Origin of the sequence: Streptomyces celluloflavus (genome assembly GCA_000720995.1) — a bacterium.
Classification (GTDB): domain Bacteria; phylum Actinomycetota; class Actinomycetes; order Streptomycetales; family Streptomycetaceae; genus Streptomyces; species Streptomyces celluloflavus.
This window is the reverse complement of the sequence record JOEL01000019.1, coordinates 1-115,343: the sequence shown is the minus strand read 5'-3', so window position 1 is coordinate 115,343 and position 115,343 is coordinate 1. Positions and strand designations below refer to the sequence as shown.

Annotated in this window: 96 protein-coding genes, 2 tRNA genes, 5 pseudogenes and 1 riboswitch; of the genes and pseudogenes, 30 read left to right on the top strand and 73 right to left on the bottom strand. The window is 71.6% G+C overall.

The window, feature by feature from the left end:
• Window positions 1-261 precede the first annotated feature (261 nt).
• A complete protein-coding gene (locus IH09_RS19645) occupies window positions 262-1,041 on the top strand; it encodes an HAD-IIA family hydrolase (protein WP_052857999.1) in 780 nt (259 codons plus the stop codon).
• Window positions 1,042-1,140: 99 nt separating this feature from the next.
• Here IH09_RS19645 and IH09_RS37485 read toward each other — a convergent pair.
• Both IH09_RS37485 and IH09_RS19640 read right to left on the bottom strand, forming a co-directional pair.
• A pseudogene (locus IH09_RS37485) lies at window positions 1,141-1,322 on the bottom strand (TIGR01457 family HAD-type hydrolase); the annotation flags it as partial.
• 136 nt (window positions 1,323-1,458) lie between these two features.
• A complete protein-coding gene (locus tag IH09_RS19640) occupies window positions 1,459-1,764 on the bottom strand; it encodes a hypothetical protein (protein ID WP_052857996.1) in 306 nt (101 codons plus the stop codon).
• A gap of 153 nt (window positions 1,765-1,917) precedes the next feature.
• On the opposite strand from IH09_RS19640, the gene IH09_RS19635 reads away from it, so the two are divergent.
• A complete protein-coding gene (locus IH09_RS19635) occupies window positions 1,918-2,460 on the top strand; it encodes a UTRA domain-containing protein (protein ID WP_052857993.1) in 543 nt (180 codons plus the stop codon).
• Window positions 2,457-3,233, top strand: a complete 777-nt coding sequence (locus IH09_RS19630) for a GntR family transcriptional regulator (RefSeq protein ID WP_052857991.1) — start codon at window positions 2,457-2,459, stop codon at window positions 3,231-3,233. The genes IH09_RS19635 and IH09_RS19630 overlap by 4 nt, the downstream gene beginning before the upstream one ends.
• Window positions 3,234-3,303: 70 nt before the next feature.
• Here the strand turns inward: IH09_RS19630 and IH09_RS19625 are convergent, their stop codons facing one another.
• From IH09_RS19625 to IH09_RS19585, 9 genes are all read right to left on the bottom strand, one after another.
• Window positions 3,304-4,830, bottom strand: coding sequence for an alkaline phosphatase family protein (locus IH09_RS19625; RefSeq protein WP_110952423.1), 1,527 nt, complete (start codon window positions 4,828-4,830; stop codon window positions 3,304-3,306).
• 389 nt (window positions 4,831-5,219) lie between these two features.
• Window positions 5,220-6,326 (bottom strand): 2-aminoethylphosphonate ABC transporter substrate-binding protein, encoded by a 1,107-nt coding sequence (locus IH09_RS19620; RefSeq protein WP_052857988.1) that lies wholly within the window; start codon window positions 6,324-6,326, stop codon window positions 5,220-5,222.
• 98 nt (window positions 6,327-6,424) lie between these two features.
• The gene (locus IH09_RS19615) at window positions 6,425-7,222 is read right to left on the bottom strand and encodes an ABC transporter permease (protein ID WP_052858042.1); all 798 of its coding nucleotides are present in this window, start codon (window positions 7,220-7,222) and stop codon (window positions 6,425-6,427) included.
• A complete protein-coding gene (locus IH09_RS19610) occupies window positions 7,209-8,198 on the bottom strand; it encodes a 2-aminoethylphosphonate ABC transporter permease subunit (protein ID WP_110952429.1) in 990 nt (329 codons plus the stop codon). The genes IH09_RS19615 and IH09_RS19610 overlap by 14 nt, the downstream gene beginning before the upstream one ends.
• Window positions 8,191-9,285 (bottom strand): ABC transporter ATP-binding protein, encoded by a 1,095-nt coding sequence (locus IH09_RS19605; protein WP_052858037.1) that lies wholly within the window; start codon window positions 9,283-9,285, stop codon window positions 8,191-8,193. Before IH09_RS19605 ends, IH09_RS19610 begins: the two co-directional genes overlap by 8 nt.
• 110 nt (window positions 9,286-9,395) lie before the next feature.
• Window positions 9,396-10,133: a phosphonatase-like hydrolase gene (locus IH09_RS19600; protein WP_052857986.1), complete on the bottom strand. Its 738-nt coding sequence runs from the start codon at window positions 10,131-10,133 to the stop codon at window positions 9,396-9,398.
• A 26-nt stretch (window positions 10,134-10,159) separates the two neighbouring features.
• Window positions 10,160-11,308 carry a TIGR03364 family FAD-dependent oxidoreductase gene (locus tag IH09_RS19595; RefSeq protein ID WP_052857983.1) on the bottom strand — a complete coding sequence of 383 codons (1,149 nt, stop codon included), beginning with the start codon at window positions 11,306-11,308 and terminating at the stop codon, window positions 10,160-10,162.
• A 328-nt stretch (window positions 11,309-11,636) separates the two neighbouring features.
• Window positions 11,637-12,404 (bottom strand): GntR family transcriptional regulator, encoded by a 768-nt coding sequence (locus IH09_RS19590; protein WP_052857980.1) that lies wholly within the window; start codon window positions 12,402-12,404, stop codon window positions 11,637-11,639.
• Between the two features lie 259 nt (window positions 12,405-12,663).
• Complete coding sequence (locus IH09_RS19585; RefSeq protein ID WP_052857977.1) at window positions 12,664-13,818, bottom strand: ROK family protein; 1,155 nt, start codon at window positions 13,816-13,818, stop codon at window positions 12,664-12,666.
• A 55-nt stretch (window positions 13,819-13,873) separates the two neighbouring features.
• Here IH09_RS19585 and IH09_RS19580 point away from each other — a divergent pair, with 55 nt between their 5' ends.
• Window positions 13,874-14,998 (top strand): Gfo/Idh/MocA family oxidoreductase, encoded by a 1,125-nt coding sequence (locus tag IH09_RS19580; protein WP_052857974.1) that lies wholly within the window; start codon window positions 13,874-13,876, stop codon window positions 14,996-14,998.
• Window positions 14,999-15,105: 107 nt separating this feature from the next.
• On the opposite strand, the gene IH09_RS19575 is transcribed toward IH09_RS19580, so the two are convergent.
• The 11 genes and pseudogenes from IH09_RS19575 to IH09_RS19530 form a co-directional block, all read right to left on the bottom strand.
• Window positions 15,106-16,899 (bottom strand): choice-of-anchor A family protein, encoded by a 1,794-nt coding sequence (locus tag IH09_RS19575; RefSeq protein ID WP_190233343.1) that lies wholly within the window; start codon window positions 16,897-16,899, stop codon window positions 15,106-15,108.
• A 731-nt stretch (window positions 16,900-17,630) separates the two neighbouring features.
• Window positions 17,631-18,338, bottom strand: a pseudogene (locus tag IH09_RS19570) (YidC/Oxa1 family membrane protein insertase); the annotation flags it as partial.
• 121 nt (window positions 18,339-18,459) lie between these two features.
• Window positions 18,460-18,765, bottom strand: a complete 306-nt coding sequence (locus tag IH09_RS19565; protein WP_052857965.1) for a DUF6412 domain-containing protein — start codon at window positions 18,763-18,765, stop codon at window positions 18,460-18,462.
• A 312-nt stretch (window positions 18,766-19,077) separates the two neighbouring features.
• Complete coding sequence (locus tag IH09_RS19560; protein ID WP_052857963.1) at window positions 19,078-20,652, bottom strand: sodium:solute symporter family protein; 1,575 nt, start codon at window positions 20,650-20,652, stop codon at window positions 19,078-19,080.
• Window positions 20,649-20,882 (bottom strand): DUF3311 domain-containing protein, encoded by a 234-nt coding sequence (locus IH09_RS19555; protein WP_094794879.1) that lies wholly within the window; start codon window positions 20,880-20,882, stop codon window positions 20,649-20,651. The genes IH09_RS19560 and IH09_RS19555 overlap by 4 nt, the downstream gene beginning before the upstream one ends.
• Window positions 20,883-20,914: 32 nt before the next feature.
• The gene (locus IH09_RS39980; protein ID WP_318279490.1) at window positions 20,915-21,637 is read right to left on the bottom strand and encodes a class E sortase; all 723 of its coding nucleotides are present in this window, start codon (window positions 21,635-21,637) and stop codon (window positions 20,915-20,917) included.
• 162 nt (window positions 21,638-21,799) lie between these two features.
• A pseudogene (locus IH09_RS39975) lies at window positions 21,800-23,143 on the bottom strand (DUF445 domain-containing protein); the annotation flags it as partial.
• 235 nt (window positions 23,144-23,378) lie between these two features.
• Entirely contained in the window at window positions 23,379-24,101 is a 723-nt protein-coding gene (locus IH09_RS19545; protein WP_052857960.1) for a DUF1707 SHOCT-like domain-containing protein, read from the bottom strand.
• A gap of 73 nt (window positions 24,102-24,174) precedes the next feature.
• Window positions 24,175-25,128: an ABC transporter ATP-binding protein gene (locus IH09_RS19540; protein WP_094795577.1), complete on the bottom strand. Its 954-nt coding sequence runs from the start codon at window positions 25,126-25,128 to the stop codon at window positions 24,175-24,177.
• Between the two features lie 107 nt (window positions 25,129-25,235).
• Window positions 25,236-26,000, bottom strand: coding sequence for an ABC transporter permease (locus tag IH09_RS19535; RefSeq protein WP_110952427.1), 765 nt, complete (start codon window positions 25,998-26,000; stop codon window positions 25,236-25,238).
• Window positions 26,001-26,145: 145 nt separating this feature from the next.
• Window positions 26,146-26,943, bottom strand: a complete 798-nt coding sequence (locus IH09_RS19530) for an ABC transporter permease (RefSeq protein WP_052857957.1) — start codon at window positions 26,941-26,943, stop codon at window positions 26,146-26,148.
• A gap of 434 nt (window positions 26,944-27,377) precedes the next feature.
• Here IH09_RS19530 and IH09_RS19525 point away from each other — a divergent pair, with 434 nt between their 5' ends.
• Complete coding sequence (locus IH09_RS19525) at window positions 27,378-29,711, top strand: transglycosylase domain-containing protein (RefSeq protein WP_052857954.1); 2,334 nt, start codon at window positions 27,378-27,380, stop codon at window positions 29,709-29,711.
• Window positions 29,712-29,830: 119 nt separating this feature from the next.
• On the opposite strand, the gene IH09_RS19520 is transcribed toward IH09_RS19525, so the two are convergent.
• The 3 genes from IH09_RS19520 to IH09_RS19510 all read right to left on the bottom strand — a co-directional run bounded on the left by IH09_RS19520 (window position 29,831) and on the right by IH09_RS19510 (window position 31,130).
• Window positions 29,831-30,151: a DMT family transporter gene (locus IH09_RS19520; protein WP_052857951.1), complete on the bottom strand. Its 321-nt coding sequence runs from the start codon at window positions 30,149-30,151 to the stop codon at window positions 29,831-29,833.
• A 31-nt stretch (window positions 30,152-30,182) separates the two neighbouring features.
• Window positions 30,183-30,253: riboswitch (guanidine-III (ykkC-III) riboswitch) on the bottom strand.
• A 45-nt stretch (window positions 30,254-30,298) separates the two neighbouring features.
• Window positions 30,299-30,601, bottom strand: a complete 303-nt coding sequence (locus IH09_RS19515; RefSeq protein WP_052858025.1) for a GroES family chaperonin — start codon at window positions 30,599-30,601, stop codon at window positions 30,299-30,301.
• Between the two features lie 211 nt (window positions 30,602-30,812).
• Complete coding sequence (locus IH09_RS19510) at window positions 30,813-31,130, bottom strand: DUF3618 domain-containing protein (protein ID WP_052857948.1); 318 nt, start codon at window positions 31,128-31,130, stop codon at window positions 30,813-30,815.
• 238 nt (window positions 31,131-31,368) lie between these two features.
• Between IH09_RS19510 and bcp the strand changes: the two genes are divergently transcribed.
• Window positions 31,369-31,836, top strand: coding sequence for a thioredoxin-dependent thiol peroxidase (gene bcp / locus IH09_RS19505; protein ID WP_052857945.1), 468 nt, complete (start codon window positions 31,369-31,371; stop codon window positions 31,834-31,836).
• Here bcp and IH09_RS19500 read toward each other — a convergent pair.
• Together IH09_RS19500 and IH09_RS19495 are read right to left on the bottom strand one after the other, a co-directional pair.
• Window positions 31,817-33,106, bottom strand: coding sequence for a sensor histidine kinase (locus tag IH09_RS19500; RefSeq protein ID WP_052857943.1), 1,290 nt, complete (start codon window positions 33,104-33,106; stop codon window positions 31,817-31,819). The genes bcp and IH09_RS19500 overlap by 20 nt on opposite strands.
• Complete coding sequence (locus IH09_RS19495) at window positions 33,106-33,612, bottom strand: hypothetical protein (RefSeq protein WP_052857940.1); 507 nt, start codon at window positions 33,610-33,612, stop codon at window positions 33,106-33,108. The genes IH09_RS19500 and IH09_RS19495 overlap by 1 nt, the downstream gene beginning before the upstream one ends.
• Before the next feature lie 418 nt (window positions 33,613-34,030).
• Here IH09_RS19495 and IH09_RS19490 point away from each other — a divergent pair, with 418 nt between their 5' ends.
• Window positions 34,031-35,569 (top strand): MFS transporter, encoded by a 1,539-nt coding sequence (locus tag IH09_RS19490; protein WP_052857937.1) that lies wholly within the window; start codon window positions 34,031-34,033, stop codon window positions 35,567-35,569.
• 221 nt (window positions 35,570-35,790) lie between these two features.
• Window positions 35,791-35,874 (top strand) — tRNA-Leu (locus tag IH09_RS19485).
• Between the two features lie 59 nt (window positions 35,875-35,933).
• Here the strand turns inward: IH09_RS19485 and rdgB are convergent.
• The 3 genes from rdgB to IH09_RS19470 form a co-directional block, all read right to left on the bottom strand.
• The gene (gene rdgB, locus IH09_RS19480) at window positions 35,934-36,563 is read right to left on the bottom strand and encodes an RdgB/HAM1 family non-canonical purine NTP pyrophosphatase (RefSeq protein WP_052857934.1); all 630 of its coding nucleotides are present in this window, start codon (window positions 36,561-36,563) and stop codon (window positions 35,934-35,936) included.
• A gap of 280 nt (window positions 36,564-36,843) precedes the next feature.
• Window positions 36,844-37,575 (bottom strand): ribonuclease PH, encoded by a 732-nt coding sequence (rph, locus tag IH09_RS19475; protein ID WP_052857931.1) that lies wholly within the window; start codon window positions 37,573-37,575, stop codon window positions 36,844-36,846.
• Between the two features lie 90 nt (window positions 37,576-37,665).
• The gene (locus IH09_RS19470) at window positions 37,666-37,905 is read right to left on the bottom strand and encodes a PTS glucose/sucrose transporter subunit IIB (RefSeq protein ID WP_278192690.1); all 240 of its coding nucleotides are present in this window, start codon (window positions 37,903-37,905) and stop codon (window positions 37,666-37,668) included.
• A 221-nt stretch (window positions 37,906-38,126) separates the two neighbouring features.
• On the opposite strand from IH09_RS19470, the gene IH09_RS19465 reads away from it, so the two are divergent.
• On the top strand, window positions 38,127-39,440 hold the full coding sequence (locus IH09_RS19465; protein WP_052857926.1) for a PTS transporter subunit EIIC: 1,314 nt from the start codon (window positions 38,127-38,129) through the stop codon (window positions 39,438-39,440).
• Window positions 39,441-39,704: 264 nt separating this feature from the next.
• Window positions 39,705-40,961 carry a PTS transporter subunit EIIC gene (locus IH09_RS19460; protein WP_052857925.1) on the top strand — a complete coding sequence of 419 codons (1,257 nt, stop codon included), beginning with the start codon at window positions 39,705-39,707 and terminating at the stop codon, window positions 40,959-40,961.
• A 114-nt stretch (window positions 40,962-41,075) separates the two neighbouring features.
• Here the strand turns inward: IH09_RS19460 and IH09_RS19455 are convergent, their stop codons facing one another.
• The gene (locus IH09_RS19455) at window positions 41,076-41,828 is read right to left on the bottom strand and encodes an MBL fold metallo-hydrolase (RefSeq protein ID WP_052857922.1); all 753 of its coding nucleotides are present in this window, start codon (window positions 41,826-41,828) and stop codon (window positions 41,076-41,078) included.
• Window positions 41,829-42,096: 268 nt separating this feature from the next.
• Here IH09_RS19455 and IH09_RS19450 point away from each other — a divergent pair, with 268 nt between their 5' ends.
• Window positions 42,097-42,567 carry a type II toxin-antitoxin system PemK/MazF family toxin gene (locus IH09_RS19450; protein WP_318279489.1) on the top strand — a complete coding sequence of 157 codons (471 nt, stop codon included), beginning with the start codon at window positions 42,097-42,099 and terminating at the stop codon, window positions 42,565-42,567.
• Here IH09_RS19450 and IH09_RS19445 read toward each other — a convergent pair.
• The 7 genes from IH09_RS19445 to clpS all read right to left on the bottom strand — a co-directional run bounded on the left by IH09_RS19445 (window position 42,507) and on the right by clpS (window position 47,507).
• Window positions 42,507-43,457, bottom strand: coding sequence for a PLP-dependent cysteine synthase family protein (locus IH09_RS19445; protein ID WP_052857919.1), 951 nt, complete (start codon window positions 43,455-43,457; stop codon window positions 42,507-42,509). The genes IH09_RS19450 and IH09_RS19445 overlap by 61 nt on opposite strands.
• Before the next feature lies 1 nt (window position 43,458).
• Window positions 43,459-43,758, bottom strand: coding sequence for a MoaD/ThiS family protein (locus IH09_RS19440; protein WP_052857916.1), 300 nt, complete (start codon window positions 43,756-43,758; stop codon window positions 43,459-43,461).
• Window positions 43,759-43,894: 136 nt separating this feature from the next.
• Window positions 43,895-44,068 carry a putative leader peptide gene (locus IH09_RS39155; RefSeq protein ID WP_172451164.1) on the bottom strand — a complete coding sequence of 58 codons (174 nt, stop codon included), beginning with the start codon at window positions 44,066-44,068 and terminating at the stop codon, window positions 43,895-43,897.
• A gap of 179 nt (window positions 44,069-44,247) precedes the next feature.
• Window positions 44,248-44,673: a Mov34/MPN/PAD-1 family protein gene (locus IH09_RS19435; protein WP_052857911.1), complete on the bottom strand. Its 426-nt coding sequence runs from the start codon at window positions 44,671-44,673 to the stop codon at window positions 44,248-44,250.
• A gap of 79 nt (window positions 44,674-44,752) precedes the next feature.
• Entirely contained in the window at window positions 44,753-46,252 is a 1,500-nt protein-coding gene (locus tag IH09_RS19430) for an amino acid permease (protein ID WP_052857906.1), read from the bottom strand.
• A 377-nt stretch (window positions 46,253-46,629) separates the two neighbouring features.
• On the bottom strand, window positions 46,630-47,220 hold the full coding sequence (locus tag IH09_RS19425; protein WP_052857903.1) for a DUF2017 domain-containing protein: 591 nt from the start codon (window positions 47,218-47,220) through the stop codon (window positions 46,630-46,632).
• Entirely contained in the window at window positions 47,220-47,507 is a 288-nt protein-coding gene (clpS, locus tag IH09_RS19420; RefSeq protein ID WP_052858022.1) for an ATP-dependent Clp protease adapter ClpS, read from the bottom strand. The genes IH09_RS19425 and clpS overlap by 1 nt, the downstream gene beginning before the upstream one ends.
• A gap of 347 nt (window positions 47,508-47,854) precedes the next feature.
• Here clpS and IH09_RS19415 point away from each other — a divergent pair, with 347 nt between their 5' ends.
• Entirely contained in the window at window positions 47,855-49,183 is a 1,329-nt protein-coding gene (locus IH09_RS19415) for a nicotinate phosphoribosyltransferase (protein ID WP_052857899.1), read from the top strand.
• 199 nt (window positions 49,184-49,382) lie between these two features.
• Window positions 49,383-49,979 carry an isochorismatase family protein gene (locus IH09_RS19410; RefSeq protein ID WP_052857893.1) on the top strand — a complete coding sequence of 199 codons (597 nt, stop codon included), beginning with the start codon at window positions 49,383-49,385 and terminating at the stop codon, window positions 49,977-49,979.
• A gap of 17 nt (window positions 49,980-49,996) precedes the next feature.
• On the opposite strand, the gene IH09_RS19405 is transcribed toward IH09_RS19410, so the two are convergent.
• Together IH09_RS19405 and IH09_RS19400 are read right to left on the bottom strand one after the other, a co-directional pair.
• Window positions 49,997-50,335: a hypothetical protein gene (locus IH09_RS19405; protein ID WP_052858021.1), complete on the bottom strand. Its 339-nt coding sequence runs from the start codon at window positions 50,333-50,335 to the stop codon at window positions 49,997-49,999.
• Window positions 50,336-50,457: 122 nt separating this feature from the next.
• Window positions 50,458-52,860 carry an immune inhibitor A domain-containing protein gene (locus tag IH09_RS19400; RefSeq protein ID WP_052857890.1) on the bottom strand — a complete coding sequence of 801 codons (2,403 nt, stop codon included), beginning with the start codon at window positions 52,858-52,860 and terminating at the stop codon, window positions 50,458-50,460.
• Between the two features lie 397 nt (window positions 52,861-53,257).
• Here IH09_RS19400 and IH09_RS19395 point away from each other — a divergent pair, with 397 nt between their 5' ends.
• The gene (locus tag IH09_RS19395) at window positions 53,258-53,584 is read left to right on the top strand and encodes a hypothetical protein (RefSeq protein WP_052857886.1); all 327 of its coding nucleotides are present in this window, start codon (window positions 53,258-53,260) and stop codon (window positions 53,582-53,584) included.
• Window positions 53,585-53,618: 34 nt separating this feature from the next.
• On the opposite strand, the gene IH09_RS19390 is transcribed toward IH09_RS19395, so the two are convergent.
• Both IH09_RS19390 and IH09_RS19385 read right to left on the bottom strand, forming a co-directional pair.
• Complete coding sequence (locus IH09_RS19390) at window positions 53,619-54,401, bottom strand: RDD family protein (protein WP_052857883.1); 783 nt, start codon at window positions 54,399-54,401, stop codon at window positions 53,619-53,621.
• Between the two features lie 125 nt (window positions 54,402-54,526).
• Entirely contained in the window at window positions 54,527-56,170 is a 1,644-nt protein-coding gene (locus tag IH09_RS19385) for an RDD family protein (protein ID WP_110952421.1), read from the bottom strand.
• Window positions 56,171-56,409: 239 nt separating this feature from the next.
• On the opposite strand from IH09_RS19385, the gene IH09_RS19380 reads away from it, so the two are divergent.
• A complete protein-coding gene (locus IH09_RS19380) occupies window positions 56,410-56,886 on the top strand; it encodes an SsgA family sporulation/cell division regulator (protein ID WP_052857875.1) in 477 nt (158 codons plus the stop codon).
• 247 nt (window positions 56,887-57,133) lie between these two features.
• Window positions 57,134-57,427: a tetratricopeptide repeat protein gene (locus IH09_RS39970; protein WP_052858018.1), complete on the top strand. Its 294-nt coding sequence runs from the start codon at window positions 57,134-57,136 to the stop codon at window positions 57,425-57,427.
• Window positions 57,428-57,528: 101 nt separating this feature from the next.
• On the opposite strand, the gene IH09_RS19370 is transcribed toward IH09_RS39970, so the two are convergent.
• The 3 genes from IH09_RS19370 to hppD all read right to left on the bottom strand — a co-directional run bounded on the left by IH09_RS19370 (window position 57,529) and on the right by hppD (window position 62,104).
• Window positions 57,529-58,965 carry a dihydrolipoyl dehydrogenase family protein gene (locus IH09_RS19370; protein WP_052857871.1) on the bottom strand — a complete coding sequence of 479 codons (1,437 nt, stop codon included), beginning with the start codon at window positions 58,963-58,965 and terminating at the stop codon, window positions 57,529-57,531.
• 529 nt (window positions 58,966-59,494) lie between these two features.
• Window positions 59,495-60,859, bottom strand: coding sequence for an FAD-binding oxidoreductase (locus IH09_RS19365; protein WP_052857869.1), 1,365 nt, complete (start codon window positions 60,857-60,859; stop codon window positions 59,495-59,497).
• A 90-nt stretch (window positions 60,860-60,949) separates the two neighbouring features.
• Window positions 60,950-62,104, bottom strand: coding sequence for a 4-hydroxyphenylpyruvate dioxygenase (gene hppD / locus IH09_RS19360; RefSeq protein WP_052857867.1), 1,155 nt, complete (start codon window positions 62,102-62,104; stop codon window positions 60,950-60,952).
• Window positions 62,105-62,233: 129 nt separating this feature from the next.
• On the opposite strand from hppD, the gene IH09_RS19355 reads away from it, so the two are divergent.
• The 5 genes from IH09_RS19355 to IH09_RS19335 are packed head-to-tail and all read left to right on the top strand — an operon-like array spanning window position 62,234 to window position 66,541.
• Window positions 62,234-62,701, top strand: coding sequence for an Lrp/AsnC family transcriptional regulator (locus IH09_RS19355; RefSeq protein WP_052857863.1), 468 nt, complete (start codon window positions 62,234-62,236; stop codon window positions 62,699-62,701).
• Between the two features lie 16 nt (window positions 62,702-62,717).
• On the top strand, window positions 62,718-63,365 hold the full coding sequence (locus tag IH09_RS19350) for an ABC transporter permease subunit (protein WP_052857860.1): 648 nt from the start codon (window positions 62,718-62,720) through the stop codon (window positions 63,363-63,365).
• Window positions 63,358-64,638, top strand: coding sequence for a betaine/proline/choline family ABC transporter ATP-binding protein (locus IH09_RS19345; protein ID WP_052857856.1), 1,281 nt, complete (start codon window positions 63,358-63,360; stop codon window positions 64,636-64,638). Before IH09_RS19350 ends, IH09_RS19345 begins: the two co-directional genes overlap by 8 nt.
• Window positions 64,635-65,528: an ABC transporter permease gene (locus IH09_RS19340; protein ID WP_052857853.1), complete on the top strand. Its 894-nt coding sequence runs from the start codon at window positions 64,635-64,637 to the stop codon at window positions 65,526-65,528. The genes IH09_RS19345 and IH09_RS19340 overlap by 4 nt, the downstream gene beginning before the upstream one ends.
• On the top strand, window positions 65,528-66,541 hold the full coding sequence (locus IH09_RS19335; RefSeq protein ID WP_052857849.1) for a glycine betaine ABC transporter substrate-binding protein: 1,014 nt from the start codon (window positions 65,528-65,530) through the stop codon (window positions 66,539-66,541). Before IH09_RS19340 ends, IH09_RS19335 begins: the two co-directional genes overlap by 1 nt.
• Before the next feature lie 39 nt (window positions 66,542-66,580).
• Here IH09_RS19335 and IH09_RS19330 read toward each other — a convergent pair whose 3' ends face one another.
• The 4 genes from IH09_RS19330 to IH09_RS19315 all read right to left on the bottom strand — a co-directional run bounded on the left by IH09_RS19330 (window position 66,581) and on the right by IH09_RS19315 (window position 71,972).
• On the bottom strand, window positions 66,581-67,360 hold the full coding sequence (locus IH09_RS19330) for a YlbL family protein (protein WP_052857846.1): 780 nt from the start codon (window positions 67,358-67,360) through the stop codon (window positions 66,581-66,583).
• A gap of 34 nt (window positions 67,361-67,394) precedes the next feature.
• Window positions 67,395-68,036, bottom strand: a complete 642-nt coding sequence (locus tag IH09_RS19325) for an IclR family transcriptional regulator (RefSeq protein ID WP_052857845.1) — start codon at window positions 68,034-68,036, stop codon at window positions 67,395-67,397.
• 433 nt (window positions 68,037-68,469) lie between these two features.
• A complete protein-coding gene (locus IH09_RS19320) occupies window positions 68,470-70,266 on the bottom strand; it encodes a DEAD/DEAH box helicase (RefSeq protein ID WP_052857842.1) in 1,797 nt (598 codons plus the stop codon).
• Between the two features lie 200 nt (window positions 70,267-70,466).
• The gene (locus IH09_RS19315) at window positions 70,467-71,972 is read right to left on the bottom strand and encodes an MFS transporter (protein ID WP_052857839.1); all 1,506 of its coding nucleotides are present in this window, start codon (window positions 71,970-71,972) and stop codon (window positions 70,467-70,469) included.
• Between the two features lie 242 nt (window positions 71,973-72,214).
• On the opposite strand from IH09_RS19315, the gene IH09_RS19310 reads away from it, so the two are divergent.
• Window positions 72,215-72,286, top strand: a tRNA-Cys gene (locus IH09_RS19310).
• A gap of 155 nt (window positions 72,287-72,441) precedes the next feature.
• On the opposite strand, the gene IH09_RS19305 is transcribed toward IH09_RS19310, so the two are convergent.
• The 4 genes and pseudogenes from IH09_RS19305 to IH09_RS19290 all read right to left on the bottom strand — a co-directional run bounded on the left by IH09_RS19305 (window position 72,442) and on the right by IH09_RS19290 (window position 75,394).
• Window positions 72,442-72,648, bottom strand: coding sequence for a hypothetical protein (locus tag IH09_RS19305; RefSeq protein ID WP_052857836.1), 207 nt, complete (start codon window positions 72,646-72,648; stop codon window positions 72,442-72,444).
• Window positions 72,648-73,007: pseudogene (locus tag IH09_RS19300) on the bottom strand (IS701 family transposase); the annotation flags it as partial. The pseudogene IH09_RS19300 and the gene IH09_RS19305, both read right to left, overlap by 1 nt.
• Window positions 73,008-73,187: 180 nt before the next feature.
• The gene (locus IH09_RS19295; RefSeq protein WP_052857831.1) at window positions 73,188-74,129 is read right to left on the bottom strand and encodes an aminoglycoside phosphotransferase family protein; all 942 of its coding nucleotides are present in this window, start codon (window positions 74,127-74,129) and stop codon (window positions 73,188-73,190) included.
• The gene (locus tag IH09_RS19290) at window positions 74,126-75,394 is read right to left on the bottom strand and encodes a hypothetical protein (protein WP_094794862.1); all 1,269 of its coding nucleotides are present in this window, start codon (window positions 75,392-75,394) and stop codon (window positions 74,126-74,128) included. The genes IH09_RS19295 and IH09_RS19290 overlap by 4 nt, the downstream gene beginning before the upstream one ends.
• A gap of 493 nt (window positions 75,395-75,887) precedes the next feature.
• On the opposite strand from IH09_RS19290, the gene IH09_RS19285 reads away from it, so the two are divergent.
• Genes IH09_RS19285 through IH09_RS19275 form a run of 3 tightly spaced genes read left to right on the top strand, consistent with a single transcriptional unit; the run spans window position 75,888 to window position 78,910 of the window.
• A complete protein-coding gene (locus IH09_RS19285; RefSeq protein ID WP_052857828.1) occupies window positions 75,888-77,249 on the top strand; it encodes a hypothetical protein in 1,362 nt (453 codons plus the stop codon).
• A 43-nt stretch (window positions 77,250-77,292) separates the two neighbouring features.
• Window positions 77,293-77,967, top strand: coding sequence for a class I SAM-dependent methyltransferase (locus IH09_RS19280; RefSeq protein ID WP_052857825.1), 675 nt, complete (start codon window positions 77,293-77,295; stop codon window positions 77,965-77,967).
• 19 nt (window positions 77,968-77,986) lie between these two features.
• On the top strand, window positions 77,987-78,910 hold the full coding sequence (locus IH09_RS19275) for a glycosyltransferase family 2 protein (RefSeq protein ID WP_052857823.1): 924 nt from the start codon (window positions 77,987-77,989) through the stop codon (window positions 78,908-78,910).
• A gap of 63 nt (window positions 78,911-78,973) precedes the next feature.
• On the opposite strand, the gene IH09_RS19270 is transcribed toward IH09_RS19275, so the two are convergent.
• From IH09_RS19270 to IH09_RS19260, 3 genes are all read right to left on the bottom strand, one after another.
• The gene (locus IH09_RS19270; protein WP_205379666.1) at window positions 78,974-81,613 is read right to left on the bottom strand and encodes a valine--tRNA ligase; all 2,640 of its coding nucleotides are present in this window, start codon (window positions 81,611-81,613) and stop codon (window positions 78,974-78,976) included.
• A 249-nt stretch (window positions 81,614-81,862) separates the two neighbouring features.
• The gene (locus tag IH09_RS19265) at window positions 81,863-82,687 is read right to left on the bottom strand and encodes a hypothetical protein (protein WP_240150741.1); all 825 of its coding nucleotides are present in this window, start codon (window positions 82,685-82,687) and stop codon (window positions 81,863-81,865) included.
• Between the two features lie 1,245 nt (window positions 82,688-83,932).
• Window positions 83,933-85,069 (bottom strand): protein-L-isoaspartate O-methyltransferase family protein, encoded by a 1,137-nt coding sequence (locus IH09_RS19260; protein WP_094794859.1) that lies wholly within the window; start codon window positions 85,067-85,069, stop codon window positions 83,933-83,935.
• 813 nt (window positions 85,070-85,882) lie between these two features.
• Between IH09_RS19260 and IH09_RS19255 the strand changes: the two genes are divergently transcribed.
• Together IH09_RS19255 and IH09_RS19250 are read left to right on the top strand one after the other, a co-directional pair.
• On the top strand, window positions 85,883-86,719 hold the full coding sequence (locus tag IH09_RS19255; RefSeq protein WP_052857816.1) for a helix-turn-helix domain-containing protein: 837 nt from the start codon (window positions 85,883-85,885) through the stop codon (window positions 86,717-86,719).
• Window positions 86,716-86,916 carry a DUF397 domain-containing protein gene (locus IH09_RS19250; protein WP_052857813.1) on the top strand — a complete coding sequence of 67 codons (201 nt, stop codon included), beginning with the start codon at window positions 86,716-86,718 and terminating at the stop codon, window positions 86,914-86,916. Before IH09_RS19255 ends, IH09_RS19250 begins: the two co-directional genes overlap by 4 nt.
• 99 nt (window positions 86,917-87,015) lie before the next feature.
• On the opposite strand, the gene IH09_RS19245 is transcribed toward IH09_RS19250, so the two are convergent.
• From IH09_RS19245 to IH09_RS19205, 9 genes are all read right to left on the bottom strand, one after another.
• Window positions 87,016-89,346 (bottom strand): xanthine dehydrogenase family protein molybdopterin-binding subunit, encoded by a 2,331-nt coding sequence (locus IH09_RS19245; protein ID WP_052857810.1) that lies wholly within the window; start codon window positions 89,344-89,346, stop codon window positions 87,016-87,018.
• Window positions 89,343-92,384, bottom strand: coding sequence for a 2Fe-2S iron-sulfur cluster-binding protein (locus IH09_RS19240; protein WP_052857807.1), 3,042 nt, complete (start codon window positions 92,382-92,384; stop codon window positions 89,343-89,345). Before IH09_RS19240 ends, IH09_RS19245 begins: the two co-directional genes overlap by 4 nt.
• Window positions 92,381-93,277, bottom strand: coding sequence for an FAD binding domain-containing protein (locus IH09_RS19235; RefSeq protein ID WP_052857803.1), 897 nt, complete (start codon window positions 93,275-93,277; stop codon window positions 92,381-92,383). Before IH09_RS19235 ends, IH09_RS19240 begins: the two co-directional genes overlap by 4 nt.
• Window positions 93,278-93,563: 286 nt before the next feature.
• A complete protein-coding gene (locus IH09_RS19230) occupies window positions 93,564-95,216 on the bottom strand; it encodes a beta-N-acetylhexosaminidase (protein ID WP_052857801.1) in 1,653 nt (550 codons plus the stop codon).
• Between the two features lie 4 nt (window positions 95,217-95,220).
• Window positions 95,221-96,066, bottom strand: a complete 846-nt coding sequence (locus IH09_RS19225) for a carbohydrate ABC transporter permease (RefSeq protein ID WP_052858007.1) — start codon at window positions 96,064-96,066, stop codon at window positions 95,221-95,223.
• A 56-nt stretch (window positions 96,067-96,122) separates the two neighbouring features.
• Window positions 96,123-97,052 carry a carbohydrate ABC transporter permease gene (locus tag IH09_RS19220; RefSeq protein ID WP_052857798.1) on the bottom strand — a complete coding sequence of 310 codons (930 nt, stop codon included), beginning with the start codon at window positions 97,050-97,052 and terminating at the stop codon, window positions 96,123-96,125.
• Window positions 97,040-98,338, bottom strand: a complete 1,299-nt coding sequence (locus IH09_RS19215) for an extracellular solute-binding protein (protein ID WP_052857794.1) — start codon at window positions 98,336-98,338, stop codon at window positions 97,040-97,042. Before IH09_RS19215 ends, IH09_RS19220 begins: the two co-directional genes overlap by 13 nt.
• A gap of 297 nt (window positions 98,339-98,635) precedes the next feature.
• Complete coding sequence (locus tag IH09_RS19210; RefSeq protein ID WP_078568732.1) at window positions 98,636-98,929, bottom strand: DUF3039 domain-containing protein; 294 nt, start codon at window positions 98,927-98,929, stop codon at window positions 98,636-98,638.
• A complete protein-coding gene (locus IH09_RS19205; RefSeq protein WP_052857792.1) occupies window positions 98,916-100,097 on the bottom strand; it encodes an MFS transporter in 1,182 nt (393 codons plus the stop codon). The genes IH09_RS19210 and IH09_RS19205 overlap by 14 nt, the downstream gene beginning before the upstream one ends.
• A gap of 122 nt (window positions 100,098-100,219) precedes the next feature.
• On the opposite strand from IH09_RS19205, the gene IH09_RS19200 reads away from it, so the two are divergent.
• Window positions 100,220-101,524, top strand: coding sequence for a LysR family transcriptional regulator (locus IH09_RS19200; protein WP_240150740.1), 1,305 nt, complete (start codon window positions 100,220-100,222; stop codon window positions 101,522-101,524).
• Between the two features lie 39 nt (window positions 101,525-101,563).
• On the opposite strand, the gene IH09_RS19195 is transcribed toward IH09_RS19200, so the two are convergent.
• Both IH09_RS19195 and IH09_RS19190 read right to left on the bottom strand, forming a co-directional pair.
• Window positions 101,564-102,244: a hypothetical protein gene (locus tag IH09_RS19195; protein ID WP_052857789.1), complete on the bottom strand. Its 681-nt coding sequence runs from the start codon at window positions 102,242-102,244 to the stop codon at window positions 101,564-101,566.
• 274 nt (window positions 102,245-102,518) lie between these two features.
• Window positions 102,519-103,193, bottom strand: coding sequence for a YqgE/AlgH family protein (locus IH09_RS19190; RefSeq protein ID WP_052857786.1), 675 nt, complete (start codon window positions 103,191-103,193; stop codon window positions 102,519-102,521).
• A gap of 319 nt (window positions 103,194-103,512) precedes the next feature.
• Between IH09_RS19190 and murA the strand changes: the two genes are divergently transcribed.
• Window positions 103,513-104,862 (top strand): UDP-N-acetylglucosamine 1-carboxyvinyltransferase, encoded by a 1,350-nt coding sequence (gene murA, locus IH09_RS19185; RefSeq protein WP_052857782.1) that lies wholly within the window; start codon window positions 103,513-103,515, stop codon window positions 104,860-104,862.
• Between the two features lie 204 nt (window positions 104,863-105,066).
• On the opposite strand, the gene IH09_RS19180 is transcribed toward murA, so the two are convergent.
• The 4 genes from IH09_RS19180 to IH09_RS19165 all read right to left on the bottom strand — a co-directional run bounded on the left by IH09_RS19180 (window position 105,067) and on the right by IH09_RS19165 (window position 111,011).
• A complete protein-coding gene (locus IH09_RS19180; protein ID WP_030069353.1) occupies window positions 105,067-105,348 on the bottom strand; it encodes an HU family DNA-binding protein in 282 nt (93 codons plus the stop codon).
• Window positions 105,349-105,681: 333 nt separating this feature from the next.
• Window positions 105,682-107,115: an NAD-dependent malic enzyme gene (locus IH09_RS19175; RefSeq protein ID WP_052857779.1), complete on the bottom strand. Its 1,434-nt coding sequence runs from the start codon at window positions 107,113-107,115 to the stop codon at window positions 105,682-105,684.
• A 456-nt stretch (window positions 107,116-107,571) separates the two neighbouring features.
• Window positions 107,572-110,112: a UvrD-helicase domain-containing protein gene (locus IH09_RS19170; RefSeq protein WP_052857778.1), complete on the bottom strand. Its 2,541-nt coding sequence runs from the start codon at window positions 110,110-110,112 to the stop codon at window positions 107,572-107,574.
• Window positions 110,113-110,408: 296 nt separating this feature from the next.
• A complete protein-coding gene (locus IH09_RS19165) occupies window positions 110,409-111,011 on the bottom strand; it encodes a CGNR zinc finger domain-containing protein (protein WP_052857775.1) in 603 nt (200 codons plus the stop codon).
• A gap of 251 nt (window positions 111,012-111,262) precedes the next feature.
• Between IH09_RS19165 and IH09_RS19160 the strand changes: the two genes are divergently transcribed.
• Window positions 111,263-112,039: a class I SAM-dependent methyltransferase gene (locus IH09_RS19160; protein WP_052857772.1), complete on the top strand. Its 777-nt coding sequence runs from the start codon at window positions 111,263-111,265 to the stop codon at window positions 112,037-112,039.
• Between the two features lie 195 nt (window positions 112,040-112,234).
• Here the strand turns inward: IH09_RS19160 and IH09_RS19155 are convergent, their stop codons facing one another.
• Together IH09_RS19155 and IH09_RS19150 are read right to left on the bottom strand one after the other, a co-directional pair.
• Window positions 112,235-113,416, bottom strand: coding sequence for a uroporphyrinogen-III synthase (locus tag IH09_RS19155; protein ID WP_052858004.1), 1,182 nt, complete (start codon window positions 113,414-113,416; stop codon window positions 112,235-112,237).
• Between the two features lie 681 nt (window positions 113,417-114,097).
• Window positions 114,098-115,066 (bottom strand): annotated as a pseudogene (locus IH09_RS19150) (LysR family transcriptional regulator); the annotation flags it as partial.
• Between the last annotated feature and the right edge of the window lie 277 nt (window positions 115,067-115,343).

Below are 115,343 nucleotides of genomic sequence, written 5' to 3'. Positions count from 1 at the left end.
TGGGCGACCTCACTCGACAGAGCTCACCGGGCAGGGCGGAGAGGCTCGGGACGGTCCGCCGTGGCCGGTGGCCGCACGGGGTCATACCGTCGTTGATCCGGCGTCCGGCTTCACGGCCGCTCGCCGTTGGCCTCGGGACGTAGCCGCCACGGCAAGCAGCGGTGAATGAATTAACCGGCCCCCCTCTGGCTACGCTATGAGCACCGCGGCACAGCGTCGTCCCGGCGCCCAGCAAGCCCTTGTGTACAGGAGACCTGCAACATGGCAGAGCGAAAGCCCATCGAATCGTGGCTCACCGACATGGATGGGGTGCTGATGCACGAAGGCATTCCGGTGCCGGGAGCGGATGCCTTCATCAAGAAGCTGCGTGATTCCGGCCGGCCATTCCTGGTCCTGACCAATAATTCGATCTATACGGCGCGGGATCTGCACGCTCGGCTGAATCGCATAGGTCTGGACGTGCCTGCGGAGAACATCTGGACCTCGGCCCTGGCCACCGCCAAGTTCCTGGATGACCAGCACCCTGGCGGCTCCGCCTATGTCATTGGTGAGGCCGGCCTGACGACAGCACTGCACGAGGTCGGGTACGTCCTGACGGATACGGACCCGGATTTCGTGATCTTGGGTGAGACTCGAACCTACTCATTCGAGGCGATGACGAAGGCAGTACGGCTGATCAACGATGGGGCCCGGTTTGTCGCCACCAACCCCGATGAAACGGGTCCGTCGGCCGAGGGTGCGCTTCCTGCCACGGGGGCTGTCGCAGCACTGATCACTGCGGCTACCGGTAAGAAGCCGTATTTCATCGGTAAGCCGAATCCGCTGATGATGCGGACCGCGCTCAACACGATCGGAGCGCACTCCGAGACCAGCGCCATGATCGGCGACCGGATGGACACCGATGTGCTCGCGGGCCTGGAAGCCGGGATGCAGACCTATCTGGTGCTCACCGGGCTCACGGCCAAAGAGGACGTAGGCCGCTTCCCGTACCGGCCGACCCACGTCAAGGACTCCATCGCGGACCTGGTCGACTTCATCTGACCGGCGGGCGCTCCGGCCGCTGCGGGCGGACCGCTCAGGCGGCCGGAGCGCCCCTCCAAGGCACCTGGAATCGGCGTTTCCGCAGGTCAAGACCAGATACGTGTACCCGAGGACGACGCAATCCGGGGCGTGGTCGGTCGGGACGTAGCCGATGTCGTGCGGCGAGGTGGTCGGCCCCGCCTCCCCGATGACGTACGCGGTGCCGCCGGGCGCTGGTCGTCCAGGAACTGGACGGCGGCCGGCGCGGAGGTCCAGATCGGCTCCCCGGGCACGTCCAGACCAGACTCCTGCCGTACGTGTTGACCAGGGGCGCCTGCCGCTCCCGCACCCGGCACACATGACGCGAGTGACCACGCCTCGTACGTACGGCCGACGCCCCCGCCCCGAGTCAGCCGGGGCCTACGGCGCCCTGGGCGATCATCCGGGAGCATGCTCGGCCGCGGCTCGCTCCGCGCCCCGGCTCTCGGCGATCCGCAGCACATCCCGCAATGCCTCGACCAACCGGTCACCGAGGAAGCGCGCCTCGCCGTTGGACACGGTGCGGTCACCGAGCATCGCCCGCGCATGCCCCAGCAACTCGACCCCCATCCTGAGCTGCGCCGCCTCCGCCTCGTCGGCGAGGCGCGACACCGGACCGGTTCCCTCGCCGATGACGTAGGACGGTTTGCCCTCAGGGCCGGACCACGGGAGCAGCCGGGCTCGGTGTGACGAGGACAGGGACATGGTGGACCACCCCTCACTCAGATGCCGTTCGCGCCGGCAACGTACCGCTATTCGCGAATAGCATCAAGGTTTGCGGAGGGCTGCGGGTGCGTCACTTACTCTGTAAAGCAGCAAGGTTGACAGGGGAGATGGCCAACCGGACCGGAGGGTGTCGTGAGCAGCATCGAATGGGGCACCACCTCAGTGCCGTATCTGACCCCGCGTGAGAACGGGCAGCGCGATGCCTGGAGTGCCGAGACCGCAGCCAAGGGCCGTCAGAGCAGTCAGCGCATCGTGCAGGCGGGAGAAGTGACCGCGCCCGCCGAGGTGGCGGAAGCCCTGGGCCTGGACCAGGGTGACAACGTCGTCGTACGCCGGCGCATCATGTATCTCGACGGCCGTCCCTGCGAGTTGACGGACACCTATTATCCTCGGGCCATCGCCCACGACACCCGCCTCGCCGGGACGGCGAAAATTCCCGGAGGGGCCATCACGCTGCTCGCCGAGCTCGGGCATGTAGGTGTCCGAGCCCGCGAGGACGTCAGCGCCCGGCTGCCGACCGAGGAAGAACGGCAAGCGCTGGAGATCGGACCAGGGGAGCCCGTGATGCAGTTGGTCCGGCTCACACTGGACGCTCAGGACCAGCCACTTCAGGTCGACAGGATGACCATGGCCGCGCAGCATCAGCACCTGCGCTACGACGTCAGGATCCGATGACGGTGCCCCACGATGACGACACCTTCGACCACCGCTCGCTGCACGAACGGATCGCCGCCGACCTGCGCGACGAAATCATGAACGGCGATCTGGCCCCGGGCGCCAGGCTGCCGTCCACGGCGCAGCTCACCGCGAGGTTCGCCGCCTCGAACGCGACCGTGCAGAAGGCGCTACAGCTTCTGAAGGGCGAACGCCTGGTCGTCGGACGGGCCGGAGCCTCCGTCACCGTACGCGAACACCGGCAGCGCACCATGCGACCGGCTTCGTATATGGCCCCGGTGGACCCCGACGACCGCTACCGCTGGCTCACCGAAGCCGAGAAGCTCGGCACCCGTGCGCGCAGCAGACTGCTCCGCGTCACGGAAACCGCTCCGCCTGCCGATGTGTCCGCGCTGCTGAAGCTCTCGGAAGGCGGCATGGCCCTGCTCCGCCACCAACTGCTGCTGATCGACGACGAACCGGTGGAACTGGTCAGCTCCTACTACCCGCTGGAGCTCGCCCGCGGCACGGCGATCGCAAAGCGCCAGAAGATCAGGGGCGGCACCCCGAGTCTCCTCGCCGAGCTGGGCTATCCGCCCCGGCTCAGTGTGGACCGGGTCTCGGCGCGGGTGCCCACCCAGGAACAGTTCACCGCACTGCGGCTGCCCGGCGATCTGCCGGTGCTGCGGACTCTGCGCGTCGTCTACAGCGACGCGGAGCGGCCCATCGAGGTCACGGTGATGGTCAAGGCAGGTCATCTGTATGAGTTGCAGTACGAGTTCGCGGCGGAGTGAGCGGAGTGAGAGGCCGCCCGTCCGCTCACACCCCTGCGGACGGGCGGACACAGAGGAACGCCGGACCTGGTCAGCCCCCGCTCAGCCGCACCCCGTCGATCGCCCAGTACCAGTCGTTGCCGCCGGTGTAGCGGAAGCGGGCCTGGATGGTGCGGGTGCCGGTGGGGATTTTCAGGGGGAGGTTCTCGGTGCGGGCGATGGCGTCGGCGGTGTAGGTCAGCACGGGCTTCGGGGGGCCGCCGTCGTAGGAGACCAGCACCTCGGCCTTCTGGGTGCCCTCCTGGAGGTAGTGGGAGGTGAAGGAGAGGGTGGCGGTGGTGCCACCGTGGACCGGCCAGGCGGGGGTGACGAGCGTGGAGTCGAAGGTGCCGGTGCGGGGCTTGTCGGACCATTCGTCGCCGTCGGCCACCGCGAAGACGCCGCGCGCCCGGACGTTGGACTCGCGCTGCTGGTCGGGCGCGGTCTTGGTCCAGAACTCGTCGGTGGTGAAGGACCAGCCGCGCCACTCGGTGACGCCTCCGCCGCCCATGGCGGTGTTCTCCACCGACCAGCCGGCGGGTGGGGTGTGGGTGAAGCCGAGCACCGTGGCGCCCACGCCGGTCTCGTCGACCGCCGTACGGAGTTGGGGGCGCAGGGTGTCGAAGGCGTCGGCGGAGGGCTCGTGGAGGGGGCGGCCGTCCAGTTTCCAGGCCGGGTCGACGGCGATGCCGAGGTGGTGCAGGGCGGTGGCGGCGACATCGACGAGCTTGACGTCCTCGCGGACCGTACGGGCCGGCAGACCGCCGCCGGCGGCGATCACGAAGGTCTGCCGTTCGGCCCAGCTGGAGCCGCCGTGTCCGCCGGCGTCGGTGTGGCCGTGGTCGGCGGTGACGAGGACGAGCCAGTTCTCGGAGCCGTACCCGGGACGGGACTTGACCGCCGCCAGCACCTCGCCGACCTGGGCGTCGGCGGTGTGCAGGGCGTCCAGGTACGCGCGGCTGCCGGCGCCGGAGGAGTGGCCCGCGTGGTCGACGTTGTCGAGCTGGACGAAGACCGCGTCGGGGTCACCGTCCCTGATCTGGGCGACCGCGCGCGCCGTGGTGCCCTTGTCGTACTCCGCTCCGGGTGTGGAGACGCGGGTGTCGACCTCGGCGGAGAAGATCCGCTCGGTGATGGGGCCCCAGGAGGCGACGGCGTAGGTGCGCAGCGCGGGCCGGGCCCGTTCGACGCGGGTGAGGAAGTCGGGGTAACTGGCGTAGTCGGCGCCGGTGAAGCTGTTGTCCTTGGCACCGTGCTTGTCGGGCCAGACACCGGTGATGATCGTCGACCAGCCGGGGGCGGACTCCGTACGCGCCATCGGGCTCGCGTAGAGGCTGCTGGGGGCGGTGATGCCGGTGGCCATCAGGGCGTCGAGGGTGGGTGTGGCGGCCTCCTTGACGCGGTCCAGGCGGCCGGCCCCGTCCAGCCCGATGACCAGGACCTTGGGGGTGGTGGGGCCGCCGGTCGCGGCTCGGGCGAGACCGGCGAACGGCCCGGTGGCCAGTGCGGCGCCCGCGAGTCCGGCGGTGGCACCGGTGAGCCAGGCCCTTCTCGATATTCGGGATCGGGATATCGCCATTCGGGAGCGGGATATCGCCGATGGTGTCGTAGGCACGGATGACGCGGATGACACCGACGGCACTGGGGACGCTGGGGACGCTGGGGACGCTGGGGACGCTGGGGACGCTGACAGCATGGCGGTCCTCCGGAATTCGGGGGCATGGAGCGTGCGGCGTGAAGCGTGCGGCGCAGACGTAGGGAGTGAACGTAAGGGGTGGACGTAGGGGGTGGGCGGGAGCGTGGCGCCGGGTGCGTACGAGGCGTGTGGCGGGCAGCTCGTTGCGCGTAGCGCGCGGCGCCAACTCCCGTACCGACACCAACCGTTGGGACTAGACCCGTTACTATTCCGCAATCCTTATGCGGATGTCAGGGGTCGGTGGGTGAACGGCCGGCTGTGGCGGTGAACGCTCAGCTGCCGGTCGCCGTCTTCCACGCGCGGACGTAGGAGTCCAGGTTCTTGTTGATGTCCTGCCAGTCCGGCTGGAAGATGTCCACCCCCGCCATGATCTTGGCGAGTGCGGTGGCGTTCTCGTCGGTGGCCTTGACGTCCTTGCGGGCCGTGAAGCCGCCGCCAACCTCGGAGACCTGCCGCTGGACCGGTTCGGAGAGCAGGTAGTCCAGCAGCTTCTTGGCGTTCGCGGCGTGCGGGGCGTTCTTGACCAGGCCCGCGGCGTAGGGCAGGGCGAAGGTGGCGGGCTTGGCGCCGGGCTTCGCCGCGGGGAAGAAGATGCCCTGGTTCGGCATCGACTTCATATTGGCGTAGTTCATCTGCACATCGCCGTTGGCGACCAGCAGTTCGCCCTTGTCGGTCTTCGGCGCGAGCTGGCCGGTGGAGGCGGACGGGCCGACGTTGTTGGCCTGGAGCTTCTTGAGGAATTCCATGGCCGGGCCCTGGCCGCCGAAGTCGTGCAGCGCCTTGATGACGACGGCGGTGCCGTCACCGGCGACGCCGGGGGTGGAGTACTGGAGCTTGCCGGCGAACCGGCCGTCCGTCAGGTCCTGCCAGGACTGCGGCGGCTGCGTCAGCTCCTTCTTGTTGTAGATGAAGCAGAAGTAGTTGTTGACGATCGAGGTCCACTTGCCCTGGGGGTCCTTGTCCGCGGCCGCGACCTGCTCCGAGCCCTTGGGCCGGTACGTTTCCAGCAGGCCCTTTCCGTCGGCCTGCTGGATGAACGGCGGCAGGGTCACCAGCACATCGGCCTTGGTGTTGGCCTTCTCGCGGGCCAGCCGCTGGACGGCCGCGCCGGAGCCGCTCTCGACGTAGTTGACCTTGATGCCGGTCTTCTTCTCGAAGTCCGCGAAGGCCCGGTCGTAGAAGCCGTCGCCGCGCTCGCTCTTGAGGCCGTCGGCGCTGTAGACGGTGATCTCCTTGGCGTCCGCGTCGGCGCTCCCGGTACCGCCGCAGGCGGTGAGCGAGACGCCGAGGACGAGGGCACCGCAGCAGGCGGCGAGCGGCTTGCGGGCCGCGAGGCGTTCCGGACGCGGACGGGAGTGAGGGCTGGGGGTGGTGCGCATGGCGGGTCGTTCTCCTTGGCAGGGTGGGGCGGAGGGGAGGCGGGGAGAGGTGGCCGGGCGACAGGACGGAGCGGCCCGCGCCGTCCGCTCCCGGCCGGTCAGCGGTAAGCGGCCTTCGTGCGGATGCGGGAGACGCCGAGCAGCACGATCAGCGTCGCGGCCATCAGGGTCACCGCGAGGGCGGCGCCCGCGAAGAGGGAGCCGCGGTCGGTGGTGGCGAAGATCTGCACCGGCAGCGGCATCCAGTCCGGCGGATAGATCATCATCGTGGCGCTCAGCTCCCCCATGGACAGCGCGAAGCAGAGCCCCGCGGCCGCCGTCAGCGAGGGCAGCAGCAGCGGCAGTTTGACCCGCCACAGGACGTAGCCGGGGCGGGCGCCGAGACCGGCCGCGCTCTGCTCGTACGCCGGGTCCAGGCGGGTCAGCGCGGCCGTCACGGACTGGTAGGCGAAGGCAGTGACCAGCACCGTATGCGCGATGATCACGATCTGCGGGGTGCCGTTGAGCAGGAACGGCGGCTGCGAGAAGGCGACCAGCAGCGAGAGCCCGACGACGACGGAGGGCACCGCGACCGGCAGCAGGAACAGCCCGTCGACGAGCCGCCGGGCGCGCCGGCCCAGCCGTTCGGCGGCGAGCGCCGCCCAGGTCCCGACGGTGAGCGCGCCGGCGCTCGCCGCCAGCGCCGTCAGCACACTGGTGAGCAGCGCCTGCCCCGCGTCGCCGTGCGCGATGTCCTGGTAGTGGGCGAGGGTCGGCCCGGAGGGCAGCGCACCACTCCAGCTCGTCGCGAAGGACGCCGCGACGATCACCAGCAGCGGCAGCGCGAACACCGGCAGGAAGAGGACGAAGAAGAGGATCCAGACGGCCCGGCGGGCACCCTTGCTATGCACCAGCACGACGGCGCACACCTCCTGTACGCGAGCCGCTCCGCGGGGCGGTGCGCGCCACCACCGTCCGGTAGAGGGCGTAGAGGGCGACGGAAAGCGCGATGTTGACGACGGCGACGACGCAGGCTCCGGTGTAGTCGCCGTCGAGGATGGCCTTGGTGTAGACGAGCATCGGCAGGGTGACGACGTTCTTGGCGCCGGTGAAGAGCACGATCCCGAACTCGTTGAGGCAGAGCACCAGGACGAGCGCGCCGCCCGCCGCGAGCGAGGGCAGCGCCTCGGGCAGGATCACCTTGCGGATGATCCGCCACGGCCGTGCGCCCAGTGCGGCGGCGGCCTCCAACTGCCCGGTCTCCACCTGGGAGAAGGCGGCCAGCAGCGGTCGCATCACGAACGGTGTGAAGTAGGTGATCTCGGCGAGCAGTACGCCCCAGGGGGTGCGCAGAAAGTCCAGCGGACCGCTCGCGGCGCCGGTCACGTCCGTCCACAGTCCGTTGGCCATACCGGCCGTGCCGTAGAGGAACAGCAGGGCGAGGGTGATCAGGAAGGAGGGGAACGCGAGGAAGATGTCGATGAAGCGGCTGAGCGCCCGGCCGCCGGGGAACGGCACGAACGCGATGACCAGCGCGAGCACCAGCCCGAGGGCGAGCGCGCCGGCGGTCGCGCCGACGGCTATCAGGACGGTGTTCGCCAGCGCGTCGCGGAAGGACGCCTCGGCGAGGACCGCCGCGTACGGGGCGGTGGAGTGCCCGCCGTCCTCGGGGGTGAAGGACTGCCACACCACGAGGGCCAGCGGGTAGAGGAAGACCAGGCCGAGGGCGGCTACGGGCGGCAGCACCCAGCCGGCCTTCGACCGGCCCGCCGGACGGCGCTTCGTCGGCGCGGGAGGTCCCGGATCGGGGTCCGGCACCGTACGCGCCGCCGTGTCCGCCACACCCGCTGCGTCCACCCTGTCCGCCCTCACCGCCGTATCCGTCCTAGGCATCGCGCGCACCGTCCTCCGTGAGGCCCGCCGGGATGAGGACGGCGTCCTCGGGGGCGAAGTGCAGCGCTACGGTGTCGCCCAGGGCCGGTGTCTCGCGCAGTTCGCGCAGGTCGGCCATGAAGCGGTGACCGTCCACGGCCACGTACAGCCGGTGGGTGGCGCCGCGCCACTGGACCTCGGTGATCGTGCCGCGCAGCGTGTTGCCGTCCGCCGCCGGGCTCTCGCCGAGGCCGACGAGGTGGGGGCGTACGCACAGGGTGGCGCCGGCGCCCGCGGCCGCGCCGCCGGCGGGCACGCGCAGCGTCCGGCCGCCGAAGCGGACCCGGCCGCCGCCGTCGGCCCCGTCGGCCGGCACCGTCACCGGCAGCAGGTTCGCGGTGCCGACGAAGGAGGCGGTGAACTCGGTGCGCGGGCGCCGGTAGAGCTGCTGCGGAGTGCCGCAGTCGCGCAGCCGCGCCCGGTCCATCACCGCGATGCGGTCGGCCAGTGTCAGCGCCTCGACCTGGTCGTGGGTGACGTAGAGGATGGAGACGTCCGGCAACTCACGGTGCAGGCGGGCGAGTTCGGCCATCATGCCGGACCGCAGCTGGGCGTCGAGCGCGGACAGCGGCTCGTCCAGCAGCAGCACGCCGGGGCGGATGGCGAGCGCCCGCGCGATGGCCACCCGCTGCTGCTGCCCGCCGGACAGCTCCCGGGGGTACCGGGCGGCGTACCCGGCCATCCCGGTCATCTCCAGCGCCTCGGTGACCCGCCCGGCGATCTCGGCGCGCGGCGTCTTCTGCGCCTTGAGGCCGAAGGCGACGTTCTCCGCCACCTTCATGTGCGGGAAGAGCGCGTACTGCTGGACGACCATGCCGATACCGCGCCGGTACGGCGGCAGTCCGGTCACGTCCCGGCCACCGATCAGCACTCGCCCGGAGACCGGCCGGACGAAGCCGGCGACCGCCCGCAGTGCGGTGGTCTTCCCGGAGCCGGACGGGCCGAGCAGGGCCATCACCTCGCCCGGTTCGACGGTGAGGTCGAGCCGGTCCAGGACCGTGTGCTCCCCGTGCCTGCCGTACGCCACGGTCACCGAGTCGAAGCGGATACCCGAGCGCCCGTCGCCCGCCGCCGCCTTCCCCCGGAGGTCGCGCGGGCCGGTGTTCCGGTCCCGGGGGGCCGGTTCGGGCGGTGCGATCGGCCTGTCCGGCGCGGTCGTCACGTCACCACCCCGAGCAGTGACGGGAGTTCGGCGACCGAGCCGAGGACGTGGGTGGCGCCGGAGGCGGTGAGCTGCTCCCTGCCGTGCGCCCCGGTGAGCACCCCGGCGACGACCGAGGCGCCGCTGCGGCGGCCCGCGAGCATGTCGTAGGAGGTGTCGCCGGCCACCGCGATCTGCCGTACGTCGTCGGCGCCGCCGGTGCGCAGCAGGGCGGCCAGCACCATGTCGGGGTAGGGGCGGCCGCGGCCGCCGGCGTCGGCCGGGCAGAGCGTCAGCGGGACGAGGCCGTGCCAGCCGAGCGCGTCGAGGATGGCGTCCTGGGTGATCCGGGCGAAGCCGGTGGAGAGCACGACGGTGCGGCCGGCCGCCTGGAGTGCCTCGATCGCCTCCCGGGCGCCGGGGAGGGGCGCGATCCGTCCGCCGTCGACGAGTTCCCCGTAGGCCGTCTCGAAGGCCGCGTTGGCGCGCTGCGCCGCGTCCTCGTCGCCGAACAGGTGCCGGAAGACGGAGATCTTGGACTCGCCCATGGTGGCGCGGACGTACGCCAGCTTGTCGTCGTGGTCCGCGCTGCCCGGCCGTACGCCGAGCCGTTCCGCGGCCACTGCGAACGCCTGCTCCACGAGCCCGCCGTCGGCGACGGTCGTGCCGGCCATGTCGAGGACGACCAGCCGAATGTCCGGTACGGCGTCCGTCCCGGTGCCGCGCACGGTCAACTCGCTCTTCTCCACGGTCATTTCCTCTCTTTCCTCGGTCAGCTCACTCACCAGTTCAGTCCGTTCGCGGTGGTTTCGGCGATCGCCGGGGAGCAGGTCATCCCGCGCCCGCCGGGCCCGGTGACCAGCCAGACGCCGTCGCGGACCTGCTCGCGGTGCACGACGGGGGCGACGGGCTCCCCGTCGGGGCCGGGGGTGGTGCCGGTGCACTGTGCGTACACCCCGGCCCAGCGGCGGCGGACGGTCGGCAGCGGCCGGCCGAGGATCGACTCGACGACGCCGGTGAGGTGCTCGTACGGGTCCTCGACGACGTCGAAGCCGAAGGGCGTCTCGTACTCGTGGGTGTCGCCGATGGTCAGGCCGCCGTCGGCGCGCTGCACCATCAGCAGCTGCATCTTGTGCGCGGCGGCGGTCGGCGTCTGGGCCTGTGCGGCGGCCATCGCGTCCAGTGCGTCGCTCGCGTACGCCGGGTAGTAGCGGAAGCTGTCGGCGTCGGCGACGGAGGTGGTCAGCGGTTCGCCGAGCGGGTCGGTCTGCATCATCTGCAACCGGACGCGGCGTACGGGCAGGTCGGGGACGAGCTCGCGGACCAGGCCGCCGAGCCAGGCGCCGGTGCACAGGATGACGGCATCGCCGTGGTGGGTGTCACCGTGGTCGTCGCGTACGGCGCGCTCGCCGACGACCTCGCGGACCTCGCGGCCGCCGAGGTAGGTGTACCGGCCGGACGCCAGCAGGTGCTCCTTCAGGGCGCGTTGGGCGGTCCGCGGTTCCACGGCCGCGTCCCGTTCGCACCACAGCGCGCCGGCGAACTCGCCGCGCAGTGCGGGGTTGCGGGCGCGGGTCTCCTCGGCGTCCAGCAGGTGGTAGCCGCGGGCGGCGGCGTCCGGGCGGCGGGTGGCCGCCTCGGCGACGGCGCGCTCCGCCGCGTTCTTGACGACGGTGAGCGAACCGACGGCGCGGAAGCCCAGTCCGGGCACCCGGGCGCCGATGCCCTCCCACAGTTCGCGGGCGCGCAGTGCGGTGGCGAGCTCCTCGCCGCCGGCCCGGCCGCTGACCCAGATCTGCCCGAAGTTACGGACCGAGGCGCCGCGGGCCTCGGCCTCCCGCTCGATGTGCAGGACCTCGTGGCCCCGTTCCACTGCGTGCCAGGCGTGCATGGTTCCCAGCACACCGGCTCCGACAACTATGACTCGCATGCCCCAGACGCTCCCGTCGGTGGGTGGCCCGCACCGGTCGGTCCGGCGACGGGACGGTGAACACGGCTGCAAGTTTGGCCTAGACCCGTTATCTTTTCGAGATGTTGGACGGATTCCAGGCCACCTGGGCGCCCCTGCCGTCGGCCGACCGGATGGGGGTGGCCCCGGCAGGGCGGCAGGGTTGTGTGCGGCCAGGGTGGCTCGTACCCGCAGGCCATCGGGACGTCGGTGAAGAGCGCGTCACCCGCGACCTCATGGGCGCGGGCCCGCGCGCCGACGGCGCGGCGGACGGCCGCCGCCCGCCGGGACCGGGCGGGCGCGGTCGCCGTCAGCCCGGCGGCGTCCCCAGGTGGGTGGTGAAGGAGAACCGGTCGCCCCGGTAGAGGGAGCGCACCCGCTCCAGCGGACGCCCGTGCGTGTCCCGCGAGAGCCGGTGGATCAGCAGCATCGGCAGCGCGCCGGGGGTGCCGATCAGCAGCGCCTCGCGCGGGGTGGCCAGGACGGTCTCCAGGCGCTCGTCCGCGTCGCCGAAGCCGATGCCGAGCCGCTCGTGGAGATAGGCGTAGAAGGAGGAGTCCGGCGCGAAGTCGGTGTCCAGCGCCGGCACCCGGCCGACGGCGACATAGGTGCTCTCCAGCCCGACCCGTTCATCGTCGGCGAGCAGCACCCGCTCCAAGTGCCATACAGGGTCGCCCACTTGGAGGCCCAGATCACCGGCGAGCGCCGGCGGGCAGGCGAAGCGGTCGAGGCCGACGAGGTGCCGGCCGGGCCGGCGGCCCTGGGCCCGTACGCCCTCGGTGTAGCTCGCCAGGGAGAGCGGCTGCGCCAGCTTGGGTCCCGCGACGACCGTGCCGCGTCCCATCCGCCGCAGCCGTCCCTCCAGGACCAGTTCGCGCAGCGCCTGGCGGAGCGTCTCCCGGGAGACCTCGAAGCGCAGCGCCAGTTCACGCTCGGTGGGCAGCGCCTCGCCCTCGCCCAACTCATCGAGCAGCGCGGCTATTTCGACCTTGGCCGCGTAGTACTTCGGGATACGTCCGTGCTCGGGGATGCCGGACCGGATGGGTGCGCCAGGTTCCTGGCCGTACGGGTACTCCACGGCGTGATCTTCGCACTACGGCGGATCCGGGGGCGCGACGGATGACGGAAGCGGCTCCCCCTCGGGGCGGGGGCGGCTGCCACGGGGGCGGGAGCCGGGCCGCGCGTTCCCAGGTGGCTGCGCCGCGCCGGGGCGCAGGGCTTACGCCGCGCCGAGGTGGCGGGAGCAGGGCCGCAGCGCTCACGCCGTACCAGGGCCGCGGGAGCCGAACCGCAAGGCTCACGCCGCACCGGGGCAGCGGCCCACCCGCCGTATCAGCTCAGACCCCCTGCGCCGCGAACGCCGGCCGGTGCGGGCCGAACAGCGGCGCCAGCACCAGCTGCGCCGCGCCATCCGCCACCGTCCGCGTACCGCCCGGGGCGAGCGCCACCGGCACCCCGGGCCCGGACCCGCCGCGCGTACGGGCCTGGGCGGTCAGCTCCGCCGCCACACCGCGCAGGAAGCCGTCGGGGTGGGCGAGGACGGTGCGCCCGCCGAGCAGCACCCGGTCGATGTCCAGGAGCTCCACCAGGTTGGCCGCGCCCACCCCCAGCACCCGCGCCGCGTCCGCCAGATCGCCGCGCGCCACCGCCGCCAGGCAGAGCGCCTCCACACAGCCGCGCCGCCCGCAGCCGCAGCGCGGGCCGTCCCGCTCCACCACCTGGTGGCCGAATTCCCCGGCGCCGGTCCGCGGACCGCGGTACAGGCCGCCGCCGAGGACGAGCCCGGCGCCGAGCCCCGTTCCCAGGTGCAGATACGCGAACGATCCGGCGCCGTCGCCGCATCCCTGGGCCAGGCCGAGCGCCGCCGCGTTGGTGTCCTTGTCGAGCACCACCGGCAGCCCGAGCCGGCCGGCGAGCGCGGCCCGTAGCGGGAAACCGTCCCAGGCCGGGGCGCCGGTGACCCGGTGCAGCACCCCGGCTGTGTGGTCCAGCGGGCCGGGGCAGGCCACCCCGGCCCCCAGTACCGGCGGCCCGCCGGCCGCCGCCCGCAGCGCCGCGACCTCCCGCCCGGCGGTGGCCAGTACCTCGTCGGCGCCCGCCGTGAAGGCGAGCGGGGCGTGGCGGACCGCGACCGCCCGGCCCGCGAGGTCGGCGAGGACGGTGGTGATCTCATCGCGGTCCAGATGCACCCCGACGGCGTACCGGGCGCCGGGGACCAGCCGCAGCACCGTCCGCGGTTTGCCGCCGGTCGAGGCGCGGCGGCCCGCCTCGGCCGCGAGTCCGCCGGCCCGCAGCCGTGCGGTGATCTTGCTGACGGCCTGCGGGGTCAGCCCGGTGTGCGCGGCGAGCTCCAGCCGGCTCACCCCGGTCTCCCCCGCCGCGCGCAGCAGGCCGAGCACCAGCGCGGCGTTGTGGTCGCGGAGGGCGGAGAGGTTGCTGCCGGGGCCGCCGGCCGGGGCCGCGGCACGCGCGTCGCTGTCATTGCTGGTCACCCACCCATTGTCGGTGCGCCTTGCACTTTGGCAACAGCGTTGTTTAAGTGGATCCATGAGCGACTCCACCGGCACCCCCGACCGCCCGGCCACCGCCCGCGGCCCGTTCCGCGTCGGCCTGATCGGTTACGGCCTGGCGGGTTCGGTCTTCCACGCCCCGCTGATCGCCGCCACCGACGGCCTCGTCCTGGACACCGTCTCGACCGCGAGCCCGGAGCGGCAGGCGCAGGCCCGCGCCGAGCACCCCGGGGTCCGTACGGTCGACACCGCCGAGGCCGTCCTCGCGCGCGCCGCCGAACTGGACCTGATCGTGCTGGCGACGCCGAACAAGACGCATGTGCCGCTCGCCACCGCCGCGCTGACGGCCGGGCTGCCGGTGGTCGTCGACAAACCGCTGGCCGCTACCGCCGCCGAGGCCGAGCGGCTCGCCGCGCTCGCCGACGACCGCGGGCTGCTGCTCTCCGTCTTCCAGAACCGCCGCTGGGACAACGACTTCCGCACGGTCCGCGCCCTGATCGAGGACGGCGCGCTCGGGGACGTCCAACGGTTCGAGTCGCGCTTCGAGCGCTGGCGGCCGCGGCCCAAGGGCGGCTGGCGCGAGTCCGGCGATCCGGCGGAGCTCGGCGGGCTGCTGTACGACCTCGGCAGCCACCTCGCCGACCAGGCGCTGACGCTCTTCGGCCCGGTGGTCTCGGTCTACGCCGAGGCCGACGTCCGCCGCCCGGGTGCGGCCGCCGACGACGACACCTTCCTCGCGCTCACGCACGCGAACGGTGTCCGCTCCCATCTGTGGGTGAGCGCCACCACCGCCCAACTCGGCCCGCGCTTCCGGGTGCTGGGCAGCGCCGCCGGTTATGTGAAGTACGGGCTCGACCCGCAGGAGGCCGCCCTGCGCGCGGGCCGGCGGCCCGGCACGGACGGCGCGGAGTGGGGCGTGGAGCCGGCGTCCGCCTGGGGCCGGCTCGGCGCCGGGGAGTCCCCGGTGACCGGTGGCGGCGCGGCCGTGCCGACGCTGCCGGGCGACTATCCCGCGTACTACGCCGCCATCGCGCGGGCGCTGCGCGACGGCGGCGTACCGCCGGTGACGGCGACCGAGGCCGCGGCCACCCTGCGGGTCCTGGAGGCCGCCAGGCGCTCGGCCGCCGAGGGCCGCACGGTCCGGATCGAACCGTCCGCATAAGCGCGAGACCTGTCCGGCCGATGCGCTGCCGGACAGGTCTACGGCCTGCCTATCTGTCCTTCGTTCCGTTCCGTCCGCCGGCCTGACTCACGGCCGGCGCCCTGCCGTTACCGCTTGGTCCAGCGGATCCGGACCAGCACGATCAGCGCCGCGCCGGAGACGATCGCGGCCACCGCCGCACCGAGCGCCCACGGGTCGCTGAGCGCACCGCTTCGGGCCAGCTCGCCCCCGTGGCCGTAGCCGTGGTCCCGGTCATAGCCGTGGCCCTTGCCGTGGCCCTTGCCGTGGCCCTTGCCGTGACCGTGGTCATGGTCATGGTCCTTGCCGTGGCAGTGGTGCTTTCCGTGGCTGTGGTCCTTGCCATGACCGTGGTCCTTCCCATGGCCATGTCCGTGCCCGTGTCCGTGTCCGCCGGTGTCCCAGCAGTCGCAACTCTCCGACGGGACCGGCCAGGTCGGGCGCCCGGTGGGATGGGTGGGCCGCACGGTTGGTTCGGTCGGCGTCACGGTGGGCTCGGTCGGACCCACGGTGGGCTCGGTCGGCGTCACGGTCGGCTCGGTCGGACCGACAGTCGGCTCCGTCGGCGTCACCGTCGGCTCCGTCGGACCCACCGTGGGCTCCGTCGGCGTCACGGTCGGCTCCGTCGGGCCCACCGTCGGCTCGGTCGGTGTCACCGTCGGCTCCGTGGGAGTCACGGTCGGCTCCGTGGGGCCCACGGTGGGCTCCGTCGGCGTCACGGTCGGCTCGGTCGGACCGACAGTCGGCTCCGTCGGCGTCACCGTCGGCTCCGTCGGACCGACAGTGGGCTCCGTGGGAGTCACAGTCGGCTCCGTAGGCGTAGGCGTCGGCTCCTCGCCGCACTCCGGCAGGTCGCCGTTGAACGGATAGCCGTGGAACTCCGAACCGGAGGAGGAGATGTGGTCCAGTGAACCGGCCGTGAAGAAGCGGCCGTTCATGCCCGGGACGGACACCGTCGTACGGCTGCCAGGCTGGCCCACCAGGACGGCGCCCTGGAACTGCGCGCTGCCCTTGATCGTCACCTGGGTCGCGTCCGGGAAGTTCCACAGCAGCCGCTCGCGGATGCCGGCCGGACGCAGATCGTGGCCGATGAAGGTGCTGATGGTGCGGCTCTCGCCGAGCATGTTGACCAGCACCGTGGCACCGGCCGGAATGCCCTCGAAGGTGATGCCCTGGTCGCCGCCGTTCCGCCCGGCGATGTCGAAGTCGACGTTGAAGACCTGGATCGGCGAGGTGCCGTCACCCCGGAAGAGGGTCTGGTAGCCCTGGTTGACGGCCGTCCCGGTGGCCGGTCTGCCGGCGCCGCCGGCGTGCGCGTAACAGGCGCTGGACGAGGTCAGTTCGGGCCGCAGCCCGAGGTACGGGGCGGCCGCGTCCGGATCGTGTACGGCGCGCGGGCTGACCGTGCCGCTCAGCGTCCCGGCGTACTTCACCACGCCGGACGCGCGGCCCTCCTCGGCGAGCAGCCGCTGCCCCTCGGCGACGGTGAGATTGCCGCCGACGGTCAGGAAGTCCGAACCGTTGGGCGGCGGGACCCGGGAGCCGACGCCGACCACGCCGACGTTGTAGATGCTGGAGCCCGAGGTCTTGTTCATCGAGAAATCGCCGAGCGTGACGATCTTGCCCTCGGCCTCCGCCGCGGACCCGCCCACCCGGTAGTCACCGCCGACGAAGATATTGATGTTCTCGTCCCGGCCCGCGATCCCACCGCTGTGGGGGTCTTGGTACGAACTGGGGCACTGACTTCCCAGGCACGGGCCCAGCCCGCCGGGCAGTGGCGCGGCGAACGCGAGGGCGGCGAAGGCGCCCAACGTAGCCGCGATCACCGCGCCGACCAGTGCGGCGGTCGCCGCTTTCCACCATTTAGTCTTCTTTCCTTGCATATCGGGCACTATGGTGACATATTGCCGCGCCCGACATGAGGGCGGGGGCGAGTCGCCGGAAACGACCGGCAGATGGCCCCGGCCAGGGGCCATCTGCCGTAATAACCGACCGCTTGACGACCGGCCACCGCGCCACGCTCCACCGGCCAGGCGCCGTCGCCCCATGGGTCGTGAGGCTCCGTGGGGTCGGCAGACCGTCGGCCGTCAGACCACGGGGCAGTCGGACCGTCAGACCATCGGGCCGTCAGGCGTCCTTGCACACCTGCCGTCGGCGGCCCGGTCCATCGCTCGCCGGATCCGTTCGCGGACCGGTCCATCGCGCTCCGGATCCGTTCGCGGACCGGTCCATCGCGCTCCGGATCCGTTCGCGGACCGGCCCGTCACAGCGCCGCGGCAGCGCTCCCGTCGGCCGTCCCGGCGCTGTCCGCACGGGAGTTGGCCGCGGCGGAGCCGGCGGTACGGGAGTCGGCCCTGGTCCTGGCGGTGGCCCTGGAGCGGGCCGCCCGCTGCCGCGCCGCCCGGCTCTTGGCCGACCGCGGCTGCGCCGGCCGCTGCCCATCGGCCTCCTGAACCACCGTCGCCTCCCGGGCCGCCCCCTTGTCCGCGGCCCGCGCCCCGGCCCCGGCCCGCGCTTTCGACCCTTCCGGTGCCGCCTTCCCGGCCGACGCCAACGCCAACGCCGATGCCGACGCCGACACCGGCTCCGATTCCCGGCCCTGGTCCCGGTCCCGGTCCCGGTGCAGCAGCGCCCGTTCGCACGCCGTCCAGGTCGTCGTCGTCACCACGTAGAGCGCGGCCGCCAGCGGCACCACGGCCACCGTGATCAGTGTGCCGAAGGACAGCAGCGGCAGCAGCTTCGTCATCCCGGCCATCCCGGGCAGCCCGCCACCGGCGCCCGCGGCCGGCTGCGGCGCCTTGGCCGCCGTGGCCCGCGCCCGCCGGAAGTTCCAGGTGGCCACCGCCGCGATCAGCGCGAACAGCGCGAGATAGACCAGGCCCCGCGGCCCGAACAGGCCGCCGTCGGCGAGCGCCTGATACCAGCGGCCGCCGAGCGGCGCGCCCAGCAGCGTGTGGTCGAGCAGCCCGCCGCTTCCGTTGGAGAAGAGGTGGTACATGACGTAGAAGACGGGCAGTTGCAGCAGCGACGGCAGACAGCCGGCCAGCGGCGAGGCGCCCGCCGTGGCGTACAGGTCGGCCATCGCCTTCCGAAGGCGTTCCGGGTTGCCCTTGTGCTTGCGCTGGAGCTCGGCGAGTTGCGGGGCGAGCGCGGCGCGGGCCCGCTCACCGCGGGCCGCGGCGCGGGCGAGCGGATGCAGTGCGGCGCGTACCGCCAGGGTGCACAGGACGATGGCGACGGCCGTGGCCGCGGTGCCGAAGAGCGGGTCGATGAGCTCGGCGCCGCGCGCCAGCGCGGTACCGAGAAAGCCGAAAACGGACATGGCTGAGCCCTCCACGGGTCTCGTCGTGCCGGGGTGGAATCGGCGTGACGAGCCGCGCGGGGCGCGGGTGGCACCTGCGAACGAAGCGCAGCGGAGTGGAGTTTGCGGCGGTGCCGAGCGCCTACGCGGCCGTCGGGAGGGGACGGCCCGGTGCTCGGGGACGCGGCCGCCCGGCCGCGTCGGGATCGCGCTGCGGCAGGAACGCCGTACGCCGTTCACGGTCCCGGATCGCGGTACGGATCCGGCCCGGTGGTACGGGGCGGGCGAAGGCCGCGATCAGGAAGGCGCTGCACAGCAGCAGCACCGCGGCGGTGGTCGCGGCGGCGGTGAGCGACGAGGTCAGACCGTTCTGCGCCAGGAGGAGTCCGGCGAGTACGAAGAACAGCGCGGTGGTGCAGACCCGCCAGGCGTCGACGATGCGGTACATCGAGTCGTCGTCCTCCTTCGGCTGCGGGCCTTGCCGTGCTCTCCGTGCTGTCTGAGCTGTCTGAGCTGTCTGAGCTGTCTGAAGCCTTACGTGCTGTCGTACGGTCCGGGCTGCCGTGACCGTCGCGCCGCGGTGGCCGTCGTGCAGCCATGACCGTCGCGCCGCCGTGCTGTTGTCCCACGGTCAGGACATGACGCGTCAGGTTCTGCCCAAGGGTAACCGCCTGCGCGGGCAGCCGGACCGGAAGGGTGGCGGTGGCCGGTGGCCGGACAGCAGGGCTGTCCGGCCACCGGCCACCGCCACCCGCCGGAATCAGGCCGACGCCGACGCCGACGCCCCGGCCTCTCCGGTTCCCCTGGCCACGCCGGCCACCCCGGCCTCCCCCGGCGCCCCGTCCCGAGGGGCGCCCTCCCGGGGGAACTCGTCCTCCAGTGCCAGCACCTCCGCGTCCGGCCGGTCGTCCGCGGCGCGCGGCCCCAGCCAGGTGACCGCGAGGGCCACCACCACGTTCACGGCGAGCGCGACGAGCCCCGCGTTCATGCCCCACACCGGGTCGTTGCCGGTGAAGACCAGCACACAGACCAGCGTGAAGCCGACGACCAGCCCGCTGACCGCCGCAGACAGCGTCAGCCGCCGCCATACCAGCCCCAGCAGCAGCATCGGCACCAACTGCGCCATGCCCTCGTACGAGATCAGCGAGAGCCGGACGAGGGTGTTGGGCGCGGTGTACGTCAGCAGCAGCGCGAGCGCTCCGGCTGCCACCACGACCAGTTGGGACCAGAGCTTCTGCCGGTGGGCCAGCCGGGGGATCGCGCCGAGCACGCTCCGTCCCCACATCGTGCCGATGACCAGCATGAAGACGGCCATCGGCACGATGGAGGAGAGCGCCGCGGCCACCCCGATCACCCCCACCGCCCAGGCCGGCAGCGAGTCCACGACCAGCTTGAACAGCGCGAGGTTGGAGTCCGCGCCGACCAGCCCCGGCACGATGAACAGCGCGGCCAGGCCGAGCAGCATCGGCACGAACAGCAGCACGTTGTAGAACGGCAGGTACATGGCGTTGCGGCGCAGCGCGTCGGCGTTGCGGGCGCCGAGGTAGCCGGCCACGGTCGTCGGGAAGATCACCACGGTCAGGGAGTTGACGAGGGTGGTGGTGATGAACCAGCCCTGGCCCAGACCGCCCGAAGCGTGCCCGGGGAAGGTCAGCCACTGCGGCTTCTCCGCAACGATCCGGTCCAGGAAGGGCCCGTAGCCGCCGAAGTAGTGCAACGGGACGTAGACGGCGAGGAAGCCGAGGGTGCCGATCACGAGGATGTCCTTGAGCACCGAGACCCAGGCGCTGCCGCGCAGTCCGCTGACCACGACGAAGCCGGTGGTGACCGCGAAGCCCAGGAAATAGGCCCAGTTGAGGCTGATCGCGCCGTAGGAGATGGTCGAGACGACCACGCCCATGCCGGTGATCTGGAGCTGGATGTACGGCAGCAGGCAGACGGTGGCGAGGATGGCGACGGCGGTGCCCGGCCAGGCACGCCCGTAGCGGTGCGCGACCATGTCGGTGATGCCGACCAGGCCGTGCCGGCGCGCGTAGGCCCACAGCATCGGCCCGACGACGTACCCGATCGCATAGCCGCAGGACATGTACGCGAGGACGTAGAGCACCGGGGCGCCGAAGTTGTAGCCCCAGCCGGCCGCGCCGAGGTAGCTGAAGCTCGTATAGCTCTCACCGGCCATCAGCACCCAGATGAAGACGGTGCCCAGGCTGCGGCCGCCCACCGACCATTCGGTGAGCCCGCCGCCGGAGCCGCGGCCGCGCACCGCGAGCAGGCCCAGGACGACGGTCAGCACCATGAAGGCGCCGAAGATGGAGGTCGCGACGGCGGCGTTCACGCGCGGCCCCGCTTGCGGTCGGCACGGCGGGCCAGCCCTACCGACAGCGGTGTCAGCAGCGTCGCGACCAGCATCCAGAAGAAGAGGAACGGCAGGCCGAGGACGGTCGGGGTCACCCGGTTCACCAGTGGCAGCACGGCCAGGAACGCCACATAGGGCAGCAGCAGCCACAGCAGCGCGGGGCGCTTTCGGGAGCCGGGGGATCGTCCACCGGAAAACTGATTTCGCACGTCGCAGGAGCCTAGATGACCCGGAGCGCGCCTCAGCGCGACTGTGTCGACCGCAACACCGCCCAGACCACCATCCGGTAGGTGGAGGTGAACTCCGGCGTGCAGGTCGTCAGGGTCAGATAGGCGTCCGGTGCGGTGAAGCGGTAGGCGGGGTGCGTGGTGCTGTGCGGGACATCGGCGATGACGGTGCCGTCGCCGGGCGTGGTCCGCGGCAGGATCTGCCGGACGACGTAGGTGTAGCGGGCGTCGGCGGTGTCGATGCGGACGGTGTCGCCGGGCCGCAGCCGGTCGAGGTGGCGGAACGGTTCGCCGTGGGTGTTGCGGTGCCCGGCCAGCGCGACGTTGCCGGTGGCGCCGGGCTGCGCGGTGCGCGGGTAGTGGCCGACATAGCCCCGGTCGAGGACCGCGGCCTTGCCGATGCCCTGCGCGACGGGCGCGGTGACGCCGATGCGGGGGATGCGCAGTACCGCGTAGGCGAGACCGGGCGGCGGTGCGGCGGGGGTACGGGCGGCGGGCCGCGCGGGCGCGCCGCCGGGCGGGGTGCGCGCGCCGTCCACCGGCCCGTCGCCGCTCCCCGGGGCCCCGCCGGGCCCCGGCCCCGGGGGCCGCCCCGTGTCCCACTGCCGCTCCAGTCGGGTGACCCGGTCCCGGGCCTCGTCCCACGCCTGGCGGTTGGTCCACCACAGCTGGTGGACGACGAGCAGCAGCAGTACAACGCCGAGCGTCACGGCCAGCTCGGCCCCGGTCCACAGCACGCGTGCCACCGGGGAGCGGCGAACGCGCCGCCCCTGCACGACCACCGGTATCCGCTCCCGCACGCGGGCACCGTAAGCCCTGCGGGCCCAAGCCACCAGAGGCGGCGGAGAACCGGCGGGCGAGGCGGACGGGGGGCAGGGGGGCGGCCAGCCGCCGCTCCGGCCGCCGACCGCCTGCGAGACGGCGTAGATGCACAGCCCGGCCAGCGCGCCGACGACGGTGCCGTTGATGCGGATGAACTGGAGGTCCCGGCCGATGTGCGCCTCGATCTTCTTCGAGGTGTGCTCGGCGTCCCAGCCTGCGACGGTGTCGGTGATCAGGGACGTGATCTCGCCCTGGTACGTCGTCACGACGTAGACGGCCGCGCCCTCCAGCCAGCCGTCCACCTTGTTCTGCAACCGCCCGTCGCCCGAGAGCCGCTGGCCCAGGGACAGCAGCGCGGCCCGTACCCGCAGCCGCAGCTCGCTGCGCTCGTCCTCGGCGGCGGCCACGATCATGGCCCGGACCGAGCCCCAGGCCGAGGCGATCAGGTCCTGCACCTCGCCGCGGCCCAGCACCTCGGACTTCAGCCGCTCCACCCGGGCCCGGGTGTCCGGGTCGGACTGGAGATCGCCCGCGAAGTCCCGCAGAAAGCGGTCGATGGCGCCGCGCGCCGGGTGATCGGGCATGTCCCGCATCTCGGTGACGAACCGCATCAGTTCCTTGTAGACCCGGTCGCCCACCTTGCGGTCGACGAAGCGCGGGGTCCAGCCGGGGGCGCCGCCGGAGACCGCCGTCATCACGGAGTCGCCGTGTTCGACGAGCCAGTCGTGGGCGCGGGTGCACACCAGGTCCACCACCCGCTTGTGGCCGCCCTCCGCGACGATCTTCTCCAGCATCCCGCCGATACCGGGCGCGATCTCCTGGGCATCCGCGCGCCGGGTGATCGCCTCGCCGACCACCGCCTGCACGTCGGAGTCGCGCAGCACGGTCAGCGCACCGCGCAGCGCGGTGGACAGCTCGGCGGTGACCCGGTCGGCGTTCTTCGGTTCGGCGAGCCAGGCGCCGAGCCGCCGTCCGATGCCGACCGAGCGCAGCCGGCCCCGGACGACCTCACCGGAGAGGAAGTTCTCCCCGACGAAGTCCCCCAGGCTCTGCCCCAGCTGATCCTTTTTGTTGGGAATGATCGCGGTGTGCGGAATCGGCAGTCCCAGGGGCCGCTTGAACAGCGCGGTGACCGCGAACCAGTCGGCCAGCGCACCGACCATGCCCGCCTCCGCCGCCGCCGCGACGAACCCGGCCCAGCCGCCGGCCCCGGCGGACTTGGCCCAGGTCGCCAGTACGTAGACCACCGCGACGGCCAGCAGCAGTCCGGTGGCCAGCGTCTTCATCCGCCGTACCGCGCGCCGCTTCTCCTCGTCGGCGGCGCTGTAGCGGAACCCGCCGACCGGTCCGCCCGCGGCCGCCCGGGGCGCCGCGCCCGCGTCCGGCGTCGTATCCGCCGTCTCCGGCTTCGTCCGTTCCATCCGCTCCACCGTTCCCACCGTGCCCCGCAGTCCGTACGGCCGTGTCCTCGCGCCGCGCGCCCGGCCCGGCGATCCACCGCACACCCGGCCGCCGATCCGGCCGGGTGTCCCACTGTGGCCTACTCCCGGAACGAACCACGAGTTCCCGGCATCCCGGTCATGGCGCGACGGCCGGGGCATCCGGCGGCGTCCGCGCGGGCGCCCCGCCGGGTGGATCAGGGAGGACCGGTCCGGCTCAGTCCAGTTCCCGGCGGTCCCGGCGCTCGTCCTTGAGGCGCCGCTTCTCTTCCTTGAGGCGCCGCTTCTCTTCCTTGAGGCGGAGCCGCTCGGCCTCGGGCAGCTTGCGCTCGACGCCGACGCCGCCCATCAACGCCAGGCCCTTGACGATCACCCGGGGCGCCCCGGGTTCGCCCGGCACCCCGTCCTCCCGCGAGTCGAAGCCGCCCATGATGCCGAAGCCCCGCACATCGACCTCGACGCCCGGCGGCACCACGATGCCCACCCCGCCCATGATCGTCCAGCAGTTGATGACGACCTCCGGCCCGGCGAAGTTCGCCTCGCGCAGGTCGATCTCCCCGCCGCCCATGCAGCAGATGGCGGTGAAGCGGCGACCGATCGTCCAGCGCCCCTTGCGCTGGAAACCGCCCAGGACGCCGATGCCCGTCGAGGAACCCTCCGTCCCGCTGACGATCCGTCCGAACCAGGACGTGACCGCACCGCTGTCCGTGCCGCCGTCCTTGCGCAGCGACGGCGGCGCCGGGGCGGCCCCGGCGGCCGCCGGGAGATCGGCGGTGATCCTCTCCAACTCCCCGTACGTACGGGCCGCGTAGGTGCTCTCCAGCCGCTCCTCGAACTCCTCCATGACGAGCCGTCCCTCGGCCAGGGCGTCCCGCAGGATCTCGGCCACCCGCTCACGATCGCTGTCGGAAGCACGCAACTGGGGGAGTTTTTCAGTCATGCGAACAGGTTAAAGTGCGGCGGTGGCGCCGGGGTAGTTCCCCACGCGTCAAACGCGATACATCGCGTCACAATCACATCACGCCGCCCCGCCCGCCCGCGTACAGCTTCGCGATGACGTCCTCGATGTCCGGCTCCCGGACCGACAGATCCACCAGCGGATACCGCTCGGCGACGGCGGCGACCAGCGGCGCCGCACTCTGCCCGGCCGGGAACACCAGCCACTGGCGCGGCCCCGCCACCTTGACCGTGCGGGCCCCGGGCACGCCCTCGATGGGCGGCAGTTCCCGGGCCAGGTCCACCACCAGGGTCCGCTCCCCCTCACCGGCCGCCCGCAGTCCGTCGAGCCGTCCGTCGTACACCAGGCGCCCGTGGTCGATGACCATCACCCGCCGGCAGAGCTGCTCGATATCGGTCAGATCGTGGGTGGTGAGCAGGACCGTGGTGCCCCGTTCGGCGTTCACCTCGCGCAGGAACTCCCGGACCTTCGCCTTGCTGACGACGTCGAGGCCGATCGTCGGCTCGTCCAGATAGAGCACCTCGGGATCGTGCAGCAGCGCCGCCGCGATATCGCCGCGCATCCGCTGCCCCAGCGAGAGCTGCCGCACCGGTACGTCCAACAGCGGTGCCAGGTCGAGGAGTTCGACGCAGCGCGCCAGGTTGTCGCGGTAGCGGGCGTCCGGGACGCGGTACATCCGCCGCACCAGTTCGTAGGAGTCCTTCAGCGGCAGGTCCCACCACAGGGTGGTGCGCTGGCCGAAGACCACGCCGATCCGGCGGGCGAGCCGGGTCCGCTCCCGCGCCGGGTCGATACCGGCGACCCGCAGCCGGCCGCCGCTGGGGACCAGAATGCCCGTCAGCATCTTGATGGTGGTGGACTTCCCGGCGCCGTTCGGGCCGATGTAGCCGACCATCTCGCCGCGCGGCACCCGGAAGGTGATGCCGTCCACGGCCCGCACCTCGTGGCGCACCCGCCGCAGCCGGCCCTCCTTGCGGCGGACCGAGAAGACCTTCTCGACACCGTCCATCTCGATCAGCTGCTCCGCCGCCGTACCGCTCACCGCACGTCTCCTCGCCTCGTGTCCGCTCCACCGCCCCGTTCCCGCGCCCGCACACCCGTCGTACGGGACACCGCTCAGCTCCCCGTACTCCGGTACGCCCGCAGCCCGTACCGCCACGCCAGCCCCGCCCCCGCACCCATCACGCCCGCCACCGCGGGCCCCAGGAAGGCCACCCAGCCCGGCAGCCCCAGCGGGTCCGGGCGGCCCAGCAGCAACAGCGCGGGCAGCCAGTTCACGAAGGCCAGCGGGATGACGAAGGTGACGCCCCGCACCAGCTCCTTGGAGAACACCGTCGGCGGGTACTGGAGCATGGCGTTCCCGCCGTAGGTGAAGGAGTTCTGCACCTCGGCGGCGTCCTGCGCCCAGAACTGGAAGGCGGCCCCGGCGGTGTACACCGCGCCGTAGATCGCCGCACCGCACAGCACCATCAGCGGCACCAGCAGGATCCGGCCCGCCGTCCAGGCCACGTCCAGCTGCGGCAGCGACCAGCCCAGGACCAGCACGCCCTGGGTGATCCGGCCCAGCCGGCGCAGCGCGAAGCGGTCGGCGGCGACCTGCGCGAAGACCGGTACGGGGCGCAGCAGCAGGGTGTCCAGGGTGCCGTCGCGGATCCGCTGGCCGAGCCGGCTCATGCTGCCGAGCAGCAGATCGGCCAGGCCGAGCGAGGAGCTGGAGGTGCCGTAGAGGAGGGCGACCTCGGGCAGGGCGAAGCCGCCGAGGGTGTCGATCTGCGAGAACATCAGCATGATCGCGACGAAGTCCAGACCGCTCGCCGCGAAGTTGCCGACCGCCGTCATCACGAACGACGTCCGGTACGCGAGCGTGGAGCGCACCCACATCCGCACGATCAGCCCGTACGCGCGCAGCCCCTGCGCCAGGGCCGCCCCCCGGGACGGGCCCCCGCCGCCGTCCGGTCCGCCCCGGTCCGTCGCCGGGCCGCCGGCGGCGGCGCCACCGGCCGCGGACGGTCCGGCCACCGGCCCGCTAACCACCCTGCACCACCACCTTCCGGGTCGCGGCCCGCTGCACCAGCCGGCCCAGTGCCAGCAGCGCCACCGCCCAGCCCGCCTGGAAGGCCAGCCCCCGCAGCAGCGCGCCGCCGGTCCGTGCGCCGAGCAGCACATCGGCCGGCACCTGGAGCATCGAGGCCCACGGCAGCAGCTGTACGAAGTGGCCGAAGTCGCCGGGGAAGACCCGCAGCGGCAGCACCATCCCCGAGAAGAACATGCAGGCCAGCCCGCTGATCAGGGACAGGCCCGCACCATCGAGCAGCCAGAAGGAGGCCAGCGCGACGAGATAGCGCAGGGCGAAGCTGACCACCACCGCCAGCAGCACCGAGAGCAGGAACACGCACCACGTCAGCGCCTCGCCCGGCAGCGCCAGGGGGAAGACCAGGGCGCCCACCGCCATCGGCACCACCCCGCGGCCGATCAGTTGCAGCCCGGCCCGCCCCAGGTCCGCGGCCAGCCACCACAGCTGGAGGTCGGCGGGCCGGTAGAGGTCCACCGCGATATCGCCGGTGCGGATGCGCTCCTGGAGCTCGTCCAGGTTGCCGCCGGACATCAGCGCGGAGACCGCCAGCAGCGCCTGCCCGGTCCAGACGAACGTCATGGCCTGTGCCTGGTCGTAGCCGCCCAGGTGCGGGCGCTCGTGCCACAGGGCGATATAGGTGTAGGCGACGATGAAGCCGAAGACGGTGTTGGTGACGACGCCCGCCACGGTGGCGGTCCGGTAGGTGGCGTATCTCCTGAAGCTGCCGGCCGCCACGGCCGTGTACAACACCTCCGCGCTCCCCCGCATCCGTTCGGTTCCGATGGTTCTCGTGGTTCGTGGTTCTTGACTCGTCGTTCTCGGCTCTCGTGGCGCGAGAGGTCGCTCGTGGCGCTCGTACGCTCGTGGCGCGTGATTTCTCATGGCGCGCGTGGTCCGGCGGCCGGACGGCGGCGCTGCGGGCCGAATGGCAAAGCACCGGAGTCTAGTGGCGCGGCGGGAGGATGCACCACGGGTTTTGTCACCGGTCCGGGTCAGCCGGCGGGGCCATTCGGCCGATCACGGAGCGGTCACGGGTGCGTGCCACCCGTGGACGCCGGGACGCATGATGCGAGAGTGCCTTATCGGGCGAGAGTTCCCATTTCCGGCGTACGGCGCCCACCGCCGGAACGACACCGATCCGCCGCGGCACAACCATCGGCGGCGGCCTAGGAGTCCATACACACATGAGCCACGATCCGCAGCACGACGGCCCGGAGCGCACCGGGTCCCGGAAGTGGGGCCCGCGTCCCGACGCGCCGTCGACGGACGGGCGCAGCGCCAAGGGCCGGAAATCCCGTCCGCGGCGCACCGGCTGGCGCCGGCTCTTCCCCACCTGGCGCATGCTCTTCGGCGCTCTGCTGCTGTTCCTGCTGGTGGTCGCGGGCGGTCTGATCGCCGGCTATCTCCTCGTCAACATCCCGGCCGCCAACACCGCCGCCAAGGCCCAGAGCAACGTCTACCTCTACTCCGACGGCTCGGAGCTGGCCCGCGACGGCGACGTCAACCGCGAGAACGTCTCGCTCGCCCAGGTGCCCAAGACCGTCCAGCAGGCCGTGCTGGCCGCCGAGGACCGCGACTTCTACTCGGAGTCCGCGGTCGATCCCGCCGCGATGGTCCGCGCCGCCTGGAACACCGTCACCGGCAAGGGCAAGCAGTCCGGTTCGACGATCACCCAGCAGTACGTCAAGAACTACTACCTCGGCCAGGAGCAGACCCTCACCCGCAAGGCCAAGGAGTTCTTCATCGCCATCAAGCTGGACCGCGAGGTGAGCAAGCACGACATCCTGGAGGGCTACCTCAACTCCAGCTACTACGGCCGCAACGCCTACGGCATCCAGGCCGCCGCGCAGGCGTACTACGGCAAGAACTGCGACCAGCTGACCACCGCTCAGGGCGCCTATCTGGCCACCCTCCTCAACGCTCCCAGCGCGTACGACGTCGCCGCCCACCCCGAGAACAAGCAGCGGGCGGTGGCCCGCTGGGACTACGTGCTGGACGGCATGGTCAAGCAGAAGTGGCTCAGCGAGAGCCAGCGGTCCACGATGACGTTCCCCGCCCCCGGCCCGGCGCGGGCGCCGACCGGTCTGTCCGGGCAGCGCGGCTATCTCGTCAAGGCCGTCAACGACTACCTGACCGACAACAAGGTCGTGGACGAGGACACCCTGCGGGCCGGCGGCTACCGCATCACCACCACCATCGACAGAAAGCGCCAGGACGCCCTCGTGGCCGCGGTCGACAGCCGGCTGATGGACAAGCTCAGCGACGCGCGGACGGTCGACTCCTACGTCCGGGCGGGCGGCGCCTCCATCGACCCCGCCAGCGGCAAGGTCGTCGCCATGTACGGCGGTATCGACTACGCCAAGCAGTACGTCAACGGCGCGACCCGGCGCGACTATCAGGTCGGTTCGATCTTCAAGCCGATCGTCTTCGCCTCCGCCGTGCAGAACGGCTCCACCACCCAGGACGGCGTCCGGATCACCCCGAACACCGTCTACGACGGCACCAACAAGCGGATGACGGTCAGCAACGGCTCCCCCACCGGCTTCGATCCCGCCAACGAGGACGACCGCTCCTACGGCCCGGTCACCGTCAGCGCCGGTATGGACAAGTCCATCAACGCCGTCTTCGCCCAGATGGGTATCGACGTCGGCCCCGCCAAGGTCAAGAACACCGCCGTCGACCTGGGCATCCCCAAGGACACCCCCAGTCTCGGCTCCTCCCAGGGCGCCATCTCGCTGGGCACCGCCACCCCCAGCGTCCTGGACATGACGCAGGTCTACGCGACCTTCGCCAACCACGGAAAGCAGCGGCCCTACTCGCTGGTGGACAAGGTCTCCCGGCTCGGTGAGGACGTCCAGCTGCCGGACCGCCCCGAGGGCATCGCCATCGGGCGGGACGCCGCGGACACCACCACCTCGGTGCTGCGCGGCGTCGTCGAGGGCGGCACCGCCACCGCGGCCCAGGCCGCCGGGCGCCCGGCGGCCGGCAAGACCGGCACCGCGGAGAAGGACAAGGCCGCCTGGTTCGCCGGCTACACGCCCGATCTCGCCACCGTGGTCGCCGTGCTCGGCCAGCATCCGCAGACCGCCGCACAGGAACCGCTGTACGGCGCCGGGGGCCAGGACCGGGTCAACGGCGGCGGCTACCCCGCCGAGATCTGGGCCGACTACACCGCGGCGGCCCTGCGCGGGCAGCCGGCCCGCGACTTCGACCTCCAACTGGCGAGCGGCGCCGAGCAGCAGTCGTCCGAGCCGTCCGGCACCGGTACGCCGTCGGCCTCCGCATCGGCGTCGGCCGGCGGTACCCCGAGCACTCCGCCCGGTACCACCGCCACCCCGCCGACCGAGGCCCCCACCCTGCCGACGGCCGAGCCGTCCACGCCGCCCTTCCCCACCGAGCAGCCGCCGACCGCCGAACCCACCGAGGAGTTCCCGACCGCGGAGCCCGGCGGCGATACCGTGCCGCAGACGTACCGGATGTCCCCGTGGGGTGTCCGGGGTGCCGCATGGGACGAGTGAGCGGGACGGCCCCACGGGCGGCGGACCCGGCCGCGGACCCGACGGCCCGCGGGGCGCCGTACGGGCCCGCCGCAGCGGACCGGGGAGGACGGCGGCCCCCGGCCGCCGGGAGCCCGCCGTCAGTGGCCCGACGTCGCCTTGAGGCCGACCACCGCCACCAGCAGCAGGCAGATGAAGAAGATCCGGGCGGCGGTGGCCGGCTCGCCCAGCGCCACCATCCCCACCACCGCCGCACCGGCCGCGCCGATGCCCACCCAGACGCCGTAGGCGGTGCCTATCGGGAGCGTCCGGGCCGCGTACGAGAGCAGCACCATGCTGGCGACGATGCCCGCGCCGGTGAACACGCTGGGCCACAGCCGGGTGAACCCGTCGGTGAACTTCATCCCGATCGACCAGCCGACTTCGAGCAGTCCGGCGATCATGAGCAGGATCCATGCCATGACGGCACCTCCGTGAAAGAGCTTCAACAGGGGTGCGTCGTCTTGTCGTGACCCGGTACGGCGCGTCTCGTCGGGTGTCTCGACCCTAGCAAAGGGCAGACAAAACGGGCGGTGACCTCGGTCACCGCCCGCCCTCCGCCAACTCCGCTACAGATACAGCCCCGTCGAGTCCTGCGAGCCCTCCAGGCGCTCCGCGGCCACCGCGTGCAGATCGCGCTCCCGCATCAGCACATACGCCACACCGCGCACCTCGACCTCGGCCCGGTCCTCCGGGTCGTACAGCACCCGGTCGCCCACCTCGACGGTCCGTACGTTCTGCCCGACCGCGACCACCTCGGCCCAGGCCAGGCGGCGGCCGACCGCCGCGGTCGCCGGGATGACGATGCCCCCGGTCGAGCGGCGCTCGCCCTCGGGGATGTCCGTCCGGACCAGCACACGGTCGTGCAGCATCCGGATCGGCAGCTTGTCGTGGGTGTCCTTGGTGTTATTGGGGCTCACGGCACGACCGTACCTGCCCGCCGCCGCCCGGCACGCCTCGGCCCGGCTACACCGCACGGCGCGCCACCGCCCGCCGGCCGCCACCGGATGCCGGCCACAGCGGACGACGGCCACCGAAAACCGGCCACCGGCGGCGCACCGAAACCGCGGCCGGCCACCGCCGCTACCGGCGCCGCTTGCCCCGCAGCACCAGCAGTCCCACCACGGCCACACCGATCATGGCGACCGGAACGATCCGCTCCAGCCGCGGCGCCCCGTCCTCCGACACCAGCTGCCCGCGCACATCCGACACCGCGCGGTTGATGGCCACATACGCCCGTCCCGCCGTGCGGTCCACCGCCTCCGCGGTCTTCGCCTTCGCATCGTCGATGATCGTCTTCGGGTGCAGCCGCACACCGATCTCGTCGAGCGTCACGGCGAGATCCTGCCGCCTGCGGGCGATATCCGCCTCGATCTGCGCAGGGGTCCTGGCTTCCGACACCGCGCTGCCTCCGTCGTCTCCGGCCGATGCGTACGGGGACCAGGCACGAGACCCCGTACGGAACCGGCCACCGGGTCCGGGCCGATTCGTGTGGACAGTCTGTCAGCTCACGGCCGGGTGCGCCCCACAGCACCCCCCTTCCGAGCAGGCGCGGCGCCGGCGGCCGTACCGCGGCGCACCGCCCCACCGCCCGGCTGCGTACCCTCGGGGATGTACGGACCCAGCCCAAAGGAGAGCCATGAGCGAGCGACTTCAGCCCGGCGACACCGCCCCCGCCTTCACCCTCCCCGACGCGGACGGCCGACAGGTCTCGCTCGCCGACCACAAGGGCCGCAAGGTCATCGTCTACTTCTACCCCGCCGCCCTCACCCCCGGCTGCACCAAGCAGGCGTGCGACTTCACCGACAACCTCGACTTCCTCGCCGGCCACGGCTACGACGTCATCGGCATCTCCCCCGACAAGCCGGAGAAGCTCGCGAAGTTCCGCGAGCAGGAGGACCTCAAGGTGACCCTGCTCGGCGACCCCGACAAGCAGGTCCTGGAGGCGTACGGCGCCTTCGGCGAGAAGAAGCTCTACGGCAAGACGGTGACCGGCGTGATCCGCTCGACCGTCATCCTCGACGAGGACGGCAAGGTCGAACGCGCCCTCTACAACGTCAAGGCCACCGGCCACGTCGCCAAGATCATCAAGGACCTGGGGCTGTAACCGCCCCCGGCTCCCCGGCCGCCACCGCCGACGCGGACGGCAGCTCCAGCACGGCCTCGGCGCCGCCGTCCGCGGCGGCGCCGAAGTCCAGCCGGGCCCCCAGTACCTCCGCCTGGCCCGCCGCGATCGTCAGCCCCAGGCCGTGCCCGGTGCCCCGCTCCGGCGCCGCCGTACGGAACCGCCGCGGCCCCTCCGCGCACAGCTCCGCCGGATACCCCGGCCCGTGGTCCCGCACCACGATCCGGGTGCCCCGCACCACCACCTCGATCGGCGGCCGCCCGTGCTTCGCCGCGTTCGCCAGCAGGTTCACCAGCACCCGCTCCACCCGGCGCCGGTCCGTCTCCACGATCTGCGGTTCGCCCTCCACGGACACCGAGACCTCCGACACCCCGCGCTGCCGCGCCGCCCGCGTCACGATCCCGCGCACCAGCGACGGCAGCTCACAGGCGTCCACATCGGCCCGCTCCACCCCCGCGTCCAGCCGCGAGACCTCCAGCAGGTCCTCCACCAGCCGCCGCATCGCCTGCGCCCGGTCCTGCACCATCTCCACCGCACGCTGCTGCGGCAGCAGCTCCGCCGCCGCCACCAGCCCGGCCACCGGCGTCCGCAGCTCGTGCGCCACATCCGCGGTGAACTCCCGCTCCGCCTCCACCCGCGCCGCCAACGACGTCGCCATGTGATGCACACTGCGCCCCAACTCGGCCACCTCGTCCCGGCCGTGACTGGCCAGCGCGTCGGCGTCCGGCGGCTCACCCGCCGCGATCCGCCGCGCCGCCGCCGCGCTCAGCCGCAGCCGCCGCGACAACCGCTGCGAGACGAACCACGAGACCACCGCCATCAGCGCGACCGTCCCCACCCCCGCGATCAGCAGCGCCCGGTCCAGCGCCACCCGCGCCGCGTCATCGTCCGGGAACGCCGCCGACACCGACAGCGAACGCCCCGGATCGGGCCCGCCCCCACCGGCCCCGACACCCGTCGCCGCCCACACCCGCGGATCGTCGCCCCCGCTGATGTACGTCCCCGACCGGCCCTTGAACACGGCCTCCCGCAGCGGCAGCGGCAGCGTCGCGTCGTCCAGCTGCGCGCCCAGCGCCAGCGTCCCGTCCCGCTCATAGATCTGGAGCGCCGCGCTCAGCCGGTCGTCCTGATACGCCCGCGCCGACCGCTGCCGCTCCGCGTCCGCGATGTGGTGCACGGCGAAGCCCAGTACCACCACGGCCAGCGCCGTCATACACGAAATGGCCAGCGCGATCCGGCCTCGGATGCCCATCACGCGAGGTTGTACATCTCCGTCGTATCGCCCAGCGGTGTCGAACGTTCGTACGTCACCTCAAGCCCCGTGAACGCCCGCGCACCGTCGACCGTCTTCGCGCCGAAGAGCCGGAACGTCGCCGGGAACGAGGAGTCCGTCGCCACCCCCGCGGCGGTCCGCTCGACCTGCACCACGCCCTTGCCCTCCGCCTCCTGCGCGCCGTACCGCTCCCAGGTGATCGCCGTCGCCACCATCCCCGCGTCCGCACACGTCAAAGTGATCACCCGCGGTTTGATCTCCGGTTCGCCGATCCCGCACGCCCGCACACCCGGCAGTCCCGCCGACGACCGGCCCGCCGACTTCACGTCCTGCGCCGCCGACGTCTTCGGCGCCGCGTCCACCGCCGACGCCCGGTCCGTCGCCTGGCTGAACCACACCCCGCCGGCCGCCAGCGCGGTGACCACGGCGAAGGCCGCCAGCGCAGTACGCCCACGAACCCAGCGCGACCCATCGCGGTCGGTCATCACCCTCTCCTCCCGGGGCCCACACCCCGTACCCCACACCGGCGGACGCCCCCGCCGCCGCACCCCTCGAAAGAAGCCCGGCGAACCGAGAACGCGCCACCCGCGGAGAACGCTTCACCCACCTCGACGGAACGCGGTTCCGACACCCGCAACTCTCCCTTCCCCGCCACACAGGCTGATTGCCCGAACACTGCGATGACCACTCGGCTGTGTACCAGTCCTGTAACAGCCACGGCCCGCCGCCGGCGCTCCCCGCGCTCCTCCCCCATACGGCCCACGCGCGCGCGACGTATATCCCCTTATCCGGCCAGAGTGGTCTGATCCGCACTCCGCTGCGCGGGCGACCCCAGTTGATATCCGCCGTATCCGCCGTATCCGCACCGCGCCCCGGGCGCCGACCGAACGTGAGGACCGCCTCGTGCCGACCGGCAGCACCGGAGCAGCACCCGCCGGTCACCGGGACCCGGCGGCGCGCACCCGCCACCGGACGCTCCGCCGCGCCGCCGACCGCCGCAGAAACCCCCGCCTGAGGCGCACCGACATCACCGTCACCGACGAGAGAGTCGTCAGGCGGGCGGTGCAGGCCGCCGCGCTCGGCAACGCCATGGAATGGTTCGACTTCGGCATCTACAGCTACCTCGCCATCACCCTCGGCAAGGTCTTCTTCCCTGGCGGCAACGCCACCACCAGCCTCCTGTCGTCGTTCGCGACCTTCGCCGTGGCCTTCCTCGTCCGCCCCGTCGGCGGCGCCTACTTCGGTCCGCTCGGCGACCGCATCGGCCGTAAGAAGGTCCTCGCCCTCACCATGATCATGATGGCGCTCGGCACCCTGTGCATCGGCCTGATCCCGGCCCGCGCCACCATCGGCTTCTGGGCACCCGTCCTGCTGGTCCTCTGCCGCCTCGTCCAGGGCTTCTCCACCGGCGGCGAGTACGGCGGCGCCTCCACCTTCATCGCCGAATACGCCCCCGACAAAAGGCGCGGCTACTTCGGCAGCTTCCTGGAGATGGGCACCCTCATCGGCTACACCGGCGCGGCCGGTATCGTCCTCGTCCTCGACACCGCCCTGGGCCCCGACGCCATGCTGCGCTGGGGCTGGCGCCTCCCCTTCCTGGTCGCGGGCCCGCTCGGCCTGATCGGTCTCTACCTGCGGCTCAGACTCGACGAAACCCCCGCCTTCCTGCGGCTGGCGGAGTCCCGGACCCGCCGCGCCACCGGCTCCGCCGCCGACGCCGAGGCCGAGTTCGCGCACCTCTCGGCGAACGCCCCGAAGAAGAAACTCGGCGAGATCTTCACCCAGCAGTGGCCGACACTGATCCTGTGCGTCGCCCTGGTCGGCGCGTACAACATCACCGACTACATGCTGCTCTCCTACATGCCGACCTATCTGACCGACACCCTCCGGTACCGGGAGTCGCACGGTCTGCTGATCCTGCTCGGCACGATGATCGCCCTGATGTGCCTGCTCAGCAGCGTCGGCCGGCTCAACGACCGCCTCGGCCGCAAGCCCCTGCTGATGACCGGCATGCTCGGCTTCCTCCTCACCTCCGTCCCCGCCTTCCTCCTCGTCAAGCAGGGCAGCGTGCCCGCCGTCATCGGCGGTATGGCCCTGCTCGGCCTCTGCCTGGTCTGCCTCCTGGGCACGATGTCCGCGGCCCTCCCCGCCCTCTTCCCCACCAGCGTCCGCTACGGCTGCCTCGCCATCGGCTACAACCTGGCGGTCTCGCTCTTCGGCGGCACCACCCCCCTGGTCATCACCGCCCTCCTGCACGCCTTCGACAACGACGTCATGGTCCCCGCCTACTACACGATGGCCGCCGCCCTCGTCGGCATCGCGGCCGTGACCCGCATGAAGGAGACCGCCGGCCGGCCCCTCCCCGGCTCCCCGCCCTCCGTGGCCACCGAGGCGGAAGCCCTCGCGCTGGTCAACGCCCGCTCCACGGAGCGGCGAGCCTGAGCATCCCCTCGACGCGCCACCGCGGCACCCCACGCGAGGTCGCTCAACTCCCCCTCGACGTCACCGATTTCCAGCGGAGACGGTGGACTGTCCGCCCGGGACGCACACCCCGCGCGCACCGATACCTGGTGCGGCGACCGCCGGACACCGCACCGGATGTCCGATCGGCCGGGCACCCCGTGCCCCGGTTCCCCTCGGCCCGCTACCATGGCTGGCGGCTGGCGGCCGTGGCGGAATTGGCCTACGCGCAGCACTTAGGATGCTGTGGGAGAAATCCCTTGAGGGTTCGAGTCCCTCCGGCCGCACGTATGAACAGCGAGGCCCGGTCCACAGCACCGCCGTGGACCGGGCCTTCGTCGTCCGCTCAGCCCAGCAGTTCGCGGACCACCGGCGCCAGCGCCCGGAACGCCTGGCCGCGGTGGCTGATCGCGTTCTTCTCCGCCGGGGTGAGTTCGGCGCAGGTGCGGGTCTCGCCCAGGGGCTGGAGGACCGGGTCGTAGCCGAAGCCGCCGGTGCCGCTGGGGGCGTGGCGGAGGGTGCCGGTCAGTTTGCCCTCGACGACGCGCTGGGTGCCGTCGGGGAGGGCGAGCGCCGCGGCGCAGAAGAAGTGGGCGCCGCGGTGCTCCTCGTCGATGTCGGAGAGCTGGGCGAGGAGCAGGTCGAGGTTGGCGCGGTCGTCGCCGTGCCGTCCGGCCCAGCGGGCGGAGAAGATGCCGGGGGCGCCGCCGAGGACGTCGACGCAGAGGCCGGAGTCGTCGGCGACGGCCGGGTGGCCGGTGGCCTCGGCGAGGGCGTGGGCCTTCAGGAGGGCGTTCTCGGCGAAGGTGACACCGGTTTCCTTCACGTCCGGGATGTCGGGGTAGGCGTCGGCTCCGACGAGTTCCACATCGAGGCCGGCGGCCTCCAGGATGGCCCGGAGTTCGGTGATTTTGCCGGCGTTGCGGGTGGCGAGGATCAGGCGGCGGGGCGCGTGCCCGCCCGTTTGCTGCTGCATGGGGGCGATTATCCCGGTGTGCAGATCGTGCCGATCTCACCGGTCGCGTCCGTGAGGGGCGGGAGCTCGCGCCGGGGCCAGGGGCGGGGTTCGGACCTGTCCGCCGGGTGGCCCGGACCGGCCGGGGACGGCCCCGGCGGCCCGGCTCCGTCCCGTTGTTCCGGACGGGACCGGTCCGGGTCGGCGGCATCGCCGGGACGCGCCGGGCTCACCACCGCACGGCGCCGACGGCACCCACGCCGCCGCCAGCTGGGCGGCGCCGCGGGTCCCGTCGGGAGTGTCAGAGAGTGCGCGCCAGGGCCTCGCGCTGGGCGGTGCCGAGGTCGGCGCAGCCGGTGACGGCGAGGTCGAGGAGGGCGTTGAGTTCGTCGCGGGCGAAGGGCTCGGCCTCGGCGGTGCCCTGGACCTCGACGAAGCGGCCGTCGCCGGTGCAGACGACGTTCATATCGGTGTCGGCGCGGACGTCCTCCTCGTAGCAGAGGTCGAGGAGGGGGGTGCCGTCGACGATGCCGACGCTGACGGCGGCGACGGTGCCGGTGAGCGGTTTGCGGCCGTGGCGGATGAGCTTCTTGCCCTGGGCCCAGGTGATGGCGTCGGCGAGGGCGACGTAGGAGCCGGTGATGGCGGCGGTGCGGGTGCCGCCGTCGGCCTGGAGGACGTCGCAGTCGAGGACGATGGTGTTCTCGCCGAGGGCCTTGAAGTCGATGACGGCGCGGAGCGAGCGGCCGATGAGGCGGCTGATCTCGTGGGTGCGGCCGCCGATCTTGCCGCGGACGGATTCGCGGTCGCCGCGGGTGTTGGTGGAGCGGGGCAGCATCGAGTATTCGGCGGTGACCCAGCCTTCGCCGCTGCCCTTGCGCCAGCGGGGGACGCCTTCGGTGACGGAGGCGGTGCAGAAGACTCTGGTGTCGCCGAAGGAGACGAGTACGGAGCCTTCGGCGTGCTTGCTCCAGCCGCGTTCGAGGGTTACGGGGCGGAGCTGTTCGGGGGTGCGGCCGTCGATGCGAGACATGGCGCAGAGCCTATCGGGAACGGCGAGGGCCCCGTTCCGGGCGGGTGTGCGTCCGGAACGGGGCCCTCGCGGGAGTGACGGGAGGTCAGCTCACATCATGTCTTCGATCTCGGCGGCGATGGGGTCGGCGTCGGTGCCGATGACAACCTGGATGGCGTTGCCCATCTTGACGACGCCGTGGGCGCCGGCGGCCTTGAGCGCGGCGTCATCGACCAGGGAGGCGTCGACGACCTCGGTGCGCAGGCGGGTGATGCAGCCCTCGACCTCTTCGATGTTGTCGAGTCCGCCGAGCCCGGCGACGATCTTCTCAGCCTTGCTGGCCATGTCCACTCCTGCTTGTCTCGGCCGCCGGCGGTTCCGCCGAGCGGTTTCCACACCGTAACGCACGTTTAGCCCAATTATGTGGGCGTATATCCGCTACCTGGCGAATGATGGCGGTCACCCGGAGTGCGTACCGGGAGGCCGGCAACCGCACTGCAAGTGGTCTACACCATCAGTATGCGGCAAGCGCCGGATCGGTTGTGGACGGGCCGACAGCGGGGAGGAACCGGATGAGTACACAGGCAGCGGCGGCGGCACCGCGGAAGAAGTGGACGTCGGTGCTCTTCCAGGGTCTGCAGAAGATGGGGCGCAGTCTCCAGCTGCCCATCGCCGTACTGCCCGCGGCGGGCATCCTCAACCGGCTGGGCCAGCCGGATGTGTTCGGCGCGGAGGGGCTGGGCTGGACCGATGTGGCCAAGCTGTTCGCGGGCGCCGGCGGTGCGCTGCTGGATTCGGGGCTGGGGCTGCCGCTGCTGTTCTGTATCGGTGTCGCGATCGGGATGGCGAAGAAGTCGGACGGTTCGACGGCGCTGGCCGCGCTGGTCGGCTTCCTGGTGTATTACGCGGTCCTGCACCAGTTCCCCGTGGCCTGTCCGGCGGGGTCGGTGTACGCGCAGGCGGGGCTGTGGAGCGGGGTGTGCGTGTCCGGGGGCGGAACCGCGGCGCCGGCGACGTTCCAGAATCCGGGGGTCTTCGGCGGCATCGTGATGGGCTTCTTCGCCGCGTGGTGCTGGCAGCGCTTCCACCGGGTGCGGCTGGTGGACTGGCTGGGATTCTTCAACGGCCGCCGGCTGGTCCCGATCATCATGGCCTTCGTCGGTCTGGCGTTCGCCGCGCTCTGCCTGTGGGTCTGGCCGCCGGTCGGTGCCGGGCTGACGAGCTTCAGCAAGTGGCTGTCGGATCTGGGGGCGGCGGGTTCCGGCCTTTTCGGGGTGGCCAACCGCGGGCTGCTGGTGATCGGGCTGCACCAGTTCCTCAATACGTTCATGTGGTTCCAGTTCGGCGACTTCGTCAAACCGGACGGCACGGTGGTGCACGGCGATATCAACCGCTTCCTGGCGGGCGATCCGACGGCCGGCCAGTTCACCACCGGGTTCTTCCCGATCATGATGTTCGCGCTGCCGGCCGCGGCGCTGGCCATCGCGCACTGCGCCCGCCCGCACCGCCGTAAGGAGGTGACGGGGATGATGCTGTCGGTGGGTCTGACGTCGTTCGTGACCGGGATCACCGAGCCGATCGAGTACTCGTTCCTCTTCATCGCCCCGGCGCTGTATGTGATCCACGCGCTGCTGACGGGTGTGTCGATGGCGGTGAGCTGGGCGCTGGGGGTGCATGACGGTTTCAGTTTCTCGGCCGGGCTGATCGACTACGTCATCAACTGGGGGCTGGCGACGAAACCGTGGCTGCTCATCCCGATCGGGCTCTGTTTCGCGGTCGTCTATTACGTTCTTTTCCGCATCGTGATTACAAAGTTCAATCTGCCGACACCGGGCCGTGAGCCGACGGAACTGGCGGAGGAACTGGAGCGGGAGAACGTCAAGTAGGAGAACGCCGGGCGAACGAGCGCGCCGGTCCGGCGCGGAGCCCGGCGGCGCCCCGGCGGGACTTGTGTCCCCCGCGGCCGGCCCGCAGGTCCCGGGATCCGCGGGCCGGTCGTCATGTGGCGCGCAATGTGGTTCAGGCCACTGTCGAGAATGAATTCCTTTATGTCGGGGCTACGTGCTAAGAATGGTCTAAACCACTGAGTGGTGTAGACCAATAAGCGGGCCGTCCCCCTTCCGAGTGCCCGCCTCACCAGGAGGAATCCGATGAGTTCGGCCACTGCCGCCGCCAAGGCGGCCCCCGCAAAGAAGCGGGGCTCCGGCCTTTTCCAGGGCCTACAGAAGATCGGCCGCAGCCTCCAGCTGCCGATCGCCGTGCTGCCCGCCGCGGGCATCCTCAACCGGCTGGGCCAGCCGGATGTGTTCGGCAAGGACGGTCTGGGCTGGATCGACGTCAGCAAGGTCTTCGCCGCGGCCGGTGGCGCGGTCTTCGACAACCTGCCGCTGCTGTTCTGCATAGGCGTGGCCATCGGCTTCGCGAAGAAGGCCGACGGCTCCACGGCGCTCGCCGCCCTGGTCGGCTTCCTGGTCTACAGCAACGTCCTCAAGGCGTTCCCGGTCACCGAAGGCCACATCGACAGCGGCAAGTGGGTCGACCCGGTCGTCAACAACCCCGGCGTCCTCGGCGGCATCATCATGGGCCTGCTCGCCGCGGTCCTGTGGCAGCGCTACCACCGCAAGAAGCTGGTGGACTGGCTCGGCTTCTTCAACGGCCGCCGGCTCGTCCCGATCATCATGGCCTTCGTGGGCACCGCGGTCGGCGTGCTCTTCGTGCTGATCTGGGAGCCCATCGGCAACGGCATCACCCACTTCGGCGAGTGGATGACCGGTCTGGGCGCCGGCGGTGCCGGCCTCTTCGGCCTGATCAACCGCGCGCTGATCCCGATCGGCATGCACCAGTTCGTCAACACCGTCTCGTGGTTCCAGCTCGGTGACTTCACCGACGCGGCGGGCAAGGTCGTGCACGGTGACATCGGCCGCTTCTTCGCCGGTGACCCGTCCGCCGGACAGTTCATGTCGGGCTTCTTCCCGATCATGATGTTCGGTCTGCCGGCCGCCGCGCTCGCCATCGCGCACTGCGCCCGCCCCGAGCGCCGCAAGGCCGTCACGGGCATGATGGTCTCGCTCGCGCTGACCTCCTTCGTCTGCGGTATCACCGAGCCGATCGAGTTCTCGTTCATGTTCATCGCCCCGGTCCTGTACGCGGTCCACGCGGTGCTCACCGCCATCTCGATGGCGGTCACCTGGGCCCTGGGCGTGCACGACGGCTTCACCTTCTCGGCGGGCCTCATCGACTACGGCATCAACTGGTCGCTGGCCACCAAGCCATGGATGATCATCCCGATCGGTCTGGTCTTCGCGGCCATCTACTACGTGGTCTTCCGCTTCGCGATCACCAAGTTCAACCTCGCCACCCCGGGCCGCGAGCCCGCGGAAGAGGTCGAGGACCTCACCAAGGTGTAGGCGCGAACTCCCCGTACACCCGCGAAGGGGCCCGGAACCAGCTCGGTTCCGGGCCCCTTCGTCATGTCGTTGTGCCGTGTACTCTCCGCGCGCCGCCGCCCGCGCCGCGCCCGCTCAGATCTCGTACGTCGCGCCCGCCTTGGCGACCTCGACCGGCCCGTCGTAGACCTTCTGCGCGTCCCGGAGGCTGATGTCCGGATCGGTCCACGGCGGGATATGGGTCAGGACCAGGCGGCCCACACCGGCCCGCCGGGCGTGCTCGCCGGCCTCCCGGCCGTTGAGGTGCAGATCCGGGATGTCCTCCTTGCCCTGGGTGAAGGACGCCTCGCACAGGAAGAAGTCGGTGCCCCGGGCGAGGCGGTCCAGCGCGTCGCAGGTGCCGGTGTCCCCGGAGTACGTCAGCGAGCTGCCGCCGTGCTCGATGCGGAAGCCGAACGCCGTCACCGGGTGGCTGACCCGCTCCGTACGGACCGTGAACGGCCCGATGGTCAGGGTGCCGGGGGTCAGCGTGCGGAAGTCGAAGACCTCGCTCATCGCGCCGTCGTACGGCAGGTCCGCGTGCGCGGAGCTGAGCCGCGCTTCGGTGCCGGCCGGCCCGTAGACCGGCATCGGCTCGCAGCGGCCGCCGTCCGGACGGTAGTAGCGGACGACGAAATAGCCGCACAGGTCGATGCAGTGGTCGGCGTGCAGATGGGAGAGGAGGACGGCGTCCAGGTCGTAGAGACCGCAGTGGCGCTGGAGCTCGCCCAGGGCGCCGTTGCCCATGTCGAGCAGCAGCCTGAAGCCGTCGGCCTCCAGGAGGTAGCTCGAACAGGCCGATTCCATGGAAGGGAACGACCCCGAGCATCCGACGACGGTGAGCTTCATGCGGGCGTGAACCTCCGTGGGCGGGGGCGGCGGTCGGCAGGTCCATGCGGGATTTCTCGGCGGTCCTTGCCGGGCCTGCGCCGGGTCCTTGGTGGCCTTTGCGGTGCCCCCGAGCGTAAGGCGCCGAAGGGCCGGTGGCTCCTCCGGCGGGGCGAGCTGTGGGCGGAATCACCAGTCCGGGTGGGCCGGTACCGGCCGCCGTCCCGCTGTGCCGCACCCGCGGCCGGCCGGTACCGTCGCGGGAGCGGGATCGTGGAGGGAGCCGGGTGTGGACACCTCGGTGTGGCTGGGTGTGGTGGCCGTCGTCGCGTTGGCGCTGGTCGCGACGGTGGTCGACGGCCGCGGCCGGAGCCGCCGGGTCCGCGGCGGGGCGGACCCCGGGGCCGCGGACGGCCGGACCGGGCCGCGGCCGGGCGAGATCTGGTGGGCGCGGCTGCCGTACGAGGACCCGGCGGGGCGCGGCGCATCCCGGGAGGAGCGCTGTCTGGTGCTGTCGGTGCGCGGCGAGTGCGTCCTCGTCGCCGGGATCACCGACCGGTCCGGCGACGCACGGCCGGGGCTGATCCCGCTGCCCGCGGGGTCGCTGGGCGACGACCGGGGCGAGCCGGGTTTTCTGGCGCCGGACGAGCTGCGGCGGATCGCGGTGTCCGGCTTCCGCCGCCGTGCCGGGGCCGCCCGTCAGGCCCAGAGCTGGCCGCGCAGGGTGGCGATGGCGGCCTCGGTGGATTCGGCGGTGTAGACGCCGGTGGAGAGGTACTTCCAGCCGCCGTCGGCGACGACGAAGACGATGTCGGCGCGCTGCCCGGCGCGTACCGCCTTCCTGCCCACGCCGATCGCCGCGTGCAGGGCGGCGCCGGTGGAGATGCCCGCGAAGATGCCTTCCTCGGCGAGGAGTTCGCGGGTGCGGCGGACCGCGTCCTCGGAGCCGACCGAGAAGCGGGTGGTGAGCACGGACTCGTCGTACAGCTCGGGAATGAAGCCCTCGTCGAGGTTGCGCAGGCCGTAGACGACGTCGTCGTAGCGGGGTTCGGCGGCGACGATCTGGACGCCGGGGACCTGTTCGCGCAGGTAGCGGCCGACGCCCATGAGGGTGCCCGTGGTGCCGAGACCGGCCACGAAGTGGGTGATGGAGGGCAGGTCGGAGAGGATCTCGGGGCCGGTGGTGGCGTAGTGCGCGCCCGCGTTGTCGGGGTTGCCGTACTGGTAGAGCATGACCCAGTCGGGGTGCTCGGCGGCGAGCTCCTTGGCGACCCGGACGGCGGTGTTGGAGCCGCCGGCCGCGGGCGAGGAGATGATCTCCGCGCCCCACATGGTGAGCAGTTCCCGCCGCTCCGACGAGGTGTTCTCGGGCATCACGCACACGATGCGGTAGCCCTTGAGCCGGGCCGCCATGGCGAGCGAGATGCCGGTGTTGCCGCTGGTCGGTTCGAGGATGGTGCAGCCGGGGGTGAGCCGGCCGTCCTTCTCCGCCTGCTCGATCATGTGCAGCGCGGGGCGGTCCTTGACCGAGCCCGTGGGGTTGCGGTCCTCCAGCTTGGCCCAGATGCGGACCTCCTCGGAGGGCGACAGCCGCGGCAGCCGGACCAGGGGCGTGTTGCCGACCGCCGCGAGCGGAGAGTCGTACCGCATCTCAGGCCATTCCCCCGGCCCGCCGCCCGGAGCCGCCCGCGACGGCCGGCAGGATGGTGATGCTGTCGCCGTCGGCGAGCTTGGTGGAGATGCCGTCCAGGAAGCGCACGTCCTCGTCGTTGAGGTAGACGTTCACGAAGCGGCGCAGCTGGTCGCCGTCGACGAGGCGTTCGCGGATGCCGGTGTGCCGGCTCTCCAGGTCGGTGAAGAGCTCGGCGAGGGTCTCCCCGCTGCCCTCGACGGCCTTCCGGCCGTCGGTGTAGGTGCGCAGGATGGTCGGGATTCGGACCTCGATGGCCATGGGGGTGCTCCTGTGGGAGTGCGGGTGGCGGGTGCCGTACGTGCCGGGTGCCCGGCGGCCGAGCGGTGCGGGTGCGTCGGGTGGTGCGGCTGCTGCGGAGAGGTGTGCGGCCGACGGGTACCGGCTGACGCGGCGGTCAGGCGGCGGCGCGGCGCGGACAGATGGCGCTGGAGAGGCGGCACAGGTCGATGTGCAGCCGGGCACTTCCGCAGCCGAACGCGCCCAGCAGGGCGGATGCGGATCGACGCGCGGCGAGCCGGGCGTACGGCAGCGTGCCCCGCCTCTTCTCGCTCACGTCGTGGTCAACCATGCCGTCATCGTATCGATTCCCGGTTCGGGTACGGGAAGCTCATCCCATGATGTGGACGGCCGATGTACACCAGGTGGGACGGGGTCCGGACGGCCGGCCGCGCGGTGCCGGGGGCGTACGGGAATGCGCAGGCCACGGCGCGGGGGCCGGCCCGTCGGACCGGCCCCCGTCACGGCAGGTCAGGCGTACGCCGCCACGACCTCGACCGCTTCCTCGGTGACCTCGCCCGCCACGATGCGGAACGAGCGGAACTGGAAGGGGCCGGCGTCGTCGGTGTCGGCGGTGGAGACCAGGACGTAGTGCGCGCCGGGTTCGTTCGCGTACGAGATGTCGGTGCGGGAGGGGTACGCCTCGGTGGCGGTGTGCGAGTGGTAGACGATCACCGGCTCCTCGTCCCGGTCGTCCATCTCCCGGTAGAGCTTGAGCAGATCGGCGGAGTCGAACTCGTAGAACGTGGGTGAGCGGGCGGCGTTCAGCATCGGGATGAAGCGCTCGGGGCGGTCGCCTCCGGCCGGGCCCGCGACCACGCCGCACGCCTCGTCGGGGTGATCCTGGCGGGCGTGCTCGACGATCTGGTCGTACAGAACCTTGGTAAGCGTCAGCATGCGGCCCAGAATAGCCAGCGGGCCCGTACATACCAGGGGCTGGTACGTACGGGCCCGAATGCTGGACAGCTGGGCTCGATCAGCGCTGCGCGCCGCCGTCCTTGCCGGTCTTGCCGGGGGTCTCGCCGGTCCCTGCGGAGGCGCCCGCGGCGCCGGCCGGGGCCGACAGCGCGGCCTCGTTCCGCCGCTTGATGCTCAGGTAGCCGACGGCCAGGATGATCGCCCACACCGGAGCGGCGTAGAGCGAGATCCGGGCGGTGGGGTCGACGCCCATCATCACGATCACCATGGCGATGAAGGCCAGCGCGAAGATCGAGGTGTAGGGGCTGCCGGGGGCGCGGAACTCGGACTGCGGCAGCAGACCGCGGTTGGCCTTGGCCCGGTAGCGCAGCTGCGAGAGGAGGATGACGATCCAGGCCCACATACCGGAGATGGTCGCGAAGGAGACGACGTAGTTGAACGCCTCGCCGGGCCACTGGTAGTTGATCCAGACGCCGGCCAGCATCATCGCGACCGAGACGCCGGTGCCCCAGGTGGGCAGGCCGTTCTTGCTGAGCCGGGTGAAGAACTTCGGGCCCTGTCCGTTGAGCGCGAGGTCGCGCAGCATACGGCCGGTGGAGTACATCCCGGAGTTGGCCGAGGAGAGCGCGGCGGTCAGCACGACGAAGTTGACGATGCCCGCACCGGCCGGCAGTCCGATCTTCTGGAAGGCGGCGACGAACGGGCTGACGCCTTCGTGGAAGTTGGTCCAGCTGACGACGGAGAGAATGATGATGAGCGCGCCGATGTAGAAGAGGCCGATGCGCCACGGGACGGTGTTGATGGCCTTGGGCAGGACCTTCTTCGGATTGGTCGCCTCGCCCGCGGTGACGCCGACGAGTTCGACGGCGAGGAAGGCGAACATCACGATCTGGAGCGTCATCAGCGTGCCGCCGATACCGCGGGGGAAGAATCCGCCGTCGGACCAGAGCAGGGAGAAGGAGGCGGTGTCACCGGCGTCGGAGAAACCGAGGGTGATCACGCCGAGGCCGATGAGGATCATGCCGATGATCGCGGTGACCTTGACCATCGAGAACCAGAATTCCAGCTCACCGAAGATCTTGACGGAGATCAGGTTGATTCCGAAGAGCGCGACGGTGAAGACAAGTGCCGCGGCCCATTGGGGTATGTGGTTGTTCCAGTACTGCACATAGGTGGCCGCCGCGGTTACTTCGGTGATACCGGTGACGACCCAGAACAGCCAGTAGGTCCAGCCGGTCACAAAGCCTATGAAGGGGCCGAGGAATTCACGGCCGTACTCCGCGAACGAGCCGGAAACGGGCCGGTACAGGAGCAGTTCGCCCAGGGCCCGCATGATGAAGAAGATGACCAGACCGACGATGGCGTAGGCCACGATAATGCTCGGCCCGGCCTTCTCGATCGCCTTGCCCGCCCCGAGGAAAAGACCTGTGCCGATGGCGCCGCCAATGGCGATCATCTGGATCTGGCGGTTTCCCAGACCCCGCTGGTAGCCCTCTTCGGGGGCCTGGCCAGCGGCCTCGCTGCCGTCGTGCTCCTTGTCGACCTGCACTGAGGTCATGAATGGTGCGCCTTTCTCCATAGCGACCCGGTCTGTCCGGATCGGGTTCCGATCCCCCCGGATGGAGTTCGTGCACGCCGACGGTCGGTCGGCTCAGCGCTCCCGCGGCAACAGGGGTGGCGTCACTCGCGGCAGGTCGTGAACTTTTATCACGGCCCCTCCGAGATCGACTGGGGAAATCGTGAGGCAGGCCACATAAAAAACGGGACAATCACCGCACTCGTCCGCAAGACACACGGGTGCGGTGATGGGATCGTTATCCGGATTTGAGCCTCCGCTGAGCGAACGGCTCTGGATGATATGCCCCGATTTCGGGACACCGGCCTATCAGCGTACCGGTGTCCCGAAGATGCGTTGAATCAGCCGATGCGTGATTCTCACCGCATCAGCGATTCGACGAGGGTTTCCTGCAGGCCGCCGAGCCAGAGATAGGCCATGACCATCGGCTTGCGCGGGTCGGTGTCGGGCAGCCGCAGCAGTTCGCCGCCATCGTCCTCGTCGGTGACCTCCAGCCGGGTGCCGATGGCCAGCCGCAGATCGTTGAGGGCACCGAGCCACTGCCGGCACTCGTCGGGCGTCAGGCGCAGCACCGCGCCGCCGTCGCCGCCGGGCGTCAGCGCGTCCAGCGCCCGGACCAGCGCGAGGGCGTCATCGCGTTTGCGGGAGCGCAGATCGTTCTCGGTGTAGCGGCGGAACTCGGCGGCGGCGGCGCGTACGTCGTCGTCGGGGACGAGGTCGGGGCCGCCGTAGGCGTCGGGGAAGAGGCGGGCCAGGACCGGGTCGGCGGGCGGTTCACTGGGGCCGTCGTTGAAGATCGAGGCGAGCAGGTCGTCGGTCCCGGCGGGCTCCTCCCCCGGGCCGATCAGTTCCAGGAGCTGCACGGCGAGGCTGCGCAGGATGGAGATCTCGACGTCGTCGAGGGGGGCGGCGGCACCGCCGCCGGGCAGCGGTTCGAAGTGGCCGGCCATCAGCGGTCCTGCTGAAGGGTCGCCCACAGGCCGTAGCCGTGCATGGCCTGCACGTCGCGCTCCATTTCCTCGCGGCTGCCGCTGGAGACGACCGCGCGGCCCTTGTGATGGACGTCGAGCATGAGCTGGTGCGCCTTGTCCTTGGAGTAGCCGAAGTACGACTGGAAGACGTACGAGACGTAGCTCATGAGGTTAACGGGGTCGTTGTGGACGATCGTGACCCACGGGACGTCGGGCGCGGGGACGGCGAAGGGCGCCTCGCTCGACTGGGGCCGCTCGATCTCCACCGGGACGCTGAGCGCGCAGCGCGCCGTCCGGACGGCGTCGGCGGTGGACGCACGGACGCCGAGGGTGCAGCGGTGCGGCCGGAGGATGATCATGGGTGACGGGTGGGCGCTCACACGCCCCATGCTGCCACCCGGGGGCGGGCGACGCACAAACGGCCCGCGCCCGGTCGCGTCGGCGCGGGCGCGCGGACCCCGCTCCGGGTGCCCCCGGGGCCGCTCGAACAGGAAATCGTCAGAGTGACGAGTATTGGGGGTAGCATCACTTCCTGTCGCACCTCCCGGGATGTCCCCGGACCGATCCGGTGCCCGGTGCGGCATGCGTGGAGCGAATTGCGAGGTATGCCGAAGTGAACGTTGCAGACTTGGGGCTGCCGGTGGCCGTGCCGTCGACCGCGCTCTTCACCGATCAGTACGAACTCACCATGCTCCAGGCCGCGTTGCGGTCCGGGACCGCGGAGCGGCGGTCGGTCTTCGAGGTCTTCACCCGCCGGCTGCCCGAGGGCCGCCGCTACGGCGTGGTCGCCGGTACCGGCCGGGTGCTGGACGCCGTGGAGAACTTCCGCTTCGACGCGACGATCCTCGGCTTCCTGCGCGAGCGCGGCATCCTGGACGAGCCGACGCTCGAATGGCTGGGCGACTACCGCTTCACCGGTGACATCTGGGGCTATCCGGAGGGCGAGGTCTACTTCCCCGGTTCGCCGGTCATGCGCATCGAGGGCACGTTCGCCGAGGCCGTGGTGCTGGAGACGGTGATCCTCTCGATCCTCAACCACGACTCCGCGGTGGCCGCGGCCGCCTCCCGGATGGCGGTGGCGGCCGGCGACCGGCCGCTGATGGAGATGGGTGCCCGCCGCACCCACGAGCTGGCGGCGGTCGCCGCGGCCCGCTCCGCGTACGTCGGCGGTTTCCACACCACGTCCGACCTGGCGGCCGGCTTCCGCTACAACATCCCCACCGTCGGCACCAGCGCGCACGCCTTCACCCTGCTGCACGACAGCGAGCGGGACGCCTTCACCGCCCAGGTCGACACCCTCGGCAGCGGCACGACGCTGCTGGTGGACACCTTCGACGTGGCCGAGGCGGTCCGTACCGCGGTGGAGGTGGCGGGCCCCGGCCTCGGCGCGGTCCGGATCGACTCCGGGGACCTGTTGCTGATCGCCCACCGGGTGCGCCAGCAGCTGGACGAGCTGGGCGCCCGGCAGACCAAGATCGTGGTCACCAGCGATCTGGACGAGTACGCCATCGCCTCGCTCGCCGCCGCGCCGGTGGACGCGTACGGCGTCGGCACCCAGCTGGTCACCGGCAGCGGGCACCCGACCTGCTCGATGGTCTACAAGCTGGTCGCCCGCGCCGACGGCGACGAGCCGGGCGCCCCACTGCGGCCGGTCGCGAAGAAGTCGATGGGCGCCAAGTCCTCGGTCGGCGGCCGCAAGTGGGCCGCCCGGCGGCTGGACGCGGACGGCGTCGCGGAGGCCGAGGTCGTCGGGACCGGGCCGGTGCCGGCCGAGCTGGCCGACCGGCAGCTGCTGGTGCCGCTGGTGCGCGCGGGCGAGGTGGTGGGCCGCGAGCCGCTGGACGCCGCCCGCGACCGGCACATCACCGCCCGCGCCGGGCTGCCGCTGTCGGCGACCCAGCTCTCCCGCGGCGAGGCCGTACTGCCGACCGAGTACCGGTGATCCGGACCCTCTGAATCCCACCCGCCCGCGGGTGCGGTGGCCCGTTGCCGGGAAGGGCGCGGGCCACCGCTCGCGCGGCAACCGGACAGCAACTACCTTCGGTTACACCACCGCGCGGCCCTCCCCCGCGCCCCTCCGCTTCCCGACCGCTCCCCCGCCCCCGGTCCCCAGCCCGATTCCCGGCCGAAAGGCACACACCATGCACCGGACACTGATCGTCGTCGATGTGCAGAACGACTTCTGCGAGGGCGGCAGCCTCGCGGTGGCCGGCGGGGCCGATATCGCCGCGGCCATCACCGATCTGGTGGGCCAGGCGGCCGGCGACGGCTACCGCCATGTGGTGGCCACCCGCGACTACCACATCGATCCGGGCGACCACTTCTCCGACCATCCCGACTACGAGAACTCCTGGCCGGTGCATTGCGTGGTGGGCACCGAGGGCAGCGGCTTCCACCCGAACTTCGCCCCGGCCATCGCCTCCGGCGCGGTCGACGCGGTCTTCGACAAGGGCGCCTACACCGCCGCGTACAGCGGCTTCGAGGGGGCGGACGAGAACGGCACCCCGCTCGTGGACTGGCTGCGCGAGCACGGGGTCACCGAGGTCGACGTGGTCGGTATCGCCACCGACCACTGCGTACGCGCCACGGCGCTGGACGCGCTGCACGCCGGTCTGGACACCCGCGTCCTGCTGGACCTGACCGCGGGGGTCGCCGCGCACACCACCGAGCGGGCGCTGGCCGAGCTACGGGCGGCGGGCGCCGAGCTGACCGGCGTACCGGTGGTCGCCGGCCGCTGACGGGGCCGGGCCGGCGCTCAGGCGGGCGCCGGGGGCCGCAGCAGGGTCCGTATCGGGTGCCAGGACTCGGTGTCGTCCTCGGGGGTCTCGCGCCAGACCAGGCCGTCGGGGTGGTGCAGGACGGCCGTGATCTCGTCCGGGGTCGGCGGTTCGGTGTTGCCGCGCAGGTAGACGGCCCGCAGCCCGAGGTTGCGCAGCCTGGTCAGGGCGCGCTGGCGGTTCACGGCGTGGACCAGGACCCGGACCCGGCAGCGGCTGTCGTGGGGCGTGGGGAGCGGTCCGGCGCCGGGCCTGGGCAGCGAGAGGGCGACCACCACACTTCCGCCGGGAAGCTTGATGAAGCCGCCACCGGTCATCGTCATATCTCCCCCGTGAGAATCTGCGTCAACAAGGAACTCGTAAGACGCATCTAAACGCGATCGGCCGCCGCCCGCTAGGGGGCGACGGCCGATACGGCTCTGAACTGGGGATTTACCGGTTACTTACCGGCCGGGCCGACCTGGAGGACCACCGTGGAGCCGTCCCGGGCCTCCTTGGCGATCTTGATCCGGGTGTTGGTGTCAGGAACGATCACGCTGCCGGTCGGGTTCGCCTTGTCGTAGTAGACGCCGTGCCGGTCGTCGAAGACCGTGACGCCCTTCTTCGACTTGATCTTCACGACCTTGCCGTCCTTGTGCAGCGTCAGGGCGTCCGTCGGGTAATGCGTGAACGTCGAGTCGTAGGTCTGGAAGCGGTTGCGCATCAGCTTGCCGTCGGCCCACCGCTCGGCCTGCGGGTGGGCGTCGACCGGGAGGATCCGCCCGGAGCCCGGGTGCCGGCCGACGTTGTTGTCCACCTGCGAGGTGTCCCACAGCCAGATCAGCACGCCGTTCTGGAAGGGGAAGTGCTCGACCCAGTGCGGCTTGGCGGTCGTCCAGCCGAAGTTGTACGGACCGGTCTTGAGGGTCTTGTCGTACGACACGTACTGGCGGTTCTCGGCGATGTAGTACTGCGGGTAGTCCTTGGTGTAGGACGCGCCGATCCGCGAGAAGCCCTTACTGGTCCAGCCGTTGTCACCGCCCTCGGCGTTGTCGCTGAAGAGCGTCCTGCCGTCGGCGACGACGGCGAGGGCGTCGGCCGCGAAGCCCTTCAGGGCGGTGCCGGCGTCGGTCTGGTAGCGGAAGCGGAGGTCGATCTTCTTGCCGGCGTAGGCGTCGAGCGGGAAGACGAGGTCCTGGTAGCCGGCGGCCGTACCGGTCAGCGCGGGCTTGCCGCCGCCGTCGCGCGGGATGGCCTTGCCGCCCGCGGTGCCGTCGACCGGCGTCCAGTTGGCGCCGCCGTCGGTGGAGACCTCGGTGTAGAGGTAGTCGTAGTTCTGCTCGATGTCCCACCAGCCCTTGAGGGTCAGCGCCGCCTTGGACGTGCCGGTCAGGTCCACCGGCCGGGAGAGCGTGTTCTTCAGGTTGTCGCCCATACCGCTCCACCACTGCTTGGAGCCTTCGGCGGGCGGGACGATATCGGTCTTGACGGACTTCGACGGCAGTTCGACGACCACCGCCTGCTTGTCCTTGGTGTTGTACTCCGCGACGCCCAGCTTGTGGGTGGACTTCGTCGCGGCCTTCGCCTTGTCGTAGTTGAGCCAGCCCAGTTGCAGCTTGTCCCAGGCGCTCATGTCGCCGGGCAGGTCGCCGATGGCGTTCTTGCCGCGGCCCAGCCAGGAGCCGGCCGACATCAGCGACCAGAAGTCCACCGAGGATTCGCCGGTGCCCGAGGTGTCGTACTCGTCCGGCAGGCCCAGGTCGTGGCCGTACTCGTGGGCGTAGACGCCGAGTCCGCCGTTCTCCGGCTGCATGGTGTAGTCGCCGACCCAGATACCGGTGTCGCCGATCTGCGTGCCGCCCGCCTTGTTGTCCGCGGGGCCGGTCTTCCCGGCGTCGGTGCCGTACGCGTACCAGCGGTGCGCCCAGACGGCGTTGGTGCCCTGCTTGCCGCCGCCCGCGGACTCGTCCTCGCCGGCGTGCACGATCTGGAAGTGGTCGATGTAGCCGTCGGGCTCGTTGAAATTGCCGTCGTTGTCGTAGTCGTTGCGGTCCCACTGGTCGTACTGGGACAGGTCCGCCTTGATCTGGGCGGCGGTGCGGCCCTTGGCCTTCTGGTCCGTGACCCACTGGTTGACGCCGTCGCGGACCAGGTCCCAGACGTTGGGGCAGTTGGTGTCGCCGCAGTAGTTGGAGCCGTAGCGGGCCTCGTTCCAGGGGACCCGCACCCAGTCGCTGACCTGTCCGTCGACGGAGTAACGGCCCGAGGACTGCTTCTCGTAGTACTTGGCCAGCGATTCCTTGTTCTTGTCGTGCGAGAAGTAGAGGTCCTGGAAGTGCTTCTGGCTGAAGTCCTTCTGCCAGGCGGTGCTGTTGTCCGACTTGGGGTCGGGCTCGGCTATCTGGTTGTGCGCGGGGCCGGGGTCGCCGCCGTACATCTTGACCGGGGGCAGCGGGCCGTCGCCGTCCGGGTCGTACATCGTGGTGTTGTCGACCTTGTCGCCGAAGTCCACCAGGATCGTGAAGATCTTGTCGGTCTTCTCCCGCGCCAGCTCGACGTACTTGCCCTTGTACTTGCCCTTGGTCAGCTTGACGACCTTGGAGCCGTTCCGCTCGGTCGCCTTGGCCTCACCGGACAGGACCTGTTCGAGCGCTTCCTTGCGCTGCGCCGCCTGCTGGTCGCTGAACGGGCCCTTGAGGTCGTGGTCGACCGTCCGCTCGGGGGCCGGGTCCTGGCGCCGCTCGGACGGCGTCGGAGCGGCGGCGGTGGCCGGGACCGCCGCGGACGACAGCGCGGCCGCCCCGATCGCGGCGATGGCCGTGACCAGGGCGGCCGGTCTGAACACCCTTCTCTGATGTCTCACTTGATGCTTTCCTCCCCTTCGAACGGTCTGTGTCCGGGAAATTCGACCGGAAGCATGGGAGAAAAGACAGATCTTGACTTGGGCACGTCATCGAAGTACGTTGTCCGGCCCGCGCGTCACACCGGCCGGGCACGGCCGCGCGGCGCGCGACGGCCGCCCGGCAACTCCGGGGGGATATGCCCGCCGGTCATGCGCCCCCGTCCCCAGCAGGGGTTCCACCGGTCCGCGCAGAATGTTTCGCGGCGACCGGGCGGCTCCGTGCGCCCCCCGTGCGCCGGAACCGTGGATTAGGTCACGCTTACTCGCCGTTCCGCCCGGGAAGTAACGTCCCTAGGCTCACCGCACGTGCGTTCCTGTCGACCGCCCCCCTGCCGACGTTCCGAGGACGGATTACGCCATGCCTCGTCCGACCCCCGCCCAGCTCGTCTACGGTTCGGCCACCGTCTTTCTCTCCACCCTCGTGATGCTGCTGCTCTCCCGGACGGAGACCGGCATCGGGGTCGCGGTCATCGCGCTCGCCGGGCTCGGCATCGGGGTGCTCGTCGCCCTGACGGTGCCGATGCCGCTGAGGTCGCGCGCCCGCCGCCGGGCCGCCCACGCCGACTCCCCCGCCGCACCGGCCGCGTTGCCGCCCCGCCCGTCGCCCGCCGGCCGCATCCCGTCCGCCCGCGTCGCACAGCCGGCCGGCGCCACCGAGGCCCGCGTCGGCCCGCACGCGCGCTAGTCGGTGCGGGGCCGGTCCGGCCCCGTGCCGCGGGTCAGACCGCGGAGACCACCACGGTCTTGGCCGCCTTGTCGTGCAGGCACTGCTGGTAGGGCTTGTCCCAGGTGCACCACAGGACATTGATGAGCCAGAAGACGAAGCCGCAGCACGGCACGATCTCCGGGACCGAATAGACGGCGGCCCGGATCCAGCCGGGCGGACCGGCCGGCACCGCCCCGTTCGCCAGCATCGCGACCCGGATCTTCATCGCCATCTTGCCGACGGTCTGGCCGCGCGTGGTCAGCATCAGGCCCTCGTAGAGGAAGTACACGAGCAGGGTGACGCCCGAGACCGTCGCCTGCTTGCCGTTCTGGTCGCTGCTGGTGCTGGTGTAATCCACCCAGCCCACCAGGACGTTCATGATCACGGCGACCGGTACGGCGACGATGATGAAGTCGATGATCCGCGCCACCAGCCGCCGGCCGCGGTTCGCCAGCGGCGGCATCCCGGCGAGCGGATCGGCCGCACCGTACTGCCCGCCGTACGGAGTACCGCCGTACGGGCCTCCCCCGTAGTGCGGCGGGGCACCACCGGGGGGCGGCGGAGGTGGGGGCGGCGCACCGCCGGGCGGGGGCGGGGGCGGGGGCGGGGGCGGAGCACCACCGGGCGGAGGCGCACCACCAGGGGGCGGGGCGCCGCCGCCCTCGGCGCCCGTGCCGCCGCCGTACGGAGAGCCGCCGGCGGGAGGGCCGCCCGGCGGCGGTTCCTGCGGCCTCTTCGGGAACGGTTCGTCCGCCGGCGGTTCACCGGAGCCGGCACCGGGCTGGTCGGTACTCATGGCCCGAGTCGACCCCGTACGGCGGTCCGCCGCATCCGGCGAAGGCCGTTCGGGGGACGCGGGCCCCGGACGGCCCCGCGGCGGAGCGCGCCGCGGGGAGGCCCGGCCCCGGCGATGCGACCGGGTCAGCCGGCGGCGACGAACGTCCGCGCGGCCTTGTCGTGCCAGCACTGCCGCCACGGGCGGTCGAACAGGCACCAGAGGGCGTTCACGACCCCGATGACCAGGATGCCGAGCACGCCGTACACCAGCCAGCGCTTGACCGCCGCGGCGAGGGGCGGGGTGTCGTGGCTCTCGATGTCCAGCACCCGGACCCGGCACAGCTTCTTGCCGAGGGTGCGGCCCCACTTGGCGGTCGGCAGCGCCTCGTAGAGCCCACCGCCGATCAGCAGGACGGCCAGTACCGCGGCGAGGACCGGTGCGGTGGTCCCGTCGAGCAGGTAGACGGTCACCTGGCGGCCGGACTGCTTGGCCGCCTGGACCTTGGCGTCGATATGGTCCGCGGCGGTGCCCCACATCGGGACGGCGACCGCGGCGGCGGCCGCGCCCAGCACCACCGAGTCGATCAGCCGGGCCGCGAACCTGCGGCCGAGCCCGGCCGGGTGGCCCTGCGCGGCCTGTGCCGCCGCGAAGAAGACATCGGCGGTCGGGGGCTTCCAGGGGATGACGCCGTCGGCGCCCGCGTCCTGTCCGGCGGGCGCCGCGGGCCCGCCGTGCGGAACCTGGGCCGGTACCTGGCCGGGGACCTGCCGGCCCGGGTGCGGCCGGGCCGGCGGGAGCGGCGCGGCCGGCTGCTGGGCGGACGGCTGCGGTGCCGGGATCTGCGGCGGGACCTGCTGCCGCAGCGGGGCCTGCTGAGCCGGGTGCCCGGGGGACGGCTGCTGCCGGGGCTGGGCGGACTGGGGCGGGCGGCCCTGTTGCGGGGTCCCGACGGAGGGCAGCGGCTGCGGGGCGGCGCCGGGCGGGCCGGACGGCTGCCCCGGCTGCCGGCCGGTCTGCGGGCCCGGCTGCGCACCGGGCCGGTCCGGACCGCCGGGCGGCGCCGTGCGGAACGCCATCGTCCCGCCGCCCTTGGCGGGCCCGGCGGCCTCCTGGTGCGGGGTACGGAACGCGGTGGTGCCCTGGTCGCCGGAGGCGGGACGGCCGGTGTGCGCGGCCGGGTTGACGGCACGGATGGTGACGGTCCCGTCGCGCGGGACGTCGGGGTCCTGCGGGGCGGGGGTGGCGGGCGGCGCGGCGGCGGGCGGTTCGCCGCCCGCGGACTCGGCGGGCGCCGGAGCACCGCCACCGGACTCCTCGCGCTGCGGCGGCACCCCGCCCCGCGCGGCCGGCGCCTCGGGCGGTCCCCACGAGATCCGGCGGTCCGGCTCGCCGCCGAAGCCGCTCTGCCGGGACGCGTCGGCCTGCCAGGAGGCGGCCGCCTGCGGACCGGTGCCGTGCGGGCGGCCCGGCTCGTCCCATGCCGCGGGTCGGGTCTCCGTCTCACCGCTCCGGCGTACGACGGGCACCGCGGCGCCGCCGGGCGCCGCCTCGTCGAGGAAGACCGGGCCGGTCTCCTCGACCGCGGGCGTGACCGGGGCGGGCGCCGGGGACGCGGAGGTGACGCCGGGCGGCGGCGCGGGCATCGCCTCCCCCTCGGCCGGAGCGGGCCGGCTGGTGCCCGGCACCCATGCGGCACCGTTCCAGTACCGGATATAGCCGGGGATGGACGGGTCCGGATAGAAGCCTGGCGTGGGGCTGCCGGCGGATCCTGAGGTAGGGGCGCTCATGTCCGAAGTCCCGTATCTGTACTCGGCCTGGTGGGTGTGGGGTGCAGTCTGCCGCAACGCGGCGTCCACATCTATCAGACGCCGCGTCGCGTCCGCGCCGGCGCCCGGCCGCGACCACCTGGAAGAGACCGGTGAAAAAAGTTGTGCGAAGTCGCGTAATGATCCGGCGTCTGCCGCCTCTCTCTGTATGTGGGCCCATTGACGGGCACGCGTTCAGGGAGCGCAGAGAGGCGGATTGCATGTACACCGTGGTGGAACGAGAGTTGGAACTGGGCCTGGTCCTGTCGCCGGAGCGCACCATCGCGGTGCCGGCCCGGCTGACGTACCGGGCGGACGACCCGTACGCCGTCCATGTCACCTTCCACATCGGCTCGGACGCCCCCGTCCACTGGACGTTCGCCCGTGAACTGCTCGTCGAGGGCGTGTTCCGGGCGTGCGGCCACGGGGATGTGCGGGTCTGGCCGACGAAGCTGGACGGCCGCAGCCTGGTCTGTGTGGCGCTGTCGTCGCCGGACGGTGACGCGCTGCTGGAGGCGCCGGCCGCGGCGGTCTCGGCGTGGCTGGAGCGCACCCTGCGGGTGGTGCCGCCCGGGTCCGAGCAGCAGCACCTGGGGATCGACAAGGAGCTGAGCGAGCTGCTCGCCCTGACCAACCGCGACGACCTGTGGCCGACCGACCTCTGGCCCGGGGACGAGTGGCCCGAGCCCGGGGCCTGAGCCATGGCGGCCGCCACCGCCGGTGAGTCACCCCGCACACTTGTGAAATATTCAACCGAATTCCCGTGTTGTCCCCGTCATGACCGAGACGTACCGCGCACACCTGGACCCGACCGCCACCGCCGACGACCACGGGTACGAATACGGCTCCGACTCCGCTCTCGCCCCCACGTCCCGTCCCACTCCCACTTCCGCCCCCGGCTACCACGAGCACGGCACGGCCGCCGAGCGCTGGGCACGCGCCCGGCTGTTCTTCGAGGCCAAGGACTTCACCGCCGCGGCCCGGATCCTCCGGGGTCTGGTCGACGCGGACCCGCGGCCGGTCGCCCCCCGGCTGCTGCTCGCCCGCGCCTACTACCACTCGGCCCAACTGCGGCGCGCCGAGACCGAGTTGCGCACCGTCCTGGAGCACGATCCGGTCGAGGAGTACGCCCGGCTGATGCTGGGCCGCACCCTGGAGCGCCAGGGCCGCCCCGCCGAGGCCGCCCCGCACCTGCGGATCGCCGCGGCGCTGGGCGCCGACACCGGCGGACGCGGCTGAGCCCGCACGGGCGGCCCGGGTCGGCCGTACGGGCGGGGTGACCGGCCGGCAGGCGGGGCGGGCCGGGCGGGCTGAGCCCGCCCGGCGCGGCCCGGCCGCGCTCAGCCGCGGTACGCCTCCAGCAGCCGCAGCCACACCTCGCTGATGGTCGGGTAGGAGGGCACCGCGTGCCAGAGGCGTTCGATGGGGACCTCGCCGGCCACCGCGACCGTCGCGGAGTGCAGGAGTTCGCCGACGCCGAGGCCGACGAAGGTGGCGCCGAGCAGTACCTCGCGGTCCAGGTCGACGACCATCCGGGCCCGGCCGCGGTAGCCGTCGGCGTACAGCGCGGAGCCGGCCACCGCGCCCAGATCGTGGTCGATCACCCGGATGCGGTGGCCGGCGCGTTCCGCCTCGGCGGCGGTGCGGCCGACCGAGGCGGCCTCGGGGTCGCTGAAGACGACCTGCGGGACGGCCTCAATGTCCGCGGTCGCGGCGTGCGCGCCCCACCGGTCGGACTCCAGGACCGGCACCTGCCGCGCGCGGGCGGTGATGGCGGCGCCGGCGATCCTGGCCTGGTACTTGCCCTGGTGGGTCAGGAGCGCGCGGTGGTTGACGTCGCCGACGCCGTAGAGCCAGTCGCCCGCCACCGACCGGACCCGGCAGCTGTCGTCCACGTCCAGCCAGGAGCCCGGTTCCAGGCCGATGGTCTCCAGGCCGAGGTCGTCGGTGCGCGGGGCACGGCCGGTGGCGATCAGGATCTCGTCGGCGACGATCTCCTCCCCGGAGTCCAGGATGACGGTCACCGGGCCGCCCGGTGCCTCCCGGCGCACCTCGCGCACCTCGGTGCCGGTACGGAGGAGCACCCCGGCCTCGGCGAGCGATTCGGCGACCAGGAGGCCGGCGAACGGTTCCATCCGGGGCAGCAGCCCCTCACCGCGCACCAGCAGCGTGACGGAGGCGCCCAGGGCCCGCCAGGCGGTGGCCATCTCGACGCCCACCACACCGCCGCCGACCACCACCAGACGGCCCGGTACGGCCTGTGCGCTGGTGGCCTCGCGGCTGGTCCAGGGCTTGGCCTCGGCGAGCCCCGGAATGCCGGGGATCACCGCGCGGCTGCCGGTGCACACCGCGACCGCGTGCCGTGCGGTGAGCACCCGCCCGCCGTCGACCACCACCCGGCGCGGGCCGTCCAGCCGGCCCACACCGCGCACCAGGTCGACACCGACCGACTCCAGCCACCGCACCTGGCCGTCGTCCTTCCAGTGGGAGGCGAAGTCGTCGCGGTGGGCGAGGACGGCGGGGGCGTCCAGGGGGCCGGTCACCGCGTCCTTGAGGCCGGCGACGCGGCGCGCCTCGGAGCGGGCGGTGACCGGGCGCAGCAGGGCCTTGCTGGGCATACAGGCCCAGTAGGAGCATTCGCCGCCGACGAGTTCGCTCTCCACGATCACCGCGCTGAGCCCGCCGGCGTGGACGCGGTCGGCGAGGTTCTCACCGGGCGGCCCGGCCCCCAGGACCACGACGTCGTACTCGGCTTCGGTCGTTTCGCTCGCTGCCATCGGCTCATCGCTCCCTGCGTGGGCATGGGCGGCCCGGTGGGGCCCGGCGGGTCCTCGTCCATACTCTGCCCCGGGGACCGTGGCCGCATCCGGCGGTTCGCCGCCTCCCGGGCCACGCGGCGGCCGGCCGGGCCCGGCGCGTACCGGGGTCCGGTACACGGCCCGGTACGCGGACGGCGCTCCGCCGCCTCCGCCGGACCGGTGGCGCTCCGCCCCGGCCCCGTACGAGGCCGGGTGGGCCATCGCGGGCCCGGGGCAGGAACGTGATGGTGCCGGTCAGCTCGGTCGGTTCCGGGCGAAGGCCGGAGATCGGAGATCGGAGGCCAAAGTGGGGGGGCAGATCTCGGACGGTCCCGGTGTCGCGTCCGACGAGAGGGCGATCGGGGCGGCCTGGACGGTGCGCCGCTCGGCGGACGGCCACCGGTCGTGGGGCCCGCACCGCCGCCCCCGGGACCCCGGCACCCGGAATCGGCCGCACCCGCACCCGTACGAGCCCGCCCCGTCGCCGTTCACACCAGCTCGTCCGGGTTCAGAAGAGCTTGCCCGGGTTCAGGATGCCCAGCGGGTCGAAGACGTCCTTGATGCCGCGCTGCAACTCCAGGCCCACCGGCCCCAGTTCGCGGGCCAGCCATTCCTTCTTCAGGACGCCGACGCCGTGTTCGCCGGTGATCGTGCCGCCCAGGCTCAGGCCGAGGGCCATGATCTCGTCGAAGGATTCGCGGGCGCGGCGGGATTCGTCGGGGTCGTCGGCGTCGAAGCAGACGGTGGGGTGGGTGTTGCCGTCGCCGGCGTGCGCGCAGACGCCGATGGTGAGGTCGTATTTCGCGGCGATGGCGGCGGTGCCGTCGAGCATCTCGGCGAGGCGGCTGCGCGGGACACACACATCGTCGATCATCGTGGCCGATTTGAGCCCTTCCAGGGCGGTCAGGGTCAGCCGGCGGGCCTGGAGCAGCAGGTCGGACTCGGCGGGGGTGTCGGCGGGGACGACCTCGGTGGCGCCGGCCGCGGTGCACAGCGCGCCGACGGCGGCGAGGTCGGCGGCCGGGTCGGGGGTGTCGAAGGCGGCGAGCAGCAGGGCCTCGGTGCTGTCCGGGAGGCCCATCCGGGCCAGCGCGTTGACGGCGCGGACGCTCGTACGGTCCATGAGTTCGAGCAGCGAGGGGGCGTGGCCGCGGGCCATGATCTCGCAGACCGCCTCGCAGGCGGCCGCGGTGGAGGGGAACTCGGCGGCCAGCGCGAGCTGTTGCGGCGGCTCCGGCTTGAGGGCGAGGACGGCGCGGACGACGATGCCCAGGCTGCCCTCGGAGCCGACGAAGAGCCGGGTGAGGTCGTAGCCGGCGACGCCCTTGGCGGTGCGCCGGCCGGTCGTCAGGAGGCGGCCGTCGGCGAGGACGATGTCGAGGCCGAGGACGTACTCGGCGGTGACGCCGTACTTGACGCAGCACAGTCCGCCGGAGGCGGTGCCGATGTTGCCGCCGATCGAGCACTGCTCCCAGCTGGAGGGGTCCGGCGGGTAGTAGAGGCCGTGTTCGGCCACGGCGCGGGAGAGGACGGCGTTGACGACGCCGGGTTCGACGACGGCTATCCGGTCGACGGGGCTGATCTCCAGGATGCGGTCCATCTTGACCAGCGAGAGCACGATGCAGCCGTCGGAGGCGTTGGCGGCGCCCGACAGGCCGGTCCGCGCACCCTGCGGGACGACCGGGACGCGCAGGGTGGTGGCGGTGCGCATGACGTGCTGGACCTGCTCGACGGTGCGCGGCAGGACGACGGCGGCGGGGGTGCCGGCCGCGCAGAAGCTCGCCATGTCGTGGGCGTAGGAGCCGGTGACGTCGGGGTCGGTGAGGATCGCTTCCGCGGGGAGTCCGGCGCGCAGGTGTGCGATGAGGTCCATACGGCCAGCCTCGCATCCGCGGGCGCCCCGGGGAAGATCACCGGCCAAAGGTCACGGGGCGGGCCGGGTGCCGGCCCGCCCCGGGGCGGATCAGAGGTTGCCGCGGCGCTCCTGCTCGCGCTCGATGGCCTCGAAGAGGGCCTTGAAGTTGCCCTTGCCGAAGCCCAGCGAGCCGTGCCGCTCGATCATCTCGAAGAACACCGTCGGCCGGTCCTGGACCGGCTTGGTGAAGATCTGGAGCAGATAGCCGTCCTCGTCGCGGTCGACCAGGATCTTCAGCTCGCGCAGCGTCTCGACGGGGACCCGGGTCTCGCCGGCCCAGTCGCCGAGGGTGTCGTAGTAGGAGTCGGGGGTGTCCAGGAACTCCACACCGGACTCGCGCATGGCGCGGACGCTGGCGACGATGTCGTTGGTGGCCAGCGCGATGTGCTGGACGCCGGGGCCGCCGTAGAACTCCAGGTACTCGTCGATCTGCGACTTCTTCTTGGCCACCGCGGGCTCGTTGAGCGGGAACTTGACCTTGCGGGTGCCGTCCGCGACGACCTTCGACATCAGGGCGGAGTACTCGGTGGCGATGTCGTCGCCGACGAACTCCTTCATGTTGGTGAAGCCCATGACGTTGTTGTAGAAGCTCACCCACTCGTCCATCTTGCCGAGTTCGACGTTGCCGACGCAGTGGTCGATGGCCTGGAAGCGGCGGGCTCCGGTCGCCACGAGCGGGGCGGCGGCGACGAAGCCGGGCAGGTACGCGCCGTGGTAGGCGGTGCGCTCGACGAGGGTGTGCCGGGTCTTGCCGTAGGTGGCGATGGCGGCGCGGACGACGGTGCCGTGCTCGTCGGTGGTCTCGTAGGGCTCGTCGATACCGGTGGCGCCGTGCGCGACGGCGTAGGCGTAGGCGGCACGGGCGTCCGGTACCTCGATGGCGAGGTCGATGACGCCGTCGCCGTGCGCCGCGACGTGGTCGGCGAGGAAGTGGCCCCAGTCGGTGGTGGGCCGGATGACGGAGGTGAAGACGAACCGGGCGCCGCCGGATTCGAGGACGTAACTCGCGGTCTCGCGGCTGCCGTTCTCCGGTCCGGAGTAGGCGACGCGCTTCATGCCGAAGGCGGTGGCGTAGTAGTGCGCGGCCTGCTTGGCGTTGCCGACGGCGAAGACGACCGCGTCCATCCCCTTGACCGGGAAGGGATCCGCCTGCCGAGCCGTGCCGGGGGTGGAGGGCTTGGTGTGCATCGTGGTGTCTGCCATGGCCGCAGAGTCCCGCCGATCCACAAGGTGCGCAATAGTTTGTGCATTTGCTGGGCATGATGCCTAGCAGGTGGGGAGTTTTGCCGGGCTATCTGTACATGATGACCATCGGAATCGGAGGAACCGACGATGGCGATCGATCATTTGGACGGGGCGCTGATCGAGCTGCTGGCGCGCGAGCCGCGGATCGGCGTGCTGGAGGCGTCCCGGCGGCTCGGGGTGGCGCGCGGGACGGTGCAGGCCAGACTCGACCGGCTTCAGTCGAATGGAGTGATCCGGGGGTTCGGGCCGGAGGTGGACCCGGCGGCGCTCGGCTATCCCGTGACCGCATTCGCGACACTTGAGATCAAACAAGGGCAAGGAGGTGACGTACGCGCCCATTTGGCGACCGTTCCGGAGGTGCTTGAACTGCATACAACGACCGGACATGGGGACATGCTCTGCAGGCTCGTCGCCAGGTCCAACGCCGATCTGCAACGGGTGATCGATCGGGTCGTGGGTTTTGATGGCATCGTGCGGGCTTCGACCGCGATTGTCATGGAAAACCCGGTTCCACTGCGCATCATCCCGCTGGTGAAACAGGCATCGGGGGACTGACCGAGGAGAGCGCCGAGTGAGCTTCTGGGAGTACGTCGGCAACCGGCACACCCAGCTGCTGACGGATGCGTACCAGCACGCCAGCGCGGTCTTCCAGTGCATGGTGGTCGCCACCGTGCTGGGCGTCGCGCTCGGCGTGCTCACGTACCGCAGCGAATGGGCGGGCAACCTCGCCACCGCCACGACCGCCACGATCCTGACGATGCCCTCGCTGGCCATGATCGGCCTGCTGATCCCGGTCGTCGGCCTCGGCGTCGCTCCCACGGTCATCGCCCTGACCCTGTACGGGCTGCTGCCGATCGTCCGCAACGCCATCGTCGGACTGCGCGGTGTCGACCCCACGCTGGTGGACGCGGCCAAGGGCATCGGGATGTCGCGCACCGCCCGGCTGCTGAAGGTCGAACTGCCGCTGGCCTGGCCGCCGATCCTCACCGGCATCCGGGTCGCCACCCAGATGCTGATGGGTATCGCGGCCATCGCCGCCTACGCCTCGGGCCCCGGCCTCGGCAACGAGATCTTCCGCGGTATCGCCTCGCTCGGCAGCGCCAACGCCCTCAACCAGGTACTCTCCGGCACCCTCGGGATCGTCGTCCTCGCCCTGCTCTTCGACGCCGCCTATGTCCTGATCGGACGCCTGACCATCTCCAGGGGGATCCGTGCCTGAACCGTCCGGAACGACCGCAGCCACCGGCGCCGGCATCCGGCTGGAGAATCTGACGAAACGCTACGCGGGCAGCCCCGGCCCCGCGGTGGAGAACGTCAGCATGGAGATCAAGGCCGGTGAGCTGGTGGTCTTCGTGGGGCCCTCCGGCTGCGGGAAATCCACCACCCTCAAGATGATCAACCGGCTGATCGAGCCCACCGCCGGCCGCATACGCATCGGCGACGAGGACGTCACCGGCATCGACCCGGTCCGGCTGCGCCGCAAGGTCGGCTACGCCATCCAGTCCTCCGGCCTCTTCCCGCACATGACCGTCGCCCAGAACATCGCGCTGGTACCGAAAATGGCCGGCTGGTCCCGGCCCAGGATCCGCGACCGGGTCGCGGAGATGCTCGACCTGGTCGGCCTGGAACCGGGCGAGTTCCACGGCCGCTATCCGCGCCAGCTCTCCGGCGGCCAGCAGCAGCGCGTCGGCGTCGCCCGCGCCCTGGCCGCCGACCCGCCCGTCCTGCTGATGGACGAGCCGTTCGGGGCCGTCGACCCGATCACCCGTGACCACCTCCAGGACGAGCTGATCCGGCTCCAGCACGAGCTGCACAAGACCATCGTCTTCGTCACCCACGACTTCGACGAGGCCATCAAGCTCGGCGACCGCATCGCGGTGCTCCGCGAGCGCTCGCACATCGCCCAGTTCGACACCCCCGAAGCCATCCTCACCAACCCGGCGGACGACTTCGTCTCCGGCTTCGTGGGCGCCGGCGCCGCGCTCAAGCGGCTCAATCTCACCCGGGTCCGGGACGTCGGCGTCGTCGACTTCCCCACCGCCGGGGTCGACGACCCGCTCCAGTCCATCTTCGACCTGCTGCGCTCCGGCACCACCAACGAGGTGCTGCTGCTCGACCGGCACCGCCGCCCGTACAAATGGCTGCGCCGCGGCGATCTCTCGCGGGCCAAGGGATCGCTGGCGCGGGCCGGCACGCTGGTGCACGACACGGTCACCCGGGACGCGACGCTGCGCGACGCCCTGGAGGCGGTGCTCACCGACAACGCGGGCCGGGTCGCGGTCACCGGGCGGCGCGGCGAGTACACCGGCGTGGTCGACATGGAGACGCTGATGAACAACGTCCACGAACTGCTGGAGGCGGACCGGCTGGAGGCCGTCGAGCACCAGCACCAGCTCCAGGAGCAGCGCGCCCTGCTGACCCGGCAGGAGCAGGAGGGCGGATACGCGGCGGGCCCGAACGGTACGGACGGCCCCGCGGGGGTCACCGCATGAGCCCGCGCGATACCAGCAGGCCCCGTAAGGACGAGCGGCCGCCGGGCGAGCACGAGGTGCACGGTGTGGCCTTCCGCGACGAGGTGACGGCCGCGGATCCGGCACTGGCGGCCGCCACGGCCGAACCCGCGCCGCCGCCCGCCGCGACGGCGCGCCGGATCGGCCCGCGGCAGGCGGCCCTGCGGCCGGCCTTCCTGGCCGCCGCGCTGCTCGCCACCTGGCTGTGGTTCCGCGGCGCCCGCCTGGACTCCATCGCCCACCAGGCGGTGGACCACGGCAAGGTGTGGCTGGCGCTGCGCCAGCACGTCGAACTCACCGTGGTCTCCACCTTCTTCGTGCTGGTCATCGCGATCCCGCTGGGCATCGCCCTGACCCGCTCCGCGCTGCGCCGCGCGGCGCCGGTCGCGGTGGCCCTCGCCAACCTCGGCCAGGCGGTCCCCGCCCTGGGTCTGCTGGTCCTGCTGGTCATCTGGCTCGGCATCGGCGCCAGGGCCGCCGTCATCGGCATGGTCGCCTACGCCGTGCTGCCCGTCCTGGCCAACACCATCGCCGGGCTGCGCGGTATCGACCCGACGCTGACCGAGGCCGCCCGCGGTATCGGCATGTCCCCGCTGGGCGTGCTGCGCAAGGTGGAACTGCCGCTGGCCGTACCGCTCATCCTGGCCGGGGTGCGCACCGCGCTCGTGCTGAACGTCGGCACCGCGACGCTGGCCACCTTCGGCGGCGGCGGGGGCCTGGGCGACCTGATCTCGGCGGGCATCATCACCCAGCGGATGCCGGTACTGATCCTGGGATCCGTACTGACCGTGGTGCTCGCCCTGCTGGTGGACTGGCTGGCCTCGCTCGCCGAGCTGCTGCTGCGGCCGCGCGGCCTGGAGGGGACGGTCTGATGGCGCACCGCGTACCCCACCGGCGCACCCGTCGCACCCGTCGCCGCGCGGCCGCCGCGGCACTGGCCGGCGCCCTGCTCGCCGCCGGGCCCGCCGGCTGCGGCCTGGTCAGCGGCAGCCCGATGAGCGATACCGTCAAGCCCGGTACGGTCGGCCGGGGGCTGCCCCTCAAGGGCGCCGAACTCACCGTCACGTCCAAGGAGTTCACCGAGAACATCATCCTCGGCCAGATCATGGGCCTGGTGTTCAAGGCGGCCGGCGCCACCGTCATCGACAAGACCAACATCCAGGGCACGATCGGCGCCCGCGAGGCCGTCAAGTCCGGTACCGCGGACGGGATGTACGAGTACACCGGCACCGCCTGGATCACCTTCCTCGGCAACGAGCACCCGATCGCCGACCCGTACCGGCAGTGGGCGGCGGTCCGCGACGCCGACCGGGCCAACGGCCTCGACTGGCTGCCCCCCGCCGCCCTGAACAACACCTACGCACTGGCGCTGAACGCCGCCAACGAGAAGAAGTACGGCGTCCGGAACCTCTCGGACGTCGCCGCACTCCTCAAACGCGACCCCGGCGCGGTCACCCTGTGCGTGGAGAACGAGTTCGCCACCCGCAACGACGGCCTGCCGGGCATGGCGAAGGCGTACGGCATGGACATCCCGCCCGCCGCCATCCGCAAGATGACCGGCGGCGTCGTCTACACCGAGGCGTCCCAGGGCACGGCGTGCACCTTCGGCGAGGTCTTCACCACCGACGGCCGCATCAAGGCGATGGGCCTGACCGTCCTCGCCGACGACCGGCACTTCTTCCCCAACTACAACGCCGCGCCCGAGATGCACTCCGCGACGATGCGGAAGTACCCGGAGATCGCCGGCGTCCTCGCCCCCGTCACCGCGGCCCTCGACAACGAGGTCGCGCAGAAGCTCAACCGCGAGGTGGACGTGGCGGGCCGGGACCCGCACGAGGTCGCCAGGGACTGGCTGATCGGGAAGGGGTTCATCACCGCGGGGTAGCGGCCCGCCGTACGACCCCCGGGCGCGGCGGCGTACGGATCAGCAGCTGGGCACGTCGCCGCCGGTGCGGAGCGCCTTGAGGGCGTCCACCGCACCGCCGAGGGTGGTGACGGGGATCAGCCGCATGCCGTCGGGCAGCTCGGCGCGGGCCTCCGCGCACTCCTTGACCGGGACCAGGAAGACCGTGGCGCCGTCGCGGTGCGCGGCCTGGGTCTTGAGGGGGACGCCGCCGACCGCGCCGACCTTGCCGTCGGCGGTGATCGTGCCGGTACCGGCGACGTTCTTGCCGCCGGTCAGATCGTGCCCCGCACCGTCGCCGTCCAGTTTGTCGACGATGCCGAGGGCGAACATCAGACCGGCGCTGGGGCCGCCCACGTCCGCCAGGCTCAGCTTGACCTTGACGTCCTTGGCGGACTTGTCGAGGTGGCCGAGCGCGGCGCTGGTGGCGGTGGACTGCGACTTCTTCATCTGGTCCGCGTTGTGCTCGGCGATCTGCTCGGTGCTCTCGCCCACGGGATAGACCGCGTCGCGCGGCATCACGGCCTCGTCCGTGCGGAACCAGCCCGTGACGACATCCGGCAGGTGGATGGACGCCTGGGGGCCGGTGGCGACGATCGAGGTCATCCGCAGCTGGCCGCTGGTCTCGCGGGTGTCGGCGCCGGTGATGGTGATCACCGGCTTGCCCTTGTCGTCACCGAGGACGTTCGCCGTCATCCCCGGATACGCGACCGAGAACGGCAGCGGTGCGAACGCCGCCGTGACGAGCAGGGCGACGACGGGGGCGGCGCAGACCACCAGGATGCGGGCACGTGAGGACACCCCGCCACCCTAAAGGACCCCCGCCCCGGCGGTCTCACCGCAGCGCTTCGGCCACTTCCCGGGCGGCATCGACCACCCGCGGGCCGACCCGGTCGGAGACGCTGTCCGAGAGCATCACCACGCCGACGCTGCCCTCTATGCCGCTCACCCCGAGCAGCGGCGCCGCCGCCCCGCTGGCGCCGGCCTCCAACTCCCCGTGGGTCAGGGCGAGTCCGGCGTCCTGGGTCCTGCCCTGGCGGGCCTTGAGGATCGCCCGCCCGGCGGCCCCCCGGTCCAGCGGATGCCGGAATCCGGCCCGGTAGGCGACGTGGTAATCCGTCCAGGTCGGCTCCACCACGGCGACGGCGAGCGCTTCGGCGCCGTCGACGAGGGTGAGATGCGCGGTGGCCCCGATGTCCTCGGCGAGCGAGCGCAGCGCGGGCAGCGCGGCCTCTCTCACCAGCGGATGCACCTGGCGGCCCAGGCGCAGCACGCCGAGGCCGACCCGGGCCCGGCCGCCGATGTCCCGGCGCACCAGAGCGTGCTGCTCCAGGGTCGCGAGCAGGCGGTAGACCACGGTGCGGTTGACGCCGAGCTTGTGGGACAGCTCGGTGACGGTCAGCCCGTGGTCGGTGTCGGCGAGCAGTTTGAGGACGCGCAGTCCCCGGTCGAGCGTCTGGGAGGTCTCCGCGGTCACGACGCCCCCTCCTCGTGTGAGTGGCGGCGCTCGGACGCGACACGCCGCCCGTCCCGGAGCAGCGCGCAAGAGGCCGCCGGCCGCATGGCACCGGCTGCGCTCCGCGGCGGCGCTGCCACGGGGCGTGTTCGTGACGGGACAGTAGCGAGCCAGTCCGGTCAGCGGAAGGGCACGTCCAGAATCCGGTCTCTCCCGTCCGGTATATCCGCTCTGGCGCACCCTCCCGGCGGCCGGCGGCCTTTCGGCGAGAGCCATACCGTAATCGAGTCGTGACCTGTCCGGGGCGCCGTGGGGCGGGTCTTGGAAGAGGCGCGGGGAGAAAGAGCGGGGCGGCACCCCGTCCAGGAGTGCCGCCCCGCACTGACGTCATCCGCCGTCCCCGGCCCCGCCGTTCGCCGGGCACGGTGCCGGTACGGCGCTCAGGCCGCCGCGCTCACCGCATGCGCGTGGCCCACTCCTGCACCTTCTTGATCCGCTCGCGCAGCTGTCCGGCGGTGGCCTCCGCGCTCGGCGGCCCGCCGCACACCCGCCGCAGCTCGGTGTGGAGCACGCCGTGCGGTTTGCCGGACTGGTGGACGTACGCGCCGACCAGGGTGTTCAGCTGCTTGCGCAGCTCCAGCATCTCCTTGTGCGTGACCACCGGGCGGCGTTCGGCCGGCAGCTCCAGCAGGTCGGCCTCCGCGTCCGGCTTCTTCCGGCTGTGCGCGATCTGCCGGGCCTGCCGCTTCTGGAGCAGCATCTGCACCTGGTCGGGCTCCAGCAGCCCGGGGATGCCGAGGTAGTCCTGCTCCTCCGCGCTGCCCGCGTGCGCCTGCATGCCGAACTCGGCGCCGTCGTAGAGCACCCGGTCGAAGACCGCCTCCGACTCCAGCGCCTCGAAGGAGAACTGCTCCTGCTCGCCGGTGTCCTCGTCCTGCTGCTTCTCGGCCTCCGCGAGCTCCTTCTCGGACTCCGCGAACGGGTCCTCCTCGCCGTCCTTCTTCGGCTTGTCCAGGACGTGGTCGCGCTCGACCTCCATCTCGTTCGCGAACGTCAGGAGCATCGGCACGGTCGGCACGAAGACGGAGGCCGTCTCACCGCGCTTGCGGGACCGTACGAAACGGCCCACCGCCTGCGCGAAGAACAGCGGCGTGGAGATCGTCGTGGCGTACACGCCGACCGCCAGCCGCGGCACGTCGACGCCCTCGGACACCATCCGGACCGCGACCATCCAGCGGTCGTCGGAGGCCGCGAAATCGTCGATCCGCTGCGAGGCCCCGGAGTCGTCGGACAGGACGAGGGTGGCGCCCCGCCCGGTGATCTCCCGGATCAGCTTGGCGTAGGCGCGGGCCTGCTCCTGGTCGGAGGCGATCACCAGCGCCCCGGCGTCCGGGATGCCCTTGCGGACCTCCGTCAGCCGCTGGTCGGCGGCGCGCAGCACATTGGGCATCCAGTCGCCGCGCGGGTCCAGCGCGGTGCGCCACGCCTGCGAGACGGCGTCCTTGGTCATCGGCTCGCCGAGCCGCGCCGCGATCTCGTCACCGGCCTTCGTCCGCCAGCGCATGTTGCCGCTGTAGGAGAGGAAGATGACCGGGCGGACGACGCCGTCGGCGAGCGCGTTCCCGTAGCCGTAGGTGTAGTCGGCGGAAGAGCGCCGGATCCCGTCGTTGCCCTCCTCGTACGTCACGAAGGGGATCGGGTTGGTGTCGGACCGGAACGGGGTGCCGGTCAGCGCGAGCCGGCGGGTGGCCGGTTCGAACGCCTCCAGGCACGCCTCGCCCCAGGACTTGGAGTCACCGGCGTGGTGGATCTCGTCGAGGATGACCAGCGTCTTGCGCTGTTCGATCCGGTTGCGGTGCAGCATCGGGCGTACGCCGACGCCCGCGTAGGTGATCGCGACGCCGTGGTACTCGCGGCCCAGGGGGCCCGCGCTGTACTCGGGGTCGAGTTTGATCCCCACCCGGGCGGCGGCCTCGGACCACTGCTTCTTCAGATGCTCGGTGGGCGCGACGACCGTCACCTGCTGCACGACGTGATGGTGCAGCAGCCATGAGGCGAGGGTGAGCGCGAAAGTGGTTTTGCCGGCGCCTGGTGTCGCGACGGCGAGGAAGTCCTTTGGCTGGGTCTGGATGTACCGGTCCATGGCCGCCTGCTGCCAGGCACGCAGCTTGTTCGCGGTGCCCCAAGGGGCCCGGCCCGGAAAGGCCGGGGACAGGTGGTGGTTGTTGGTGGCGCTGGTGGTGGTAGTCACGGTCTCCGTCGGGCTGGCTCGGCGATCGGCAACCGCGTCAGCCTACCGGTGCGGCTCGCCCGCTTCCGGGCGACTGTGCACAGTCGCCCGGAAGTGCGTCACGCATCACGTCGCGGCGCCCGCGGCGGCGTCCCGGCGCCCCCTGTCCCTACCGTGATCGCGCGCTGCGGCCACCGCGGAAGCGAGCGGCCGCGACCGCCTCACGCCCCCTTCTGCTTCAGGCGCACGCTGACGCACGCCCCCGCCACCGCCACCACGGCCATCGCGGCGAAGACGGCCACGAAGGCCGCGGCCTGGCCCGGCCCCGCGGTGGCCGCCGGCTGGCCGCCGGCCGCGATCGAGCCGCCGCCGAAGGCCACGAACAGCACCCCGCTGACCCCGACGAAGGTGACATTGCCCAGCGCGTCGGACATCTGCAGCGACCCGGAGTTGCTGCCCACCTCGGCCGGCCGGGACAGCTTCAGCAGCAGCACACTGCCGCTGGAGATGTTGAGTCCCATCCCGAAGCCGCCGACCGTCCAGGCCACCGCGACGATCCACACCGGCACCCCGTCGAGCAGCGCCAGCGGCACCATCGCGATGGCCACCGCCAGGAAGGCCATGCCCAGGCCCATCAGCCGCTCCCGGTGCGGATCCATGCGTGGGCGGCTCTGTACGAATGAGCCGAGCGCCCAGGTCAGCCCGCCGCCGGTGAGCGAGAGGCCGGCGAGCGTGGCGGTCAGCCCGCGCTGGGTGACCAGCAGCAGCGGGATGAAGCTCTCGGCCGCGACCAGCGCCCCGGCGGCCAGCCCCCGCATCAGCACCACGGCCGGCAGCCCGCGGGCCGCCCGGAACGTCCCCCGGGGCAGCAGCCGCAGCACGGCCGGCACCAGCAGCGCCAGCCCGGCGGCGGCCGGCAGCAGCGCGGCCCAGGACAGGTGCTGGCCCGCGTACTGCACCAGACCCGCGCCCACCGCGGCGGCCAGCGCGAGCCGGGTGCGCCGGCTGCCCAGGATGTGCCGCGCCCCGCCGAGCGGACCCGGCTCGGCGCGCGGCAGCTTGCGCAGCGCGGGCAGCATCACCCCGAGCGGCAGCAGTATCAGCACCGGGATGGACAGGAAGACCCAGCGCCAGCCGGCGTGCTCGGTGACCGTCCCGGCGACCAGCGGGCCGACGATCACCGGCACCACCCAGGCCGCCGAGAACGACGCCATGACCGCCGGCCGCAGCCGCTCCGGATAGGCGCGGCCGACGACGACGTACAGCGAGACGATCACCAGCCCGCCGCCGAGCCCCTGCACCCCGCGGCCCGCGACGAACATCCCCATGCTCTGCGCGCCGCCCGCGATCAGCAGCCCCGTACCGAACGCGGCGACACCGGTGAACAGCGGCGCGAGCGGGCCGCGCCGGTCGCTCCACTCCCCCGAGAGCGCCATCGCGAACAGACTCGCCGTGAAGAACGCGGAGAACGCGAAGGCGTACAGCCCGATACCGTCCAGGGCGCGGGCGGCGACCGGCATCGCGGTGTTCACCGCACTCGCCTCGAAGGCGACGAGCGAGACGACGGAGATGATGCCGAACGTCAACGCGCGGTAGGCGGGCCCGAGCACCCCGCCTTCGTCACCCGCCGCGGGCATCCCGCCGGGTGCGGGCACCGGCGGCCCGGGTATCGGGGGGCGGTCGGTGGCGGCGGCGACATCGCTGTCGCACGGCTGATCTGCGCTCATCGCGCCAGCGTAGAAGCCATGGCGCTGCCGCGCCCCTGCCGGGAGACCGGGATCACCTCGGTCGTCGGTCCTACACCTGCCGCACCGGCACCGGCATCCGGCCCGCGAACGGATGGATGCGGTCGTGCCGGTTGGCTGCCCTGCCGTTCATGAACGCCGTATTGCGGTCCCGTGGCGGCCCGTCCCGCCCTCTTGCCCTACCCCCCGCCCCGCGCCCTACAGTCGGCACAGCACCTCATCCCGGCCGTGTGCCCGAGTGGTTCAGGGACTCGCCTGCAAAGCGAGTTACGCGGGTTCGATTCCCGCCACGGCCTCTACGTTCCTGACCAGGCACAACATATGGGCGGCACCCCGCATGGGGTGCCGCCCATATGGTCTTCCGTCTCAGTTCCCGTCTCAGTTGACGGACACGAGCGAGGAATGCATGGTGTCCCGCACCGGTAAGGGAGAAGCACCATGCCAGCTGGGGCTACTCGAAGATGTTCGGAAGGGGGATGCGGTTGACGCGACGGTTAGCGTTCCACGCGGAGGCAACAGCCAGGTGAGCGGCCTTGAGGCGGCCCTTGGTCCCATCGGTGCAGGTGTTGTTGTTGGTGGCGATGGTCTGAATCTTGGCCTTGAAGGTAGTGGGGTCACCCTGGCGCTTGAGCTTCTCCGCCAGCTCCGTGCGCTTCAACTAAGGGCGATGAGTCCGTCGGGGGCGGGGTGGTCGCGGTGCTCGTTGGCGCGGATGACGGCGAGGAAGGCGTGCGCAAGCATCGCGAGGGTCACCCAGCGCAGCCAGGGGGTGAAGCGGCGGACCTGGTGCTCGTCGAGTCCGGCGAGGCCCTTGCCGGCCTGGAAGGTTTCCTCGATCCTCCAGCGGGTGCCGGCGACGCGGACCAGGACGGACAGCGGCACCGGCCGCGGACTGAAGCAGCGGTAGTAGGCCAGCTCGCCGGTGGTGCGGTTGCGGCGGATCAGCAACTGACAGGAGCCCGCCGTGTCGGTGGGGACCAGGTCGACGGCGGCCCAGTCGGCACTGTGGCCGCTGGCCCAGAACCGCTCCAGCATCGCGGTTGACTGGAGAGTTCGAGTTCGCCCTGAGCAATGCCCGTCAGAGGCTCACCACGTCTCGGGGAAGGTCCAAGCCAACCGTCAGCCTGCCATCATGCAGATCGTCCAGGTACAGCACACCAACCTCAGCCCCACGCTCCAGGGGGCCACGTCTTCGCTTCAGACGATGGGCCCAGGACTGCCCGGCGGGTGAGGGACAGCGGTCCAGATCCACGGACGAGGGCCCTTGAGTCCGCGCAGGCAGGCGACCCGGTGACGTGCCTCGTCGGCGGTATGGGGATGGTCGATGGCTGTCTGGATGGCGTAGGTGGTCATGCGGAGTTCGCGGATTCCGCGCATGACCTCGAAGCCCTCGTACATGGTGACGTCGTATCCGCCATAGGCGTTCACGTATCGCTCGTACTCGGACGCCGGGATGGTGGCAGTGGTGGTGACCTTCACAGCCGTGGACGTGAGGTCCCATTCGGGCGGGCCGACGGCGGCGGAATCGAGGTCGAGGAGGTAGGCATGCCCGTCGTGAGTGCGGGCAACGTTGCCAGCCCAGGCATCTCCATGGAGCGGAGCAGGGGCAAGCCCTTGGGGCAGAGACCCCCAGGCAGCGGCCAGTTCGTCGGCGTAGGCGACGAGCCAGGCCATGTCGTCGTCACTGGTGACACCAGCGTGGTGAACGGCCTCGAGGCGAATGCGTGCTTTGGCCGCCGGATCAGTCAAGGCCAGAAGATGCTCAGGGGCGGGCAGTTGGTGGAGCAGGCACAGGAGGCGGGCAACGTCTTCGTGACGGCCAACAGTGTGGTCGGGGAGTTGTTCCCAGAACGTGGCCGCGCGATCCTCGGGCAAGTCCACCGCAGACGGGAGAGCGGGGCGGACCGCAGGGATGCCGTGCTCGGCAAGCCATTGGGCGGTGAGGAGCTCACGGTGTGCGGCGGCTCGGCGGCCTGGGCGCGTGATACGGACGATGAGGTTGCCGGGTATGGACCAGATGGCGTTGTCGGCGATCCTGACCGGCTCGGCACCCGCGGGGTCCAGTCCGGCGTTGCGGCATGCATCTACGAGGAGCGGCCAAGTCGCCTGTGCTGCCGCGTCACTGCTGCTGACCGTCACGTAGTCGTCCCCTTGCTGATGGTGCGGGTGATGCGTTCGCGTAGTTCGCTGGCCTCGGCCACCGTGCCTCGCTCTTGAGCGGCAGTACGGGCGAGTTCTACCAGCCCCGCTTCGGCTCGGCCAGAGCGGACCCGGGCGGCCTCCTCTAAGGCGATCGCTCCGATCCGGACGGCTTCGGCAGGGTCGCCAGTCGCCATGGCCAGGGTGGCCAGTTTCGTACGGGAGAAGACGCGTGAGCGGATGTACGTGTCGGTGTGGTGGGAGCACGCCGCGGCCAGCCGTTCAGCGGCAGCCTGGACGTGGCCCCGATTGCGGGTGGTCATGGCGAGGTCGAACAGGGCGTGCCCGGTGTCGCCTTGGTGCTGGGCGTAGTCGTAGTAAGACATCCATGGAGGGTCGTCGGCCGGGTGGGTGTGGCTGTACGCATTGTCGGCCTCGCCCACGGCGGTAAGGGTGGCCTGGACGTCGCCGGCCTTGGCATGGGCGCGTGCGCGGGCGATGTAGAGCATGGCCCGCTCGGTGGGGGTGAGCCGGTCAGAGCGGATGGTTCCGACCTCGGTGTGAATCAGTGCCGTGTCGGGGTCCTCCATCCACACGGCGTGCCGGGCCCGCCAGCTGTAGATCTTCCCGCGCAGGTGCCATTCGTCGGCTTCCTCCGCGCAGGCTGCCGCGAAGGTGAATGCGCGGCGGGCGTCGTTGTGGGCGAACGCGTCGAAGCAGGCGACGCCCGCGACCATCCCGAGGTGCGCCACCGAGGCGAACAGCGGTTGACGTAAGACCTCGGGGCATGGCGCATCAAGCAGCTTGGCTGCCCAGGACAGTTGGGCGGTTCCGGTCTGCCGGACGAGTCCACCACCGCCGTGGAGGTTGTGCCATGTCGTGAGGGTCAACGCCGCCTGCTGGACTTCTTGGATATCGCCCGGCCGTATCTGCGCGGGGATCTCCGGCGTCGAGAGGCTGGCGAAGACAGTGAGCGGGGAAGCCACCTCCAGGCTGGGTGCGAATGCGGCCGCGTGCGAAATCACCTGACTGGCCGTCGGCGGCGGGATGGCGGCCGGGTCCAGGCTCAGGACCCGGGCGATGTAGGGCCACCAGTACTTGGGTTCGCGCTCGCCCGTCATCCACCGGCGTGCGTTTGCCCGTTGCACACGATCCGGATCGCCGGATTCAGCGACGCCGACGGCTCGGGCGAGATCGCTCGGACCCCAGCCTCGTGCCTCAACCGTCTGGCGGATCAGCTCCGCGAGCGCCGGGTTCTTGGGCACCTCGCCACCTCCGTCCCTCCTGGACTCCGCAGGACTACGCGGGACTCCATCCTGGACTCTCCCCGCGAGCTGCGACCTGCGTTTGACTGAACATCACCAGCCGGTCTTCAGCCTCAATTCGGTTGCGGTGCAACCGCGTTCGTCGTGTCGAGGTACCCAGCGCACAGAGGGGCGGTCCCCGTGAGGCAGAAAGGAGGAACAGGAAGAAGCAGCACGGCAGCCTGCGGTAGCGGGTAGGACGCTCACCAGTGAGACGCTCCACCGCACCTCACCCCCGCCGCCTCCCTGATACTCAGCCAAGTTATGCCCCTGAAGCGGGAGATCAGGTACGACTGCCCCGACAGCCGACTCGGCCGTTTCGAGCCAAAATTCATGGGCTAACGGCGTAGAGAGAATCCACGCATCGCCCTTATCGCCATAAGGGTCAGTGGTGACGTGCGCCCAAAATCAGCCCAAAATCCATGCACTCCAAACTCACCGGAAAGGCATTGCCGTGACATCCACCCATCACCTCATCGTGGTCGGTTTCGATGAAATCGTCGCCAACAAGTACCTGCCGTGCATTCGCGATGCCATCAAGTCCGGCCACATCGACTCCTATTCGATTATCGACCTGGAGTCGCAGCGATCGGAGATCGACAGGCGCATACAGGCGGCGGGCATAAAGCCCAGAGGAGTCGTCTACCTGCCGAATTCTGGCGACCGAGTTCGGGAGACGCCGCGAGAACTCATCGCCGCCGCTATCCAGCGCCTGCGAGTACCCGGCGCACCTACGAAAGTATATATCGCCACGGAGGTACGGGCTCACGAGGCATACCTCCGATTCTGCGTGGAGAACCACATCGACTCGCTGGTCGAGAAGCCTGTCTTAGCGCCCGTCGTCGACAGCCGGTTCAAGCCGTCGTACATCACGAAGACCAGGGAGGAACTGATCGGTGTCGCCGCCGACTCTTCCGCACAACACTCGGTGATGACGCTGAGCCGGTACCACCAGATCTACAACCAGCGGGTCATTGCGTCACTCAGAGACCGGATGGAGAGGTGGGAAGCGCCTCTGACCTCCTTCCATCTCCGGGCCGCCGGCGGTGTGTGGAACCTCCAGCGGGAGTTCGAGAGCCGCGACGATCACCCGTACAAGTACGGCTACGGGATGATGATGCACGGCGCGTACCACTACGTGGACCTCGCGACCCAGATCCTGTCGCTCAACGCGGAAGTCTTCCCCGAGCGCCAACTGAGGCTGGAGGTCAGCGCCTTCGGCGCCTTTCCTATCGACCAGCACCAGCGTGTCTCCCAGCCGATCGCTGGCAGGTTCCAGGACGACGGCGCGCGATGGTCGGCGGACTCGGATGCGAGCTTCCGCTTCGGCGAGACCGACGTGACCTCCGCATTCCGCCTCGTAGACGCTGCGACGGGGAGGACGATCTCACTCGGGACCTTGTCCTTTGAGCAGACCACCCCCTCCATTCGCAACTGGGGCGAGCTCCCGGAGGGCGTCTACAACGTCAACGGCCGCACGTCGAGTGTCGACCTGGAGGCCCAGCTGTCGACGCTGTTCTCCACCCACGTCCACTGCTACGACATCCCCCGCGGTGTCAGCGCGGACGGGATAGACGCGTTCGCCCGCGTGACCACACGCGCCAACGCCGCGCTTCTGCCCGACGAGCAGTACGTGTCGGAGGAGTCGTTCGACGGGCTGTTCCACAGCGACAGCAACCGCCAGCTCATGGAGCACTGGCTGCGCGGCTCCGAGAACCGCAGCTCCCTGGCAAGCCACCTGCGGCCCATGCAGGTCACCGAAGCGCTCGCCTCATCCGTGCTCACTCCTGGGCACCTGGCCACGGTGCCTTTCTAGTCGCCGACCATCCTCAACCTCCCAGACCAAAGAGGAGTCACCCATGAAACAGCCAGTCTCGATGGCATCCGTGCATGCCTTCTACGCGGATGTGATCCGGCGCGGCCGGAATACTGCGGAGAACCTCCAGGCCGCCGCCTCAGAACGGTTCAACAACCTCCTGGGCTCCATCGGCGACGCGACCCCGCGTACCGCACTGGATCTGGGATACGGCGCGGGGGCCTACACCATCGCTTTAGCTCGCGCAGGATTCCACGTGGTAGCCGTCGACCAGATACCCAGCGACCCGCTACTACGACGCATCGGCGACGCCGGCACTTGGGCCCGCCGGATCGAACCCCGACAGTGCCTCGCCGAAGACTTCATCATCGACCAGGACTTTGGAGTCATCGTCGCCAAGGACGTCCTGCATTACCTCACGAGGCTCAACGTCGAGGCCCTTCTGACGAGCGCGGTCGCACACGCTCGCGGGGAGAACTACCACTACCTCGAAGTCTTCACGGGAATCACCCGCAGGTCTGCGGACGGCCAACTGCTGCGCATTGAAGGGGAGGCCGGCTACACCCCGGAATCCTTCCGGCGTGGGATCGAGCGGATCTACAAGGGCTGGGACCTCACGCTGCTCTGGTCTCAGCACGCGGAACAGGACAGCAGAACCGGGCTCAACTGCTTCGAAGCGATCCGGGCCACCGTCATCGCAGCCAACCGGGCAGCCTGATCAGGGACAGGGAGAGACCATGAAGTCGAGCACACCCGAGGGAATCAGCTTCGTCATCCCCTGCTTCAACTCCGGGGACTACCTCGTCGAGGCCGTGGAGTCCCTCATCCAGCAGCCCCATGCATTCCCGTACGAAATCGTGGTCGTGGATGACGGTTCCGACGAGCAGCACACGCTGCGCGCTCTCGCACAGTGCGCCGAGCACGCCGAGGTCCGCGTCCTCCGCCAGGAGCACAGCGGGCACCACGCCGCCAGGAACGCCGGCATCGATGCCGCGAGCTTCAAGTACGTGATGCAGCTCGACGCCGACGACCGGCTCGCCACGGCCCCGGAGCTGCTGAAGTCCGGGAGCTACCCGGACAGCGCCGTCAGGTTCCTGAAGACGCACCAGCACGTGGCCTTCGTCCACACCATGTCGCGGATGATCGGCGACTTCGACGGGCTCACCATCTCCTCCTACCCGTGCCGCGAGGAGCTGATCCTGCGCAAGCACCACGTGCCCACCTCGATCGTCTACCGCCGCGACGATGCGATCCGCGGTGGCCTCTACGACCCGCATGTGCGGAAGTGGGGGGACTGGGCGTTCGCCGTGAACCTCCTCGCCGGGCGTTTCCGCAGCGGCGACCACAACAGCGTTGTGTGCATCGCTGGTCCGCTGCACGAGTACCGGGTCCACTCACGTACGCGGCGGGTCTCCAACGTGGAGGTCTCCGAGTTCGACATGACCCTGCTGGTGGTCGAGAAGAACCTCGACCTGTTCCGAGACCGCTTCAACCGCGACGACTCCGCCGAAGACATCACACGCGACGTGCTCGCCTCGAAGCCGTCTCGGCTCGTCGATCTGATCCGGATGGCCGAGTTCGATCTCGAACAGGCCCTGGCGGTCGCCCGCCAGCGGGAGTTTTCCCTGTCGAGCCCCTACGAGGGCCTGGGAATCCCGTAACGAGAGGCCCCCATGAAGGAAGCCCCGGACGAACGTCCGGGGCTTCCTTCATGGGCCTCGCTCCTACCCGGTCGGCAGGCTGCTGATCTGGTTCTGCAGCCGGACGATGTCCTCCTCGGCCTTCGCGAGGCGGGTCCGGATCTTGTCGACCACGTTGTCCGGGGCCTTCGCCAGGAACGCCTCGTTGCCGAGCTTGCCCTCGGCCTGCGCCTTCTCCTTCTCGGCCGCGGCAAGGTCCTTGGCGAGGCGCTTGCGCTCCGCGGCGACGTCGATCGTGCCCGACAGGTCGAGCGCCACTTCCGCGCCGGCCACCGGCAGCGATGCAGTGGCGCTGAAGCCTTCGCCTTCCGGCTGCAGACGGAGCAGCTGGCGGATGGCGGCCTCGTGCGGGGCCAGTGCGGTGCCGTCCAGGTTCAGGCGGGCGGGAACCTTCTGGCCCGGCTGCAGGCCCTGGTCGGAGCGGAAGCGCCGGACCTCGGTGACGACCCGCTGGACCAGCTCGATCTCCTGCTCGGCGACGTCGTCGCGGAAGCCCGAGTCCTTCGGCCAGTCCGCGATCACGACGGACTCGCGCCCGGTGAGCGTGGTCCACAGGGTGTCGGTGACGAACGGGACGATCGGGTGGAGGAGGCGCAGGGTGACGTCGAGGACCTCGCCCAGGACACGTGCCGAGACCTTGGCCTGCTCGCCGCCCTCGAAGAACGTCGTCTTGGACAGCTCGACGTACCAGTCGAAGACCTCGTCCCACGCGAAGTGGTAGAGGGCATCGGCGAGCTTGGCGAACTGGTAGTCGTCGTAAAGCGCGTCGGCCTCGGCCACGGTCTTGTTGAGCCGCGACAGGATCCATCGGTCGGTTGCCGACAGCTGCTCGACGGGCGGCAGGTCGCCCTCGACGGTGGCGCCGTTCATCAGCGCGAACCGGGTGGCGTTCCAGATCTTGTTGGCGAAGTTGCGGGACGCCTGGACCCAGTCCTCACCGATCGGGACGTCAACGCCCGGGTTGGCACCACGCGCCAGGGTGAAGCGCAGCGCGTCGGAGCCGTACTTGTCCATCCAGTCCAGCGGGTTGACCGTGTTCCCGAACGACTTCGACATCTTCTTGCCGAACTCGTCGCGGACCATGCCGTGGAACGCGATCGTGTGGAACGGCTGCTGGCCGTCCATCGCATACAGACCGAACATCATCATCCGGGCGACCCAGAAGAACATCAGGTCGTAGCCGGTGACCAGGACGGAGTTCGGATAGAACTTCTCCAGGTCAGGGGTCTGCTCGGGCCAGCCCAGCGTGGAGAACGGCCACAGGCCGGACGAGAACCAGGTGTCGAGGACGTCAGTGTCCTGCGTCCAGCCCTCACCCGTCGGCGGCTCCTCGTCGGGGCCGACACAGACCAGCTCGCCATCCGGGCCGTGCCAGACCGGGATGCGGTGGCCCCACCACAGCTGGCGCGAGATGCACCAGTCATTGAGGTTGTCGACCCAGTCGAAGTACCGCTGCGACATGTCGGCCGGGTGGATGTCGACCCGGCCGTCGCGCACGGCGTCGCCGGCGGCCTTGGCCAGGGTCTCGACCTTGACCCACCACTGCATCGACAGCCGGGGTTCCAGCGTCGTCTTGCAGCGCGAGCAGTGCCCGACCGAGTGGACGTAGGGGCGCTTCTCGGCGACGATCCGGCCGTCGGCGCGCAGCGCGGCGACGATCGCGGAGCGGGCCTCGAACCGGTCCAGTCCGAGGAAGGGACCGTGGACGGTGATGATGCCGCGCTCGTCGAGGACCTCGATGGATTCGAGGTTGTGGCGCTGGCCGATGGCGAAGTCGTTCGGGTCGTGCGCCGGGGTCACCTTGACGGCGCCGGTGCCGAACTCCGGGTCCACGTGCGTGTCGGCGACGACAGGGATCGTACGGTCGGTCAGCGGCAGCTTGATCTGCTTGCCGATGAGGTGCGCGTACCGCTCGTCATCGGGGTGGACGGCGACCGCGGTGTCACCCAGCATCGTCTCGGCACGGGTAGTGGCGACGACGATGGTGTCCTCGCCCTCGCCGTACGTCATGGAGACGAGCTCGCCGTCGTCGTCCTGGTAGTCGACCTCGATATCCGAGATGGCCGTCAGACAGCGCGGGCACCAGTTGATGATGCGCTCGGCGCGGTAGATCAGACCGTCGTCGAACATCTTCTTGAAGACCGTCTGGACGGCACGGGACAGGCCCTCGTCCATGGTGAAGCGGTCGCGGCTCCACGCGACGCCGTTGCCCAGGCGCCGCATCTGGCCGGCGATCTGGCCGCCGGACTCGGCCTTCCACTGCCAGACCCGCTCCACGAACGCCTCACGGCCCAGGTCGTGGCGGGACTTGCCTTCCTTGGCGAGCTCCCGCTCGACGACGTTCTGGGTCGCGATGCCGGCGTGGTCCATGCCCGGCTGCCACAGCGCCTCGAAGCCCTGCATCCGCTTGCGGCGGACGAGGGCGTCGATCAGCGTGTGCTCGAAGGCGTGGCCCAGGTGGAGGGAGCCGGTGACGTTCGGCGGCGGGATGACGATGGTGTACGGGGGCTTGTCGCTCTTCGCGTCGGCCTCGAAGTAACCGCGCTCTACCCAGCGCTCGTACAGCGGCCCCTCTACCTCGGCCGGCGCGTACTGAGTCGGCAGTTCGGGGGCGCTGTTCGGCCCGCTGTCGGGGCGCTGAGTGTTGTCGGTCACGACGGCCATTCTAGGGCCGTGGCGCCGCGTGCTTCGCCTGACTATTGCGGCGCAGCCGCACCAGGGTTAGGACACAAAAGTGGCCGCACGAGGCAATTTCAAGTGTGACCAAGAACTCGCTCGTGCGACCACGGCCTAGCCTATCCCTCCGCTCCAGCGGAATCGCAACCTGCCAGGCCACAGGGCCGGCGGGGCTCGCCCTCTGCAGCAAGGGCGAACCCTTCTCGATCCACAACTGGTAGTTCCCGAAGTTGTGGGTCAGCTGCTCGCGGACCTATTCGCGTCCGAGCTGGTGGACAGACGAAGGATCTTGTCCCAAGTGGCCACTAGCCCAGCAGCAGCGGCCGTGGCCAAGGCGACGCCCAAGGCAGACGAAGCCAGGGCAAAGACGATGCCAGCGAGACAGAGAGTGAACGCAGCCCCTCGCAGGACTTGCTGCCGCCACGCCCTGCGCTCCCGGTGGCTGTGCAACAGCCCGTCGGCGGACACATCTCCGGGCGCGAGATCTTGCAGCTGGCCGCTGGCGAGGACCTTCAGGATCCGCTGTACTTCGAGCAGAGCACGCTTCGCCCCATCGATGCGGTCAAGTTCAACCCCATCCCGCAGCTCACGTACGAGGGCGGCCACTGCGGCGAACCGGGCCACGACCTGGGGCATGGGGTTGCGGCCGTCAGGAAGCGCACGTTGCACGGCATATCTCTCCAGTGCGATGGCGAAGTCTTCCAACGCTCGGGCTGCGGCAACGTGTGGGGAGTTGAAGGGCGATGTCGTCGGAGGCTCCTTCCCCGTTACCTCCAGAGGCTGGAGGAGTGCCTCATAGGCCCTACGCACCGTGACCGTCACGGCCTCGGTTGTCCACCGTTGCATGCCTTGGTTTGTGACAAGCGAGGCGATCACGATAGTGATCAATATGGGCGTCACCATGGCCCCCATGGCGACGGCGTCGCGCCAGACGTGCCAGCTTGTGCGTTGGATGGTTGTTGCAAGGGCGCCACCCGCTGAGACGGACGTTGCGATGGGGACGATCATCTTGAGGGCGAGCGCCCTCCGTGACACCTGATACAGGACGTCTTCGCGTTGCAAGTAGTCCAGCGTCGGACGGTCCGGACGAGTCGCCAAGGAGCTGTCGCGGACCTGGCGTACCAGGTGAGCGCGGCGCCGTCTTGCATGTGCCCGCCCGCGTGCCCAGCAGATCCGTTCCAAGAGCGTCCTGTTACCTCGGCGCTGCGACGTTGCCGTCATGGTCAGGCCCCATAGCGACATGGTCCAAGCAGCGAAGATGAGCGCCCCAAGCTCGGCTTTCGACACGTACTTCCCCCTCCAGAGCATCGTGGGGGCTCAGCCCCATCACATGTCCCTATGCCCTGGAGAGATCCACAAATGCCTTACTGTCAGTGAGAAGACCTGTGCGAGCCGAGGACCGCCGATCTGGTCACCGCAGACCCGTGACCAACTGCAGAATCGGTCCAATGACCTGGCAAGAAGGCTCAGCTCCGTGGTCTCAGTTCTGGTCTCATTCGCCTACGTCCGGGACCGTTCAGAGTCCCGCCGATCACCGGCTCCGCCGCAGGTCAGAACTTTCCTGATCTCCCCTGGACCCCCAGACGAACATTTGGAAAGCGTGTTGGCGATGCTGATCTTCAGCGCAGCATGAAGGCTCAAGGGCTGAGTGACACCTGGCACCCAGCCGACGTGCGGCGACGGCCGTCTCAGTTTCCGTCTCGTTCGTCGTCATCCGCAGACGTCCGGGCCGGTTCATCCCGCCACGGTGGGCACAGTTTCCGTACGGGATGAACGCCGGCGAACACTTCCGGATCAGGCCCTGACCAGCACAGACAAACCTGCAAAGCGAGTTACGCGGGTTCGATTCCCGCCACGGCCTCTGTACATGCTGTGACCAGAAGAAACGGCCGCCTAGCGGCGGTATGACGCACCGTTGAGAAGGTGCCAGGTCAGTCGCTTGAACGCCTGACAATGGACATAGAAAGACTGTCCTGGCACCCCAACCCCCAAGGGGCGTCATGACCGCCACCACTGCTACCAAGCCGCGTAAGAGCCCGTTCCGGACCAGCACTGCCACCAGCCGCAAGGCCCAACCGATGGCCACCCGCGTCAACACCGATGCGGACAAGCGGTACGTGTCCTCACAGGCTCCACCACGGCCCCTAAGAACTAATTCATAAGACAGCTGAGCCGGGCCCCCGTTAGGGGCCCGGCTATTCTTCTATCTGCCTGGATGCAAAAGGACCCGTCAGCCCCACGCTGATGGGTCCTTGATTGCCGTTACCTGACATCTCCATCTGCCAGGTTGCACAGGAGACTACCGGATCATGGACCCCCGATGACGTTGGATGGTTCATCGAGCCACAGGTGCTGTCCACTCCGGTCACAGGTGAGCCCATAGTGCGTGTAATGGGGCTGCCCGGCATTTCTCCACGCGCTGTATACGCGAACCAGCTCGGCCCACAGATTCCGGCTGCCGTACAGCGTCACCGCGCCGTCACGCCACCATTCGTCGTAGTTGACGATGGCCACGGATGTGCCAGCCTCATCCCACAACTGTGCTTGCTTGGACTCGCCCTCACCACGATGAGCAAATGAGACATCCGGCAGGTATAGGCCCATGGTGAAGTTGATTTCCCAACCTTGCCCGAGAACCTCTTCAGGGTCGATAGGCGATGCGTTCTTGCGTTTCTCGTCCGCAGGGTTGATCTGATTCTTCGGGCGATGGCTGCGCACCCACATGTAGCAGGCACCCCCCACGAACCTGCCTGCCGCAACGCCTTGTTGTACTCGAAGCTTCAAGAGGCCGCCACGTCCGTACAGGGTATTGAAGGGCGTCAGGATGACCGCACCCTCCGCCGATTGCTCGATCCACTGACGGGGGATGCTGCGTACCGCCGCCGTCGAGATCACGCGGTCGTAGGGGGCAGTTGGCACCCACCCCTCCAGGCCATCCCCGCAGATGGCAGTGGGCGAGTACCCGGCATCTTCGAGGTTCTTAGCGCCCCAGGAAGCGAGTACGGGGTCAAACTCGATCGTGGTCAGGCTTCCACTGCCCACGCCTTCACACAGTAGCGCTGAGTCGTAGCCGGATGCTGTGCCGATGTGCAGAACCTTGTGGTCTGAATCCACTTCGAGTTGATTCAGTTTCTCGAAGGCAATGTCGAGCGCAGAGATGGAGGACGAGAAGTCCCCCTTGAAGGGACCGTGTTCCGGAGATATCCCGTCATCCATCTGAGTAATGAGCGAGCTATGGGTGTTCCAGACAGCTCTACGCCAACTGTCCTCGTCCTCAGCCTTGTCGAGGACCAGGTGCCGTCCAGCGTCGTCTGTGCCGTCACCCCAGAACCTGTCAGGGACGAAGGCTTCGCGGTCAACTCTGTCGAAGGCTGGCCGAAGCCATGGGGACCGGAAGGCCCCCATGACTTCAAGCTCCTTGCGAGAGATTGCTCGGTAGTTCATTCCGCCTACTTACTCGGTCGGCTCCCGTCCTTGCTCGGAGGCTCCTTCGGCGGAGTCCACGGCTTGTCTTCCGGCTCACCTTTGTGCTTGGACATCCATCTCTCCTTAGTCGTTGCCGGGTACCCACCCTGACAGGGGGTGGTTCCCGCCCCCTGAGAGGTCAACACGCTCTCAAATGGCGGACGTTCTTGGGGTCGACGGTGGCGACCTCTGAGCGACCCGGCAAGCGGCGCCGTGATCGTCCGGGGCGGGGTGCCGGCCGGCGGGCCGGGGGCATGGAACACCACGGTCACCCCGTGTACCTCACACCGGTACGCCCCATCCCCCAGCGGAGCCATGTCGCGCCACGCCATGGGGCGCCGAACGGGCCGGTAGTCGCTTGTCAGCACAGGGGCGGCCGGGTTTCCCCCTCCTGGGGACTGAACGGCCGCCTCAGGGCCCTTAGCGTTTGTCGCAGCACGGCTTCCCTGCCCCATCCGTCTCCCTGTCGGCATTGCTGCCGTTGCTGCTGCGGTCGTTGACGCCCTTGGTTTTCTTGCCCAGATCGTCGGCGGGGCGATCTTGTCCACCAGGGCGCCACTGTGCGTGCTGATGGTGGCGATCAGGGACGGGTCAACGAGGATGCCAGCGGCTTTGAGTGCGTCGTGCAGGCGCTTGCCCAACTCCTCAATGGATTGGGCCTGGACGGGGGTAGCACCCATGCTCGCCTCCTTGGCTCTCAGTAGCGCTTCCACTACCGGGGAGGTTCAGCATGGCCCATACCTGGGAAGCGTTCAACATGTTGGCGATGAATGGAAGGTAGGCGAACGGACCATGAACAAGAACGAGTTGAACCCGGATGCATCTCCCGAGGCGGCCTACGGGGCGCGTTTACGCAGCCTGCGGGAAGCGCGCGGCTGGACCCAAGAGGATCTGGCCAGCCGCACGGAATATTCCAGCGTGCATATTTCAGCCGTCGAAAATGGTCGGAAACCTCCAACCCTCCGCCTATCGCGTGGCGTTGATCGCGCCCTCGGCCTTGTGGGTACGGCGGATGCGTTCGAGCGTCAGTACCGCGAGATCAAACACGGCAACCTGCTGGAAGGCTTCCCGGAGTACGTCAAGTACGAGGGCAAGGCAGCAGAGCTCCGGCTGTTTGAGATCGGGCTGATCCCGGGCCTGTTGCAGACACCGGAGTACGCGCGGGCGGTGGCGGATGGTGACGTGCAGCGTGGTGCCATCACGCCCGAACAAGCGGAGGAGCGGGTTTCTTTTCTCGCTAGGCGGCAAGCGGCGCTGGTGCGCCCCCGTTTGCCCATGGCGCTTGTGGTGATGGATGAGAGCTGTCTTCGCCATGCGGTCGGCGGTACCGAGGTGATGGATACTCAGTTTCGCCGCTTGGTCGAAGTCGCCTCTCTCCCCAACTGGGTATTGCAGGTGTCACCCTTTGGGATAGGAGCGCGGCGATCGTTCAACCTCCCGATGAACCTACTCACGATGTCGGACCTGTCTGTGGTCGCGTACGCGGAATCCCAGCTACGGGGCCACCTGGAACGCGATACGGCAGCCGTACTACCCCTGCTGACGGCCTACCATCAGTTGCAGGCCGAAGCTCTGCCCCAGGCGGCATCGGTGGCCATGATCAATGAGGTACGAAAGGGCATCTCGTGACGACCGACTCCCCCCGCTGGTTCAAGTCCTCCTACAGCAGCAACGGCGGTAACTGCGTCGAGGTTGCCGCTAATGTCCCCGGCGTCGTCCCCGTCCGTGACAGCAAGGACCCCCACGGCCCGGCCCTGGCGTTCCCTGCTGCCTCCTGGTGCTCGTTCGTGGCAGAGGTGAAAGGCAACAGCTTCGACGCTGCCTGACGGCCGCACAGCGGCATCCCAGGGCATGTGCGGCCCCCACTTCCGTGGGGGCCGCCCTCCTTCATGTCCGCGTACGCGGGTGCCCCCGCCGCGGTCCGGTTACCGCTGTACGACCTGTGCGACCGCCGCCTGCGGGCGGATCGGGAGGCGGCCGACGGGGCGGCCGGTGGCGGCGCGGACGGCGGCGGCCACGGCGGCCGGCGAGGTGACGACGGGGACCGCGCTGACGGGCTTGGCGCCGAACGGGGCGACCACATCGCGTTCCTCGACGAGCTTGACGATCCGGATGTCCGGGGCGTCCAGCGCGGTGGGCAGCGCGTAGCCGGTGAGGTCGGGGTGGCGGACCTGGCCCCGGGTGGTGCGCAGGTTCTCCATCAGGGCCGCGCCCAGCCCCTGGGTGACACCGGCCTCGATACGGGCCCGCAGCTGGCGCGGGTTGAGCACCCGGCCCACGTCCTGGGCGACGGCCATCTCCACGACCCGGACGGCGCCCAGTTCGATGTCGACGTCGGCGACACAGCGGATGGCGCAGAAGGCCAGCCCCACGAACGCGTCGCCCTGCCCGTTCTCGTCCAGCGGTTCGGTGGGATGCGGCCGGGACTGGGCGGTGGCCCACAGCTCCTTGCCGTCCAGCGCCTCCGCGACGGTCGTGCTGAGCACCCCGTCATAGGAGGTGATCTTGCCGTCGGTGATCTGCAGCAGCTCGGTGGACATCCCGAACTTGTGGGCCAGCGGCTGCAGCAGCTGCGTACGGACCATCTTGGCCGCGCGCTCCACGGCGCCGCCGGAGACCCAGGTGTGCCGGCTGTGGCAGGCCCGGCCGGCCGGCGGCTGGTCGGTGTCCACGCCCGCGACGTGCACCTCGTCGATACCGAGCGTCTCCTGCACGATCTGCCGGGCCAGCGTGGCGAATCCGGCCCCGGTCTCGACGGCGGCGCACAGGACGGTGGCGACCGAACCGCTGACCTTGACGGTGGCGGTGGACACCTCGTCGGCGCCCTCCGCGCCGAGCATGTGCACCATGCCCAGGGCGTAGCCGACGCCCCGGCGCACCGCGCCCGGTTCGCCCGCGCCCTCGGGGCCGCCCGGCAGCAGCCACTCCGCCTCCGGGGTGTCCTTGGGCAGCTCGGGCAGCGGCGCCTCCTTGACGGCGCGCAGGAGTTCGGCGACCGGCGCCGGGCAGGTGACGGTCTGCCCGGTGGGCAGCAGATCGCCGGTGGCCATCACGTTGCGCAGCCGGATCTCGTCCGGCTCCAGGCCCAACTGGGCGGCCAGCCGGTCCATCTGGCCCTCGTACGCGGCACAGACCTGGAGGGCGCCCTCCCCGCGCACATGGCCGGACGGCGGGTTGTTGGTGCGTACCGCCCAGCCCTCGACGACGGCGTGCGGCACGACGTACGGGCCGCAGGCGAACGAGACGGCGGCGGCCAGCGTCTCGGCGGAGGTGTCCGCGTAGGCGCCGGCGTCCATCAGGATCTGCGCCTCGACCTTGACGAGCTTGCCCTCGGCGTCGGCGTGGTGGCGGTAGCGCAGCAGCGTGGGATGGCGGTGCGCGTGCGCGAGGAAGGACTCCTCGCGGGTGGCGGCCAGCTTGACCGGGCAGCCCGTACGCATCGCCAGCAGGCCGAGGGCCAGCTGCATACCGGGGTCCTCGCGGTCGCCGGTGGCGCCGGGGACACCGGTCACCACGATCTTGACGCGGTCCGGTTCAAGACCGAAGGAGGCGGCGGCCAGATCGCGGTCGGCGTGCGGGTCGGTGGAGGCGGTGTAGATCTCCACCCCGCCGTCGGGGCGCGGCACCGCGAGCCCGGCCTCGGCGCCGATGGGGGCCGGGTCCTGGCGGCCGATCCGGTAGAGCCCCTCGACCATGACCTCGCCGACCGCCTCGGCGTCGCCGAAGCGTAGCGGGATGTGCCGGATGAGGTTGCCGTCCGGGTGCAGCGGCTCGGCCTCGAAGGCGAGTTGGGGGTCGGTGACGGCGTCGAGCAGCTCGTACTCGACGGCGATGGCGGCGGCCGCGAGCCGGGCGGTGTCGGGGTGCTCGGCGGCCACCGCGGCGATCGGCTCGCCGTGGTGGCGGACCTCGTCCTTGGCGAAGACCGGGCGGTCGGGGGTGCCGCGGCCGTGGGCGGCGTCGCCGGGGACGTCCTCGTGCGTGAGGACGACGCGGACGCCCGGCATCTCGGCCGCCTGCCGGGTGTCGATGGACAGGATCCGCGCGCGCGGGTGCGGCGAGCGCAGCACCGCCGCCCACAGCAGCCCCTCGGCCCACAGGTCGGCGGCGTACGGGAAGGTGCCCTCGGTCTTGGCCGGCGCGTCGGCGGGCGGCAGCGAGACGCCCAGTCCGTGCAGCGGTGGTTCGTCGGGCATCCGGACGCCCGCCGCGGGGGTCGCGGTGACGGCGTCGGCGCCGTCGGTCGTACCGCTCATGCGGGGCCTCCCGGCTGCGGATCGGCGCCCGGCCCCGGGTGGTGCGGCCCGTGCGAACCCGGGTCGGGGGGCCGGTGGCCGGAGGAACCCTGGCCGGGCGCGGCCAGGTCGTGCGGGGCGCGGCCGACGGCGTCGGGCGGGCCCGCCTGGTGCGGGATACGGGCGCCTTCGGCCGGTGCCTCCGCCAGGGCGGCCGCGGCCTCGGCGGCCTGTGCGCGGGCTCTGACGACCTCGTCGACGGCGTCCAGCACGCCCCGGTAGCCGGAGCAGCGGCAGAGGTTGCCGCAGAGCGCCTTGCGGGTCTCCAGTTCGCTGGGGGCGTGGTTGCCCTCCAGCAGGTCGTGGACGGTCATCGCCATGCCCGGTACGCAGAAGCCGCACTGCACGGCGCCGGACGCGGCGAGCGCGCGCTGTACGTCGGAGGGCGCGCCGTGTTGCGCGAGCCCCTCGACCGTACGGACCTCACTGCCCGCCGTGGTGACCGCGGGCACCAGGCAGGACGCGACGAGCCGCCCGTCCACCTGGACGGAGCAGGCCCCGCACTCGCCCTGGGAACAGCCGTCCTTGGCCCCGGCGAGGCCGAGCCGCTCGCGCAGGACGTAGAGGAGCGACTCCCCGATCCAGGCGTCGGTGACCGGCCGGTCGGTGCCGTTCACGCGCAGGGCGTAGGAGGCGTGGGGGTGTTCGTCGTGGGGGTGTTCGTCGTGGGCGTCGGCACCTGCATCGGTGTCGGGGTCGGGCACGAGGACCGGTGCGGCCTCGGGCCCGGGGTCCGGGTCGGCGGGGGCGTCGGCCCGGCTCCCGGCGGGTTCCGCGGACCCGTCGACGGCCTCGGAGGCGGCGGGCCCGGGGACCCGGGCATCGGCCGGGGCTCCGGCGTCGGTGGCGCTGACGGCGTTGACGGCGTCCGCCGGACCGGTGGTGTCGGCGGCGTCGGTGGTGTGGACGGCGTGCGCCGGACCGGTGGTGTCGGTGGTGTGGACGGCGTGCGCCGGGTCGGCGGTGTGAGCCGGGTCGGCGGTATCGGCGGTGCCGGGCGTCTCCGCGGGGCGGTGGGCGGGCTCCGCGGGGCCGGTGGGCCGTGCGGGCTCGCCGAGTTCCGCGGACGGGGCGGTGTCCGGGCCGTCGCCCAGGGACGCGGCGGGCGCGCCGTCCGGTCCGGCCGCGGTGCCGGGCCGGTGCCCGGCAGCGGGTTCGGCGCCGGGCTCGGCAGCCGTGCCCGCGGCCGGTCCGGCCCCGGCAGCCGCGCCATGGGAAACCGCGTCATGGGAGACGGCGTCGTGGGAGACCGCGTCATGGGAGACCGCGTCTTGGGAAACCGTGTCGTGGGAGACGGCGCCGTGGGAAACCGCGTCGTGGGAGACGGCGCCGTGGGAAACCGCGTCGTGGGAGACGGCGCCGTCGACCACCGCGCCCTCGGCGGCCGCACCGTCGGCACCCGGTCCCACGTCGGCACCCGGCCCCGCATCAGTGACCGGCCCCGCGTCGGCCGCCCGGGAAGCCGCGTACGGGTCGTACGCCGCGTACGCCGCGCCGCCCGCCGCGCCGGTCCCGGAGTCGGCGCCGGGGATCGCACCGAGCGCGAACTCCCCTGACGTATCGGGCTGTTCGGTACCGGCGACCGGGACCGACCAGTGGGCCGCACCGGCGACCGGACGCGCGCCGCTCGCGGCGTCCGCGCCGCCGTCCGTACCGGCACCGGCCGCCGGACCGGCCGCGGTGCCGGAATCCGCGACGGCACCGGGACCGGCCGTGGCACCGGGATCCAGGGCGACCACCCGGAGCGGCTGTGTCACCTCGACCGCGCGCAGGGGCTGCGTCTCCTCGTGCCGCGGCGTCGGGGCCGCGGGGGGCCACTGGGCCTTGGCATCGGCCGGCAGCGACCACTGCACGGTCACCCCGCCGGTTCCGCCATTCCCACCGGTCCCGTAGGAGCCGCCGCCCGACGGGCCGCCGCCGTCCGGCAGTTCGCTGCCCGGTCCGGTGTTGTGGCCCGGCAGCCCGGCACCGTGCGCGTACGGATCGTCCGCCGGAACGCCCTGGGTGCCGTGCGCCTCGTGCGCGGGACGGTGCTCGTGCGCGGTGTGCGGGTCGTGGGGGGCCTGCGGGGCATGGGGAGCGTGCGGTGCCTGGTGGACCTCGTGCGACGGCTGCCGCGCGTCGTGCGCCGCCGGACCGGGTACGCCGTCGGCGCCGCCCGTACCGCTGTCGCCCGCGCCGCTCGGGTCCGCCGTGGCGGCCGGTCCGGTGGCGAAGTTCCAGTGCCCGGTCCCGCCCGTGACGCCCGCGCCGGGGACGCCCCCGGCACCGCCGTACGTGCCCGGGTACCCGTCGCCCGGGTAACCGGCGGCGGTACCCGGCGCGGCGGTACCCGGGTGTCCCTGCTGGTGTTGCTGGTGGCCGTGCCCGCCCGGCAGGCCCTGGTGTCCCGGATGTCCCGTCAGCCGGTCGTCGCCGACCAGGTACTCACCGGACTCCTCCTGGACGTCGTCCCCCGCCGCCGGGACCGACCACGACCCCGTACCGCCGGCCGCCGCCTGCGCACCGCCCGCGACCGGCCACTGCACCGGGTCGCCGCCCCACGGCTGCGCCGCACCGGGCGTACCGGGGTGGCCGGCCGACGCCTGGCCGGCGGCGGGGCCTTGAGCGGGTGCGGCCGGGGGCGCGTATCCGGCCGACGGGTCCGCGAACGGCATCGTCCACTGGGCGGTCGCCGCCGGGTCGGTGGCGCCGCCGGCGGCCGGCGGCGCGGTGGGGTGCGGGGCGAAGGAGGCGGGCGGGGTGTAGCCGTGGCCGGGCGCGGCGAGCGGTTCGGCGCCGGGCGCGCCGTAGCCGCCGGGCGTACCGGGCGTCCCGTAGAGGCTGTTGGCGAAGCCCTCCGGGAGCTGGACGAAGGCCGTCGCGTCCGACTCGTACTCGCCGCCCTGCGGCAGCGGCTGCCAGCCCTGTTCGGGGTGCGGCTGCTGCGGATCCCGGTGGTCCGGGCCGTGGTGGTCCCCGGCTCGGTTGTCCGCGGTTCGGTTGTCTGCGTCACTCACGAAAGCGCCCTCCCAAGTGCGCGGCGGGCCAGGACCGCCACCGTACGGCGCAGGTGCAGTGCGGTGGCCGGCAGGGCCGCCGGCTCCGCACCGTCCAGCGGCGGCGCCGGGTCGGGGATACAGGCGGCGGCGACGTAGTCGCCGAAGGCCGTCAGCGCCTCGGGGACCAGGCCGCGTTCGCCGTCCCAGTCGATGAGCGAGGCCACCCACTGCTCGGCCTCCAGCGGGCGCAGCGGCATCGCGGCGACCGCGCCCACCGCGCAGCGCACCCCGCGCCGCGCCGGGTCCAGGACCAGTGCGACGGAGGCGATGGCGCGGCCGGGGCCGGTGCGGCCGGTGGCCTTGAGGAAGGTCTGCGGGGCGTGCAGCAGCGGCACCCGTACGAAGCCGACGAGTTCGCCGGGCCGCAGCATCTCCCGGCCGGCCAGGAGGTGGCTGACCGGGATCTCGCGGCGGGTGCCCGCGGGCCCGGCGATGAGCACCGTGGCTTCGAGGGCGGCGAGCACGGGGAGGGTGTCGCCGGTGGGGGCGCAGGTCACGATGTTGCCGCCGAGCGTCCCGGCGTTGCGGATCTGCGGCGGGCCGGCCGCGCGGGCGGCGGCGGCCAGGCCGGGGATCAGCGCGGCGAAGTCGGGGCGTCCCATGCGGACGAGGGTGAGCCCGGCGCCGAGCAGGGCGTGGCCGTCCTGGTACTGCCAGCCGCGGATCTCGCTGATCCGGCCGAGGCCCACCAGGGCCGCTGGTCTGAGGAGTCCGGCGTTCACCGCCGCCATGAGATCGGTGCCGCCCGCGACGGGTACGGCGGCGGGCATCGCGGTGAGCGCCGCCACCGCCTCGTCGAGCGAGGCCGGCAACGTCACCGTGTGCGACGCGTGCGGTGCGTGCGTGGTCAAGCCAGCTGCCCCTTCCCCGGTGTCCCGGCTGTTCCGCTCCGCCGTACGGTACGTGCTCACGGCCCGGACGTGGCAACTCTGGCACATCTTCCCGGTTCCCCGGCGAGAGGGTCCGGGATGCGGCGGTCCGCCCCGCGGCCGCGGGCCGGTCCGTTTCGTCCGGCTCCGGCGGGTGCCGCCGGTGCGCCGGGCGGGACGCCGGGGCGGCCACGGGACGCCGTACGGCCGGTCCGGGGACCACCGTCCCGGGGACCGGCCGCACGAGCACCTTCCGTACGCCACGGGCTCACACGTTTGGGGGCGCCCCGTCAATCGGGCGTCCGAGCACGCCGGGCCGCCGCTGCCAGGGGTGCGGGCCGGCCGGCGGGCGGTAGCCCACGCCGAGGGCGTCGAGCCGGGCGTAGTGGGCGGTCATCCGGCGGGTGAAGTCCTGGTAGTCGCGGGCGTCCGACGGCGGCAGCTGCGACCAGGCGACCTCGGCGAACGCCGTCAGGCGCGGAAAGACCTGGTAGTCGACGCGCTGCTGACTGTCCATGACCTCGGACCACGCGTTGGCCTGGGTGCCCATGATGCGCGCGGCCTCTTCGCCGGACAGCTCCGCCGGCACCGGTTCGAAGCGGTAGACGTCCTCCAGGGTCCGTACGAAGCCGATCGGCACCGGTTCGTCCATGGAGGCGTGCTGACGGTGGTCCAGGTACACCTGCTGTTCCGGGCACATGACGACGTCGTGGCCGGCGCGGGCGGCGGCTATCCCGCCGCCGTAACCGCGCCAGGAGGACACCGCGGCGCCCTCGGCCAGGCCGCCCTCGATGATCTCGTCCCAGCCGATCAGGCGGCGTCCGCGGGCGGTCAGCCAGCGGTCGAAGTGCCGGATGAACCAGCTCTGGAGCTCGTCCTCGCCGGCCAGTCCCAGCTCGGCCATCCGGGCCTGGGCGGTGGGCGACGCGCGCCACTGGTCCTTGGGGCACTCGTCGCCGCCGATGTGGACGAACGGCGCGGGGAAGAGGGCGAGCACCTCCTCCAGGACGTTCTCGTAGAAGCGCAGGGTGTTCTCGGTGGGTGCGAGGACGTTCGGGTTGACGCCCCAGGTGTCCCAGACCTTCAGGGCGGCGGTGTCGACGACGTCGGAGTTGCCGAGTTCCGGATACGCCGCGATGGCGGCCTGGGAGTGGCCGGGGATGTCGATCTCGGGGACGACGGTGATGTGGCGCTCGGCGGCGTAGGCGACGATCTCGCGGATGTCGTCCTGGGTGTAGAAGCCGCCGTGCGGGCGCTCGTCCCACAGCGGGGAGGCGCGGTGGCCGAGCTTGGTGCGCTCGCGCCAGCCGCCGACCTCGGTCAGCTTCGGGTAGCGGGTGATCTCGATGCGCCAGCCCTGGTCGTCGGTGAGGTGCAGATGCAGGACGTTGAGTTTGTGCGCGGCGAGCAGGTCGAGGTAGCGCAGTACGCCGTCCTTGGGCAGGAAGTGCCGGGCGACGTCCAGCATCATGCCGCGCCAGCGGAAGCGGGGGGCGTCCTCGATGCGCAGCGCCGGGAGGGGCCAGGTCCGCTTGTCCGGGACGGTCGGCGCCCGCCGGAAGGCGTCCGGGCCGAGCAGCTGACGGAGGGTCTGGGCGCCCCAGAACAGCCCCGCCTCGCCGCCGCCCTCGATGACGGTGAGCGGGCCGTCGGTGACGAGGCGGTAGCCCTCGGGCCCGAGCTCCCGTTCGGTCTCCGGGTCCAGCCGGAGCACGATGCGGTTGCCGGAGTCGCGGAACGGCGCCAGCGGCAGGCCGGTGGCGGCGCCGACGGTCCCCCGCAGCCACCGCGCGACGCGTTCGGTGCCGGGCCGCGCCTCGATCTCGGTGCGCTCGTCCAGGGTGGTGCCCTCGCCGCCGGCGGGCGGGCCGTGCTGTGCCCGGCGCGGCAGGGGGATCAGGTCGGTGTCCGGATGCGTCATGACGTCAGTCCTTCACCGCGCCGCCGAGGCCCGAGACCAGGCGGCGCTGTACGAGTACGAAGAAGACCAGCACAGGGATGGTCATCACGGTCGATGCTGCCATGATCCCGCCCCAGTCGTTCTCGTCCGGTTTGAAGAAGACGAGCAGCGCCATGGGGAGGGTGGAGTTCTCGGTGGCGCTGATGATGAAGGACTTGGCGAACAGGAAGTCGTTCCAGGTCGAGATGAAGGAGAAGACGCTGGTCGCGACAAGTCCGGGGAAGACGAGCGGGAAGAGGATCTGCCACAGGAAGCGGGCGCGGCTCGCGCCGTCGATGGCGGCGGCCTCCTCCACCGCCGCCGGGACGGCCCGGACGAAACCGCGCAGCATCCAGATGGCGAACGGCAGCGAGAAGGCGAGGTGCGGCAGGATCAGTGCGCCCAGTGTGTTCAGGCCGATGCCGGGCACGGCCGTGCCGACGTCCCGCAGCAGGAAGAACAGTGGGATGGTGAGCGCCTCGACCGGCACCATCTGCGCGACCAGGAACATCACCAGCAGGGTCGTGCGGAAGCGGAACCGGAAGCGGGTCACGGCGGTGGCCGCGAGGAACGCGATCAGCGCGGAGACGACGACCACGACCCCGGCCACGAACAGGCTGTTGAGGAAGTAGCGGCCGAAGTCCTGCTGCTGGAAGACCCGCCGGAAGGCGTCCAGCGAGGGGTCGAGGGTCCAGGGGAGCGGCCGGGTGGACTGCACCTCGCCGGCCGGTTTGAACGCGGACAGCACCATCCAGTAGAGCGGGAAGGCGACGGCGGCGGCGATCAGCAGCGCACCGGCCTCCGCGGCGAGCCGCCAGGGCCGCCGCGGCAGGAAGCGCCCCGGGGCGCGCCGGGTGCCCGCCCGGTCCGCCGTCGCTCGGACACCGCTCACAGTTCCTCCCCCTGGCGGCGCAGCAGCCGCAGATAGCCGAGCGTCACGGCGAGCAGGATCAGCAGCATCACGACGCCGATCGCCGAGCCGAGGCTGTACTGCGAGGACGCGAACGCCTTCTGGTACGCGTAGACGTTCAGGACGAGGTTCTGGCCGGCGATACCGCCGCCGCCCGTCATCACATAGATCTGGGTGAAGACCTTGAAGTCCCAGATCACCGACTGGATGGTGACGACGACGAGGATCGGCCGCAGCATCGGGGCCAGCACGCTGCGCCAGACCCGCCACTGCGAGGCGCCGTCCAGTTCGGCGGCCTCCAGCACCTCGCCGGGGACGGCCCGGATGCCGGCGTAGACGGTCACCATCACGAACGGGAAGGAGCACCAGACCACTTCGAGCAGGACGAGGGCGAACGCGCTGTAGCGCCCGTAGGTCCAGGAGTAGTCCTGGAAGCCGGTCAGACCGAGCCGGACCAGCACCTTGTTCACCGGTCCGAGGTCCGGGTCGAAGAGGAACATCCAGACCGTGGAGCCGGTGACGGCGGGGGTGGCCCAGGCGCCGAGCCCGGCGAGCATCAGGGCGAGCCGGGGCAGTGCGCGGATCCGGGTGAGGAGCAGGGCCAGCGCGCAGCCCACCGCGAGGGTGCCCAGCACACAGGCCGCGGCGAACAGCACGGTCGCCAGCAGTACCTGCCAGAACTGGCCGTCGCCGAAGAGCGCGGCGTAGTTGGCGAGCCCCTGGAAGCTGGTCGGCTCGCCGCCGCTGACCTGGGCCTGGGTGTATTCGAGGAACGAGATCAGGCCGAGTTGGTAGAGGGGGTAGACCAGCAGGCCGCCGAGGACGATCAGCGCGGGGGCGAGATAGAGCCAGGGTGTCCAGCCGCCCGCGCGCCGGCTGCCGGTGCGCGCGGTACTCACTTCCGGAATGCCTCGTCCATCTTCCGCGCGGCGGCGCCGGCGGCCGCGCCGACGTCCTTACGGCCGCTGACGATCTCCTGGAACATGGTCGGCAGCACCAGCGAGGCGTCGATGGTGCCCCAGCCGGGGGTGGCCGGGACGAACTTGGCGCCGGCCTCCAGCGTCTTGACGAACGGGGCGGCGTACGGCTTGCGCGCGGCGGCCTCGGCCCGTACGTCGCCGTACGTCGGCAGGAAGCCCATCGCGTCGAACAGCCCCCGCTGGGTCTTCTTGCCCGCCAGCTCCTTCATCAGGTCGACCGCCAGGGTGCGGTGGGTGGTGCTCTTGAGGACGCCGATGTTGTTGCCGCCCGCGAAGGCCGGCGCGATTTCGCCCTTGCCGAGGCCGGGCAGCGGTACCACCGCGTACTTGCCCCGTACGGCTCCGGCCTCGACGGCCTGGTGGTTGAAGTCGCCGCCGATGGCCATCGCGGCCTTGCCGGAGGCGAAGGCGGTGACGGTGTCGTTGCCGCCCATGCGCGCGCACTTGGCGGCCGGGCAGTTGTCGTCGCCGAACAGGCCGGTGTACGCGGCGATGCCCTGCCGGGCGCGGGCGCTGTCGATGGCGGCGGTGTAGGTGCCGTCCTTCTTCGCGGCGAGTTCGCCGCCGGCCGCCCAGATGAACGGCAGCGCGCCGTAGGTGTACGCGCCGCCGACCGCGAGGCCGTACAGCTCGGGGCGGGCCGCGCGGATCCGCTTCGCGGCGGCGACGAGCTCGGCCTGGGTGGTGGGGACCGCGATGCCCAGGTCCCGGAAGACGTCGGTGCGGTAGTAGAGGGCGCGGACGCCGACGAAGAGCGGGGCGCCGTAGATCTTCCCGTCCACGGTCACCGATTCCTTGGCCGCGGGGTCGGTGTCCTTGGCATCCTGCCAGGCGGTGAACTCCCGGCTCACGTCGGCCAGTCCGCCGTCCTTGACGTATCCGGCGGTGTCGGTGTTGCCGTACTCGATCACATCGGGTGCGCTGGCCGGGTCGTTGAAAGCTGCTTTGATCCGCGGTGCCCGGGTTTCGACGGGGATGTAGTCGACGGTGACCTTGACGCCCTTATGGGACGCCGTGAAGGCCGACACCGCCTGCTGGACCACCTTCTCCTTCGGTGCGTTGTCGACCTCCTGGAAGAGCCAGACCCGCAGCGTGCCGGTCTTCGCGTCCGCCGTGGCGCCGGCGCCGGAGGTGGCCGGGGCGCAGGCGGTGACCGCGGGGCCGGCCAGCACAAGTGCCGTGGCGGCGGCGGCTATTCGGGCAGAGAGGCGCATGGCAGAACCCTCCGAGTCTTGTTGCAACATACGCAACGAGCGTTTCGCATTGCACAATTCCCTGGAGATTAAGGGTGGTTACGCGCCACGACAAGAGCCCGTCACCGCCGAAGATCTCCACGCCGCCCCGCGCGGCACCCGCCGGCGCGCCCGCCCGCACCCGCCCGGCTCCCCTGCCGCCCGGCCGCCCCGCCGTCCGCGCACGACGACGGGCCCGGGTCCATGAAGGACCCGGGCCCGTGCCGGTACCTCTGCCCACGGCGGACGCACGCCCGCCGCTACCGCCTGCGGCAGCCGCTACTTCTTGCCGCCGTCCTTGCCGCCCTTGTCCTTGTCGCCACCGGCGCCCATGGACTCGAAGATCTCCTTGCACATCGGGCAGACCGGGTACTTCTTCGGGTCACGCCCCGGAACCCAGACCTTGCCGCACAGCGCGACGACAGGAGTGCCGTCGAGCGCACTCGCCATGATCTTGTCCTTCTGGACATAGTGGGCGAAGCGCTCGTGATCGCCGTCGCCGTGCGACACCTGCGGTGTCGGCTCTACGAGGGTTCCCGTACCTGCCCCGCGCTCGGGCTCAACAGTGCTCATAACTGCCAAGGGTACCCACGCGCGCGGCGACCCGGGAGCGCCGGCCCGTCGCCAGGTGCAGGGCGAGACCGGCGGCCGCCACCCCCGCCGCCGCCCAGGGCAGCACGTACGGCGCCGCGCCCACCGCCAGCGCCAGCCCGCCCAGCGCCGAACCGACCGCGCTGCCCAGATAGAGCGCCGAGTTGTTCAGCGCGAGCGCGACCGTGCCGCGGTCCGCGCGCAGCGCCAGCAGCCGGTGCTGCTGCGGCACCTGGAGCGCCCAGCCCGCCGCACCCCACGCCACCAGCGCGGCCACCGCACCGGGCAGCGCCACGGAGGCCAGCGACGGCAGCAGCGCCTGCGCCACGACGATCACCACCAGCACCACGCCGACCAGCCGCCCGGCCCGGCCCGTACGGTCCACCAGCGGCCCGGCCAGCACACTGCCCAGCACCCCGCCGACGCCCCACGCCCACAGGTACGGGGCCACCTCGCCGACACCGCCCGCGGCGGCCAGCACCGGCGCGAGGTAGGTGTACAGGCCGAGGCTGGCGACCGCGGCCAGGAACGACACGGCGACGACGGGTGCCACCGCACGGTCCGCGATGGCCGCCAGCCGGGCCCGGACCGGGACCGCGGGCTCGGCGGGCACCGGCGGCAGCAGCGCCGCGAGACCGCCGAGGGCGACCGCGCCGAGCCCCGTGACCAGCCACATCGTGGTGCGCCAGCCGGTGTGCTCGGCCAGCAGCACCCCGATCGGCACGCCCAGTACGGTGCCCGCGCTCATCCCGCCCATCACCAGCGCCAGCGCCCGGCCGCGCCGCGCCTCGGGGACCAGTGCGGCGGCGGCCGCCGTGGACAGCGCCGAGTAGACCCCGGCCCCGGCGCCCGCGACCACCCGGGCGGCGAGCAGCGCGCCCAGCGAGGGCGCGAGCGCCGTCACGCCGTTGCCGAGTGTGAAGACCGCCAGCGCGGCCAGGATCAGCACCCGCGGCCGCACTCCGGCCAGCAGCCCGGCGACCAGCGGCGCGGAGATCGCGTACGCCAGCGTGAAGACGGTCACCAGCTGCCCCGCCAGGGACACCCGGGTACCGATGTCGTCCGCCAGGACCGGCAGCAGACCGGCCATCACATAGGCGTCCAGGCCGAGGGTGAAGGCCCCCAGCGTCAGCAGCCAGACCTTGCGCACCGCGCTCAACTCCCCTGATCTTCCGGGGCACCGGCGCCCCGGGATGAACCGATGCGGGAAACGTAGGCAGTCTCCGGATGCCCGGGGAAATGCCCGCGGGGCCGCACTTATGCTGGGGCGGCATGAATGACGACAGGGCTCCGGGCCGCGCGGGGGACACGCTCCGTACGGCGGATACGCGCGGTACGGCGGATGGCCGCTGTGCGGCGGATACCCGCCGTACAACGGATACGCGCCGTACGGCGAAGGCGAGCGGCCCGGCGGATACCGGCCATACGGCGGATGCGGCGGATGCGGCGAGTGCGGCCGGGGCGACGGCGGGGGCCGGCCACGGCCCCGAAAGCCCCGGAAGCCCCGACGGTCCGGACGGCTTCGCCGCCTTCGACGGCGTCGAACTGCGGCATCTGCGCGGCTTCCTCGCCGTCGCGGACGAGCGCAGCTTCACCCACGCCGCCGACCGGCTGCGGACCGGCCAGCCCGCCCTGACCCGGACCGTCCGCGCACTGGAGACCGCCCTCGGCACCCGGCTGCTGGACCGTACGACCCGCCGCGTCGAGCTCACCGACGCCGGCCGCCGGCTCTACGACGACCTCGCCCCGCTGCTGCCCCGGCTGGCCGCCGCGCTCCGCTCCCCCGCCGGGCCCGCGGTCCTGCGCCTCGGCTTCACCTCGCTGCTGCCCGCCGCCTGCGCCCCGCTCACCGCGGACTTCGAGGCGGCGACCGGCGCCGGCGTCCGGCTGGTACGCCGGGACTCCCCGCTCGCCGGGCTGGAGACCGGGGAGTCGGACATCGTGGTACTGCGCGGCGACATCCCCCCGGGCGCCGGGCTGCGCACCACCCTCCTGCTCCACGAACCGCGGATCGCCGCCCTGTCCCGCACCCCGCTGCGCGCCGCCGGCCACGCGGACGACCATCCGCACGGCCACCCGCGAGACCCTGCCGGCGAGCACGCCGGGGACCGCGCGGCGGGGCACGCCGATACCCGGTCCGGCACCGCGGCCATGGCCGCGGCCGTCCGCACGGTGGCCCACCGCCGGGTGCTGGACTGGGCCGAGCTGGCGGATCTGCCGCTGGTGGTCAACACCGTCACCGGCAGCACCACACCCGACCTGTGGCCCGTCGGCCGGCGCCCCCGACTCGCCTGCACCGCGGGGAACTTCGACGAGTGGCTGGAAGCGGTCGCGGCCGGCCACGGCGTCGGTGTGGCACCGGAGCCGGTGGCCCGGCGGCACACCCACCCCGGCATCCGGTACGTACGCCTCAAGAACGCGCCGCCGGTACCCGTCCACCTCGCGCTGCCCGCCCGCGACGCCCACCCGCTGGCGGAGCGCCTCTTCGCACTGGCGGAGCGGCGAGCGCACCCGGCACCTGCCGCACACCCCGAGGGCACGGCGCGCGCCGCACGGACGGGACCCGCCGGGCGCTGACCCCGCGCCCGCGCCCGCGCGGCCGCCGTCCCCCTCGCCCTACGACGCCACCCGCAGCCCGCCCCGGTCGCCCGTGGTCAGGCCCAGCTCGGTGGCGAACGCGAGGGCCGCGGCCGGCCGCACGTCGTACCAGGAGTCCCGGTCGCAGACCGCGTCCAGCAGCTCCGCTATCTCCGCCGCACCGACCGTGCGGGCCTCGGCGGCGGCGAGGAAGCCGTGGACCGCGGCCAGGGGATCGGCGTCCGTCTCCCGGCGCGCCACGAGTTCCTGGACGATCTCCGCCACCGCGGTGTCCCCGGCCGCGGCCCAGCTCACGGCCGTCGCCAGACCGTCGTCCGGCAGCTGCCCGGGATACGGCGCGCGGCTCCAGACCCCGTCCTGCCACCAGTACACGAAGCCGAGGAGTCCGCCCTCGGCGTCCTCCCGCAACCGCTCCCGGGGCAGCCAGTCGGGGCCGCCCGACAGGAAGTCGAGCCGCCTGCCGCCCCAGTGCGTGTGACTGCCGTCCGCGTCCTGCCCGCAGAGCAGCGCACGGCCGTCCCCGGACAGTTCCAGCCGCCACCAGTAGCTGCCGCCGCCGTTCCAGCACACCAGCCCCTGGCCGGTCCGGGCGAATTCGTCCATGTCCGGCACGGCGGCCGCCACCACGGCCAGCGTCGCGGCGCGGGCCCACAGCCGCTCCGGATGATCAAGGTCCTCGGGCACGCTCGGCCTGTGCATGGCCGTCCCCCGTTCGTCTCGCGCGGCCCCGCCTTCGCGTCCGTCCGCGCACCGTCCCCTGCCATCTCGAACCTTAGCGACGGGGTCTGACAATCCCCCATGACGAGCCCGTAACAACGTCCCCGCGGACCCGGCCGCCCGCCCGGCACCACACGGCCCGCGGCCCGTCGTCACCCCCGGCCCGAACCGGCCCCGGCGCAGCTCAGCTCAGCTCAGCCCGCAGCTCAGCTCGGTTCAGTGCAGCTCGGCTCGGCTCGATTCAACTCGGCTCGGCTCAGTTCAGCGACGGGTCGTCCGGATACGTGGCGACCATCGCCAGCTCGCTGCGCTGACGCCGCAGCACCGCGCGCCACAGCCGCTCCGGATCGGGTGAGGAGATGTCACCGGGCTCGCAGTCGACGACGTACCAGGCGCCGTCGACCAGTTCGTCCTCCAGCTGGCCGGGCCCCCACCCGGCGTACCCGGCGAAGATCCGCAGACTGCCGAGGACCGCCGCGAGCAGTTCCGGCGGGGCCTCCAGATCGACCAGGCCGATCGCGCCGTGCACCCGGCGCCAGCCCAGCGGCTCGTCCCCGGACCGTCCGCCCTCCGCCGTGTCCGCGGCCGGTTCGCCGGCCACCTCCGCATCGGCCGCGCCGGGCCAGGCGCCGCTGCCCACCGGCGGGCCGCCGCCCTCCCGGTACAGGCCGCCGGGCACCACCGCCACCCCGAGCGCCGAGTCGAGCGACACCGGACCGCCCTGGAAGACCACGCCCGGCGCGTCGGCCAGCGGGGCCCACGACGCGAGGATGTCCCCGACGCCGACCGGTGTGGGGCGGTTGAGGACCACGCCGAGGGAGCCCTCCTCGTCGTGATCGAGGAGCAGCACCACCGCGCGGTCGAAGTTCGGATCGGCGAGCGCGGGTGTCGCGACGAGCAGTCGGCCTGTGAGCGAGGACACCTCGGGCATGGCCACATGATCCCGCACTTCGGCCCGGTGCGGGGAGTCAACGACGGGACCCGTGCGAGAGCAGGGCAGGGCGTACGGCGGCAGCCCCGGCGCACGGCACGGGCACCGGATCGGCGCCACGACCGCCGCAAATTGCCCCTTCGCGATACAAAGGTGGATTTACGGCCAAAAGGTGATTACAGATCAAAGGCGGACCGTAGCCGAGCGTGTTGTGACAAAGCCATTACACGCCTGGACCGCACACAGCCCGCAGGACACCCCCTCCGCCGCCCTTACCATTTCTCATTGGCCCTAGACCGTCTCCAGGAACGCGAGATCCATGACCGTCTCTACTGACGACGACGTACTGCTTGTCCACGGTGGCACCCCGCTGGAGGGCGAGATCCGGGTTCGCGGTGCGAAGAACCTCGTACCGAAGGCGATGGTCGCCGCCCTCCTCGGCAGCGGGCCGAGCCGGCTGCGCAACGTGCCCGACATCCGCGACGTCCGCGTCGTGCGCGGGCTGCTGCAACTGCACGGCGTGACGGTCCGCCCGGGTGACGAGCCGGGTGAGCTGATCCTCGACCCGTCGCACGTGGAGAGCGCCAACGTCGCGGACATCGACGCGCACGCGGGCTCCTCGCGCATCCCGATCCTGTTCTGCGGCCCGCTGCTGCACCGCCTCGGCCACGCCTTCATCCCCGGTCTGGGCGGCTGCGACATCGGCGGCCGGCCGGTCGACTTCCACTTCGACGTGCTGCGCCAGTTCGGCGCGACGATCGAGAAGCGCGACGACGGGCAGTACCTGGAGGCCCCCCAGCGGCTGCGCGGCACCAAGATCCGGCTGCCGTACCCGTCGGTCGGCTCGACCGAGCAGGTGCTGCTGACCGCCGTCCTGGCGGAGGGCGTCACCGAACTGTCGAACGCCGCCGTGGAGCCCGAGATCGAGGACCTCATCTGCGTCTTGCAGAAGATGGGCGCGATCATCTCCATGGACACCGACCGGACGATCCGGATCACCGGTGTCGACAGGCTCGACGGCTACACCCACCGCGCCCTGCCGGACCGCCTGGAGGCCGCGTCCTGGGCGTCCGCGGCGCTGGCCACCGAGGGCAACATCTACGTCCGCGGCGCGCAGCAGCGGTCGATGATGACCTTCCTGAACACCTTCCGCAAGGTCGGTGGCGCCTTCGAGATCGACGACGAGGGCATCCGCTTCTGGCACCCGGGCGGCTCGCTGGACGCCATCGCGCTGGAGACCGACGTCCACCCCGGTTTCCAGACCGACTGGCAGCAGCCGCTGGTCGTCGCGCTGACCCAGGCGTCGGGCCTGTCGATCGTGCACGAGACGGTCTACGAGTCCCGGCTCGGCTTCACCTCGGCGCTCAACCAGATGGGCGCCCACATCCAGCTCTACCGCGAGTGCCTGGGCGGCTCCGCCTGCCGCTTCGGGCAGCGCAACTTCCTGCACTCCGCGGTCGTCTCCGGGCCCACCAAGCTCCAGGGCGCCGATCTGGTCATCCCCGACCTGCGCGGCGGCTTCTCGTACCTGATCGCGGCGCTGGCGGCGCAGGGCACCTCCCAGGTGCACGGCATCGACCTGATCAACCGCGGCTACGAGAACTTCATGGAGAAGCTCATCAGCCTCGGCGCCCATGTCGAGCTGCCGAACGGCGCACTGCGCGACTGAGCGCCCGGCGTCCGCGCCGCGCCCCCGCGCACACGAGGGCGGCCACCCGGACCGGGTGGCCGCCCTCGTCGTACCGGCCCCCGGGAGCGGCCGGAAACGGCGGCGGAAAGCGGGCCATACGGCCCGCACACCGGCGCACGGCATGCGAGAAGGGCGGTCATCCCTGGGAGGGATGGCCGCCCTTCTCAGCCGTACTGAGGGGTCTTACTTCCCCTTGGCGGCTTCCTTGAGCTTGGAGCCCGCGGAGACCTTCACGCTGTAGCCGGCCGGGATCTGGATCGGGTCGCCGGTCTGCGGGTTGCGCGCGGTACGAGCGGCACGGTGGGTGCGCTCGAAGGTCAGGAAGCCAGGGATGGTGACCTTCTCGTCGCCCTTGGCGACGATCTCGCCCGTCACCTCGGCGAGAGCGGCCAGAACGGCGTCGGCGTCCTTGCGAGTCACCTCGGCGCGATCGGCCAGAGCGGCCACCAGCTCACTGCGGTTCATTTTTGTACTCCCGTGTTCTTCTTGCCAATGAGGCGTGACATCGAAGCCGATGCTGCCAGGGTCCTCGGACAGTCCCCGGACCCGGGTCTGTCCATCAGTTCCCTCGTGCCCCGGGGGTCCCCCCTGGACAAAGTCCTCGGGGGAGCATCCTGCCCCCACCTGCGGCGGTAAAGCCAATCCGGCACCCTGGAGGGTCACACGAAAAGCGCCACTGCCTCGTAGTGGTGACGTTCCGTACCGCGCCGCTCCGGGTCCGGCCCGGAGGGCGGCGGTCGTCCGCTGCCAGCCACCCTATGGGGGCCTCGCGGACGGCGTGTCACACGACGCGCCGTGTCAGAGCCCCGTGGCGGCCGTCACAGTCGGATCTCCGGCCTTCGCCGCGTTCCGTACCGCATCGGCCACCGCGCCCGCAACCTTGTCGTTGAAGACGCTGGGGATGATGTAGTTCGGGTTGACCTCGTCCTCCAGGACGACATCCGCCAGGGCGCCGGCCGCGGCCAGCATCATCTCGGTGTTCACCGTACGGGACTGCGCGTCGAGGAGACCGCGGAAGACGCCGGGGAACACCAGGACGTTGTTGATCTGGTTGGGGAAGTCGGAGCGGCCGGTGGCCACGACGGCGGCGGTCTGCCGCGCGACGGCCGGGTCGACCTCCGGGTCGGGGTTGGCCAGCGCGAAGACGATCGCGCCGTCGGCCATCTTCGCGACGTCGTCGCCGTCCAGGACGTCGGGCGCCGAGACGCCGATGAAGACGTCCGCGCCGACCACGGCCTCCTTGAGGGTGCCGGTGACGCCCTCGGGGTTGGTGTTGTCGGCGATCCAGCGCAGCGGCGAGTCGGGGTCGGCGGAGACCAGGTCCGCGCGGCCGGCGTGCACCACACCGTGGATGTCGGCGACGACGGCGTGCTGGATGCCGGCCGCGAGCAGCAGCTTGAGGATGGCCGTACCGGCCGCGCCCGCACCGGACATGACGACCCGTACGTCCGCCGCCTTCTTGCCGACGACGCGCAGCGCGTTGGTGAGCGCGGCGAGCACCACGATGGCGGTGCCGTGCTGGTCGTCGTGGAAGACCGGGATGTCCAGGGCCTCGCGCAGCCGCGCCTCGATCTCGAAGCAGCGGGGCGCCGAGATGTCCTCCAGGTTGATGCCCGCGAAGCCGGGGGCGATGGCCTTGACGATCTCCACGATCGCGTCGCTGTCCTGGGTGTCCAGGCAGATCGGCCAGGCGTCGATACCGGCGAAGCGCTTGAAGAGGGCCGCCTTGCCCTCCATGACGGGCAGTGCGGCCATCGGGCCGATGTTGCCCAGGCCGAGCACTGCGGAGCCGTCCGTGACGACCGCGACGCTGTTGCGCTTGATCGTCAGCCGGCGGGCGTCCTCGGGGTTGTCGGCGATGGCCTGGCAGACCCGTGCGACACCCGGGGTGTAGAGCATCGACAGGTCGTCGCGGTTGCGGATGGGGTGCTTGGACGCCATCTCGATCTTGCCGCCGAGGTGCATCAGGAAGGTCCGGTCGGAGACCTTGCCGAGCGAGACGCCCTCGATCTCGCGCAGCTTGCCGACGATTTCGTCGGCGTGCGCGGTGGATGTCGCGGCGATGGTGACGTCGATCCGGAGCTTTTCGTGGCCGGAGGCGGTCACGTCGAGGCCGGTGACCGACCCGCCGGAGGACTCCACGGCCGTGGTGAGCTGGCTGACGGCGGTGCCGCTCGCGGGAACTTCCAGTCGCACCGTCATCGAATACGAGACGCTAGGCGCCGTTGCCATGGCCGACTTCCTCTGCTTTCCCTTGTTTCACTCTGCGCGCCGCTCCGTGATCCGGCCACGCCGGATCCGGAGCGCATCATCCGATCGTCCCACCTACCAGCCGGTATACGGTAACCAGCCAGTGAATTCGGAAAGACGTTTCCACCATAAGAGAGTCGGCCTCTCGTACGGAACCCCCCTCCGGCGGGCCCGGCGGACCGCTTCCGGAAACGGCGACGGGCGCCCCTCCCGGAGGAGGGACGCCCGCGCCTCGTGCTGAGCGGCACCGACCCGCCATGCTCGCCTCGCGGCAAGTGGTCGCTCGTAGCGACGATGGTTGGGCCCGGGGGCTTGGATCGGGCCGGTGCCGCCTCCAAGGCTAACAAACCATCTCCAGAAGCGAATCCCGTCCCACGGGACCGGTTCGCGGCCCCCCGGACGGCGGTGCGCGGCGCCCGCCGCGCACCGTCCGCCCGGTCAGTCCCGCAGCAGGTCGGGCACCCCCTGCGCGTCCGGCTCGTCGCGTCCGGCGGAGAGCACGGTCAGCTGCTGGGTGGCCCGGGTCAGCGCCACGTAGAGCACCCGCAGCCCGGCCGGGGACTCGTCGGCGATCTCGGCCGGCGAGACCACCAGCGTCGCGTCGTACTCCAGCCCCTTGGCCTCCAGGGAGCCCAGTGCGACCACCCGGTCGCCGAGACCGGCCAGCCAGTCGCGGGCCTGCTCCCGGCGGTTCATGGCGACGACGACACCGACCGTGCCGTCCACCTCGCCCAGCAGCCGGCCGGCCTCCTCGACGGTGGCCCGCGCCAGTTCCGCCTCCGCGGCGGCCCGGCCGCCGGCGTCGGCGACGACCGCGAACCGCGGCTCCAGGCCCGTGGCGCGGACCGCCCGCGGCGACTCCATACCGGGCATCGCCAGCGCCAGCACCCTGGCCGCCAGCTCCGCGATCTCCGCCGGGTTGCGGTAGTTCACGGTGAGCGTGAAGCGGCGGCGCGGGCGGGTGCCCAGCGCCTCGTCGCGCGCGAGCGCGGCCTCGTCCGGGTCGGACCACGAGGACTGCGCCGGGTCGCCGACGACGGTCCAGGTGGCGTGCCGGCCACGCCGGCCGACCATCCGCCACTGCATCGGCGTCAGGTCCTGCGCCTCGTCGACGATGACGTGGGCGTAGTCGGTGCGCTCCTCCGCCAGCCGCTCGCGCCGGCCGCGCCCCGCCGTGCGGTCGGCGAACGTCGACAGCTCCTCCAGACCGGTCAGATGGTCCAGCGGGTCCGCCTCGCGCTGCCGGGCCGGCCGCATCGGGGCGCCGAGGATCAGCTCCAGTTCGTCCAGCAGCGCGACATCGTGCACCGACAGCGGCCCCTGGCCCGCGCCGTCCAGCCGCCGCAGCGAACGGGCGAGTTGGCGCACCTCGCGCGGGTTGAGCACCCGGCGCGCCCAGCGGCCGAGCCGGCGCTCGTCGGCCATCGCGGCCAGCACCCCGCGCGGGGTCAGCTCCGGCCACCAGGCGTCCAGGAACTCCTGGAAGTCCGGCTCGGTGCCGATGTCCTCGTCGAAGCCCTGGCGGACCTCGGCGGCCAGCTCGGGATCCGTATAGCGCCGGGCGGCCCCCGACTTGGTCCACAGGGCGTCCAGGATCAGCCGGCGGGCGCGCGGGCGCAGCAGGTTGACCGGCGCGGTCCCGCCCAGCGCGACGTGCCGGATGCCGCGCAGCTCCTCTGCTTCCAGCTCGATCCGGCCGCCGAACGCGACGACCCGCAGCCGGGCGGGCGCCGCGGCGGGCTCCTGGTCCGCGCGCGGGGAGCGGACCCGGCGGCGGCCCCGGCCGTCCTCCGTACCGGCGGCGGGGGCCGCCGGCGCGTCGTCCCCGGCCGCCGCGAAGAGGTCCTCCAGGGACAGCTGGGCGGCCTCCTCCGCCGGGGCCCCGGCGCCGCCCGGCCGGCCGTCCTCCGACGATCGCGCGCCCGTGCCCGGCGCCGCCGTCTCCAGCGACCCGCGGGCCGCCTTGCGCAGCAGCTTCTGCATCCGGCTCGATCCCTTGATCCGGGAGACCGCCGGGGGGTCGTACGCGGTCGCCTCCGCGCCGTCGACGAGCGAACCGAGCGCCCGGATGGCGACCTGGCCCTCCTCGCCGAGCGACGGCAGCACCCCTTCGGTGTACGAGACCAGCAGCGGCGTCGGCGAGACGATCAGGATGCCGCCCGCGTACCGGCGGCGGTCCTGGTAGAGCAGGTAGGCGGCGCGGTGCAGGGCGACGGCGGTCTTGCCCGTACCGGGCCCGCCCTCGACCTCCGCCACGGACGCGGCGGGGGCGCGGATGACCAGGTCCTGTTCGGCCTGGATGGAGGCGACGATGTCCCGCATGGTGTGGCTGCGGGCCCGGCCCAGCGCGGCCATCAGCGCGCCGTCACCGATCGCGGGCAGCTCCTCGCCGTCCAGCGTCGCGGTGACCTCCGGGCGCATCAGGTCGTCCTCGACGCCGAGGACCTTGCGGCCCTTGGAGCGGATGACCCGGCGCCGTACGACCCGGCCGGGGGAGACCGGCGTCGCGCGGTAGAAGGGCGCGGCGGCCGGTGCCCGCCAGTCGATGACCAGCGGCGAGTAGTCCGCGTCGAGGACGCCGAGCCGCCCGATGTGCAGCGTCTCGGCGATCTCCGCGCGGCCGTCCTCGATCGCGCCGTCGGCGGGCTCGACGGAGGTGTACGCGCCGTCCGGGCCCTTCTTGCCGTCCTTGCCGAGGAGCAGGTCGATCCGGCCGAAGAGAAAGTCCTCGTACTCGGAATTCAGCCGGTGGAGATGGACGCCGGCCTGGAAGACCTGGGCGTCGCGCTCGGCGAGCGCGCCGGGCGTGCCGACCTGGCCGCGCTTGGCGGCGTCGTCCATCAGGAACTCTGCCTCGTGGATCTTCTCCTCAAGGCGCCGGTAGACGCGGTCGAGATGCGTCTGCTCGGACTCGATCTCACGGTCGCGAACGGAATCCGAAGCGTGATCCGGTGCGTGCGTGGCGTTCTGCGCGGCCACCCAGGCCCCCTTCTGCTGTGCGTAGGGCAGCCGTCAACCGTACGCGAACCGGGAACCTCGCGCATCCGCCTTAACGGACAAATATGGGCGCAGTTGGTCGGATGTTGACCCAGAGATGGTCCGCCGACCGGCCGCACCCGGGGTCCGGATCTTGAAACGATCAAGAATGGGCGCGGAGCCAGGGGGTGCGGGGCCTGTGGGCACGAGAGCGGTGGACGCGGGCCGATGGGGGCGAGACCGGTAGGCACGGGGCCGCCGGACATGAGACCCGCGGCTCCCCCTCGTCACCTCACCCCTCACCCATCGCCGTCCCGCCCCGCCGCCTCCCGTCCCGTCGTCCGCCGCCGGTGCCGCGCCACCCGCTCCCGATTGCCGCACACCTCACTGGAGCACCAGCGCCGGCGCCGCCCGCGGGAGGTGTCCAGATAGACCAGCGTGCAGTTCGCGCCCGCGCACTGGCGCAGCTGGCCGCGTGCCGCCGTGTCGGTCAGCAGCCCGACCGCGTCCCGCGCCACCGCGGCCAGCAGCCCGGCACAGTCGGGCGGCCCGGGGAACGTACGGGCCAGGGAGCCGTCCTCGGCGCGGACCGCCCGGACGGCGGGCGGATGGGCGGCCGCGGCCGCGGTGTTGAGCAGCACCAGGTCCGTATCGGCCGCCCGGCCCCGGAGCTCGTCGTGCACGACGCGGCGCAGCAGTTCCCGCAGCGCCCGGAAGCGGGCGACCCAGTGGCCGTCGACGCCCTCCAGCGGCGCGCCGTGCGGCACCACCCCCGCTCCGACCAGCCAGGCCGTCAGATGCTCGGGACCGGTGAGCCGTTCGGCCGGGGGGTCGCTGGTCGTGGCCACCAGGTCCAGGCAGATCCGCCCGCAGTCGAACCGCAGGCCGTGTGGCGCCGCCATGTGCCTGTCACTCCTTAGGGAACAACGCGTATGAGGTCAGAGTGCCCGGGACGGTCTGCGGAAGGAACCCTCCGATGACCGGCCCTCCGTGCACACATCCCACCTAAACACCTCATGTACACCTCTCGTGTAGACACTCCGCGTATACCTCTGTTGTATAGTCCGCTGGGTGACGGTCGGCCCGCGCGCAGGACCCGCCGTGCCGCACCGCCGCGCCTCCGCCCCTCCCGCTCCTCAGGACGTAGGTCTCCATGTCGCGCACATCCATGCTCAAAAACCGCGCCAGCCTGACGCACAAGCTCAGTTACGCGGTGCGCAACCCGGCCCGAATCACCCCGTACGTCAAGCGCACCGCGCGGGACACCTGGCTGCGCCTCAAGCACCCCAACCACGTGGACTACTACCGCGCGGTGATGGCCTCCGACACCAACCGCAACCCGGAGGCGGCGGTCGGCAGCCAGACCCATGAACGGTGGCTGGCGCTGGGCGAGATGCAGTTCAACTACCTTGCGGAGCACGGCCTCAAGCCGAGCCACCGGATGCTCGACATCGGCTGCGGCAACCTGCGGGCGGGCTGGCGCTTCATCGCCCACCTCGACGCCGGCAACTACTACGGCATCGACATCTCGCCGGACATCCTGATATCGGCGAAGCAGACCCTGACGACGTACGAACTCCAGCCCAAACTGCCGCACTTGACGATCACCCAGAACCTGAAGCTGGACTTCCTCCCGGAGGCCCACTTCGACGTCGTCCACGCGCACAGCGTCTTCTCGCACTCGCCGATCACCGTCATCGACGAGTGCTTCGCCAACGTCGGCCGCATCCTGGCCCCCGGCGGCTTCTTCGACTTCACCTTCGACCGCACCGAGGGCGCCGAACACCAGGTCCTGCGCGAGGACTTCTACTACCGGACCGAGACCCTGGTGAAGCTGGCCCGCAAGCACGGTCTGGAGGCCCGCTTCATGGAGGACTGGGAGACCCGCAAGCACGGCCAGTCCAAGATCCGCGTCAACAACCCGTCCTGACGAAAGCGGCGCACGGGGCCGGGCCGTACGCGGCCCCTGCGCGAGCGGGCACGGAGGACGGGCTCTGAGAGCGGATGCGGCGTACGGGGCCGGGAGCCCTGCGCGCCGCCGTACGCCTCGCCTCGCCGAGCGCCACGCCGTACGGCGACGCCGTCACCGCGGGCCGTACGCCACCCGGCCGCGCGCGGGGCGCCCTCACACCCCGCCGCCCCCGTCCGTCCCCGCTGACGGCTCCGCCGCCAGCCGGTACCCCCGCTTGACGACGGTCCGGATCAGCTCGGGCGCGCCCAGCGCCGCCCGCAGCCGGGCCACCGCCGTCTCCACCGCGTGCGCGTCCCGGCCCGTGCCCGGCAGGGCACGCAGCAGCTCGGCGCGGGAGACCACCCGTCCGGGGCGGCGGGCCAGCGCGCCCAGCAGCGCCATCGGGGCGGGCGGCACCGGCCGCGGCTCCCCCGCCACCACGACGGCGTGCCCGCGGATCTCCACCCGCCGCCCGGCGACCGTCAACTCCTGGGCCCGGTCCGGCAGTTCGCGGCAGAGCAGCTGCACCAGCGGCCCGATCCGGAAGCGCTCCGGCTGTACGACGGGGATGCCGTGCGCCTGCAACGGCCGCGCGGTGACCGGCCCCACGCAGGCCACCAGCACCTCCCGCCGCAGCGCCGCCAGCACCTCTTCCCGGCTGCCCCGCTCCTCGGCGCGCCGCAGCAGCGACACGGCGGCCGGGGCGCTGGTGAACGTCACCGCGTCCACACCGCCGCCGGTCACCGCGTCCAGCAGCCGGTCCACCGGACCGATGTCCACGGGCGGCAGCCAGCGGTAGACGGGTACGGCGACGACCTGCGCACCGCCGGCCCGTAGCGCCCCGATGAACTCCGGCAGCGGCTCCCCGTGCAGCTGTACGGCCACCCGGCGCCCGGCGACCCCCTCCGCCAGCAGCCGGTCGAGCACCTCCGCCATCGACTCGGAGGCCGGTGACCACCGCTCGGTCAGCCCGGCGGCCCGGACCGCCCCGCGCACCTTCGGACCGCGCGCCAGCAGTTCCGCCCCGGCCAGCCGGCCGAGCAGCGCCTCGCCCAGACCCCAGCCCTCGGCGGCCTCGACCCAGCCGCGGAACCCGACGGCGGTGGTGGCCACGACCACGTCCGGCGCGTCCCCGATCAGCTCCCCGGTCACCGCGCGCAGCCCGGCGTCGTCCGGCAGCGGGACGGTACGCAGCGCGGGCGCGTACCGCACCCGCGCCCCGCGCCGCTCCAGCAGCGCCCCCAGCTCCGCCGCCCGCCGGGCCGCCGTCACCCCGACGGTGAACCCGTCCAGCGGACGCGCCTCCGGTACGGCCTGCGCCCCGGCCCGCGCACCGCCTCGCTCATCGGCCTGCATATCGGCCTGTTCTTCGGCTCGCGCATCGACCTGTTCTTCGGCCTGTTTCTCGGTCCGCGCATCGGCCCGTTCCACGACCCGCGCATCGGTCTGCCGCTCGCTCATGCTCTCTCCGCCCCGCTCCGCCCGGAGTGGTGTGGTGGCTCGGGCACCCGCCCACCGCCCCGGCCCGGGCCGCACCGGGGTGACCAGCCGCCGGACCGGCAGACATCATCCGACCGTCCCGGACCTCCAGTATTTCCCCACGGCTCCCGTACCGGCCGCCGCCCGCTTCCGGCCGCTTCCGGCCGGAGAACCGGCCGACATCCACGCACCGGCGGCAACCTGCGCCACACCCCTTTCCTCACTGCCTTCCCCACCTTCCTCATCAGCCTGGCGTTACTCATCAGCCCGGCATTGCTCATCAGCCGGCCTTTCCTCGCCGGCCCGCTCATCCACGGCAACACCGCATCCGCCCACCCCCGTCCATGACGCCAGGACCCCGAGGGGCCCGCACCTCGGCATCTCCCCGCACGCTTGGGCACCCTCCGCCCCATCCACCACCGCCCGCCCGCCTGTCCGTCCGCCTGTCCGCCGTCCGCCCGCCTGTCCGCCTGTCTGCTGTCCGGCTGTCCGCCCCTCCGCCTGCCCGTCCGCTCTGTCCGCCGTCCGCCCTGTCCGACTGTTCGCCCGCCCCCCCGCCACATCCACCCCCATCACCCGAGCATCCTCCGGCGGCAGCCACGCCCCCGCCGGTGCGGTCAACCACCCACCCGCCTCGGCGAGTTCACGAGCGGTCGCCCGCAGCGCGTCGAGACCCGGGTGCCGCAGTCCCCGCCGCCACACCATCGAGACGGGCGACAGCGGCACCGGGTCCACCAGCGGCCGCAGCACCATCCCCGGCACCTCGATGAACTCCACGCTCGCCAGCACCGACCAGCCCTGTTTCCGCACCACCCGCACGAACTCCTGCGCCCCGTCGATCTCCGGAAACGGCTCGGCCATCGCGATCCCTTGCCCCGCGAAGAGCTGCGCCGCCAGATCGGTCCACTCCGCGGTCCCCGGATTCCCGGCGCCCGCGTACAGCGTCTCGCCGGCCAGCCCGGCCAGCGGCACGGCGGACTTCGCGGCCAGCGGATGGTCCTCCCGCAGCAGCACCGCCATCGGCTCCAGCCGCACCGGCTGGTGCTCCAGCCCGGCCCGTACGCCCGGCGGCAGCGCCGCGAACCGCCCGAACGACACATCGAGCCGCCCGGCCGCCATCTCCCCCGCGGCCCCCGTCAGCCCGCCGTGGAACCGGGCGACCAGCTCACAGCTCTCCGGCACCCGCCCCCGAGCCGTGGCCAGCACCCGGTACGCGGTCCCGACCGGCGCCCCGGCATCCACCAGCAACGGCCGCTCGGGCACGGGCCGGAACGCGGCGGCCAGTTCGTCCTGTGCGGTCAGCACCCGCCGCGCGTACGGCAGCAGCCGCTCCCCCTCCACCGTCAGCGCGACCTGCCGCGTGGTACGCGCGAACAGGCTCACCCCCAGCCCGCGCTCCAGCCGCCGGATGTCCCGGCTCAACGCCTGCTGCGCTACGTACAGCCGGGCCGCGGCCCGCGTGAAGTGCAGTTCCTCGGCGGTGGCGACGAACGCCCGGAGCAAGCGCGGTTCCACGTCATACGACACCCCGCCACGCTGCCAGCCACCCCGCACCATTCACAACCCATCCGCGTGAACAGGCGTTGATCAGGTGTTGGACGCGGCATCCGGCCCGGCACGACCGTGGACCCGTGATCCTCTTCCTCGCCGCCCGCCCCGTCACGCCCCCGCCCGTACGCCCCACCCCGCCCCGACGCCGTCGCGGCCGCCCTGCTCCTCTGCGTCCACTACGACGCCCCCGCCTGGACCCTCTTCGCCTCCTACGCCGCCACCGCCACCACGCCCAACACCGGCGGTATGGCAC

Coding starts and splice junctions, on each gene's coding strand:
- rdgB (WP_052857934.1), bottom strand. CDS start 36,563: ATGCAGCAGCAAACGGGCGGGCACGCGCCCCGCCGCCTGATCCTCGCC.
- IH09_RS19165 (WP_052857775.1), bottom strand. CDS start 111,011: ATGGCGGCGCCACACGGCCTGCGGTTCGACTGCGGGCGGATCTGCCTG.
- IH09_RS19275 (WP_052857823.1), top strand. CDS start 77,987: ATGAAGTCGAGCACACCCGAGGGAATCAGCTTCGTCATCCCCTGCTTC.
- IH09_RS19340 (WP_052857853.1), top strand. CDS start 64,635: ATGAGCCCGCGCGATACCAGCAGGCCCCGTAAGGACGAGCGGCCGCCG.
- IH09_RS19210 (WP_078568732.1), bottom strand. CDS start 98,929: ATGAGCACTGTTGAGCCCGAGCGCGGGGCAGGTACGGGAACCCTCGTA.
- IH09_RS19610 (WP_110952429.1), bottom strand. CDS start 8,198: ATGCCTAGGACGGATACGGCGGTGAGGGCGGACAGGGTGGACGCAGCG.
- IH09_RS19405 (WP_052858021.1), bottom strand. CDS start 50,335: ATGACCGGTGGCGGCTTCATCAAGCTTCCCGGCGGAAGTGTGGTGGTC.
- IH09_RS19365 (WP_052857869.1), bottom strand. CDS start 60,859: ATGGACCTCATCGCACACCTGCGCGCCGGACTCCCCGCGGAAGCGATC.
- IH09_RS19370 (WP_052857871.1), bottom strand. CDS start 58,965: ATGGCAGCGAGCGAAACGACCGAAGCCGAGTACGACGTCGTGGTCCTG.
- IH09_RS19255 (WP_052857816.1), top strand. CDS start 85,883: ATGAACAAGAACGAGTTGAACCCGGATGCATCTCCCGAGGCGGCCTAC.
- IH09_RS19460 (WP_052857925.1), top strand. CDS start 39,705: ATGAGTTCGGCCACTGCCGCCGCCAAGGCGGCCCCCGCAAAGAAGCGG.
- IH09_RS19565 (WP_052857965.1), bottom strand. CDS start 18,765: ATGTACCGCATCGTCGACGCCTGGCGGGTCTGCACCACCGCGCTGTTC.
- IH09_RS19645 (WP_052857999.1), top strand. CDS start 262: ATGGCAGAGCGAAAGCCCATCGAATCGTGGCTCACCGACATGGATGGG.
- IH09_RS19390 (WP_052857883.1), bottom strand. CDS start 54,401: ATGAGTACCGACCAGCCCGGTGCCGGCTCCGGTGAACCGCCGGCGGAC.
- IH09_RS19435 (WP_052857911.1), bottom strand. CDS start 44,673: ATGCTGACGCTTACCAAGGTTCTGTACGACCAGATCGTCGAGCACGCC.
- IH09_RS19540 (WP_094795577.1), bottom strand. CDS start 25,128: ATGGACGGTGTCGAGAAGGTCTTCTCGGTCCGCCGCAAGGAGGGCCGG.
- IH09_RS19195 (WP_052857789.1), bottom strand. CDS start 102,244: ATGCACAGGCCGAGCGTGCCCGAGGACCTTGATCATCCGGAGCGGCTG.
- IH09_RS19455 (WP_052857922.1), bottom strand. CDS start 41,828: ATGAAGCTCACCGTCGTCGGATGCTCGGGGTCGTTCCCTTCCATGGAA.
- IH09_RS19230 (WP_052857801.1), bottom strand. CDS start 95,216: ATGACGCATCCGGACACCGACCTGATCCCCCTGCCGCGCCGGGCACAG.
- IH09_RS19465 (WP_052857926.1), top strand. CDS start 38,127: ATGAGTACACAGGCAGCGGCGGCGGCACCGCGGAAGAAGTGGACGTCG.
- IH09_RS19175 (WP_052857779.1), bottom strand. CDS start 107,115: ATGGCAACGGCGCCTAGCGTCTCGTATTCGATGACGGTGCGACTGGAA.
- IH09_RS19190 (WP_052857786.1), bottom strand. CDS start 103,193: ATGCCCGAGGTGTCCTCGCTCACAGGCCGACTGCTCGTCGCGACACCC.
- IH09_RS19535 (WP_110952427.1), bottom strand. CDS start 26,000: ATGTGGGTGCGCTCCACGCTCGCGTACCGGACGTCGTTCGTGATGACG.
- IH09_RS19620 (WP_052857988.1), bottom strand. CDS start 6,326: ATGCGCACCACCCCCAGCCCTCACTCCCGTCCGCGTCCGGAACGCCTC.
- IH09_RS19520 (WP_052857951.1), bottom strand. CDS start 30,151: ATGGCATGGATCCTGCTCATGATCGCCGGACTGCTCGAAGTCGGCTGG.
- IH09_RS19430 (WP_052857906.1), bottom strand. CDS start 46,252: ATGACCTCAGTGCAGGTCGACAAGGAGCACGACGGCAGCGAGGCCGCT.
- IH09_RS19215 (WP_052857794.1), bottom strand. CDS start 98,338: ATGCGCCTCTCTGCCCGAATAGCCGCCGCCGCCACGGCACTTGTGCTG.
- IH09_RS19395 (WP_052857886.1), top strand. CDS start 53,258: ATGCCTCGTCCGACCCCCGCCCAGCTCGTCTACGGTTCGGCCACCGTC.
- IH09_RS19625 (WP_110952423.1), bottom strand. CDS start 4,830: ATGGCGATATCCCGATCCCGAATATCGAGAAGGGCCTGGCTCACCGGT.
- IH09_RS19640 (WP_052857996.1), bottom strand. CDS start 1,764: ATGTCCCTGTCCTCGTCACACCGAGCCCGGCTGCTCCCGTGGTCCGGC.
- IH09_RS19545 (WP_052857960.1), bottom strand. CDS start 24,101: ATGACTGAAAAACTCCCCCAGTTGCGTGCTTCCGACAGCGATCGTGAG.
- IH09_RS19180 (WP_030069353.1), bottom strand. CDS start 105,348: ATGAACCGCAGTGAGCTGGTGGCCGCTCTGGCCGATCGCGCCGAGGTG.
- IH09_RS19380 (WP_052857875.1), top strand. CDS start 56,410: ATGTACACCGTGGTGGAACGAGAGTTGGAACTGGGCCTGGTCCTGTCG.
- rph (WP_052857931.1), bottom strand. CDS start 37,575: ATGTCTCGCATCGACGGCCGCACCCCCGAACAGCTCCGCCCCGTAACC.
- IH09_RS19160 (WP_052857772.1), top strand. CDS start 111,263: ATGTCGCGCACATCCATGCTCAAAAACCGCGCCAGCCTGACGCACAAG.
- IH09_RS19260 (WP_094794859.1), bottom strand. CDS start 85,069: ATGAACTACCGAGCAATCTCTCGCAAGGAGCTTGAAGTCATGGGGGCC.
- IH09_RS19595 (WP_052857983.1), bottom strand. CDS start 11,308: ATGCGAGTCATAGTTGTCGGAGCCGGTGTGCTGGGAACCATGCACGCC.
- IH09_RS19410 (WP_052857893.1), top strand. CDS start 49,383: ATGCACCGGACACTGATCGTCGTCGATGTGCAGAACGACTTCTGCGAG.
- IH09_RS19280 (WP_052857825.1), top strand. CDS start 77,293: ATGAAACAGCCAGTCTCGATGGCATCCGTGCATGCCTTCTACGCGGAT.
- IH09_RS19630 (WP_052857991.1), top strand. CDS start 2,457: ATGACGGTGCCCCACGATGACGACACCTTCGACCACCGCTCGCTGCAC.
- hppD (WP_052857867.1), bottom strand. CDS start 62,104: ATGGCAGACACCACGATGCACACCAAGCCCTCCACCCCCGGCACGGCT.
- IH09_RS19440 (WP_052857916.1), bottom strand. CDS start 43,758: ATGGCCATCGAGGTCCGAATCCCGACCATCCTGCGCACCTACACCGAC.
- IH09_RS19580 (WP_052857974.1), top strand. CDS start 13,874: ATGAGCGACTCCACCGGCACCCCCGACCGCCCGGCCACCGCCCGCGGC.
- IH09_RS19575 (WP_190233343.1), bottom strand. CDS start 16,899: ATGCAAGGAAAGAAGACTAAATGGTGGAAAGCGGCGACCGCCGCACTG.
- IH09_RS19155 (WP_052858004.1), bottom strand. CDS start 113,416: ATGCAGGCCGATGAGCGAGGCGGTGCGCGGGCCGGGGCGCAGGCCGTA.
- IH09_RS19445 (WP_052857919.1), bottom strand. CDS start 43,457: ATGCGGTACGACTCTCCGCTCGCGGCGGTCGGCAACACGCCCCTGGTC.
- IH09_RS39155 (WP_172451164.1), bottom strand. CDS start 44,068: ATGGTTGACCACGACGTGAGCGAGAAGAGGCGGGGCACGCTGCCGTAC.
- IH09_RS19525 (WP_052857954.1), top strand. CDS start 27,378: ATGAGCCACGATCCGCAGCACGACGGCCCGGAGCGCACCGGGTCCCGG.
- bcp (WP_052857945.1), top strand. CDS start 31,369: ATGAGCGAGCGACTTCAGCCCGGCGACACCGCCCCCGCCTTCACCCTC.
- IH09_RS19495 (WP_052857940.1), bottom strand. CDS start 33,612: ATGACCGACCGCGATGGGTCGCGCTGGGTTCGTGGGCGTACTGCGCTG.
- murA (WP_052857782.1), top strand. CDS start 103,513: ATGACCGTCTCTACTGACGACGACGTACTGCTTGTCCACGGTGGCACC.
- IH09_RS19270 (WP_205379666.1), bottom strand. CDS start 81,613: ATGGCCGTCGTGACCGACAACACTCAGCGCCCCGACAGCGGGCCGAAC.
- IH09_RS19245 (WP_052857810.1), bottom strand. CDS start 89,346: ATGAGCGGTACGACCGACGGCGCCGACGCCGTCACCGCGACCCCCGCG.
- IH09_RS19600 (WP_052857986.1), bottom strand. CDS start 10,133: ATGACCGTGGAGAAGAGCGAGTTGACCGTGCGCGGCACCGGGACGGAC.
- IH09_RS19335 (WP_052857849.1), top strand. CDS start 65,528: ATGGCGCACCGCGTACCCCACCGGCGCACCCGTCGCACCCGTCGCCGC.
- IH09_RS19500 (WP_052857943.1), bottom strand. CDS start 33,106: ATGGGCATCCGAGGCCGGATCGCGCTGGCCATTTCGTGTATGACGGCG.
- IH09_RS19355 (WP_052857863.1), top strand. CDS start 62,234: ATGGCGATCGATCATTTGGACGGGGCGCTGATCGAGCTGCTGGCGCGC.
- IH09_RS19200 (WP_240150740.1), top strand. CDS start 100,220: ATGAATGACGACAGGGCTCCGGGCCGCGCGGGGGACACGCTCCGTACG.
- IH09_RS19425 (WP_052857903.1), bottom strand. CDS start 47,220: ATGGCCGGCCACTTCGAACCGCTGCCCGGCGGCGGTGCCGCCGCCCCC.
- IH09_RS19385 (WP_110952421.1), bottom strand. CDS start 56,170: ATGAGCGCCCCTACCTCAGGATCCGCCGGCAGCCCCACGCCAGGCTTC.
- IH09_RS19515 (WP_052858025.1), bottom strand. CDS start 30,601: ATGCTGCACGACCGTGTGCTGGTCCGGACGGACATCCCCGAGGGCGAG.
- IH09_RS19315 (WP_052857839.1), bottom strand. CDS start 71,972: ATGAGCGCAGATCAGCCGTGCGACAGCGATGTCGCCGCCGCCACCGAC.